The 110,904-nt window shown below is 66.3% G+C and carries 112 protein-coding genes, 7 pseudogenes and 1 other annotated feature (2 of these 120 running past the window's edge); of the genes and pseudogenes, 57 read left to right on the top strand and 62 right to left on the bottom strand.

The features are described 5' to 3' along the window. The 9 genes in view from F1D61_RS28200 to F1D61_RS28165 are tightly spaced (at most 21 nt apart) and all read right to left on the bottom strand, a layout consistent with a single transcriptional unit that may run on beyond the window. A protein-coding gene (locus F1D61_RS28200; RefSeq protein ID WP_246775581.1) for a pyridoxal phosphate-dependent aminotransferase crosses the window boundary here: on the bottom strand, positions 1–425 show its start. The gene continues 808 nt to the left of window position 1, outside the view; 425 of the gene's 1,233 nt are visible here — the first part of the coding sequence; it begins with the start codon at positions 423–425; the stop codon falls past the left edge of the window. Beyond that, a complete protein-coding gene (locus F1D61_RS28195) occupies positions 422–1,120 on the bottom strand; it encodes a glycosyltransferase family 2 protein (protein WP_048427950.1) in 699 nt (232 codons plus the stop codon). The genes F1D61_RS28200 and F1D61_RS28195 overlap by 4 nt, the downstream gene beginning before the upstream one ends. Before the next feature lie 4 nt (positions 1,121–1,124). Next, on the bottom strand, positions 1,125–1,652 hold the full coding sequence (locus F1D61_RS34530) for an SPASM domain-containing protein (protein ID WP_246775580.1): 528 nt from the start codon (positions 1,650–1,652) through the stop codon (positions 1,125–1,127). Next, on the bottom strand, positions 1,571–2,176 hold the full coding sequence (locus F1D61_RS34525; protein WP_246775579.1) for a radical SAM protein: 606 nt from the start codon (positions 2,174–2,176) through the stop codon (positions 1,571–1,573). Before F1D61_RS34525 ends, F1D61_RS34530 begins: the two co-directional genes overlap by 82 nt. Continuing rightward, positions 2,173–3,537 (bottom strand): glycosyltransferase 87 family protein, encoded by a 1,365-nt coding sequence (locus tag F1D61_RS28185; protein ID WP_203155338.1) that lies wholly within the window; start codon positions 3,535–3,537, stop codon positions 2,173–2,175. Before F1D61_RS28185 ends, F1D61_RS34525 begins: the two co-directional genes overlap by 4 nt. Next, positions 3,534–4,271 (bottom strand): TIGR04282 family arsenosugar biosynthesis glycosyltransferase, encoded by a 738-nt coding sequence (locus F1D61_RS28180; RefSeq protein WP_048427947.1) that lies wholly within the window; start codon positions 4,269–4,271, stop codon positions 3,534–3,536. Before F1D61_RS28180 ends, F1D61_RS28185 begins: the two co-directional genes overlap by 4 nt. 21 nt (positions 4,272–4,292) lie before the next feature. Next, positions 4,293–4,826: a hypothetical protein gene (locus F1D61_RS28175; protein ID WP_048427946.1), complete on the bottom strand. Its 534-nt coding sequence runs from the start codon at positions 4,824–4,826 to the stop codon at positions 4,293–4,295. Then, positions 4,823–5,596: a molybdopterin-dependent oxidoreductase gene (locus tag F1D61_RS28170; RefSeq protein ID WP_048427945.1), complete on the bottom strand. Its 774-nt coding sequence runs from the start codon at positions 5,594–5,596 to the stop codon at positions 4,823–4,825. The genes F1D61_RS28175 and F1D61_RS28170 overlap by 4 nt, the downstream gene beginning before the upstream one ends. Beyond that, on the bottom strand, positions 5,593–6,252 hold the full coding sequence (locus F1D61_RS28165) for a cytochrome b/b6 domain-containing protein (protein ID WP_048427958.1): 660 nt from the start codon (positions 6,250–6,252) through the stop codon (positions 5,593–5,595). The genes F1D61_RS28170 and F1D61_RS28165 overlap by 4 nt, the downstream gene beginning before the upstream one ends. A 171-nt stretch (positions 6,253–6,423) precedes the next feature. On the opposite strand from F1D61_RS28165, the gene F1D61_RS28160 reads away from it, so the two are divergent. Further along, on the top strand, positions 6,424–7,398 hold the full coding sequence (locus tag F1D61_RS28160; protein WP_048427944.1) for an AraC family transcriptional regulator: 975 nt from the start codon (positions 6,424–6,426) through the stop codon (positions 7,396–7,398). A gap of 268 nt (positions 7,399–7,666) precedes the next feature. Here the strand turns inward: F1D61_RS28160 and F1D61_RS28155 are convergent, their stop codons facing one another. Together F1D61_RS28155 and F1D61_RS28150 are read right to left on the bottom strand one after the other, a co-directional pair. Further along, positions 7,667–8,440 (bottom strand): SDR family NAD(P)-dependent oxidoreductase, encoded by a 774-nt coding sequence (locus F1D61_RS28155; protein WP_432443329.1) that lies wholly within the window; start codon positions 8,438–8,440, stop codon positions 7,667–7,669. Between the two features lie 106 nt (positions 8,441–8,546). Beyond that, positions 8,547–9,236, bottom strand: a complete 690-nt coding sequence (locus F1D61_RS28150; RefSeq protein ID WP_048427943.1) for an SDR family NAD(P)-dependent oxidoreductase — start codon at positions 9,234–9,236, stop codon at positions 8,547–8,549. Positions 9,237–9,354: 118 nt separating this feature from the next. On the opposite strand from F1D61_RS28150, the pseudogene F1D61_RS28145 reads away from it, so the two are divergent. After that, positions 9,355–10,286 (top strand): annotated as a pseudogene (locus tag F1D61_RS28145) (LysR family transcriptional regulator). A 98-nt stretch (positions 10,287–10,384) separates the two neighbouring features. Here the strand turns inward: F1D61_RS28145 and F1D61_RS28140 are convergent. The 3 genes from F1D61_RS28140 to F1D61_RS28130 form a co-directional block, all read right to left on the bottom strand. Beyond that, complete coding sequence (locus F1D61_RS28140) at positions 10,385–11,101, bottom strand: SDR family oxidoreductase (RefSeq protein ID WP_048427941.1); 717 nt, start codon at positions 11,099–11,101, stop codon at positions 10,385–10,387. 58 nt (positions 11,102–11,159) lie between these two features. After that, on the bottom strand, positions 11,160–11,834 hold the full coding sequence (locus F1D61_RS28135) for a peroxiredoxin-like family protein (protein ID WP_203155337.1): 675 nt from the start codon (positions 11,832–11,834) through the stop codon (positions 11,160–11,162). A gap of 93 nt (positions 11,835–11,927) precedes the next feature. Then, complete coding sequence (locus tag F1D61_RS28130; RefSeq protein WP_048427939.1) at positions 11,928–12,563, bottom strand: glutathione S-transferase family protein; 636 nt, start codon at positions 12,561–12,563, stop codon at positions 11,928–11,930. Positions 12,564–12,719: 156 nt separating this feature from the next. Here F1D61_RS28130 and F1D61_RS28125 point away from each other — a divergent pair, with 156 nt between their 5' ends. From F1D61_RS28125 to F1D61_RS28110, 4 genes and pseudogenes are all read left to right on the top strand, one after another. After that, positions 12,720–13,622: a LysR family transcriptional regulator gene (locus tag F1D61_RS28125; protein ID WP_203155336.1), complete on the top strand. Its 903-nt coding sequence runs from the start codon at positions 12,720–12,722 to the stop codon at positions 13,620–13,622. 100 nt (positions 13,623–13,722) lie between these two features. Then, positions 13,723–14,493: an enoyl-CoA hydratase/isomerase family protein gene (locus tag F1D61_RS28120; RefSeq protein WP_048427937.1), complete on the top strand. Its 771-nt coding sequence runs from the start codon at positions 13,723–13,725 to the stop codon at positions 14,491–14,493. Between the two features lie 265 nt (positions 14,494–14,758). After that, positions 14,759–15,307 (top strand): annotated as a pseudogene (locus F1D61_RS28115) (alpha/beta fold hydrolase); the annotation flags it as partial. A gap of 219 nt (positions 15,308–15,526) precedes the next feature. Beyond that, positions 15,527–16,474: an alpha/beta fold hydrolase gene (locus tag F1D61_RS28110; RefSeq protein WP_203155335.1), complete on the top strand. Its 948-nt coding sequence runs from the start codon at positions 15,527–15,529 to the stop codon at positions 16,472–16,474. Positions 16,475–17,128: 654 nt separating this feature from the next. Here F1D61_RS28110 and F1D61_RS28105 read toward each other — a convergent pair. Then, positions 17,129–17,557 carry a hypothetical protein gene (locus F1D61_RS28105; RefSeq protein WP_203155334.1) on the bottom strand — a complete coding sequence of 143 codons (429 nt, stop codon included), beginning with the start codon at positions 17,555–17,557 and terminating at the stop codon, positions 17,129–17,131. Between the two features lie 747 nt (positions 17,558–18,304). Between F1D61_RS28105 and F1D61_RS28100 the strand changes: the two genes are divergently transcribed. The 4 genes from F1D61_RS28100 to F1D61_RS28085 all read left to right on the top strand — a co-directional run bounded on the left by F1D61_RS28100 (position 18,305) and on the right by F1D61_RS28085 (position 25,112). Then, entirely contained in the window at positions 18,305–20,068 is a 1,764-nt protein-coding gene (locus tag F1D61_RS28100) for a hypothetical protein (protein ID WP_203155333.1), read from the top strand. A gap of 39 nt (positions 20,069–20,107) precedes the next feature. Continuing rightward, a complete protein-coding gene (locus F1D61_RS28095; protein WP_203155332.1) occupies positions 20,108–21,106 on the top strand; it encodes a hypothetical protein in 999 nt (332 codons plus the stop codon). Next, entirely contained in the window at positions 21,103–23,058 is a 1,956-nt protein-coding gene (locus F1D61_RS28090) for a hypothetical protein (RefSeq protein ID WP_203155331.1), read from the top strand. The genes F1D61_RS28095 and F1D61_RS28090 overlap by 4 nt, the downstream gene beginning before the upstream one ends. Positions 23,059–23,207: 149 nt before the next feature. Continuing rightward, positions 23,208–25,112, top strand: coding sequence for a hypothetical protein (locus F1D61_RS28085; RefSeq protein WP_203155330.1), 1,905 nt, complete (start codon positions 23,208–23,210; stop codon positions 25,110–25,112). Between the two features lie 417 nt (positions 25,113–25,529). Here F1D61_RS28085 and F1D61_RS28080 read toward each other — a convergent pair whose 3' ends face one another. Genes F1D61_RS28080 through F1D61_RS28070 form a run of 3 tightly spaced genes read right to left on the bottom strand, consistent with a single transcriptional unit; the run spans position 25,530 to position 27,528 of the window. Continuing rightward, positions 25,530–26,429, bottom strand: coding sequence for an MBL fold metallo-hydrolase (locus F1D61_RS28080; protein WP_203155329.1), 900 nt, complete (start codon positions 26,427–26,429; stop codon positions 25,530–25,532). Positions 26,430–26,458: 29 nt separating this feature from the next. After that, the gene (locus F1D61_RS28075; RefSeq protein WP_348649399.1) at positions 26,459–26,746 is read right to left on the bottom strand and encodes a YgaP family membrane protein; all 288 of its coding nucleotides are present in this window, start codon (positions 26,744–26,746) and stop codon (positions 26,459–26,461) included. Then, positions 26,743–27,528, bottom strand: coding sequence for a sulfite exporter TauE/SafE family protein (locus F1D61_RS28070; protein ID WP_203155328.1), 786 nt, complete (start codon positions 27,526–27,528; stop codon positions 26,743–26,745). The genes F1D61_RS28075 and F1D61_RS28070 overlap by 4 nt, the downstream gene beginning before the upstream one ends. A gap of 189 nt (positions 27,529–27,717) precedes the next feature. On the opposite strand from F1D61_RS28070, the gene F1D61_RS28065 reads away from it, so the two are divergent. Beyond that, the gene (locus F1D61_RS28065; RefSeq protein WP_203155327.1) at positions 27,718–29,415 is read left to right on the top strand and encodes a bifunctional protein tyrosine phosphatase family protein/NAD(P)/FAD-dependent oxidoreductase; all 1,698 of its coding nucleotides are present in this window, start codon (positions 27,718–27,720) and stop codon (positions 29,413–29,415) included. An 83-nt stretch (positions 29,416–29,498) separates the two neighbouring features. Here F1D61_RS28065 and F1D61_RS28060 read toward each other — a convergent pair whose 3' ends face one another. After that, the gene (locus F1D61_RS28060; protein ID WP_203155326.1) at positions 29,499–29,885 is read right to left on the bottom strand and encodes an ArsR/SmtB family transcription factor; all 387 of its coding nucleotides are present in this window, start codon (positions 29,883–29,885) and stop codon (positions 29,499–29,501) included. Beyond that, positions 29,885–30,541 carry a peroxiredoxin gene (locus F1D61_RS28055; RefSeq protein ID WP_203155325.1) on the bottom strand — a complete coding sequence of 219 codons (657 nt, stop codon included), beginning with the start codon at positions 30,539–30,541 and terminating at the stop codon, positions 29,885–29,887. Before F1D61_RS28055 ends, F1D61_RS28060 begins: the two co-directional genes overlap by 1 nt. 222 nt (positions 30,542–30,763) lie before the next feature. Here F1D61_RS28055 and F1D61_RS28050 point away from each other — a divergent pair. The 3 genes and pseudogenes from F1D61_RS28050 to F1D61_RS28040 all read left to right on the top strand — a co-directional run bounded on the left by F1D61_RS28050 (position 30,764) and on the right by F1D61_RS28040 (position 33,908). After that, positions 30,764–32,187 (top strand): annotated as a pseudogene (locus F1D61_RS28050) (cytochrome ubiquinol oxidase subunit I). A 10-nt stretch (positions 32,188–32,197) separates the two neighbouring features. Then, positions 32,198–33,208 (top strand): cytochrome d ubiquinol oxidase subunit II, encoded by a 1,011-nt coding sequence (gene cydB, locus F1D61_RS28045; RefSeq protein WP_203155324.1) that lies wholly within the window; start codon positions 32,198–32,200, stop codon positions 33,206–33,208. A gap of 376 nt (positions 33,209–33,584) precedes the next feature. Further along, complete coding sequence (locus F1D61_RS28040) at positions 33,585–33,908, top strand: ArsR/SmtB family transcription factor (protein ID WP_203155323.1); 324 nt, start codon at positions 33,585–33,587, stop codon at positions 33,906–33,908. A 6-nt stretch (positions 33,909–33,914) separates the two neighbouring features. Here F1D61_RS28040 and F1D61_RS28035 read toward each other — a convergent pair whose 3' ends face one another. Next, entirely contained in the window at positions 33,915–35,231 is a 1,317-nt protein-coding gene (locus F1D61_RS28035) for an ATP-binding protein (RefSeq protein WP_203155322.1), read from the bottom strand. Beyond that, positions 35,228–35,890: a response regulator gene (locus tag F1D61_RS28030; RefSeq protein WP_203155321.1), complete on the bottom strand. Its 663-nt coding sequence runs from the start codon at positions 35,888–35,890 to the stop codon at positions 35,228–35,230. The genes F1D61_RS28035 and F1D61_RS28030 overlap by 4 nt, the downstream gene beginning before the upstream one ends. A 103-nt stretch (positions 35,891–35,993) precedes the next feature. Here F1D61_RS28030 and dsbD point away from each other — a divergent pair, with 103 nt between their 5' ends. The 7 genes from dsbD to F1D61_RS27995 all read left to right on the top strand — a co-directional run bounded on the left by dsbD (position 35,994) and on the right by F1D61_RS27995 (position 41,285). Further along, a complete protein-coding gene (gene dsbD, locus F1D61_RS28025; protein ID WP_203155320.1) occupies positions 35,994–37,754 on the top strand; it encodes a protein-disulfide reductase DsbD in 1,761 nt (586 codons plus the stop codon). Positions 37,755–37,792: 38 nt separating this feature from the next. Further along, entirely contained in the window at positions 37,793–38,440 is a 648-nt protein-coding gene (locus tag F1D61_RS28020) for a DsbA family protein (protein ID WP_200601458.1), read from the top strand. A gap of 44 nt (positions 38,441–38,484) precedes the next feature. Next, the gene (locus F1D61_RS28015; RefSeq protein WP_203159320.1) at positions 38,485–39,279 is read left to right on the top strand and encodes a L,D-transpeptidase; all 795 of its coding nucleotides are present in this window, start codon (positions 38,485–38,487) and stop codon (positions 39,277–39,279) included. Further along, complete coding sequence (locus F1D61_RS28010) at positions 39,263–39,727, top strand: DsrE family protein (protein WP_413231059.1); 465 nt, start codon at positions 39,263–39,265, stop codon at positions 39,725–39,727. Before F1D61_RS28015 ends, F1D61_RS28010 begins: the two co-directional genes overlap by 17 nt. Before the next feature lie 192 nt (positions 39,728–39,919). Continuing rightward, entirely contained in the window at positions 39,920–40,342 is a 423-nt protein-coding gene (locus tag F1D61_RS28005; protein WP_203155319.1) for a YeeE/YedE family protein, read from the top strand. Positions 40,343–40,345: 3 nt separating this feature from the next. Beyond that, on the top strand, positions 40,346–40,810 hold the full coding sequence (locus F1D61_RS28000) for a YeeE/YedE family protein (RefSeq protein ID WP_246775578.1): 465 nt from the start codon (positions 40,346–40,348) through the stop codon (positions 40,808–40,810). 88 nt (positions 40,811–40,898) lie between these two features. Beyond that, entirely contained in the window at positions 40,899–41,285 is a 387-nt protein-coding gene (locus tag F1D61_RS27995; protein WP_203155318.1) for a rhodanese-like domain-containing protein, read from the top strand. A 133-nt stretch (positions 41,286–41,418) separates the two neighbouring features. On the opposite strand, the gene F1D61_RS27990 is transcribed toward F1D61_RS27995, so the two are convergent. Both F1D61_RS27990 and F1D61_RS27985 read right to left on the bottom strand, forming a co-directional pair. After that, on the bottom strand, positions 41,419–42,114 hold the full coding sequence (locus F1D61_RS27990) for a VIT1/CCC1 transporter family protein (protein ID WP_200601455.1): 696 nt from the start codon (positions 42,112–42,114) through the stop codon (positions 41,419–41,421). A 151-nt stretch (positions 42,115–42,265) separates the two neighbouring features. Further along, positions 42,266–43,141, bottom strand: a complete 876-nt coding sequence (locus F1D61_RS27985; RefSeq protein ID WP_203155317.1) for a Dps family protein — start codon at positions 43,139–43,141, stop codon at positions 42,266–42,268. Between the two features lie 254 nt (positions 43,142–43,395). Between F1D61_RS27985 and F1D61_RS27980 the strand changes: the two genes are divergently transcribed. Further along, a complete protein-coding gene (locus F1D61_RS27980) occupies positions 43,396–43,671 on the top strand; it encodes a hypothetical protein (RefSeq protein WP_060850607.1) in 276 nt (91 codons plus the stop codon). 143 nt (positions 43,672–43,814) lie between these two features. On the opposite strand, the gene F1D61_RS27975 is transcribed toward F1D61_RS27980, so the two are convergent. Both F1D61_RS27975 and F1D61_RS27970 read right to left on the bottom strand, forming a co-directional pair. Next, positions 43,815–44,561, bottom strand: coding sequence for a MauE/DoxX family redox-associated membrane protein (locus tag F1D61_RS27975; RefSeq protein ID WP_203155316.1), 747 nt, complete (start codon positions 44,559–44,561; stop codon positions 43,815–43,817). 564 nt (positions 44,562–45,125) lie between these two features. Further along, positions 45,126–45,371, bottom strand: a complete 246-nt coding sequence (locus tag F1D61_RS27970) for a hypothetical protein (protein WP_060850609.1) — start codon at positions 45,369–45,371, stop codon at positions 45,126–45,128. 370 nt (positions 45,372–45,741) lie between these two features. Here F1D61_RS27970 and F1D61_RS27965 point away from each other — a divergent pair, with 370 nt between their 5' ends. The 6 genes from F1D61_RS27965 to F1D61_RS27940 all read left to right on the top strand — a co-directional run bounded on the left by F1D61_RS27965 (position 45,742) and on the right by F1D61_RS27940 (position 50,371). Then, positions 45,742–46,179, top strand: coding sequence for a hypothetical protein (locus F1D61_RS27965; protein ID WP_203155315.1), 438 nt, complete (start codon positions 45,742–45,744; stop codon positions 46,177–46,179). 85 nt (positions 46,180–46,264) lie between these two features. After that, on the top strand, positions 46,265–46,759 hold the full coding sequence (locus F1D61_RS27960; protein ID WP_200601448.1) for a PRC-barrel domain-containing protein: 495 nt from the start codon (positions 46,265–46,267) through the stop codon (positions 46,757–46,759). Between the two features lie 186 nt (positions 46,760–46,945). Then, positions 46,946–47,161, top strand: a complete 216-nt coding sequence (locus F1D61_RS27955) for a hypothetical protein (protein WP_060850927.1) — start codon at positions 46,946–46,948, stop codon at positions 47,159–47,161. Between the two features lie 65 nt (positions 47,162–47,226). Further along, the gene (locus F1D61_RS27950) at positions 47,227–47,607 is read left to right on the top strand and encodes a hypothetical protein (RefSeq protein WP_203155314.1); all 381 of its coding nucleotides are present in this window, start codon (positions 47,227–47,229) and stop codon (positions 47,605–47,607) included. A gap of 7 nt (positions 47,608–47,614) precedes the next feature. Next, entirely contained in the window at positions 47,615–49,687 is a 2,073-nt protein-coding gene (locus F1D61_RS27945) for a sensor histidine kinase (RefSeq protein ID WP_200601446.1), read from the top strand. Positions 49,688–49,705: 18 nt separating this feature from the next. Continuing rightward, the gene (locus tag F1D61_RS27940; protein WP_200601445.1) at positions 49,706–50,371 is read left to right on the top strand and encodes a response regulator transcription factor; all 666 of its coding nucleotides are present in this window, start codon (positions 49,706–49,708) and stop codon (positions 50,369–50,371) included. Between the two features lie 90 nt (positions 50,372–50,461). On the opposite strand, the gene F1D61_RS27935 is transcribed toward F1D61_RS27940, so the two are convergent. The 3 genes from F1D61_RS27935 to F1D61_RS27925 all read right to left on the bottom strand — a co-directional run bounded on the left by F1D61_RS27935 (position 50,462) and on the right by F1D61_RS27925 (position 52,675). Then, positions 50,462–51,760: a DUF2254 domain-containing protein gene (locus tag F1D61_RS27935; RefSeq protein ID WP_200601444.1), complete on the bottom strand. Its 1,299-nt coding sequence runs from the start codon at positions 51,758–51,760 to the stop codon at positions 50,462–50,464. Between the two features lie 67 nt (positions 51,761–51,827). Beyond that, the gene (locus tag F1D61_RS27930; RefSeq protein WP_060850616.1) at positions 51,828–52,307 is read right to left on the bottom strand and encodes an MgtC/SapB family protein; all 480 of its coding nucleotides are present in this window, start codon (positions 52,305–52,307) and stop codon (positions 51,828–51,830) included. 83 nt (positions 52,308–52,390) lie between these two features. Next, complete coding sequence (locus tag F1D61_RS27925; protein ID WP_432443328.1) at positions 52,391–52,675, bottom strand: Na+/H+ antiporter NhaA; 285 nt, start codon at positions 52,673–52,675, stop codon at positions 52,391–52,393. A 217-nt stretch (positions 52,676–52,892) separates the two neighbouring features. Continuing rightward, positions 52,893–52,948: a sequence feature (sul1 is cis-regulatory element that is thought to sense ions involved in sulfur or methionine metabolism; They are found in Alphaproteobacteria), on the top strand. 106 nt (positions 52,949–53,054) lie between these two features. On the opposite strand from F1D61_RS27925, the gene F1D61_RS27920 reads away from it, so the two are divergent. Both F1D61_RS27920 and F1D61_RS27915 read left to right on the top strand, forming a co-directional pair. After that, on the top strand, positions 53,055–54,539 hold the full coding sequence (locus F1D61_RS27920) for a SulP family inorganic anion transporter (RefSeq protein WP_203155313.1): 1,485 nt from the start codon (positions 53,055–53,057) through the stop codon (positions 54,537–54,539). A 191-nt stretch (positions 54,540–54,730) separates the two neighbouring features. Then, positions 54,731–54,981 (top strand): annotated as a pseudogene (locus F1D61_RS27915) (ion channel); the annotation flags it as partial. Positions 54,982–54,990: 9 nt separating this feature from the next. On the opposite strand, the gene F1D61_RS27910 reads toward F1D61_RS27915, so the two are convergent. Together F1D61_RS27910 and F1D61_RS27905 are read right to left on the bottom strand one after the other, a co-directional pair. Next, positions 54,991–55,950: a mechanosensitive ion channel family protein gene (locus tag F1D61_RS27910; RefSeq protein ID WP_200646362.1), complete on the bottom strand. Its 960-nt coding sequence runs from the start codon at positions 55,948–55,950 to the stop codon at positions 54,991–54,993. A 105-nt stretch (positions 55,951–56,055) separates the two neighbouring features. Further along, positions 56,056–56,307, bottom strand: coding sequence for a hypothetical protein (locus F1D61_RS27905; protein ID WP_203155312.1), 252 nt, complete (start codon positions 56,305–56,307; stop codon positions 56,056–56,058). A gap of 346 nt (positions 56,308–56,653) precedes the next feature. On the opposite strand from F1D61_RS27905, the gene F1D61_RS27900 reads away from it, so the two are divergent. Both F1D61_RS27900 and F1D61_RS27895 read left to right on the top strand, forming a co-directional pair. After that, positions 56,654–56,962 carry a hypothetical protein gene (locus tag F1D61_RS27900; protein WP_246775577.1) on the top strand — a complete coding sequence of 103 codons (309 nt, stop codon included), beginning with the start codon at positions 56,654–56,656 and terminating at the stop codon, positions 56,960–56,962. A gap of 52 nt (positions 56,963–57,014) precedes the next feature. After that, positions 57,015–58,286 (top strand): cation:proton antiporter, encoded by a 1,272-nt coding sequence (locus tag F1D61_RS27895; RefSeq protein WP_203155311.1) that lies wholly within the window; start codon positions 57,015–57,017, stop codon positions 58,284–58,286. Between the two features lie 148 nt (positions 58,287–58,434). Here F1D61_RS27895 and F1D61_RS34520 read toward each other — a convergent pair whose 3' ends face one another. Beyond that, a complete protein-coding gene (locus F1D61_RS34520) occupies positions 58,435–58,551 on the bottom strand; it encodes a hypothetical protein (protein WP_246775576.1) in 117 nt (38 codons plus the stop codon). A 164-nt stretch (positions 58,552–58,715) separates the two neighbouring features. Next, entirely contained in the window at positions 58,716–59,078 is a 363-nt protein-coding gene (locus tag F1D61_RS27885; RefSeq protein WP_203155310.1) for a hypothetical protein, read from the bottom strand. 432 nt (positions 59,079–59,510) lie between these two features. Between F1D61_RS27885 and F1D61_RS27880 the strand changes: the two genes are divergently transcribed. Then, complete coding sequence (locus tag F1D61_RS27880) at positions 59,511–59,843, top strand: hypothetical protein (protein WP_203155309.1); 333 nt, start codon at positions 59,511–59,513, stop codon at positions 59,841–59,843. 84 nt (positions 59,844–59,927) lie between these two features. On the opposite strand, the gene F1D61_RS27875 is transcribed toward F1D61_RS27880, so the two are convergent. Continuing rightward, positions 59,928–60,710 carry a hypothetical protein gene (locus F1D61_RS27875; protein ID WP_203155308.1) on the bottom strand — a complete coding sequence of 261 codons (783 nt, stop codon included), beginning with the start codon at positions 60,708–60,710 and terminating at the stop codon, positions 59,928–59,930. 137 nt (positions 60,711–60,847) lie between these two features. Continuing rightward, positions 60,848–61,702, bottom strand: a complete 855-nt coding sequence (locus F1D61_RS27870; RefSeq protein ID WP_203155307.1) for a hypothetical protein — start codon at positions 61,700–61,702, stop codon at positions 60,848–60,850. Between the two features lie 330 nt (positions 61,703–62,032). Here F1D61_RS27870 and F1D61_RS27865 point away from each other — a divergent pair, with 330 nt between their 5' ends. The 8 genes from F1D61_RS27865 (at position 62,033) to F1D61_RS27830 (ending at position 66,819) form a co-directional block, all read left to right on the top strand. Then, a complete protein-coding gene (locus tag F1D61_RS27865) occupies positions 62,033–62,278 on the top strand; it encodes a hypothetical protein (protein ID WP_203155306.1) in 246 nt (81 codons plus the stop codon). A gap of 26 nt (positions 62,279–62,304) precedes the next feature. Continuing rightward, positions 62,305–62,829 carry a GcrA family cell cycle regulator gene (locus F1D61_RS27860; RefSeq protein ID WP_203155305.1) on the top strand — a complete coding sequence of 175 codons (525 nt, stop codon included), beginning with the start codon at positions 62,305–62,307 and terminating at the stop codon, positions 62,827–62,829. Continuing rightward, positions 62,829–63,017 carry a hypothetical protein gene (locus F1D61_RS27855; RefSeq protein WP_203155304.1) on the top strand — a complete coding sequence of 63 codons (189 nt, stop codon included), beginning with the start codon at positions 62,829–62,831 and terminating at the stop codon, positions 63,015–63,017. Before F1D61_RS27860 ends, F1D61_RS27855 begins: the two co-directional genes overlap by 1 nt. 10 nt (positions 63,018–63,027) lie before the next feature. Continuing rightward, the gene (locus F1D61_RS27850; protein ID WP_203155303.1) at positions 63,028–63,534 is read left to right on the top strand and encodes a hypothetical protein; all 507 of its coding nucleotides are present in this window, start codon (positions 63,028–63,030) and stop codon (positions 63,532–63,534) included. Continuing rightward, complete coding sequence (locus F1D61_RS27845; RefSeq protein WP_203155302.1) at positions 63,477–63,872, top strand: hypothetical protein; 396 nt, start codon at positions 63,477–63,479, stop codon at positions 63,870–63,872. The genes F1D61_RS27850 and F1D61_RS27845 overlap by 58 nt, the downstream gene beginning before the upstream one ends. A gap of 99 nt (positions 63,873–63,971) precedes the next feature. Beyond that, positions 63,972–64,697, top strand: a complete 726-nt coding sequence (locus tag F1D61_RS27840) for a hypothetical protein (protein ID WP_203155301.1) — start codon at positions 63,972–63,974, stop codon at positions 64,695–64,697. Continuing rightward, positions 64,697–65,005: a hypothetical protein gene (locus F1D61_RS27835; RefSeq protein ID WP_203155300.1), complete on the top strand. Its 309-nt coding sequence runs from the start codon at positions 64,697–64,699 to the stop codon at positions 65,003–65,005. Before F1D61_RS27840 ends, F1D61_RS27835 begins: the two co-directional genes overlap by 1 nt. Then, positions 65,005–66,819: a hypothetical protein gene (locus tag F1D61_RS27830; RefSeq protein WP_203155299.1), complete on the top strand. Its 1,815-nt coding sequence runs from the start codon at positions 65,005–65,007 to the stop codon at positions 66,817–66,819. Before F1D61_RS27835 ends, F1D61_RS27830 begins: the two co-directional genes overlap by 1 nt. 78 nt (positions 66,820–66,897) lie before the next feature. Here the strand turns inward: F1D61_RS27830 and F1D61_RS27825 are convergent, their stop codons facing one another. After that, positions 66,898–68,511, bottom strand: a complete 1,614-nt coding sequence (locus F1D61_RS27825) for an integrase family protein (RefSeq protein ID WP_203155298.1) — start codon at positions 68,509–68,511, stop codon at positions 66,898–66,900. 419 nt (positions 68,512–68,930) lie between these two features. Between F1D61_RS27825 and F1D61_RS27820 the strand changes: the two genes are divergently transcribed. Together F1D61_RS27820 and F1D61_RS27815 are read left to right on the top strand one after the other, a co-directional pair. After that, entirely contained in the window at positions 68,931–70,253 is a 1,323-nt protein-coding gene (locus F1D61_RS27820) for a tyrosine-type recombinase/integrase (RefSeq protein WP_203155297.1), read from the top strand. Positions 70,254–70,504: 251 nt separating this feature from the next. After that, positions 70,505–75,076 carry an ATP-binding protein gene (locus F1D61_RS27815; protein WP_203155296.1) on the top strand — a complete coding sequence of 1,524 codons (4,572 nt, stop codon included), beginning with the start codon at positions 70,505–70,507 and terminating at the stop codon, positions 75,074–75,076. A gap of 46 nt (positions 75,077–75,122) precedes the next feature. Here the strand turns inward: F1D61_RS27815 and F1D61_RS27810 are convergent, their stop codons facing one another. Beyond that, positions 75,123–75,761: a tyrosine-type recombinase/integrase gene (locus F1D61_RS27810; RefSeq protein WP_246775575.1), complete on the bottom strand. Its 639-nt coding sequence runs from the start codon at positions 75,759–75,761 to the stop codon at positions 75,123–75,125. Positions 75,762–75,915: 154 nt separating this feature from the next. On the opposite strand from F1D61_RS27810, the gene F1D61_RS27805 reads away from it, so the two are divergent. From F1D61_RS27805 to F1D61_RS27795, 3 genes and pseudogenes are all read left to right on the top strand, one after another. Then, on the top strand, positions 75,916–76,266 hold the full coding sequence (locus F1D61_RS27805) for a DUF2958 domain-containing protein (protein ID WP_203155295.1): 351 nt from the start codon (positions 75,916–75,918) through the stop codon (positions 76,264–76,266). Between the two features lie 238 nt (positions 76,267–76,504). Next, on the top strand, positions 76,505–80,896 hold the full coding sequence (locus F1D61_RS27800; RefSeq protein WP_203155294.1) for a hypothetical protein: 4,392 nt from the start codon (positions 76,505–76,507) through the stop codon (positions 80,894–80,896). Between the two features lie 68 nt (positions 80,897–80,964). Then, a pseudogene (locus F1D61_RS27795) lies at positions 80,965–81,579 on the top strand (DUF4113 domain-containing protein); the annotation flags it as partial. A gap of 224 nt (positions 81,580–81,803) precedes the next feature. Here the strand turns inward: F1D61_RS27795 and F1D61_RS35140 are convergent. From F1D61_RS35140 to F1D61_RS27775, 5 genes are all read right to left on the bottom strand, one after another. Beyond that, positions 81,804–82,313, bottom strand: coding sequence for a methyl-accepting chemotaxis protein (locus F1D61_RS35140; RefSeq protein WP_348649397.1), 510 nt, complete (start codon positions 82,311–82,313; stop codon positions 81,804–81,806). Further along, a complete protein-coding gene (locus tag F1D61_RS27790) occupies positions 82,310–83,281 on the bottom strand; it encodes a PAS domain-containing protein (RefSeq protein WP_348649396.1) in 972 nt (323 codons plus the stop codon). The genes F1D61_RS35140 and F1D61_RS27790 overlap by 4 nt, the downstream gene beginning before the upstream one ends. A 177-nt stretch (positions 83,282–83,458) precedes the next feature. Next, entirely contained in the window at positions 83,459–84,448 is a 990-nt protein-coding gene (locus F1D61_RS27785) for a helix-turn-helix transcriptional regulator (protein WP_203155292.1), read from the bottom strand. Positions 84,449–84,621: 173 nt separating this feature from the next. Further along, the gene (locus F1D61_RS27780) at positions 84,622–85,293 is read right to left on the bottom strand and encodes an alpha/beta hydrolase family protein (protein WP_246775574.1); all 672 of its coding nucleotides are present in this window, start codon (positions 85,291–85,293) and stop codon (positions 84,622–84,624) included. Between the two features lie 248 nt (positions 85,294–85,541). Next, positions 85,542–86,084: a cysteine hydrolase family protein gene (locus F1D61_RS27775; RefSeq protein ID WP_203155290.1), complete on the bottom strand. Its 543-nt coding sequence runs from the start codon at positions 86,082–86,084 to the stop codon at positions 85,542–85,544. A gap of 364 nt (positions 86,085–86,448) precedes the next feature. Here F1D61_RS27775 and F1D61_RS27770 point away from each other — a divergent pair, with 364 nt between their 5' ends. Then, positions 86,449–87,738: a flagellin gene (locus F1D61_RS27770; protein ID WP_203155289.1), complete on the top strand. Its 1,290-nt coding sequence runs from the start codon at positions 86,449–86,451 to the stop codon at positions 87,736–87,738. Positions 87,739–88,139: 401 nt separating this feature from the next. Here F1D61_RS27770 and F1D61_RS27765 read toward each other — a convergent pair whose 3' ends face one another. Further along, positions 88,140–88,382, bottom strand: a complete 243-nt coding sequence (locus tag F1D61_RS27765; protein ID WP_203155288.1) for a hypothetical protein — start codon at positions 88,380–88,382, stop codon at positions 88,140–88,142. 299 nt (positions 88,383–88,681) lie between these two features. Here F1D61_RS27765 and F1D61_RS27760 point away from each other — a divergent pair, with 299 nt between their 5' ends. From F1D61_RS27760 to F1D61_RS27750, 3 genes are all read left to right on the top strand, one after another. Further along, complete coding sequence (locus F1D61_RS27760) at positions 88,682–89,806, top strand: helix-turn-helix transcriptional regulator (protein ID WP_203155287.1); 1,125 nt, start codon at positions 88,682–88,684, stop codon at positions 89,804–89,806. A gap of 542 nt (positions 89,807–90,348) precedes the next feature. After that, complete coding sequence (locus F1D61_RS27755; RefSeq protein WP_203155286.1) at positions 90,349–91,656, top strand: aminotransferase class I/II-fold pyridoxal phosphate-dependent enzyme; 1,308 nt, start codon at positions 90,349–90,351, stop codon at positions 91,654–91,656. Positions 91,657–91,785: 129 nt separating this feature from the next. Next, entirely contained in the window at positions 91,786–93,090 is a 1,305-nt protein-coding gene (locus tag F1D61_RS27750) for an aminotransferase class I/II-fold pyridoxal phosphate-dependent enzyme (RefSeq protein ID WP_203155285.1), read from the top strand. Positions 93,091–93,394: 304 nt separating this feature from the next. On the opposite strand, the pseudogene F1D61_RS34515 reads toward F1D61_RS27750, so the two are convergent. Further along, positions 93,395–93,784, bottom strand: a pseudogene (locus F1D61_RS34515) (transposase). 574 nt (positions 93,785–94,358) lie between these two features. On the opposite strand from F1D61_RS34515, the gene F1D61_RS34510 reads away from it, so the two are divergent. Next, a complete protein-coding gene (locus tag F1D61_RS34510) occupies positions 94,359–94,538 on the top strand; it encodes a hypothetical protein (RefSeq protein WP_246775573.1) in 180 nt (59 codons plus the stop codon). Positions 94,539–94,633: 95 nt separating this feature from the next. Here the strand turns inward: F1D61_RS34510 and F1D61_RS35465 are convergent. Beyond that, positions 94,634–94,790: pseudogene (locus tag F1D61_RS35465) on the bottom strand (IS66 family transposase); the annotation flags it as partial. Between the two features lie 531 nt (positions 94,791–95,321). On the opposite strand from F1D61_RS35465, the gene F1D61_RS27730 reads away from it, so the two are divergent. The 3 genes from F1D61_RS27730 to F1D61_RS34505 all read left to right on the top strand — a co-directional run bounded on the left by F1D61_RS27730 (position 95,322) and on the right by F1D61_RS34505 (position 97,520). Continuing rightward, complete coding sequence (locus F1D61_RS27730) at positions 95,322–95,933, top strand: hypothetical protein (RefSeq protein ID WP_203155283.1); 612 nt, start codon at positions 95,322–95,324, stop codon at positions 95,931–95,933. Between the two features lie 11 nt (positions 95,934–95,944). Then, complete coding sequence (locus tag F1D61_RS27725; RefSeq protein ID WP_203155282.1) at positions 95,945–96,427, top strand: hypothetical protein; 483 nt, start codon at positions 95,945–95,947, stop codon at positions 96,425–96,427. Positions 96,428–97,307: 880 nt separating this feature from the next. Beyond that, positions 97,308–97,520 (top strand): hypothetical protein, encoded by a 213-nt coding sequence (locus tag F1D61_RS34505; protein WP_246775572.1) that lies wholly within the window; start codon positions 97,308–97,310, stop codon positions 97,518–97,520. Positions 97,521–97,608: 88 nt separating this feature from the next. On the opposite strand, the gene F1D61_RS27715 is transcribed toward F1D61_RS34505, so the two are convergent. The 3 genes from F1D61_RS27715 to F1D61_RS34500 form a co-directional block, all read right to left on the bottom strand. Continuing rightward, complete coding sequence (locus F1D61_RS27715; protein ID WP_203155281.1) at positions 97,609–98,190, bottom strand: metallophosphoesterase family protein; 582 nt, start codon at positions 98,188–98,190, stop codon at positions 97,609–97,611. A gap of 1,027 nt (positions 98,191–99,217) precedes the next feature. Further along, positions 99,218–100,783, bottom strand: coding sequence for a hypothetical protein (locus F1D61_RS27710; RefSeq protein ID WP_203155280.1), 1,566 nt, complete (start codon positions 100,781–100,783; stop codon positions 99,218–99,220). Positions 100,784–101,086: 303 nt separating this feature from the next. After that, the gene (locus F1D61_RS34500; protein ID WP_246775571.1) at positions 101,087–101,455 is read right to left on the bottom strand and encodes a hypothetical protein; all 369 of its coding nucleotides are present in this window, start codon (positions 101,453–101,455) and stop codon (positions 101,087–101,089) included. Positions 101,456–101,690: 235 nt separating this feature from the next. Between F1D61_RS34500 and F1D61_RS34495 the strand changes: the two genes are divergently transcribed. Continuing rightward, positions 101,691–102,476, top strand: coding sequence for a hypothetical protein (locus F1D61_RS34495; RefSeq protein ID WP_246775570.1), 786 nt, complete (start codon positions 101,691–101,693; stop codon positions 102,474–102,476). On the opposite strand, the gene F1D61_RS27690 is transcribed toward F1D61_RS34495, so the two are convergent. Next, positions 102,446–102,643: a hypothetical protein gene (locus F1D61_RS27690; protein WP_203155278.1), complete on the bottom strand. Its 198-nt coding sequence runs from the start codon at positions 102,641–102,643 to the stop codon at positions 102,446–102,448. The genes F1D61_RS34495 and F1D61_RS27690 overlap by 31 nt on opposite strands. 357 nt (positions 102,644–103,000) lie before the next feature. Then, positions 103,001–103,240, bottom strand: a complete 240-nt coding sequence (locus tag F1D61_RS27685; RefSeq protein WP_203155277.1) for a hypothetical protein — start codon at positions 103,238–103,240, stop codon at positions 103,001–103,003. Positions 103,241–103,843: 603 nt separating this feature from the next. Between F1D61_RS27685 and F1D61_RS27680 the strand changes: the two genes are divergently transcribed. Beyond that, complete coding sequence (locus F1D61_RS27680; RefSeq protein WP_203155276.1) at positions 103,844–104,449, top strand: metallophosphoesterase; 606 nt, start codon at positions 103,844–103,846, stop codon at positions 104,447–104,449. Positions 104,450–104,498: 49 nt separating this feature from the next. On the opposite strand, the gene F1D61_RS27675 is transcribed toward F1D61_RS27680, so the two are convergent. The 12 genes from F1D61_RS27675 to F1D61_RS27620 all read right to left on the bottom strand — a co-directional run bounded on the left by F1D61_RS27675 (position 104,499) and on the right by F1D61_RS27620 (position 110,538). Continuing rightward, positions 104,499–104,801, bottom strand: coding sequence for a hypothetical protein (locus F1D61_RS27675; protein ID WP_203159315.1), 303 nt, complete (start codon positions 104,799–104,801; stop codon positions 104,499–104,501). Between the two features lie 2 nt (positions 104,802–104,803). Further along, on the bottom strand, positions 104,804–105,103 hold the full coding sequence (locus tag F1D61_RS27670) for a hypothetical protein (protein ID WP_203155275.1): 300 nt from the start codon (positions 105,101–105,103) through the stop codon (positions 104,804–104,806). A 12-nt stretch (positions 105,104–105,115) separates the two neighbouring features. Beyond that, complete coding sequence (locus F1D61_RS27665; protein WP_203155274.1) at positions 105,116–105,544, bottom strand: hypothetical protein; 429 nt, start codon at positions 105,542–105,544, stop codon at positions 105,116–105,118. Positions 105,545–105,667: 123 nt separating this feature from the next. Beyond that, positions 105,668–106,081, bottom strand: a complete 414-nt coding sequence (locus F1D61_RS27660) for a hypothetical protein (protein WP_203155273.1) — start codon at positions 106,079–106,081, stop codon at positions 105,668–105,670. Between the two features lie 71 nt (positions 106,082–106,152). After that, positions 106,153–106,431 (bottom strand): hypothetical protein, encoded by a 279-nt coding sequence (locus F1D61_RS27655; protein ID WP_203155272.1) that lies wholly within the window; start codon positions 106,429–106,431, stop codon positions 106,153–106,155. Beyond that, positions 106,424–106,828 carry a hypothetical protein gene (locus F1D61_RS27650; RefSeq protein WP_203155271.1) on the bottom strand — a complete coding sequence of 135 codons (405 nt, stop codon included), beginning with the start codon at positions 106,826–106,828 and terminating at the stop codon, positions 106,424–106,426. The genes F1D61_RS27655 and F1D61_RS27650 overlap by 8 nt, the downstream gene beginning before the upstream one ends. 241 nt (positions 106,829–107,069) lie before the next feature. Further along, positions 107,070–107,432 (bottom strand): hypothetical protein, encoded by a 363-nt coding sequence (locus F1D61_RS27645; protein WP_203155270.1) that lies wholly within the window; start codon positions 107,430–107,432, stop codon positions 107,070–107,072. 79 nt (positions 107,433–107,511) lie between these two features. Continuing rightward, the gene (locus F1D61_RS27640) at positions 107,512–109,284 is read right to left on the bottom strand and encodes a ParB/RepB/Spo0J family partition protein (protein ID WP_203155269.1); all 1,773 of its coding nucleotides are present in this window, start codon (positions 109,282–109,284) and stop codon (positions 107,512–107,514) included. A 73-nt stretch (positions 109,285–109,357) separates the two neighbouring features. Further along, the gene (locus tag F1D61_RS27635) at positions 109,358–109,609 is read right to left on the bottom strand and encodes a hypothetical protein (protein WP_203155268.1); all 252 of its coding nucleotides are present in this window, start codon (positions 109,607–109,609) and stop codon (positions 109,358–109,360) included. Next, positions 109,606–109,929, bottom strand: coding sequence for a hypothetical protein (locus F1D61_RS27630; RefSeq protein ID WP_203155267.1), 324 nt, complete (start codon positions 109,927–109,929; stop codon positions 109,606–109,608). The genes F1D61_RS27635 and F1D61_RS27630 overlap by 4 nt, the downstream gene beginning before the upstream one ends. After that, positions 109,926–110,336, bottom strand: coding sequence for a hypothetical protein (locus F1D61_RS27625; RefSeq protein ID WP_203155266.1), 411 nt, complete (start codon positions 110,334–110,336; stop codon positions 109,926–109,928). The genes F1D61_RS27630 and F1D61_RS27625 overlap by 4 nt, the downstream gene beginning before the upstream one ends. Further along, the gene (locus F1D61_RS27620; RefSeq protein ID WP_203155265.1) at positions 110,329–110,538 is read right to left on the bottom strand and encodes a hypothetical protein; all 210 of its coding nucleotides are present in this window, start codon (positions 110,536–110,538) and stop codon (positions 110,329–110,331) included. The genes F1D61_RS27625 and F1D61_RS27620 overlap by 8 nt, the downstream gene beginning before the upstream one ends. A 127-nt stretch (positions 110,539–110,665) precedes the next feature. On the opposite strand from F1D61_RS27620, the gene F1D61_RS27615 reads away from it, so the two are divergent. Further along, positions 110,666–110,904 carry the 5' portion of a hypothetical protein gene (locus tag F1D61_RS27615; protein WP_203155264.1) on the top strand. 319 nt of this gene lie beyond the right edge of the window, so the window shows 239 of its 558 coding nt (coding positions 1–239); the start codon lies at positions 110,666–110,668; its stop codon lies beyond the right edge, outside the window.

Raw genomic sequence — 110,904 nt, 5'->3', positions numbered from 1 at the left:
GGCACCACCACCACGGCGTGGTCGTTGGGCGCCAGCAGCGCATGGAGGATGCACGCCATCGTCTCCTGCGCGCCCGCACCGACGAGCACGTCGTCCGCCCCGGCTGTCGCGTAGCGGGCGGCGATCGCCTTGCGCAGCCGGAGGGAGCCGCGCGGATCGGCGTAGCCCAGACCGGTGCTCCGCCAGCGCAAGCGGTCGTCCGGGCCGGCGAGGCGCAGCAGCGTGGATAGCGAGAGCGGCTGTGAATCGGACGCCGCGAGATCGAGATGCGCACAAGCCGACCAGCGGTTCAGGTAATCCGCCATGGCGAAGGACCGGGAGGGCGGGCCACCGCCTTCCCGCCGGTCGATCCCAGCCTCCTCCTGCACGTCGTCGATCCAGCGGTCGGTCGAGGCGTCCGCGTCGAGTTCCACAGCGATCCTCACGCGCGCGGCGCCGGACGGGTGGCGACGCGCAGGTAGGTCGCGCCGATGCGCGCCGAGGCCCGCAGCGTCCCGGACAACGACCCCGCGACCTTCGATGCGCCCCCGATCCGGCGCCGGTAGGACATCGGCACCTCCAGGACGCGCAAGCCCGCGCGGGCGGCCTGCAACTGCATCTCGATGTTCCAGCCGTAGGTCGTCTCGCGCAGGCACAAGGCCCGGAGCGCGGCGCGATCGATGGCCCGGAAGGCGCACATGTCGGTGTACCGCACGCCGTAGCGCAGGCCGATACCGAGTCCCGCGAGACGCCCGGCGAGCACCTGGTGCCAGAGCATCGCGCCGGGCTCGCGGTGGCCGAGGGTCCGAGAGGCGAGGACGAGGTCCTGGGTGCCGGCGAGCACCGGGCCGGCGATCGCCTCGATCAGGTCCACCCGGTCGGCCCCGTCGCCGTCGAGGAAGACGATGACGCGGCTGCCGGGATCGGCCGCCTCCGCCCCGAGCGCGCAGGCCCGGCCGTAGCCGCGGCCGGCCTCGACCACCCGGGCGCCGGCGGCCCGGGCGACGCCCCTGGTGCCGTCCGTCGAGCCGCCATCCGCCACTATGACGTCGCCCGCGAAAATCCGCGGGATCTCGCGGATGACCGCGCCGATCGCCTCGGCCTCGTTCAGGGTCGGGATGACGATGCTGACCGGGTGCATCGGCTCACAGGCTCCAGCGCAGGCCGCAATTGCGGCACGGGCTCGGTGGCGCGTCGGAGAGGAGCGCCGCGCGGAAGTCGCGATAGGCCTCGCCGTTCCAGATCTCCCGCAACGTGGCCTGGGTGGCGTCGCCGAGCGTGTAGTGCGAGTAGCCGCGCACCGAGAACGGCGCGATGCAGCAGGGCAGCGCCCGGCCATGGGCGGTGAAGTACATCAGCGACCACGGCCGGCGGCAGGTCGCCCAGGCCCGGTCGTCCTGCTTCCTGAGGCTGATCCCGGGCTCGGTCGCCCCCGAGGCGTCGAGCGTCACCCCCAGCGAGCGGCCGAGCGCCTCCGCCTCGGCGATGGACGCACTCTCCTCCGACCGCGCGCTCTCGAACAGCGACAGGTCGGCCCGGGCCATGCCGTAGCCCGCTTCATCGAAGACCAGGCGCTGGAGATGCACCTCGGTCACGCCCATCGCGGCGGCCAGCCGCACGAAGGCGGGCAACTGGTCGACGGTTTCCTTGAGGCCGGTGAGCCAGAGCGACACGCGGGCGTCGTGGCGCCGGTCGCCTTCTGGTAGGCGACGAACTGTCCGACGTCGCGCACGATGCGGTCGAAGAAGTCCTTGCCGCGCACTCTGAGATACGAGGCCTGGTCGGCGGCGTCGAGGGAGACGCGCAACTCGTCGAGCCCGGTCTCGATCAGCGTCCCGAACCGCTTCGGCTGCAGCAGGGTGCCGTTGGTGTTGAACAGGACGTAGGTGCCGCGGTCCTTGAGGTAGCGGATCATGCGCGGCAGCGCCGGCACCAGCATCGGCTCGCCGACGCCGTGGAGCACGACCCGGGCGATGTTCGGCACCTGGTCGACGATCCGGGTGAACAGTTCCCAGCTCATGTCGGCCGGGGGTTCCAGGGTCTCGAAGGTGCGCGGGCAGGTCTCGCACAGAAGGTTGCAACGGTTCGTGACCTCCAGGTAGAGGCAGACCGGCAGCGCGACGGCCTCGGCCGTGCGCGCGGCGCCGATCTCCTCGAAGTAGCGGCGCGGATCCTTAAGGGCGGCGGAGGCGGTCATCGGGCGGTTCCTTGGGGGAGGAGGGCGGCCGGGCGCCGCCTGCGGGCCTGCCACGCCGCGCGGGCGGCCAGGACGAGGCCCGGCACGAAGACGAGCGCCGGCCAGAGGAAGCGGTCGTCGAACGGGTCGATGAGCAGCAGCAGGGGCGCCGCGCCGAGCCAGATCACGGCCGGAAGCGGCGCGACGACCGCGGGCAGCGTCAGCCAGGGATAGTACCAGGCGTAGTGCGGGCTCGCCGCGCAGGTCGCCAGCGCCGCCAGGATCCCGGCATCGCGGCACAGGGCGACGGCGTCGGCCGTGCCGGGCCTGTCGTTCCGCCCGAAGGCGATCCGAAGCGCGAGGGCGGCGAGCGCCAGGCCGGCGCACAGGAGGTAGGCCCGCACGAGGCCCGGGGGGCTGAAGCCGAGATGGCCGAGCCCGGCGAGCAGCCAGTAGCCCGCGCCGGTGTCGTAGCCTTCTTCCGTCCCGTAGGACCTGGCAAAGCCGAGCACGCCCCAGCCGACGCCGAGATAGGGCAGGTAGAGGACGATGATGACCGCGATCCCGGCGAGCACGGGCCGCCACAGCCGGCCGCCGCGCACGAAGGCGGGCGCGACCGCGAGCGGCAGTACCTTCACCAGCGTCGCCACGGCCAGGAGGGCGCCCGCGAGTCCGTCGCGACGGCGGGTGCGCGCGAGCAGCGCCAGCCCGAGGAGGCCGACCGCCACAGCGTCGACGTGCCCGTCGCAGGCGAAGGACCACAGGGCGAGCGGGTTCCAGGCGTAGATCAGGATGCGCTCCGGCGGCAGGCCGGCGCTGCGCAGCACTGCGAGCATCGTCAGGATGCTCATCGCCTCGAAGCCCAGCATCGCGAGCTTCATCCCGGTGACGCTCCGGGAGACCTGCCCGACGGCGGCGAAGACCGCTTGCGCGGCGGGCGGGTAGATCGTGTGGGCGTAGTCCTTGCGGTTGATCAGCGGGTAGATCGCCGGATCGCGCAAGGGCTCCAGGGCCGGGTCGGCCGGAACGTAGCGGTACGGGTTGATGCCGGCACCCTGGACCTGCCCGTCCCAGACGTAGCGGTAGATGTCGCTCGACAGGAAGGGCGGTGCCGGCAGCAGCGCGGCGCGCATCGCCACGGCGAGGCCGAGGATCATCCAAACGGCCGCGCGGGGCAGCCGCTCGCGCAGCACCAGGCGCACGGCGAGGAGGTAGACGACGAGACCGAGCGCGACCACGCCGACGAAGGCGTTGGCGCGGGCCGGCGAGCCGACGGTGTCGGCGCCCGGGACGTGAAGGGCGAGCGCGCCGAGATTGATGCCGGCGAGCAAGATTCCCAGCGCCGCGAGCCGCCCGCCCGGGTCGGCGAGGACTCGGATCATGCCGGCACGGCCTCACGGGCGAGGCGCGCCAGGGCGGCGCGGGTCACCGGCGCCGGGGCGCCGGCGGTCTCGGCTGCGAGACGCGCGAGCGAGGCCGCGTCGTCGACGTCGTACCACGGCTCCAGCTCGACGAGGTCGAGGCCAATCTCGCGGGCCCGGGCCCGGGTCGCGTCGGCGACGAACGCGGTGCTCCATGCGATCTCGGCGAACAGGTGGGCATGGGCCCGCTTGAGGCCGAGGAGGTAGTAGCCGCCGTCATCGCAGGCGCCGAGCACGCCCCGGTCGCCCGGCGCGAGCAGGGTCCGGGCTGCCTCGACCAGGAGCCGCGCCGGCAGGGTCGGCACGTCGGCGCTGAGCACGCAGGCCGCCGCGTGGCCGCGATCGAGCATGCCCTGGACGGCCTGGAGCAGACAGCGGCCGAATCCCGCGACCGCCGCCGGAGCCGGCGCGGTGCCGTCCGCCAGCACGAGGGCGGTTCCGGGCGTGATGTGGGAGGCGACCAGGGCCTCGGCCCCCGGCGGGGCGTAGGCCGCGTAAGGACTGATCGGAGCGGATCGCGCCGCCCGCGCGAGGGTGTCGGTCGTGTCGCGCAGGAAGGCGGCGCTCAAGGACGCGGCCTCGTTCGGGGTCAGCGGCGGGCACAGCCGCGTCTTGGAGCGGCCGCTCTGCGGGGCCTTCGCCATCACGCCGATCGCGCAGGTCGCGGCCGCCTCTGGGCTGGGTCGTCGTGTCATCGGCGGGGATCCCGCGCTTGTTCAGTGGAAGGGCCGGACGATCCCGACGCGGATCGTCGCGTCCGGCGGGATAGCGGCGGCGGAGTCGGGCGCGACGCTCGGCAGGGCGCGCAGGCCCTCGGACGTCAGGCCCATCAGGGCGACGTGCTCGCCGAGCAGCGCCACCGCCTCGACCGGCACCGCCACCAGGCGCGGCCCGAACCCGCTCCAATCGATCCGCTGCAGGCCGAGCCATCCCAGCCCCAACGCCCCGTCGAGGCGCACGACGACCGCGACCGCATCGCCGCGGCGTACGAGCCCCGTCACGCGGCCGAGGACGGGCTGCGCTTCCTCCGGCTGGAGCAGCAGGCGGCCGGCGAGGTCGCCGACGCGCACCGGCTGGGGAAAGCGCCGCGCCGCCCGCGCCGCCATGTCGGGGACGGTCATGCCGGGCACCGGCATGTGGTCGGGGGCCGGCGACGGGCCCGCCGTCTGCGCCTGCGCGGCGACGGAGAGCGCCAAGACCAGGCAGACGGCGAGGCAGGCGGCGAGGCCGCTCGCAGGACGGGCGCTCATAGCCCGGAAAACCAGTTGAAGCCCCGGCTCTCCCAGTACCCGCCCGGATAGCTATTGGTGACCTCAATGGCGGTGATCCATTTGGGGTTCTTGAAGCCGAGCTTGACCGCCGTGCGCAACCGCAAGGGGTAGCCGTAGGGGTCCGGCAAGCTCTCACTGGCGTACTTGGTGGCGAGCAGCGTCTGGGGGTGCAGCGCGCTCGCCATGTCGATGCTGCTCGGGTAGTCGTCCGCCGTCTTAAAGGCGACGTACCTGGCGGTGAGGTCGGCCCCGACCCGTTCGAGGAACGTGCGCAGCGGCACGCCCGACCACTGGCCGATATAGTCCCAGCCCTCCACGCAGACGTGGCGGATGATGATCTCGCGCTCGGGCAGCTCCGCGATCTGGCCTCGCGTCCAGGGCCGCTTGTCGGTGATCAAGCCGGCGAGTTCGAGCCGCCACGCGTCGCCGTCGACCGGTTTCACCTCCTCGACGTCGTAGTAGGCGTTGAAGCGCGGCGGCTTGAGCACCATCGACGCCGGGTATTCGGGCGCGAGCTTGTTCGGATCGAACAGCGCGGCCTGGACGCCGTCGTTAAGGTCGGAGACGGCGCGCAGGGCCCGGCCGACCGCGCCCGAATCGCTCACGTCGCAGCCGGTCAGCATCGTGAGCGCGCCGAGCGACAGGCCGCCGCGCAGGAAGCCTCGGCGCTCGATCCGCCGCAGGAGCGGGCGATGGTCGTCGAGGATGCCGGGATCCGGCACCGTGAGGGGGCGGAAAGGGGATCTCATCGGGCGGACTCCGTCGCCGCGGCGGAAGGCGTCGGCCGGAGCACGGGGCCGCCAGTCAGCATCGCCCGCAGCGTCCGCGGCACCAGCAGGGCGAGCGCGACGTGGACGAGGAGGAAGCCCACGAGGACGCCCATGCCGACGAAGTGGACGAGGCGCGCGCCCTGGAACCCGCCGAGCAGCGTGACGAGGCCGGAGAGCTGCACCGGCTTCCAGATCGCCAAGCCGCTGACGACTTGAGCGATGCCGGCGAGGATCGCCACGATGTAGAGGATCTTCTGGACGGCGTTGTAGGTCGTCAGGTCCTCGTGGGCGAGCTTGAGCTTGAGCGTGTCGCGCAGGGTCTGGACGACGTCGCGGAGGCGGATCGGCAGGAGGCGCTCGTGCAGGCGCCCGGTCGCGATCCCGTAGGCCAGGTAGGCGGCGCCGTTGGCGATCAGCAGCCACATCGCGGCGAAGTGCCAGAGCAGGCTCTCGGCCGCCCAGGAGCCGATCCGGAGCGTCCTGGGAAAGTAGATCCCGTGGATGATGACGGAGTCGTTGTAGATGCCCCAGCCGGAGCCGATCAGCACGACCATCGCCAGTGCGTTGGTCCAGTGCATGAGGCGCACCGGCCAGGGATGCAGCCGGCGCCCGGCGCTGTCAGGATTCGGTCTCATGATGCGAAGCATTTCCTCAAGTCATCGTATGGGAGCGCGAAGATACATCGATGTTTATGTCATGAAAATCACGGATAGTTTTGCATTTATTATACGGAAATACCTTGATCGACGTCACATAGATCGCTATGGATCGCAAATGCGTTGCGACGAGCGATCCATGGAGGCCGCATGACTTGCACCGTCCTCGCCAGCCTGCTGCCCACCTTGTCCGTGCAGGTCCACGCCTTTGCGTTCTGCGAGATCCAGACCGGCTGGCGGCTGGCGAAGAGCGCCCTGACCGACGCGCTCCTCGTCCACTACGTCCTGGCGGGCTCCGGCTCGATCGTGGTCGCGGATCAGCCGCCGCTGCTCTTTGGCCCAAACAGCATGATCATCCTGCCCCGCGACGTCGATTACTCGATCGGGTCCATGGACGCGGCCAGCACTGTGACGAGCGGGGAGGTGCGGCGGCTCCTTCCCAACGGCCTCGTCGCGTACACGGCGGGAAATGGGAGCCGGGACATCCTCCTGGCCTGCGGGTCGATCTCGGCGAGCTATGCGGGCTCGCTCGGCCTGTTCGACCGCCTGCATGGTCCGCTGGCGGAGGATCTGTCGGCCGACGCCCGGCTGCGCCACGCCTTCGCGTTCATGATCGAGGAGCTGGTCCGGCCCGGCCTCGGCACGCAGGAAGTGACGAGCGCGCTGATGAAGCAGTGCCTGGCGATCCTGCTCCGCGTCCACCTGGAGAAGGGGACCCGGTCGCCGATCTTCGAGGCCCTGCGCGATCCCCGGCTGGTGCCCGCCATCGCGGCGATCCTCGACGCGCCCGGCGCGCCACACACCGTCGACAGCCTCGCCGCGCGCTGCGGACTGAGCCGGACCGGCTTCGCCGAGCGCTTCTCCGCGACCTTCGACGAGGGGCCGATCGAGTTCCTGCAACGGGCGCGCCTGCAACTGGCCGCCAAGCTGCTGACGACGTCGCCGATGCCGGTGAAGGTCATCGCCGAGAGCGTCGGCTACGCCAGCCGCAGCTACTTTTCGCACGCCTTCAAGGCGGCCTATGGCTGCGATCCGAGCACGTACCGCAACCGCGCCGACCCCCTTGCAGAGCCCCTGGCGGATACCGGAACCGGCGACGCCGGGCGGGCTGCCGGCGAGGAGTGAGGGCGCGGGCGGCCGCACCGGCGGCGGACCTGGTCTGAGCATCGAAAGCATCGCTGTCGTCATCCCACGTCACTGTCGCCAAACAGCCGGGTCCGCGAAAGACGCCCGGCGTGCGCTATCGTTCAAATCTGGTGCGGCGAAGGGGAGGAGGTGCGCCAGGGACGCCGACCGGACTATACGCGAGCATATCCGACGCATGACTCGCCCGTCGTTGGAAGAAGTCGCGTTGCGGGACAACGCGAATGCCTGCTCGGCCGAGATATGTCCTTTAAGGTCCCGTTCGATCGGTTGCGTCGGTCGATCCGAGCCCGATCGTCATCGCGGTAAGGGGACGCCCGTCAGCCGCGCGCAGGCATCCAGAAGCGCGTCCTGGCACGCCTCGTCCCGCGTGAGCGGGTCCGGCTCGCGCATCGCCCGGTGGTAGAAGTAGCGTCCCGTCGAGTGGGCGAGGGGCTCGTCGCTCACGGCCAGCCAAGCCTGGGTAGTGTGAGCCTGGGCCAGGTCGTCCGGTGCGCCCGGACCGCCCATCCGCGTCGGGACCCATCCCGGCTCGAGCGCGTTCGCCCGCACGTCCGGCCACCGGCGCGCAACCCCGAAGGCGAGCGCCACGTCGAGGAACTTGCTCTCGGCGTAGGCCTGCGACCCGTTCCAGCGCCGCCGCTCCCATTGAAGGTCGTCCATGTCCGGCCCCCCCGGGATGCATGCCGGAGCTCAGGTAGACCCGCCGGTCGGGGCGCTCGATCAGGGCAGTCAGGAGGTAGGGGGTGAGCACGTTGATCGCGAAGAGGTGGGACAGCCCGTCCGCGGTCGGGATCCGGCGGGGCTCGCGGTAGCCGATCCCGACATTGTGGATGACGGCGTCGAAGCGACCGGTCGCGTTCGCCTGCGCGGCGACCGCCCGCATCGCGGCGATCGTCACGACGTCGCCGATCAGGATGCCGGCCGCCTCCGGCAGCGCCCGGCAAGCCGCCTCGTCGCGCGCGTCGCTGCGGGCATGCAGCACGACCTCGTGCCCTTCGCGGGCGAGGTGCTGCCCGGCCATGAGGCCGAGCCCGTCCGCGGACCCGGTGATGAGGATGCGTGCCATGATGGTCCTCCGGTCAGAGCATCGGCGGCCGTGCCGCCAGGGTCGCGTCGGCGGCACCCGGTCACCAGGGAAGCGGCGCGCCGAACCGGTCGACGTAGCGCAGGCCCGCACGGCCCCGGTTCGCCTCGATCATGTCGACGACGCGCGGGATGCTCTCCTCGATCGAGAGCAGCGCGTCGCTGCCGCCCATCTCGGTCCGCACCCAGCCCGGGGCGACCAGCAGCACCGCGTGCCCGTCATCGGCGTGCTTGGCCGCGTAGCCCTTCATCAGCATGTTGAGCGCGGCCTTGCTGGAGGAATAGAGCTGCCACCCGCCCGTGGCGTTCGCGATGCTGCCGAGTTCCGAGGTCATGATCGCGATGGTGCCCCCGGCCGGCACCAGGTCGCGCAACAGTTCGGCCGCGCGCACGGGCGAGAACGCGTTGGTCAGCATCATGTCGAGGAAGTCCGCCTCGCTCGCGCTGGCCGGGCTCGCCTCGATGGCCCGCGCGATGCCGGCGTTGACGAACAGGACGTCGACGCGCCGTCCGTCGAGCCGCCGGCGGAGTGCCTGGATGGTGGCGGCCTGGTTGATGTCGACGCTCTCGACCTCGAGGCTGCCGGGAAAGCGGGCTGTCAGCGCGTCGAGGCCTGCGGAGTGACCGCGTGCCGTGGCGATCACGCGCGAGCCGCGCCCGAGCCATTCCTCCGCGAGCGCGAGCCCGAGGCCGCGCGAGGCGCCGACGACGAGTGCCGTAGCGTGCTGTGTCATGCGAAGCTCCTACGAATCTGCTGCCGATTCCATGGCGCACCAACTCTTCCGAGATGAGCGCCGATCTGTCAGAACAATCCGGACCTGAAGTCATGGAACGATCCGGAGTCATGGCCCGATGCCCTACGATGGCCGGCTGCTGGCCGGCGTGACGGTGCTCATGGCGGTGGTCGAGGCCGGGACCATGACCCGGGCCGCCGAGGCGCTCGGGCTGACCCAGTCGGGCGTGGGGCGCGCCATCCAGCGGCTGGAGGCCCGCCTCGGCGTACGCCTTCTCGATCGCACCACCCGGACCCTGCGGCTCACCGACGAGGGGCGGCTTTTCTGGGAGCGGGTCGGGCCGCTCCTCGACGGCATCGAGGCGGCGGCGCTCGACGCGGCGGGCAGTGCCCGGACGGTGCGCGGGCGCCTGAGAGTGAACGTCGATCCCTTCTTCTCGCGACTGGTCCTGTCGCGCGAGCTGGCGCGCTTCCTCGAGGCCCACCGCGAGTTGCGGCTCGAACTCATCATGCGCGACCAGATCGGCGACCTCGTCGCCGACGGCTTCGACATGGCGTTGCGCTTCGGCGAGCCGCCGGTCGTGGGTTTTCCGCCCGCAAGCTCCTGGAGACCCGGATCCTGACGGTCGCCTCGCCCGCCTACCTCGCGGCCCACGGCCGCCCGGCGCATCCGCGCGACCTCCTCGATCACGCCTGCATCGACTACCAGGACCCGCTCACCGGACGCCCGTTCGCATGGGAGTTCCGCCGCGGCGACGAGGTGCTGCTGGTGCGCCAGCCGGCGCGGCTGATGGTGTCGGACGTCGAGACGATGATCGGTGCCTGTTGCGAAGGGGCCGGCATCGCCCAGGTCATGCAGCTCGGCACCCGGCACATCCTCGGCCAGGGCCGGCTCGTCGAGATCTTCCCGGACTGGCCGGGCGAGACCTTTCCCCTCTACGCGATCTACCCGTCGCGGCACCACCGGGCCGCCAAGGTCCGGGTGTTCACGGAATGGTGCCTGACGCTGCTCGGCGGGGAGACCGAGCTCGATGCGGACGCGACGCGCTGACGGATGTCTAGGCAGAGTTGCACGGGGCAACTCTGCCTAGATTCTTGTTTTCGCATCATTTTCGTTGCCGAACCGGTGACCACTTCGGCGAATGATGCTTAGAACGCCGCCTTGCCGATCGAGGCGCCGCCATCGACGTGGAGCGTCTGGCCGGTCATGAACGCCGCCCCGTCCGACATCAGGAAGGCGATGGCCGCGGCGATCTCGTCGGGCCGGCCGAACCGCCCCATCGGCACGCCGGCGAGGTAGCGCCGCTCGCCTTCGCTGCCCGGCGGGTTGTTGGCGCGAAACAGCTCCGTCTCGGTCGGACCCGGCGCCACCGCGTTGACGGTGATCCCGGTCGCGGCGAGTTCGAGCGCCCAGGAGCGGGTGAAGCTGACGAGCGCCGCTTTCGCGGCCGCATAAGCCGTGCGCTCGACGCTGCCGAGGATCGTGAGGCTCGCGATGTTGACGATCCGGCCAAAGCCGCGCTGCCGCATCCCCGGCAGGGCCGCCTGCACCGCCTGGAGCGCGGGGTGGAGGTTGACGCGCAGCACCTCGTCGAGCGCCGAGAGTTCGACCGCTCCGAGCCGCTGCGGCCGCACGAGGCCGACATTGTTGACCACGCCGTCGAAGGCATGGCGCTGGGACAGGTCGGCGAGGATCGCCGCGGTCGCGGCGTCGTCGGCGAGGTCGGCCGCCACCAGCGTGCCGGGAAAGCCCTCGGCGCTGTGGCGCGCGAGGCCGACGACGTGATGGCCGTCGCCCGCGAGACGGTGCGCGAGGGCGAGCCCGATGCCCTTGCTGGCACCGGTGACGAGGAAGGTCCGGGACATCTCAGGTTTCCTTCTTGCGGGAGCGCCCGGCCGCCCCTTGCGGCCCGGGCGCGAGGGGTCAGGCGGCAACGGCGAGGGCCCTGCGGAGCACCGGCAGCATGTCCCCGGGCTCGGGCCGGCGGGTGTAGTCCGGGTTCACCTCGGCGTAGAGGATCGTCCCGTCCTGCCCGATCACGAAGCGTCCGGGCATCGGCAGGCTCCAGCTTTCGTCGCCGTTGAACGCCGGCAGGTCGTTCTTCAGGCTCTTGTAGAGCTCGACCAAGTAACTGGGCAGCGCGAAGCGCAGGCCGAAGGCGGCGGCCACCGCATTGTGCGGGTCCGACAGGATCGGAAAGGCGAGCGCGTTCTGGCGGACCGATTTTCGGCTGTTGGCCGCGCTCTGCGGCGAGATCGCCACGAGGCGCGCCCCGAGCCTCCGGAACTCCGGCAGGGCCTCCTGGAGCGCTTGGAGCTCCATGTTGCAGTAGGGGCACCACACCCCTCGGTAGAAGCTGACCACCAGCGGCCCGCGGGCCAGCAGGTCGGCGGAGGCGACGGGCCGCCCGTCGGGATCGTCGAGGGTGAAGGCCGGCGCCCGGTCGCCGGCCTTCAGGGCGCGGGCAGCGACTCCCGAAGCGATCAGCTCGGCAGTGGCCCTTCGCATCGTCTCGATCACGGAGGGCGGGACGTTGTAGGGCGGCTTGCCGGCCTGGAAATCGGCCTTGAAGGCATCGAGCTTGGCTTGGAGAGTCATGGATCGGCTCCTGAACGAAGGGTTGGGGGCACCAGCCATCCGCGTCGGGCTCAGGGCAGCTGCGGAGGCCTGCGGAGAGAGGACGGATCCCGGTCAGGCCTGCGGGACGAGGGCGTTCACCCGCTCGACCGCGCGCTGCACGGCGGGACGCGCCGACACGGCCTCGTACCAGCGGGCGACGTAGGGCATGTCGTCGAGGCCGACGCCCGCGAAGTCGCGCCGCCACAGCCAGCCGAAATGCGCAATGTCGGCCACCGTGAACGCGTCGCCGGCGACGAAGCAGCGCTCGGCCAGCACGCCGTCGAGCACGGCCAGCGTCCGTCTCGCCTCGGCCGAGAAGCGCGCGATGGCGAGGGGCTGCGGCTCGGAAGCCTGGCGCTGGAAGAAGCCGGCCTGGCCGAAGGCCGGTCCGAGCCCGGAGGCGTGGAAGAACAGCTGCTCGAACACCCGCGCCCGGCCCTCGCCGGCGGCCGGAAGCAGCTGGCCGCTCGTCTCGGCGAGGTAGACCAGGATCGCGGCGGATTCGGTCAGGACCAACCGGCCTCCGGCCGCAGCGGGATCGACCAGGACCGGCACCTTCGCGTTGGCGTTCAACGCGATGAAGTCCGGCGCCTTCTGCTCGCCGCGGCGCACGTTCACGCCGTGCAGGTGGTAGGGGAGACCGAGTTCCTCCAGCGCGATCGGCACCTTGATGCTGTTGGGCGTGGCGAAGGCGTAGACCTCGAACATGGCAACCGGGCTCCGGACGGGCCACCGCGGCTCTCGCGGTGGGAACGGTCACCGTGATGCTCCTCGGGCGATGGACGGGGCAGCCGGCCGGAGGCGATAACGCTCATTCCCAGGAGGAATGACCTCCCGGGAGCAACGATTGACGGGGGAAGCGACTTGGACCGCTACCAGGCGATGGCGACCTTCGTGCGGGTGGTCGAGGCCGGCTCGTTCTCAGGGGCCGCGCGGCTCCTCAACGTCGGCCAGCCCGCCGTCTCGAAGACGATCGCGCAGCTGGAGAACCGGCTTCAGGTCAGCCTGCTCCTCCGCTCGACCCACGGCCTGAGCCCGACGGAAGCAGGCCTGCGCTTCTACGAGCGGGCGCGGGCGGCCATCACTGAGGCCGACGAGGCTGAACTCGCCGCCCGCGGCGCGGGAGCCGGGCTCGCGGGCCGTCTGCGGGTGTCCGCGGCGACCACCTTCGCTCGGCTCCACGTGGTCCCGATGCTGCCGCGCTTCCTCGACCAGCATCCCGACCTCGACATCGAGGTGATCCTCGACGACCGGGTGATCGACCTCGTGAGCGAGGGGGTCGACCTGTCCCTGCGCATGGGGGCACTGCCGGATTCCGCTGCCGTGGCGCGCCGGCTCGCGACCGGCGCGCGCTCGGTGCTCGCCACCCCCGGCTACCTTGCCCGGGCGGGCGAGCCGCACGCGCCCGCGGATCTCGCCGAGCACGAGGCGGTGATCTACAGCCAGCAGCCCGAGATCTGGGCCTTCACCCGGGAGGGCACCGAGATCTCGGTGGCGGTGCGCGGGCGCGTGCGGGTCAGCGCGGCCGAGGGCCTGCGCGCGGCGGTCCTCGCTGACATCGGCCTCACCATCGCGTCCGACTGGATGTTCGCCCCCGAGCTCGCGAGCGGCGCGGTACGGCGGCTGCTCCTGCCCTGGAGCCTGCCCGCCATCGACCTGTGGGCGGTGTTCCCCACCGGGCGCATGGCGAGCACCAAGGCCCGGCTCTTCGCCGGCTTCGTCGAGGCGGTGATGGCGGACGCGGCCGCCCATTCCGCGCCGGCATAAGCCTTATCGCTACGCGCCGTCATCCGTCTCCGGGTGTAAGCCCTTAACTCGTCCTTACGCCGACCGGACCAGGGCCGGCACGACAACGAGGACAGCCTCCATGGCCCGCTTCGACAGCTACCGCGACGCCTTCCCCAATGCCCGCCTGACCCGCAAGCCGAACGGCGTTCTGGAGGTCGTGCTGCACAGCGAGGGCGGCAAGCTCGTCTTCGACGGCCACACCCACGAGCAATTCGTCGACCTGTTCCACGCCATCGGCGAGGACCGCGACACCCGCGCCGTGATCCTGACCGGATCGGGCGACGCGTTCATGGACGCGATCAGCCCCGAGGGCTTCGACTTCTTCACGCCCCAGGGCTACGACAAGATTTTTCGCGAGGGCCGCAAGGTGCTCGGCAACATCCTCGACATCGAGGTGCCGATGATCGCCGCGCTCAACGGCCCGGTGCTGCTGCACAGCGAGTACGCGCTCCTGACCGACATCATCCTGGCGACGCCCGAGACGGTGTTCCAGGATAAGCCGCACTTCGAGTTCGGCATCGTGCCGGGCGACGGGATGCATATCCTGTGGCCGGAGGTGATCGGCTCGATCCGCGGGCGGTACTTCCTGCTGACGCGGCAGATCCTCGATGCGCGGACTGCCCAGGATTGGGGCGTCGTCAACGAGATCGTCCCGCGGGACCGGCTGCTGGCGCGGGCGCACGAGATCGCCGACGGCATCGCCGCGCTGCCGCCGCTCACCGGACGCTACACCCGGATCGCGCTGACGCAGCGCCTGCGCCGGCTCGTCGAGGAAGGCACCGGCTACGGCTTGGCGCTCGAGGGCATCAGCGCCGCCGACGTGGCGAGGCGCATGGCCGCCCAGGCCTGAGCGTCGGCCCGCTCGGAACCGATGCACGGCTCACCGTGAGAGCGAGGAGAGCGCGATGAGCCGTTCTCGCGTTCGTACGGCCGCTGTCTCGTACCCTCGCGCTTTCGGACAGGTCTGTTCGAGGGTGCGACGTCGTCATGCAGATGATGTGACCGGCTGTCCGGCCGCCCGGGAAACGATCGTCCCGAGTCGAACGGCGGACCGGCTCCTACGCGTACGCGACGATGGTACCCAGGGATGCGCGAATGCGCGGCGTCGCGAAGTCGACTACGGCGCGCCCACCGGCTTCCGCGTGGCCATGGCGCACCCGGAGCGGGTGACCGCCCTCATCTCGCAGAACGGCAACGCCTACGAGGAAGGCTTGAGCGAGGGGTGGAACCCGATCCAGCGTTACTGGCGCGACCGGAGCGAGGCCAACCGGCAGGCCCTGCGCGAATTGCTGACCCCTGCCTCGATCCGCTGGCAGTACGAGCACGGCGTGCCCGACACGTCGCTGGTCTCGCCGGATGGGAGCGCCCTCGACGCCTGGTACATCCAGCGGCCGGAGGTCGACGAGATCCAGCTCGACCTGTTCGGCGACTATGCCAGCAACGTGGCGCTCTACCCCGCTTTCCAGACCTATTTCCGCACGCACCGGCCGAGGTTGCTGGTGATCTGGGGCCGGAACGACCCGTTCTTCCTGCCGGCCGGCGCGGAGGCGTTCCGGCGCGATATCCCGGATGCCCAGATCCGGTTCCTTGACACGGGGCACTTCGCCCTGGAGACCCATGCCGCTGTCATCGCGGAGGCCATCGCGGACTTCCTGCATGCCTGAAGAGGATTGTCAGGACGGCGTGGCTAGCTCCATCCTGACTTTCCGCCGGTTCGGGCAAGGCAATCGTCCCCGAAAGGAAGCTTTCCGTTGAGTGCTAGGCGCGACCCGGTACCTCGCTGGGGGCTCGCAGTGAACGTGGGGCGGGGGTCTCGGCGTGCCAGCCTACGTCCCCGTCGTTCTTCACCAACCGGACCGTGAGACCCTTCAAGGAGGCGAACCATGACGACAGGGACAATCCTTGCAGCCGCCACTGCCCTGATGCTTGGTCAGAGCTCTTCTAAGCCGCTTCCCTCGATTGCGGCCACGACGACGTACCATCGCGTCGCGGTCGACGGCGTCGGCATCTTCTACCGCGAGGCCGGTCCACGGGACGCGCCCACTATCCTGCTACTGCACGGCTACCCGTCGTCGTCGCGGCAATGGGACTCGCTGCTGCCACTGCTCGCTGACCGCTACCACCTGATCGCCCCCGACTACCCGGGATTCGGTCAGAGCGACGCACCATCGCCCGCGCAATACGCCTACACGTTCGACAACTTGGCGGCGACGATGGCGGAATTGGTCGCTCACCTCGGTCTCGAACGATACACGCTCGTCATGCAGGATTATGGGGGTCCGGTCGGCTTCCGCATGGCGATGGCCCGCCCCGAGCGGGTGAGCGCGCTGATCATCCAGAATGCCAACGCCTACACGGAGGGCCTCGGTGCCAAGTGGCGGGGCATCGCCCGGTACTGGGCCGATCCCACGTCCCATCCCGAGCAGGTCGACGCCTTTACCTCGCTCGAGGGTGCCAAGCAGCGCCACCTCGGGACGAGCCCCAATCCCGAGCGCTACAACCCGGACTTATGGAGGGACGAGCACGCCATCCTGGGTCGCCCGGGCGAGCGGGAGATCCAGGCGGCACTCCTCTACGACTATCGCACGAACGTCGCATCCTATCCGGCCTGGCAAGCCTGGATGCGCAAGCATCCGCGGCCGGCCCTCATCCTCTGGGGGCGCTACGACCCCTCCTTCATCGTGCCAGGAGCAGAGGCCTATCTGCGTGATATGCCGAACGCGGAACTTCATCTCCTTGATGCCGGGCACTTCGCATTGGACGAGGCTACGGACGATGTCGCGCGACTGACTCGGGACTTCCTCGGCCGTATCACTGCCGCGGTACCGTGATCGGCCGACTGCCACCCGACTTTAAGCCCAGTAAGGATTCAATCGGGACAACGGCGACGCTGTCCTCAGCATTCAATTTCGAAAATGTGCGCCGACGATTGCAATGTCCGCTCACAAGTGGCAAGCAGCTCAAGTACTGCTGTACGCTGGAAGTCCGCTTATGGCGCACAGCTGAACAAGCAGCATGCGAACTGCCGACCTCATGTAGTCCTTCGATGGTAGCAGCTGGAAGGTTCGCACGAGGTCGGCAGCATGGATTGTGCAAGCCTCCCCGATAGAAGTCGCCGGCTGCGAGGCGATCATGCGCCAGGACGGTCACCACCTGCCGCTTCGTGGCATGCATCACGATCGGGTCGTTTCAGCATGTGTACCGGCCGCGCTCCACAGGCCGGACATCTCTGAGCCGAGGCCCTGAGCAACTGCGGGAGCCAACGATGGTCCCCAAGGACTACCACAAATTCGAGAACTCGAATGCGCCCGCCCCTCCCAATTAGATGGGTAATCGATGCGGCTGTGCATTAACATGACGGAACCGCCCCCCTAAAATATGCCAACACTCATCATATCTAATCTTAGTCCGCCGATGCGCACTATAACCCTATCCATTATTTTCTGCGCGACATAGGAGGGGCTTATATTGCGCGACTCAACTATTCACGAAAAGCCACCTTGCAAGCCTCCAGTCGCCACAAGCTTACGCACTTGACGGAGCACCTTAGGTTGCGCCGGGATCATGCTCTGCGCAGCGGACGTAAAGAGATATTCAACGCGAGCACTGTGACTTTGAAATACACCAAGGATCCGCCGCCAGTCGTGTCCTGCTGTCGGCATCAGGAGAGCCAAGTCTACACATGTCATTATAATATCGGATTTGGTGGCACGCTTACTGCGACGTCCTATCCCTCGAGCTGACATTGAATGCTGCATCATGATACAAGACCAGTCATCGCCCTGCAGATCTTCATTCATGCCATCGTCTTCATAGGCCAATCGAGCTATTCGTATTCCCTCAGAGAGCTCGGCAATTTCATCGTCAGAGAGCGCTGCATAGACGGCTGCGGCTATTTCGATGTAATCAGACATTAGATTGGATGTCGCAAGTTTCGTTGTGCACATGCTTCACATAAAATATTTTCCCGACTCTTAATGGTCACAAAATCACCGGGCTACATCGGTAGAACCAATGCAAATATCGATAGTAATTTAAACATTTTTGATTGAATATTGACGGTTATTGTTGATGTCACTTACCAAAAGATACCGCCTCGGGGCCGCAGGGGTGTGAGAGCCTGAGCGATGCGCTCGATCCAACTTGATCTGGATACGCCAATTTCTATTGCGACGCGGGACCCCATCGGCAGATCGCTGGGCCGCATGCGGCATCACGTGGGCCGGCGCGGGTGGCCGAGGGGCAGCAGACGACGCTGGACGGTGAGGTTGGCTCAACGGCGAGGGCATCTGACGCGGTGGGCCCTACTGAGGGAGGTGGGCAAAGTCTCAGGAGGGCGCGCCGATATGGGCAGGGCCCCCAAGGCATGTCGCTCTCATCGCCGTCACGAAGGGAATCCCAAAGTGGCACGGCGACCGATTCGCCCCGGTAAGATCTTGTTATGAGGTTGTGGCTCCCTCCCGCGATGTGTCACGGGATATAGGTATGGTCTTTAGACGGGTCCCCGGGGATCGCCTGGAACCATCCCCTAGGAAGCCACGGTTCCGCCCTGTCTCCCCCCTTGTGCCCACCCGTCGTTCGCGGGACCATCTGCCTGCCGAGTATTCGCCTCGCCCCCGGACGTGCTGCCCCGGTGTCGATGGCCTCAGACAGGAACCGTCGTGGACACCACCCTTATGCCGCTGGGCGGCCGTCCTGCCTGCCTCAACGAGGTGGACAGGCTCCTCCCTACCTCCCTCGTCTCACCCGCCCTGCATGCCTCCCTGATCCTCCCTGAGGGCAGGAAGGGCATCGTCGTCCTCGGCGGCCGTCGCCCCCACCTCGACGCGCACGGCAACGAGGAGTGGCGATGGTTCAACGTGGGCGCCACGGCCTCTGAGACCCGCGAGGCCATCTACCGGCACAACCCGTCCTTCATCACCCTCAACGCCTTTACGCCCCGCCCCCAGCGAGGCTACGACGATTACCGGACGGGGCCCTGCAAGCGGGTCGCGAACGTCGCCGCCTTCGGTGCCGTGTGGCTCGACCTCGACACCTACAACAAGGCCGCCTGGAAGGACGCCTCCGAGACGGGCGTCGTCTGGGAGATCCTCGACCGGCTGGCGCAGGCGGGACCTCGGCTCGGCATCCCGCAGCCCAGCTACATCGTCAGGTCCGGTGCAGGGTATCACGTGGTCTGGCTCACGGAGGCCGTGCCCGCCAAGGCCCGCCAGGCTTGGAACGCCCTGCAGACGACCCTCGGCGACCTCTTCATCGACATGGGCAGGGACAAGGCCGTGATGCCCGCCTCCGCCAACCTGCGGCTCGTAGGGACGATGAACAGCGGCAACCCCGTCCGGATGATCTGGCCGTCGACAGTGGGCGAGATCGTCCGCCACTCGTTCCGGGACCTGTGCCGCGCCGCCTTCCCCTACACCCCCGAGCAGGTCGCGACGTATAAGGCTGAGAAGGCCGCCGCCAAGGCCGTCAGGAAGGCCGCTGCTGCCACCAGGATCCACTCCGGACAATCGCCCGTCTTGACCGGCCAGACCTACTACCGAACGCTCCAGCGCGACGTGGAAGCCCTCTGCCGGGGACGGTACCCGCACGGCGTCTCGAAGGGCGAGCGGAACCAGTGGCTCCTCGCCCTCTCCACGGTCTGGGCCTGGACGATGGACCCGAAGGCCCTGCGCGAGCGGATCGCCGAGTGGGCCCCCCACCTCAACCTGTCGGTCGCCACGGCTCTGACGCAGGCGGGGAGCGTCATCCGCCGGGCCGAGGCGCAGGACCGCTCGGACGTGCCTCTGGGCAAGCGCGGGCGCTATCCGGTCGGGCCGAAGAAGCTCGGTGCCGAGCTCGGCGTCACCGTCACCGAAGCCCGCCGCTTCGACCTCCGCATGATGATCCCGGCCGCGATGAAGAGGGATCGGGCCGCCGAACGTCAGGAGAAGAGCCGCCGGGCCCGCGGGGTGAAGCCGCGCGACGCGATGCAGGACGCGCGCCTCGCCATCGGCCAGCAGGCCCTCTCCCTGATGGCGCAGGGCCTCAACAGGGCGGCGGTGATGGAGAGGCTTGGGGTGAAGAAGGCCTATCTCGACAAGGCCATGTCCGAGGCCCGGGCGGTGGCTGCGGCCGCCTCCGTGCCTAAGCCCAAGCGTCCCCGCGCCGAGCCTGGGATCGAGCCCGCATCGGAACCTGTCGAGGCCGTCGAAGCAGCCTCCCGCGAAGTGTCACGGTATATTGCGCGTGACGAAGAAGAGGCGGGTGTCCTTGAAGGATGCGGGGCCGGCGCCTATCCTGGGCCTGTTCACGACGTGGCAGCACCGCATCGAGACCCGCAACCCGCCGAGCAGCTCAGGCCGCTCGGCGGGTTGTCGCGTTCAGGGCCCTACGCCGGCCGCGTGCCGGTCGTGCCTCTGTTCCTGAGGCACCTGCACCGCGCGTGACGTAGAAGGCGTGACGGGACTGAGCCTACGGTCCTGTCCATGGCTCTCCCCGTCAACATCGGCTCGGACATCTGCGACGTCATCGGCGCCGTCCAGGAGGCTTTCCTGGCCGAGCTCTCCCTCAAGCGCTATCGGCAGGCTTGTGCGTCGGCGGTGTCGGAGGCCACCCGGATCGCCGCCGAGGGCGCGACGGACGCGATCCCGGCAACGTTCTCGAACCCCATGCCCTGGATGATGCGGGCGTTCTCCTATACCCGCACGCTTGATTGGGGAGGCGACGAAGTCGAGGCCAGCGTCAACGCCCTGCCGAGCCAGTCCATCGTGATGAAGTACGCCATGGGTGGCGCGTACGGCAGGCGCAATCTAAGCTTTAGAAAAGGCGAAGGGCTTGCCAGCAGCGGATCCATGGCAAAGGCGGACTACCATCGGAACGCGCTGCGCATCCTGTTCATCCTGGCGCGCGGCAGCCGGCCGGTCCCCGATGCCGGGGTGGAGGGGTTCGACCGCGTGTTCACCGGCGAGAGCCGGGTCCATGCCCTCGACTTCTGGATGCGCTACCCGGACTACCTCGCCGACGAGCTCCTGACCCTGTTCGAGGCGACGAGCGATCCGTCCTACCTCGACGAGGCACGTCGGATCTTCGACCAGGAAGAGCCGGACCTGCGCCGGGTGCCGATGCTGCGGTTCTACTTCGGCGCCTACGAGCCCCTGGACACGGTGCTGGGTATCCTCAAGTCGCGGGGTCTGGTCCTGCCGCGGTCTCGCGTCACTGCCATGGGCCGCAAGGGCCACGAGTTCCTGGTCTCGCCGAGAGCAGTGGAGCTCTTGGACCGCATGGTCGCCGAGTTGTCTCCCCTCGGCTGGTACGAGGACCGCGTCGCGCTGGTGCTGAAGGTGGCGGGAAGCCGGGGCGGCTTCACGCTCAAGACCCGCCAGCATGAGCGGCGGGAGTACCATGACACGAAGGTCGACGATCTCATCCCGACGACCGCCGGACGGGTCCGCCGTCGCCTCGAAACGATCCTGGAGAAGGCATGATGTCGGGTGACGGCGCGCAGGACGGCCCGGACGCCTTGCTGGCCGCCATTGCAGAGAAATGCGGCCGCTCCGTCGAGGACACGCGCTCGGTGCTGACACGTCACGGCATAGGCATCACGCGAAGCCTCGCCGTTCCCAAGCGCCTCTGCCTGCGCTCGCTATCGTTCTCCGGGGAGAAGAAGGGAGGGAAGGCCGCGGGCACGATCGCGTTCGACTGGCCCGAGATCGGCCCCGGGATCTGGGGCATCACCAGCGGGCGCAACCTTCGCGGCAAGTCCACGGTGCTCGGGATCATCCGCTGGTGCCTGACCGGCAAGCGGAGCGGGATCCCGGCCGAGATGGCCGAGTGGTTCGCGGCGGTGCGGCTGACCTTCACGCTCGACAACGAGCTGTACGAGGTCGAGATCGCGAATGCCGTCGCGGTGAGGGGCACCCTGTGGCGAGGCGTCGACGATGCCCGCCGGGTTCAGGCGACCTTCGGTTCCGAGGACGGCTTCAAGGCCGCGATGTCGGACCTGTTCATGATGCAGCTCGGGCTTTCGCCGCTCGTCACGCACACGGTCCGGCCGACCGGCGAGAGCCTGGACCAGCCCCACGACTGGGCGTTCTTCGCCGGGGCGATGTCGATCGAGCCCAATCCGGAATATCTCTTTGGCACCGTCGCGATGTCGGCCCTGCCGACGCGGATGATGCAGATGTTCTTGGGTATCCCCTGGACGAGCACGAATGCCGACCTCGTCGCCGCCAAGGGCCGGTTGAGGAACCAGGCGACGCAGAGCCGCGCCGTCGCCAAGGGCCTCGCGGACCGGCGCAAGAACCGGATCGAGGCCCTGGGGAAAGCCGTCGCGGCTGCCGAGGCGGAGCTTCGAACGCTTCACACGCCGGCCGCCGACAGGGCTGCGCTTGCCGTGGCCAACCAGGTGTATGCCAAGCTTGAGGCGCGCCGGCGTGCGGCGGAGGCGAAGCTCGCCGCGGTTGAGGCCGATGTCGCGGCGGCGTCCGAGGCGGCGGCGCATGCGGGACGCCTCCTGCAGGACTTCACCGATGACCGCGCCGCCGGCATGGTCTTCCGTGCGCTCGAACCGGTGTGTTGTCCGCGCTGCGACGAGGTATTCGCCGAGGACCGGCGCGCGGCCACGCGGAACGAACACGCCTGCGTGGTGTGCCGCACCGCGGAGGCGCCGGAACAGGATCCGTCCGAGGCCGAGGAAAGGTTGCGGGCCGCCGCCGATCTCGCCGCGGGCGAACTGTACTACCAGCGCAGGCGGCTGCGGTTGGCGGGGGAGGCGTTGGGGAGCGCCGATACGGCGAGCAAGGACGCCGAGAAGGTTTGCGCCGGGATCGAGGCTCGGCTTGCCGCACCCTCGCGCCGCACCGAGCTGGAGGCGGAGCTCATCGGGAACAAGGCGCGCCTGGAGGAGCTGGACGCGGAGGGCGAGGTCTCCTCCGGGCAAGACGACGACGGCTCGGTCATCGAGGCCGCGCTGGTCGTCGTCGAGGACGCCTTCAAGCCTCTTCAGGAGAGCGTGCTGAAGGAGGTCTCCGACCTGATCCTCAAATACGCCGTGCTGTTCGGCGTCGAGAACCTGGAGGAGACGAAGCTGTCCGGGAACACCACCCTCCGGCTCGTCAAGGCCGGGGTGCGTACGTCCTTCGGCAGCCAGACGGCCGGCGAGAGGGCACGATTGAAGATTGCGGCCACGCTTGCGATCATCACCGTGGCGGAGCGTCGTGGGGTCGGGCGCCATCCCGGCCTCCTGCTGATCGACTCCCCCGGGGCGAACGAGATGGTAGCTCAGGACTACGACAAGCTGGTCGCCGGCCTCGCCGGCCTCCCGGCGGAGTTCCGGCACCTCCAGGTATTCGTCGCCGCGGTCGAGAGCCCAACCATCCGGGAGCACATCCCGGAGAAGCATCGGAAGCGCGCGGTCGGCGACGATTATCTCTGGTAGCGGCCATGCATGCCCTGGAACGAGGCATGGCCGACCTCCTCTCGGCCGGTCGTCGGCCGCGGCTCGCCGATTTCGGGGGCCTAGACGGGGTCGTCGCCGAGGCCGCGGCGCTTTGCTGATCGCCCTTCGCTCCCGACTTCCTTGCCGTCGTGCTCGATGGCGCCGACCGCGAGGATGCCGCGGCCCGGACGTTCGTGTCCGCCCTGGCGGCCCACCCGCGCGACGACTTGGCCCTGAACGGCATGGTCGACGCGATTGCGGAGCGTGCCCCGCTCGCGGACGACGCGGAGCGCACCTGCTTCGCGTCGTGGCTCGCCATCGCCCGTGACCGCGAGCGCCCGCCGAGCCTTCGAACGGCCGCCCTGCGCGGAGCGCTCCTAATGAAGGGGACGGATCCCCGTAGGGGGGCGAGGTTGGCCGGCGAGATCGCGGCGATCGAGCCTGATGATGAGGCCTCTTACATCGCCCACGCGGCGCGGATCGGCGGCCTGTTGCATGCCGAGGCCCCCAGTCCCGGCGTGACCGCCTTCCTTGAAGACGCGGCGAGAGTGGACGGCGCCGCCGACGAGGCCTCGTTCGAGCTCGGCATGATCGATGTGCGGGAGATCTTCGCGGCCGCCGACCCGGTATCGGCGAGGGAGCGGATCCGGATCGCCCGCGTCCGGTTCGAGCGTGCGATCTCCGAGAGGGGGGCCCGATCCGACGCCCACGTGCTCTCGCTGTCTCTCGGCCTCCTCGCCGACTTCGAGGAAGGGCATCCGGCCGGCCTGAGGGAGCGCCTGCGCGAGGTCGAGTTGGAGGCGTTCGCCCATGCGGAGTACGCGGCCTACGAAGACGGCTTCCTGTCGGGAGCCCGGAAGACGGCGGTCGCAGCTTGGGCCTTCATGGCGCTTCGTCTCGGGGCACTTACGGACAGCCTGGAGGAGCCCTCCTGGAACGAGGCCCGTAGGGTCGTCGAAGAGGAGCTTTTGGCGGTCTACTCGGCGAGCCGCTCCATCTTCAGGATGGGCGCGGACGGGGGGCTCGAATGGCTGGTGCGGCCCCGGATCGAACGCTCCGTCCGCACCACAGCAGGGCAACTGCACCATCTCCGGCGGTGGCTTGCCGGTGCCGGCGAGGCCCGGCTCGGGGATGAGGCGCGGGGATTGATCGCGCGGATCGACGAGGCCCTGACCGGGGTCCCGGCGCCGGACCCTCGTGACGCGGCAGCCGCGAGCCCCTCGGTTGCCGCGATACTGGAGGGCGCGCGGATCCCGCATGAGGTCAGCAGGCGCATCGCCGCGCAGTTCGTGAGCGATACCAACAGCGTCGAGCTGAACGAGATGTCCCCGCAGATCGAGGAGGCCCTCGCCCGGACGGAGCTCACCTTCGAGCAGATAGCGGACTACGCGGAAGATCGACGGGCCAAGCGCATCATGAGGGCGGTCATCTGGCAGACTTTCCTGTTCCTGGAGAGCCGGCTCGATGCCACCGTCGGGCAGGATCCGACGGTCGAGTACCTCTTCGCCATCCCGGGGCGGGACGATCCGGCTGAGAAGGACCTGCAACAGGACTACCTGCGGCACCTGCAGACGAAGAAGCTGGGGTCGCTCGACGAGGTCAGGGGCGTGGGCGGCGGCCGATCCGACATCTGGCACAGGCTGCGTGGCGTCCGCTTCATCACGGAGGTCAAGAAGGAGACTGAGGATGCGTCGTTCGAGGCATTGCAAGCGGCTTACGGCGACCAGGCGAGCATGTACGGAACGACGAACGTTCCTATCGCCATCCTCCTGGTCTTGGACCTGACGACGCGGGAGGGGCGCGCGGATCACCTGGCGAAGCTCTATCGCCCGGTCACGGGTAACCTCTTCGGCGACGGCACGCAACGGGGCCTGTTGATCATCCGTGTCCCGGCTCGTCGTATCGCCCCGAGCGTACGAACCGTTGCGGCCAAGCGAGCGATCCCCGGGCGGCGAAAGGCGTCGATGACGATGGGGATGAAATCCCATCGTCTGAGGAAGGCCGGATCATCGTCTGCGGCGCTGCAAGGGCTAGGGGCGTATCTCAGAACCTAAGCGGAAACCCTCCAAGATTCTGCTTTAAACCATTGACTATAAACAAGAAAATTGCTCTCAGCGGGATCCCTGTCGACGCTGATCGGAACCCCGCCTCAGGGAGATTTCCAATGTAGCATCAACGGTTTGTTCCTGATCCGGTTCGGGGCCCCACTTCGACGTTGATCCACACCCAGGGGCGGCCGGTTCGGGACGGGGCAGGCAGCGGCTGCGCGAATACGGCCCTTTCAGCGTCGCTCAGGCAGGTTGTGTAGGCGGCTCCCGCACGCGAGGTCAGCGCGAGCGGCGGGCGTCCACGTCGGGCCTCTCGGGTGACCGCCGATAACTTCCCTAACGCTCGCGACGCCTGTCGCTCATCCAAAGCCTAAGCTTGAACACCCACTCTGAAACAAGGTCTCAGATACGAAAATCTACTTTTCAAAGACCGGCATCGGCCCCACCCTTCAGGGTAACGGGGATGGTGAGGTAGCGCACGCCGTTGGCCTCGGCGGGCGGGAACTTGCCGGCCCGGATGTTGACCTGGATCGAGGGGAGCAGCAGCCGGGGCGCGGCCAGGGTGGCATCGCGTGCTGTGCGCATCGCCGTGAACGCCTCCTCGCTCACACCCTCTTTGACATGGACATTGCCGGCCCGTTGCGCGGCCACCGTCGTCTCCCAGGCATAGGCGTCCCGCCCGGGCGCCTTGTAGTCGTGGCACATATGAAGGATCGTCTCGGGCGGCAGCGACAGCAGGCGACGGATCGAACGGTAGAGCGCATGCACGTCGCCACCGGGAAAGTCCGCCCGGGCGGTGCCGAAATCGGGCATGAACAGGGTGTCGCCGACGAAGACGTGGTGGTCGATCCGGTAGCAGATGTCGGCCGGAGTATGGCCCGGCGTGTACATCACCTCGACGGCGAGGTTGCCGATAGCGAAAGTCTCGCCATTGACGAAGAGGTGGTCGAAGTCGCTGCCGTCGGTCTTGAGGTCGACGGCGTTGAAGACCGGCCGGAATAACTTCTGGACCTCACGGATATGCTCACCGATGCCGATCTTAGCACCCGTCTTCGCCTTCACGTAGGGGGAACCCGAGAGGTGATCGGCATGGGCGTGGGTCTCGAGCGTCCAGACCACGGTGTAGCCGGCCTCGTCGGCGGCCTTCAGCATCGCCTCGACCGAGCGGGTATCAACGCTGCCGCTGTTGTGGTCGTAGTCGAGCACGGGATCGATGAAGGCGGCCTGCCGGGTCTCGGGGTCGGCGACGATGTAGCTCACCGTGTTGGTGGGCTCGTCGAAGAAGGCGCGGATGATCGGCTCGGACTGGGTCGAGGCGGACATGGCATGTCTCCGAATGCGAGAGGCGTTGATCAGGAGGCGCGAGGGCGGCGGCTGCGCGTGTCGATACCGAGCAGCGTATAGGCGGGACAGAACCCGACGACAGCGGTCAGGATCATCACGGCGCCGACGGCCAAGGCGGCGATCGCCCATCCGCCGGAGGCCATGGCTGCGCCGATCCCAGCGAGCAGGAGGCCGGCGACGAGGCGGAGGATGCGGTCCAGGGTTCCGATATTGACGTTCATCATGGTCTCCCGAACGGTGCTGGGGAGGAGCGCGACCAGGCGCGGCACCGACTGCCTGGCCGCGTTCCCGGTCACGGCGTCGCCGCGAAGGCGCCGGCGTTGCGGTAGAGCATGTATCCGGCGACCGCGAAGATGACGGTGGCGAACACCGTGTTGAGGGCGCCCTTGAAGCCGGCGAGCCGGTTGGCGAGCCGCATTCCGAGGAAGCCCCCGACCAGCCCACCGGCGATGAACTGCCCGGCGACGACCCAGTCGACCATGCCCGACAGGGCGTAGTTGAGCGCCGTGGCGAGGCCGAACGCGCCCACGGCGAAGAGCGAGGTGCCGACCGCGGTGATGAGCGGCATGCCGGTGGCGAAAACCAGGCCCGGAACGATCAGGAAGCCGCCGCCGATGCCGAAGAAGCCCGACAGCATCCCGACCCCGAAGGCGACACCGACCACTGTGCGGCTCGGCACCGGCCCGCATCCAACCGGCTCGGCGGTGCCGCCCGTCCCGCGCCGGCCGCGCAGCATGTGAAGGCCGACGACGACCATCAGGAGCGCGAACAGGAACAGCAGGCGCTGCCCGTCCACTGCCTTGCCGAGGGAGGAGCCGACGAAGGCGCCGAGGATGCCGATAAGGGCGAAGACCAGGGCGCAGCGCCACCGCACGTTGCCGGCCCTGGCATGGCCCGCGAGCGTCAGGAAGGCGTTGGCGGCCACCGCCAGCGCCCCGGTGCCGATGGCGAGATGCGGCTGCGCGACGCCGACGGCGTAGAGCAGGAGGGGCGTCGCGAGGATCGAGCCGCCCCCGCCGATCAGGCCGAGGGTGAAGCCGACCCCTGAGCCGGACAGGAGGGCAGGCAATGCGCTCATGGACGTCTCTCCTCCGCGAAGCCCGACGCAGGCATGGCCGTGCATCCGGGATATCGATTGCAAACTATATATAATGATACCGAACCGGCTCGATGGCAGATACATCGCGCCGCTTGACCGCGATGTCAATATGCGTTTTGATGATGATGTCCTGTCAAAATATATATTTATAAATCAAGGAGCGCGGTGATGGACGTCAAGCGTCTCGCCCCCGACCTGTCGGTCGCCGGCCAGATCCGGCCCGCCGACCTGGCGGCCCTGGCACGGGCCGGGTTCCGGTCGGTCATCTGCAACCGGCCCGACGGGGAGGGAACGGATCAGCCTGGTTTTCCCGAGATCGGCGCGGCGGCGCGCGCGGCCGGGATCGAGGCCCACTACCTGCCCGTCGTGTCGGGCCGGGTCTCGGACGGCGATGCGGCGGCCTTCGGCGCGCTGCTGGCCGGCCTGCCCGGGCCCGTTCTCGCCTATTGCCGGACAGGCACCCGCTCGACGACGCTGTGGTCGCTCAGCGAAGCGGCCCGCGGACGGCCGCTGCCGGACATCCTCTCGGCGGCCGAGGCGGCGGGCTACGACATGACCGGAGCGGTCCGGCGGGTCGCCGCGGGCGGCCGGGCCCCCGGGGATGCCGCCGACCTCTTCCACAGCGTCGTCGTCGTCGGTGGCGGGGCCGGCGGCATCGCGGTGGCGGCGAGCCTCAAGGCGCGCAGGCCCGATCTCGACATCGCGCTGATCGACCCCGCCGACATGCATTACTATCAGCCGGGCTGGACCATGGTCGGCGGCGGCATCTTCTCGCCGGCCGAGACGGCCAGGACCATGGCCTCGCTGATCCCGGCGGGCGTGCGCTGGATCAAGGCGGCCGTGGCGGCTTTCGAGCCGGAGCGCAAGGCAGTCGTCCTGGAGGGCTGCCGGGTGGTCCGCTACGACCGCCTCGTCGTGGCGCCGGGCCTCAGTCTCGACTGGTCGGGCATCGAGGGCCTCCCCGAGACGCTCGGGCGGAACGGCGTGACCTCGAACTACCGCTACGATCTTGCTTCCTATACCTGGGATCTGGTGCAGAACCTGCGCGCCGGCCGCGCCGTGTTCACGCAGCCGCCGATGCCGATCAAGTGCGCGGGCGCGCCGCAGAAGGCGATGTATCTGTCCGCCGATCACTGGCTGCGCCGGGGACGACTGAAAGACATCGACATCGCGTTCTACAATGCGGGCGCGGTCCTGTTCGGCGTCAAGGACTACGTCGCGCCGTTGATGGAGTATGTCAGGCGCTACGATGCGCAGCTCCACTTCCAGCACAGGCTGACGCGGATCGACGGCCCCGGCCGTCGCGCCTGGTTCACCCGCACGACCGGCGATGGCGGGACCGAGACGGTCGAGACCGGTTTCGACATGATCCACGTCGTCCCCCCGCAGCGGGCACCGGACTTCGTGAGAACCTCGCCCCTCGTCGATGCCGGCGGGTGGGTCGAGGTCGATCCGGCGAGCCTGCGCCACGCGCGCCATCCCGGGATCTACGCACTCGGCGACGTCACCAATGCCCCGAACGCCAAGACCGCCGCGGCGGCCCGCAAGCAGGCTCCCGTGGTGGCCCACAACCTGCTCCTCGACATGGGATACCTGCGCGGAGACGAGGTCGCCTATGACGGCTACGGCTCGTGCCCGTTGACGGTCGAGCGCGGCAAGATCCTGCTCGCCGAGTTCGGCTATGGTGGCAAGCTGCTGCCGAGCTTTCCGGCTTGGCTCATCGACGGGACGAAGCCCAGCCACATGGCCTGGCTTCTCAAGGAGCGGATGCTGCCGCCGATCTACTGGAAGGCGATGCTGAAGGGCCGCGAGTGGATGGCAACGCCTCGTCCCGGGCCGCTGGGCGCCGGCAGGCGGGCGGCCTGAGCCCCCCGGAAAGCCGGGGCCGCCTCTCGCAGGCCCTGGCCCGGTCGCCGGGGCGGTTGCGGCCTCCGGCGCGGGGCCGGCGCTCAGGGCTCGTCGCCGACCTTCGCGAACTGGGCGGCCTGCCCGAGGGCGCGCAGCCGCGCGTCCGGGGAGCGGGACGGGGCCCGCCATGGGCGCTCGGCGATCAGGATGTCGTCGAGCGCCTCCAGCAGGGCGCGCATCCGCGGATCGCTCAGGCTGTAGAAGACGACCTTGTGCTCGCGCCGGGTGGCCACGACCTCGGCGTTGCGCAACTCGCCGAGCTGCTGCGACAGGGTCGGCTGGCGGATGCCGAGCCGCTGCTCGATCTCCGAGACCGCGCATTCGCCGTCGGCCAGCAGGTAGAGGATGCGCAGCCGGTTGGGATTGGCCGCCACCTTGAGCAGCTCCGCGATCCGGGCGGCATTCGCCTCGTTGGCGCCGGGGCCCATCAGGCGCTGCCCAGTCGATAGTACCAATCGGTTCCGTTCGCGCCGGCCTCCGCGAGGCCGTCGGCGGTGACCGGCGGATTGGCCAGGACCGGCTCGCCGGGCTGCCACCCCTCCGGCGTCGAGACCTCCGCCGCATCGCAGGTCTGGAGCGCCTTCACCAGCCGCAGGAGTTCGGCCACGCTGCGCCCGACGCTGAGCGGATAGGCGACGAGGGCGCGCACGATGCCGTCCGGGTCGATGACGAAGGTCGTCCGCACCGTGGCGCTGGAGGTCGCACCCGAAGGCAGCATCCCGTAGGCTCGGGCGATGCCCATCGTCGGGTCCTCGACGATGGGAAACGGGATCGCGACGCCGAAGCGCTGCGCGATGCTGTGGACCCAGGCGAGATGCGAGGACAGGCTGTCGACGGAGAGGGCCAGGAGATCGCAATCGAGTGCCTGGAACGCCGCATGGGCCTCGGCGAAGGCGACGAACTCGCTGGTGCAGACCGGGGTGAAATCGGCCGGGTGCGAGAAGAATACCAGCCAGCGCCCCCGGTAGGACGCGAGGGTGCGAGGACCCAGGGTGGTGCGGGCCCGGAAATTCGGCGCGACGTCCCCGATGATCGGCGGACAGGATGGCGGCGGAAGGGGAGGGGTGTCGTTTTCAGTCGTCATGAAGCGAGGCTCCGGCTGGCATGGCGAGGGCGCTGGAGGACCAACTGCCGCTGGGGGATCGCAACGTCAATATGTTGTTTCATATTTTGTAACAGGTTACGTGGCGAAACGTGGATTGACAGGGCGACGACGAGGGTCGAGGAAGGTCGCGTCGCCTCGCAAAGGGCTGGTCCACCTTCGGATCCGGCCCCTTCTCCCGGCTTGTCCCCTCGGAGCGATCCCATGCTGGCCGACCATCTCCCGAGCGCGCTCGACCTCGCCCGCAGCCAGTTCGCCTTCACGGTCGTCTGGCACTTCCTGTTCCCGGCCTTCACCATCGGGCTGGCGAGCTACCTCGCCGTGCTGGAGGCGTTCTGGCTCGCCACCGGCCGGGACGTCTACCTCGATACCTACCGCTACTGGCTCAAGATCTTCGCCGTCGCCTTCGCCATGGGCGTCGTCTCGGGGCTGGTGATGAGCTACCAGTTCGGCACCAACTGGTCGGTCTTCTCGGACAAGACCGCGCCGGTGCTGGGCCCGCTCCTCGGCTACGAGGTGCTCACCGCCTTCTTCCTCGAAGCCGGCTTCCTCGGGGTGATGCTGTTCGGGCTCGAGCGGGTGGGGCGGCGCCTGCACTTCCTCGCCACCGCGCTCGTGGCCGGCGGCACGCTGCTCTCGGCCTTCTGGATCCTGTCCGCCAATTCCTGGATGCAGACCCCGGCCGGCCACGTCCTCGACGCCGATGGCCGCTTCGTGCCCGAGAGCTGGTGGGCGGTGATCTTCAACCCGTCCTTTCCCTACCGCTTCGCCCACACCGTCACCGCCGCCTACCTAACGACCGCGATGATCGTCGGCGCGGTCGGCGCCTGGCACCTGCTGCGCGACCGCTTCAATCCCCGCGCCCGGCTGATGTTCTCGATGGCGATGTGGATGGCGGCTTTCGTCGCCCCGGTGCAGCTCGTCCTCGGCGACCTGCATGGCGGGAACACCTATCACCATCAGCCGGCCAAGGTGGCGGCGATGGAGGGGCATTTCGAGAGCGAGCGCCGGGCCCCCTCGATCCTGTTCGGCTGGCCCGATGCCGAGAGTGGATCGACCAAGTGGAAGGTCGGGATCCCCGGTCTCGCCAGCCTCTACCTCGCCCACGACCTCGATGCCGAGGTGACGGGCCTCAAGGCTTTGCCGCGCGACACCTGGCCGACCAACCTGCCGCTGGTGTTCTGGGCCTTCCGGGTCATGGTCGGCCTCGGCCTCCTGATGATCGGTCTCGGCCTGTGGTCGCTCTACCTGCGCTGGAAGGACCGGCTCTACGAGACGCCCTGGCTGCACCGCTTCGCGGTGGCGATGGGGCCGTCGGGGCTCGTCGCGGTCACCGCCGGCTGGGTGGTGACGGAGGCCGGCCGCCAGCCCTTCACGGTCTACGGCCTGCTGCGGACCGCCGACAGCCTGTCTCCGGTCGCCGCGCCCGCGGTGGCGACCTCGCTCGCCGCCTTCGCGGTCGTCTACTTCGCGGTGTTCGGGGCCGGCATCTGGTACCTGATGCACCTCTTCAACCAGGCGCCGCGCCCGCACGAGCCGGGACCGCCGGTCGGCCAGCCGGTGCGGACCGCCGGCATCACCCCGCCCCGGCGCTCGCCGCCGATCCCCGTCCGATGCCGGCCGAATGAGGAGGATCCGATGAGCGTCGACCTCACCCTGATCTGGGCCGTCCTGATCGCGACGGCGGTGTTCCTCTACGTGGCGATGGACGGGTTCGACCTCGGCATCGGCATCCTGTTCCCGGCGCTGCCCCACAAGGTCGACCGGGACGTGATGGTGAACTCGGTCGCCCCGGTCTGGGACGGTAACGAAACCTGGCTGGTGCTCGGCGGCGGCGGGCTGTTCGCGGCCTTCCCGCTCGCCTACGTCACCATCCTGCCGGCCCTCTACATGCCGCTGATCCTGATGCTGCTGGCCCTCGTGTTCCGCGGCGTCGCCTTCGAGATGCGGTTCCGGGTCGTCACGCCGCGCGGGCAGCTCGCCTGGGACCGGGCCTTCTCCTGGGGCAGCTACGTCGCGGCGTTCTGCCAGGGCATCGCGCTCGGCGCCTTCGTGCAGGGGATCCGGGTCGAGGGCCGCGCCTATGCGGGCGGCTGGTGGGACTGGCTGACGCCGTTCTCGCTCCTGACCGGGTTCGCCCTCGTCGTCGGCTACGGCCTTCTCGGCGCCTGCTGGCTCATCTGGAAGACCGAAGGCGACCTGCAGCGGCGCGCCTACGCGCTCGCCCAGCCCCTCGGGCTCGCCACCCTCGTCGCCATCGCGGTGGTCTCGGCGACCATGCTCGCGGTGAGTGCGCCGTTCCGCGAGCGCTGGCTCGGCCTGCCGGGCATGGCGGTCGGCGCCCCGGTGCCGGTGCTCGTCGGCCTCCTGGCCTGGCGCTTCGCCGTGGCCCTGGAGCGGCGAGAGGAGGTCATGCCGTTCCTCTGCGCGCTCGGGATCTTCCTGCTGTCCTATGTCGGGCTCGGGATCAGCATGTGGCCGTACATCGTGCCGCCGGACATCACGATCTGGCAGGCGGCGACCCATCCGAAGTCGCAGGCCTTCCTGCTCTACGGCGCGGCGGTGCTGGTGCCGCTGGTGCTGGCCTACACGGCCTACGTCTACTGGCTGTTCCGCGGCAAGGTGACGGCCGGAGCGGGGTATCATTGATGCGCGCCGACCCCGACACCACGACGGGAGGCGCACGGGACCGCGCCGCCCGCCTCCCGCAGGGAGCACTGGGCCTGCGCCGGCTCGGATGGTTTCTCCTGCTCTGGTCGCTCAGTGTCGCGAGCCTGACGGCGATCGCCTTGCCGCTCCGCTGGCTGCTTCGCTCTGTCTGACGTCTCGAACATCGGGAGACTTGACGGCGGCCTCACCCGTCGGTCCAGTCGCCTCAAATCGCGGAACGGGCGGCTGCAGGGGGCCGGGGCGCTCCGGCGACGCTCGTGGCCTCGGCGCGGTCGGGAGGGAGACAGATACGTCCCACGGCGCTATATTAGGGGAAGCTAAAAAACCGGAATCCAACAGTTCGGGACAGGAGCCGATGGACGCCCCGACGCCGACCGACCTGACACGGTTCCAGGACAAGGCCGCCGATGCGGCCCGCCTGCTCCGCCTGCTCGCCAACGAGAAGCGCTTGCTGATCCTGTGCCTGCTGGTCGCCCGCGGCGAGATGGACGTGACCAGCCTCGCCGGGGAGGTCGAGCTCAGCCAGTCGGCCCTGTCGCAGCACCTCGCCAGGCTGCGCGAGGACGGGCTCGTCGCGTTCCGGCGCGAGAGCCAGTCGATCTACTACCGGCTCGAAGACCCCCGGGCTGCGCGCGTGCTGGCGACCCTCAAGGACATCTTCTGCCCGGATCTCGATTGATCGGCGTCAGCCCCGGGCGATCTCCGCCTCGATGCCGGACCGATCCGTCCGGTTGCGCAGCCGAAGGCTCAGGCCGCTCCGGCGGGACGCCATCTCGGCGATGGCGAGGCCGAGGCCGCTTCCCGTCGCGCTCTTGTGGCGCCCCCGGAAGAACCGTGTCGTGACGTGGGGCAACTCGTCCTCGGGAATGCCCGGTCCCTCGTCGCGAACGACGATGCCCCCGCCATCCGGCCGCACGCTCCAGGCCACCGTGCCGGTCTGCATGTGCTGCACGGCGTTCTCGTGCAGGTTCCGGACGGCGAGTCGCAAGCCCTCCGGGTCGGCAAGCAGCCTGTAGCCGCGAAGCCCCGGATCGATCTGGGTTCGCACCCCGGTCGGCGTCCGCATACCGTCCACGGTCTCGGCTACCAGCGCACCAACATCGACCTCCGCCAGGGGCGGCACGTCCCCTGCGGCATCGAGCCGGGCGGCGTCGAGCAACTGGCGGACGAGGCGCGTGGTCCGGTCGACGGCGGCCAGGATCTGGCGCAAGGCCGCCTTCGCCACCTCCGGGTCGGTGGCGGCCATGGCGACCTGGGCCTGGAGCTTGAGGCCGGCAAGCGGGGTGCGCAGCTCGTGCGCGGCGAACGCCGTCACCTCCCGTTCGTGCCGGCGGGCCGCTTCGACCTTGAGGAAGAGCCCGTTGAGGGCGTCGGCCAGGGGGCGCACCTCCGCGGGGGCGCGTCCGGCGTCGATGGCGCTCATGTCGTCGGCGTCACGTCCCGCGAGGTCGCGCGCCATCCGCCGCAACGGGCGCAGGCCCCGCCCGAGGCTCGCCCAGATCAGCATCCCGAGCAGCGGCACCACCAGGAGCGTGGGAGCGACGAGGCCCATGATGAGGTCGGTGACGAGGCGCTCGCGCAGGCCGAGCCGGTCGCCGACCATCACGCGCACGCCCTTGCCGGCATCCTCCAGCGTGAAGACCCGCCAGGTCTCGCCGTCGACCTCGCGCTGCGAGAAGCCGGCCGGGGCGTCGGTCAGGCGCCGCTCGGGGGCTCCGCTCGACCGTGCGACCATCCGGCCGTCGAGGGACCAGATCTGGCAGGAGAGCTGCCGCTCGTACGACATCGGCGCCGGGATGGCGCCGGGCGCCCCGCCGGGACCCGTGCCGCCGATCGCGCCGACCAGGGAGCCGACCATGCGGGCCGCTTCCTGCAGGCGGTTGTCGAGGACCTGCTCCACCTCGCGCTTCGAGCCGAGATAGATCCAGGCGACCGCGCTGAGCCAGATCAGGCCGGTGGCGAGGAGCAGGATGGTGAACAGCCTGACGCGAAGCGACCTCATGCCAGGGCCCTCATGCGATAGCCGAGGCCGCGCACCGTCTCGATGGCGTGCCGGCCGATCTTGGCGCGCAGGTTGTGCACGTGGACCTCGACCGCATTGCTCTCGACCTCCTCCTGCCAGCCGTAGAGGCGCTCTTCCAGCTCCGCCTTCGAGCGCAGCACGTCGGGGCGCTCCATCAGGGCCGCCAGCACCATGACCTCGCGCCGGGAGATGGTGACGGGCGTCCCGTGGACGGTGACGGCAAGGCTGCCGGGATCGAGCCGGATGCCGCCATGCTCCAGGATACCCGCCGCCCGCCCCGAGGCCCGCCGGACGACGGCGCGGATGCGGGCCGAGAGCTCGCCGAGGTCGAAGGGCTTGCCGAGATAGTCGTCGGCGCCGCCATCGAGCCCGGCGATCCGGTCGGCGACCGCGTCGCGGGCGGTCAGCAGGACGACCGGCGTCCGGTCCGCTCGACGCCGCAGGCCGCGCAGCACGTCGAGGCCGGAGCCGTCGGGCAGCATCAGGTCGAGGACGACCGCCGAAAAGGTGCTCGTGGCGAGCGCCGCCTCGGCATCGGCGCAGGTCGCGACGCAATCGACGGTCGCCCCGCCGAGGCTCAGGCCCGCCCGGAGCCCGTCCGCCAGAATGGTGTCGTCCTCGACGACGAGGATGCGCATGCGTGTCCCTCCGTCCCGCCCCGCATCCTCCGGCCTGACCTTAAGCCTGGCTTAAGGTGCGTTTTCGACCTGCGGCGGGCCGATCCGAACCCGGGCCCCGCCGATGCCGACCATTCTCGCCCACCTCGTCCTCGCCGCCCTACTCTGGGCAGGATCCGCGCTCTGGTCGCCGGGGCAGTGCGGCGAGCCGGCCGCACGGCCGATGCCGTTCACCCTCGCGGCGACCCGCGACGCCGACCTGTCGCTGCGCCTGCGCTGGACCATCGCCCCCGGCACCTACCTCTACCGCGACAAGCTCGCCGCCGCCGATGCCGACGGCCGCGAGCTTCCCCTGCGCACGACGTCCGGCGAGACCAAGGACGATCCGAATTTCGGGCCGACCGAGATCTACCACGGCGCGGCCGAAGCCGTAGTGCCGGCCGCGTCGCTCGCCGGGGTGGCGGGCCTGCGCGTCACCTACCAGGGCTGCGCCGAGAAGGGCATCTGCTACCCGCCGGTCACCCGGGTCGTCGCGGTGCCCGCGCCTGGCCCGGAGAGCGCGGCCGTGACGGTGAGTCCCTCTGCCGATGCGCCCCCGTCGGCGGAGCCCCCCGGGGCGGGGAGCGGATGGCTCGCGGGCCCGCTCGTGGGGGTGCTCGCGACCTTCCTCGGGCTCGGCCTGCTCCTGGCCTTCACCCCATGCGTGCTGCCGATGGTGCCGGTGCTCGCCGGCATGCTGGCCCGCTCCGGGGAGCGTCTCTCGGCCGGGCGCGGCTTCGTCCTGTCCGGCACCTACGTGCTCGCGATGGCGCTGGCCTACGGGACGCTCGGCGTGGCGGCGTCCTGGTCCGGACGCAACCTTCAGGTCGCGCTCCAGACGCCCGCGGCCCTCGGGCTGCTCGCCGCGGCCTTCGCCGCGCTGGCCCTGTCGATGTTCGGCGCGTTCGACCTCGCGCTGCCTTCGGGCGTCGCCGCCCGCCTGTCCCGCCTGCGCGGACGCCGGTTCGGCGCGCTCGGCGGTGCCGCGATCCTGGGCTTCACCTCCGCGCTGATCGTCGGCCCCTGCGTGACCCCGCCGCTCGCCGCGGCCCTCCTGTACGTCGCCCGGACCGGGGACGTGGCCCGCGGCGCCGCCGCCCTGTTCGCGCTCGGCCTCGGCATGGGCCTGCCGCTGATCCTGGTCGGCACGTTCGGGGCGGGGATCCTGCCGCGCTCCGGCCCCTGGCTCGTCGCCGCCAAGCAGGCCTTCGGCGTCGTCTTCCTCGGCCTCGCGATCACCATGGTGTCCCGCCTTGCACCGCCCGAGGCGACGCTCGCGCTCTGGGGCCTGCTGGCGGTCGGCACCGGCGTGTTCGTCGGCGCCTTCGACCCGATCGGGGCCGGGGTCGCGTCACGTCTCGCGAAGACCGCCGGCATCGTCGCGGTGACCTATGGCTGCGCCCTCCTCGTCGGCGCTGCGGCAGGCGGGACAGACCCGCTGCGGCCGCTCGCCGGCCTCGGCCAAGGGCAGGAGGTTCGCGTCGCGGAGGCCCGGACGATCACCTCCGTCCCGGCGCTCGAGGCGGCCCTCGCGGCGGTGCGGGCCGAGGGCAAGCCGGCGCTCGTCGAATTCGCCGCCGCGTGGTGCACCGTCTGCCGGACGAACGAGCGGACCGTCATGGCCGATGCAGGCATCCGCGAGCGGCTGCGATCCGTCTCGGTCATCCGGGCCGACGTCACGCGGGACGACACCGACGCCCGCGCCCTGATGCAGCGTTTCGCGGTCGTCGGACCGCCGACCCTGATCCTGCTGCGCCCCGACGGCGGCGAGGTCCGCGAGGCCCGCACCGAGGGCGAGCTCACGGTCGAGGACCTGACGCGCCGCCTTGCCCTCGTCGGCGCCTGATCCGCCCCTTCGACCCACCACCAGCCATGGAGATTGTCATGGACCGCAGGACCCTGCTCGCCCTTCTGCCCGCCGCCACGCTCGCGCCCGCCCTGCTCTCGCCCGGTCTGCGGACCGAGGTGGCCTTCGCCCAAGGGATCGACACGAACGCGATCCTCAACGACCCCGAGGCGCCGGTCTCCGGCAACCCGAAGGGCGATCTGACCATCGTCGCCTTCCTCGATTACAACTGCCCGTTCTGCAAGAAGGCCGAGCCCGATCTTCTCCGCCTGGTGAAGACGGACGGGCGCATCCGCCTCGTCCACAAGGACTGGCCGATCCTCGGCGACGCCTCGGTCTATGGCGCACAGCTCGCCCTCGCGGCGCGCTACCAGGACCGCTACGACACGGTACACCGCGCCCTCATGGCCATTCCGGGCCGCAAGATCCCCAAGGAGCGGATGCGGGACGCGGTGGCCGCCGCAGGCGTCGACATGGCCCGCCTGGACGAGGACGCGACGGCGCATCGGGCCGAGATCGCGGCCCTGCTCCAGCGCAACCTCGACCAGGCCGACGCGCTGGGCCTGCAGGGAACGCCGGTCTTCCTGATCGGCCAGCTGAAGGTCGCGGCGGCCCTCGACTACGACGGCTTCCGGCAGGCCGCCGCCCAGGCCCGCGCCAAGGCCCCCAACGGAGGCCGTTCGTGAGGCGGCGGCTCCTCCGTCTCCCGGCGCCGGTCGCGCTCGCCGCAATGCTCGGCGCCTGCACCACCTCGATGGGGGCACAAGGCCCGGTCGCGGAGGCCCGGCCGCAGGTGCCCCCAGAAGTGTCGCGCCGCTACGCGGCGATCACCGACGAGCCCTTTCCCGTCGAGGCGGTCGACCCGCACGACCTCAAGGCCCGCAACGTCCGCCAGGTCGTCGCGTACCCGACGCGGGAGCCGCCCGGCACCCTGGTGGTCGACCCCCAGCGGCGCTTCCTCTACCTCGTGATGGAGGGCGGCAAGGCGATGCGCTACGGGGTCGGCGTCGGCAAGGCCGGCTTCGAGTTCACCGGCGAGGCCACGGTCGCCCGCAAGGCGTCGTGGCCGCGCTGGACGCCGACCCCCGACATGCTCCGGCGCGACCCGGAGCGGAACGGGCGCTGGGCCGGCGGCATGCCGGGCGGGGCGAGGAACCCGCTCGGCGCGCGGGCGCTCTACCTGTTCAAGGACGGCAAGGACACGCTCTATCGCATCCACGGCACGACGGAGCCGTGGAGCATTGGCGAGGCGGTCTCCTCGGGATGCATCCGCATGCTGAACCAAGACGTCATCGACCTGCATCGCCGCGTGCCCACCGGCACCAGGGTCGTGGTGCTGGGATCGCGGGGCACCGCCCATGCGGCGCGGCCAGCCGGGCCGGAGATGACCGGCAGCCTCGGGCGGGGCGTGCCCGCCGGGCTGCAACCGGATGACGGTCTCGATCATGCCGGGCTCGACGGCCTGTCCCGCGAGGCCACGGAAGCGCCGATACCAGAGGGAGTGGCGAATGATGAAGGTCTTTAAGGGGCTGGTGCTCGCGATCGTCCTCACAGCCCTGGGCGCGGGGCCGGTCCAGGCCGGCTCGGAGGCGCCCGCCGGGTACTACGCCGACCAGAAGGTCGTCTACCACAACGATGGCGGCCAGGACGGCCCCGCCTATGTCCGGCGCTTGCTCGGCAACCTGCGCAACCACGTCGAGGCCGTCGGCCGGACGCATGTCGAGATCCGCGTGGTGAGCCACGGCGATGGGGTCGCGCTGTTCCAGGCGGCCGCGACCGACAAGGACCTCGCCGGGCGGATCGACGCCCTCAAGGCGATGGGCGTCCGGTTCCTGGTCTGCGCCAACACCCTGCGGGAGCGCAGGATCGACCGCGGGACGCTCTACGGCGTGACCGAGGACGACGTGGTGCCGAGCGGCGTCGCCGAACTGGCGCGCCTGCAGGGCATGGGCTTCTCCTACATCCACCCTTGATCCGGCACCGAGGGTGGATGGGCGCCGCTCGCGCACCGGCGCACGCCTTCCAGGCCGGAGAGCCGCAGCCGCTCTTGCCAAAACATTAGGATATGCTAATTGAGTATCACCTAATGTTATGACTTCGCGGGGGACGGCGTCCTCCGCGAAGCATCCGGGCATCGCCCGGACCGACGCTCGGGAGCGACCACTATGGATGGCTTCACGCCTGTCAGCGCCCTCATCGGCGGCGCCATGATCGGCACCTCCGCCGCCCTGTTCCTCATCCTCAACGGGCGCATCGCCGGCATCAGCGGCATCCTCGGCGGGCTTCTGGCCGCGCCCTCGCGCGAGACCGGCTGGCGGGTCGCCTTCCTCGCGGGTCTCGTCCTGGCGCCGCTGGCCTACGGCCTCGTCGCGCGTCTGCCCGCCGTGACGGTCGGCGCCTCGCTCCCCCTCCTGGCGGTGGCGGGCCTGCTGGTCGGGTTCGGTTCGCGCCTCGGCTCCGGCTGCACCAGCGGCCACGGCGTCTGCGGCCTCGGCCGCCTGTCGCCCCGCTCGATGGCCGCGACCGTCACCTTCATGACTGTGGCCATCCTCACCGTCCTCGTCACCCGTCACCTGATCGGAGCCTGAGCCGTGAGAACCGTCTCCGCCTTCGCCGCCGGCCTCCTGTTCGGCCTCGGCCTCCTCGTCTCCGGGATGAGCGATCCGGCCAAGGTGCTTGGTTTCCTCGACCTCGCCGGCCACTGGGACCCGAGCCTCGCCTTCGTGATGGCGGGAGCCGTCGCGGTCTCGGCACTGGGCACCCTGGCGGCGCGGCGTCGCGGCCGGCCGCTCCTCGCGCCCCGGTTGGAGATCCCGACCCGGCGCGACCTCGACCTGCCCCTAGTCGCCGGTGCGGCGATCTTCGGCCTCGGCTGGGGCCTCGCCGGCCTGTGCCCGGGGCCGGCCCTCACCCTCCTGACGGTGGCGCCGGCCCAGGCCGCAACCTTCGTGGCCGCCATGATCGCCGGCATGCTGCTGGTCCGCCTCGTGCCCGAACCCGCAACCGATCAAGACGCCCGCCGAGGCGGCATCCGTCCAGAGGCGCGGGGCGCGTGACCGGGCCCGACGCGAACGGTCGGCGTTACCCGAAGACCCCGCGCGACGCCCTCGAGGGCGCGGCATGGAGCGAGCGATGGAGGCGAGCATGACGACGAAGAGCGCGAAGGACCTGGTGGCCGAGGCCAACCGCGAGGTGACGACCCTGTCGGCCGAGGAGGCGCTGGCCCGCCTCGCCCGGACGGAGACGGTGCTCGTCGACGTCCGCGAGAGCGAGGAACTGGCCAAGACCGGCCGGATCGCCGGTGCGGTCCACGTCCCGCGCGGCGTGCTGGAATTCCAGGCTGACCCGGCGAGCCCGACCCACAAGGCCGAGCTCGGGGGCGGCCGGAGCCTGATCCTCTACTGCGCCTCGGGCAACCGCTCGGCGCTCGCCGCCAAGGCGCTCCAGGAGATGGGGCTCGGTCCGGTCGCCCACGTCGCCGGGGGGTTCGCCGCGCTTGAGAAGGCCGGCGGGGTGGTGGAGCCGGCCTGACCGCCGCCGAAGCCCCGCCCGCGCCCTGCCTCCCGACGGGACGTTCCCGGCGTGCCGGTTCCGATGAGCGCAACCGAGATCGGACCGGTCCTTTGCTGGACGACACAGCCCGTCGACTGCGTGCCACGTCGCCTCACACGGCCTTGCCGACCAAGCTCCCGATGCCGGCGGTGACCGCCATGGCGAGGGCGCCCCAGAAGGCGACCCGCGCCATCGCCTTCGGCACCGCCGCTCCGCCGGCGCGCGCACCGAGGGCACCGAGGACGGCCAGGAAGACGAGCGAGGCGCCCGACACGGTGTAGACGGCGAGGTTCGCCGGCGAGACGACCGCCACGAGGAGCGGCAGCGCCGCCCCCGCCGAGAAGGTGGCGGCCGAGGTCAGGGCGGCCTGGACCGGCCGAGCCGTGGTGAAGTCCGAGATGCCGAGTTCGTCCCGGGCATGGGCCCCGAGGGCATCCTTGGCCATGAGCTGCTCGGCGACCTGCACGGCCAGCGCGTGGTCGAGCCCGCGGTCGACATAGATCCGTGCCAGCTCCTCCGTCTCGGCCGCGGGATCGTCGGCAAGTTCCCCGCGCTCGCGAGCGAGGTCGGCCTGTTCGGTATCGGCCTGGGAACTGACCGAGACGTACTCGCCCGCCGCCATCGACATCGCTCCGGCCACGAGCCCGGCACAGCCGGCGACCAGGACCTCGCCAGTCCCGGCCGCGGAGGCGGCGACGCCCACGATCAGGCTGGCGGTCGAGACGAGGCCGTCATTGGCCCCGAGCACGGCGGCGCGCAGCCAGCCGATACGGTCGATGAGGTGCCTCTCGGCGTGGACGGGGCGCATCGGGGTCGGGATCTCCGGGGGCAGGTGCGGGAAACCGCATCGCGCCGCGTGTCATGGTGCATCCGTGTCGCGGCAGCATGAAGCAGGGCCGCGGCCTCGGTTCGGCCGCCCCCGGGAGCCGTGCCGCACAGGCAGGCTACCGGGGTCGTCGTCACGGCTTGTTTTGCGCCGGGTTCTGGCTCTGCCCCGGGTTCTGGCCCGTGCCCAGCTGTCCCTGGAGGTCGATGGGCTTGTTGTCGTTGAGGTCCCACCCGGTATTCGGATCGGTGCCGGTGCGCTGGAGCTGGGCGCGCATCTGCCACTGGTACTTGGCGATGCCGTGCTCGACTTCCTGGAGCAGGTTGGAGGTGGTCGGGTCGACCTTCTCGGTCGCCTTGATCGCGGCGTTCACCTCCTCCCCGACGCGCTTGTAGGCGTTAGTGAACCAGGCGAGGATCTGGGCGTCGTCGAGGAAGCCGCCCGGGATTTCCGGGACGCCCGACGTCCTCACGATGGTGTTGGCCCGCCCGTCCGCCGAGGCGCCGACGGCGAGCAGCCGCTCGGCGATGGTGTCGGCATATTTCGACAGCCCCTCGTAGTGCTCCTGCAGCAGGAGATGCAGCGGGTAGTACAGCGTGCCGGATGCGTTCCAGTGCGCCTGCTTGGTCTGGAGCTGGAGCTGCTGCAGCTCGGTGAGCGTCTGCTGCAGGGCGGCGACGTCCTTCTTCATCCCGTCCTCGCCGGCGCCGAGGTCGATGACGGGTTGACGGCTGATCTCGTTCGTCGGGAACGCGCCGGTTGGCTGACGGCTGCCGACCTGGGTCTGCGAGGACTGGCGGACGCCGTCGGTCCGCGCTCCCGAGGTCTGCGGGTCCGCCGCGGGTGCGGTCCGGTCGGCCTGGGCGACCTGAACGCGGGCGAGGATCTGGCTGGCCGAGGGGGCAGTCCCCCTGGCCTGGGCGAGGGTGGCATCACGGGACAGCGCGGGCGACAGGGCCGTTGAGACGAGCAGAAGTCCGAACGCAAGGGACGGGATCGAGCGGGTCATGGGGAACCTTGGGTGAGCATCATGCCGGATGAAGCAGGCCGAAGGTCCTGCCCGGTCGACAAGGACGAACGAGGCGCACCCGACGTTCCTGAGTGACAGGGAATTTAAGGTTTGACGGCCCGCCACAGGGTCTTGCGGGGTCAGGCCATGGCTCGAGCGCGGTGGGCGCCAATGGATCGATATCCGGACTTCGACCGTTACCGAGCCTTCGATCCGGGGCAGTCCCCGGACCCCTGCGCCGACGAGATTGACCCGTGACGGTTGCATTCGACTACGAGGTGACGCTGGCCACGCCGGCCGGTCTGCGCGTCCTGACGGCTCAGACCGAGCGTGAGGTCGCGCTGATGGCGAAGTCGGTGCTGCGCCGTCACGGGGGGAGTCCTCTCAGGATCGGGGTCACGATCGCCTGTCGGGATCCCGGGGCGCTCCGACGGATCGCGTCATATCTCAACGATGTCAGCTTGGAGCTCGATCGGGAGTGGCGCGGCACCACCCCTTCGTCGTATCGTGGGATGTTTCTCTTCCCCTGAGACAAGTACCGGGCGTCATCATCCGGAAATCGTGCTAGTCATGACGGCAGCGTTCCACTGCAGATCCGACACCTCCGGCCGACGAGGTTCTGGCGAGCATCGCTGCGGATGCGGGCTGTACAGCCTTATTGCTTGCGGGCGGCTCAGTGGTGCGCGAACAGCATCCAGATGGCCATGCCGACCATCATTAGGTTCTCGGTCAGCGACACGAAACCGAGCGGCACGCTCCCCGAGCCGCCGACGCAGGCGCATTTGATCTCGCGCTTGTCGACGTAGACCGCCTTGAATACTGAAACGGCGCCGACCGTGCCAATGACGAGCGCAACCGGGATCGACAGCCAGTTCAGGGCACCCGCGACCATCAGCACGCCGGCCAGGGCCTCGCAGAACGGGTAGGCGTAGGCGTAGCGCACGCAGCGGCGGGCGAGCAGATCGTAGCCCAGGAACATGGACGAGAAGATCTCGACGTCCTGCAACTTCAGGATGGCCAGCACGCACATGCTGAAGGCGATGAACCACTCGCCCGCCCGGGTCGTCAGCGGCGTCCCGTAGGCGGCGTAGCTCGCAGCAAGCGCCATGAGCGCGGTCATCGCGAATACGCCGACGACGGGTGTGTAGCTCGTTGCCTTCGGATCCTTCACGGCCTTGCCGAGGTGTCGCCGCAGGTCGTCGTAGCCGCCGATGCGCTGCCCGCCGATGAAGGTCTGCGGCGTGGTCTTCACGCCATGCTCGGCCTTGAAGGCGTCGGTCTCCTCGCGCGTGGTCAGCCAATGGTCGTCGACCTGGAAGCCCTCGCGTTCGAGCAGGTCCTTGGTCTTCAGCCCGTATGGGCAGACATGCTTCTCCATGACCATCCGGTAGACGGTGGCCCTGCGGGTCGTGTCGAGCATGGATCGGCTCATCGTTGCCGGTGGTCCCGTTCGAGGGACAACCCGCCGGACCCTGGAGCGGGTACAGGCCGATGTGACGCGTCATACGGCCCTGGGACGGCCCGTGGGTGACCATGCCGGTCATCCGTGCATCACGGCCCCGTGGCCGACCACGTTTGCCGCCGCCAGCAGGCACAGACCGGCTAGGGAGGACATCGCGACGATCGCCAGGACCACGTCGGAGGTCCGTGGCGAGCCGGGGCGAGGCCCGAAGGCGAGCTGTCTCCAGCGGCCTTTGCGAAGCGTGAAATGGGTCACGAAGGATTGCCCTGGTGCGGTCCGCTCCGGGACCAGTGGGTTTGCGCCCCGCAATTGGTTCGCACGGACCGCCGGGTTCAGGACCCGGCGACGGCGGCAACGCCAAGGACAAGGGCCAGACACAGCCCGACCCCGCCCGCAGCCCAAAGGAGCCACGCGATGGCACCATGCCGGTTGTCGTTGCCGGGCCGCGGCAGTGCGCTCGGCCAGCGCCGCCATCGTCGACATGTCGACGGGGCCTGCAGGACCGACGAGACCGAGCCGGCGTCAGGGTGATGGCGGCACGACATGACCGGGACATCCGGTGGCGTACTCATCCGTGACGATGCCGCCATGCCCGGACAGGAGATCGGGATGGGTCGAGGCCAGGCCGCCGCCGAGGCGTGCCCAATCCTCGATCGACCCGTCCGTCGGGAGGGTGGGGCCCGATGCGTCGGCCGTTCCGGCCACCGGGCCTGGCCCCGCCCAGCCGCCCCAGGCGAACCGCGCCGTCCGAACGATGGCCTTCTTCATGTCGCTCTCCCGTCTCGGTGGCTGAGGCGGACCGGGAACCGCCGCCCGTGCCTTGGCGCAGCAAGGGTCGGAGGTTCGAGCCTAAGCTTTCGTAAACCAACTCGGCCGGCGCAAGCCGCCCGCGAAGGCGCGTCCAGGGGCGTGTCAGGTTTGTCCCGACAGGATTGCGGTCTTCTCCGACTGCGCCTCCATCCCCGGCGCCACAGATCCTTCGGCAAGCGGGGAGACCGAGGCACCGAGCCCGGTCGCTGCAGGGGCCGGCGCGAGAGGACCCTGCGACCCGCGGGCCAAAAGCCACAGGCCACCTCGTCGAACCCGTCACGGTCGTGGCCCGCAAGGGTCAGCCACCACCATCACGGAGTTGAAACCGATGAAACGTCTCGCACTGGCCCTCGCGGCCGCATCGAGCCTGATGCTGTTCTCGTCAGCGAGCGAGGCCCGGCCCTTCGGGCGCGGCCATGGGCACGGCTTCCACCATGGCGGCTTCGGCGGCCATCACGGCGGGCTCCGCCACGGTTTCCGTGGTCACCATTCGATCGGCTTGCGCCCCCACACCCGGCGCTTCGGCGGGTACCGCCGCTACGGCCTCTCGCGGGCCCGGTACGGCTATGGGCGCCCCTACGGACGCTACGGCTACGGGTACCGCCGCGGCCATCGCGGCCTCGGGCTGGCGGCCGGCCTCGGTCTCGGCCTCGCCGCGGCCGCAGCCAGGCCTGCCTATTACGGCGGCTACGGATACGGCTACCGCTACGCCCCGGTGGGCTATGGGTACGGCTACGGCCAGCCCGCCTGCAGCTGCGGCTACTGAGTTCCTTCGTCCATCGGACCCGCACCCGGATCCTGGCGGTCCCATCCCGCCGGGACCTCCCTTCCCACCTGACCGAGGCGAACCCATGAAGACGCTTCTCGCGACCACCCTCGCTGCTGCCCTGCTCGCCGGCCCCGCGCTCGCCCAGGACAAGGCGGCGCAGCCGCCCGCCGGTGCCCAGACCACACCGATGACGCCGCCGCCGGCCGGCGCCGCGATGCCGGCCCCGGCCGGCAACGCAGGCGGCATGACCATGGCTGACACCGCGACCGCCAAGATCAAGTTCGTCACCGCCAAGCCGGCCGAGGTGACCTCGTCCAGGCTCGTCGGCAAGAACCTCTACAACAACAAGAACGAAACCGTCGGGGAGATCGAGGATCTCGTCATCGACAACGGCAAGACGGTCACCGGCGTCGTCGTCAGCGTCGGCGGCTTCCTCGGCATGGGCGAGCGCTACGTGGTGGTCGACCCCTCGTCGATCTTCTTGCACAAGGCGGACGGCAAGCTCAAGGCGATGGTCGACACCGATAAGGACGCCCTCAAGAACGCGCCCGAGTTCAAGTACAACCGAAACACCTGATCCGTCGCGCGTGGCTCCGTGCCCGCGGAGCCACGCTCAAGCACTCCCGTGCGCAGACGCTGTCGGGGTAAACCTGACAGGCGTCGGTGAGAACGGCGAGGCTCGGCGAAACCTCTTGTCGCCTGCCAGGATCCGGACGCTACTCTGAACTGCGTCATCAACATCGAGACAGCGGAAAGAGTGGCGATGATCATGGACATCATCAAGCAGGGCTCCCGCGCCAGGGCCCTCGGGCGCCCGCGGGATGCCTGCAACTACCCGTTGGATTCCCGCGAGCGCCGGGCCTGGTACGAGGGCTACGACGGTTCGACGTGGGATTTCGCCGAGCGGGTCACCCATCCGGCCGTCGCGTCCCGGAGCCGCACGACCCGGGACGCGGCGGCCAACCCGACCTCGATCTAGATCGCGGACGTCGCCCTCGAGCCTGCGGGGCTTCGGCGCCGGTCTGGACGGCAACGGAGAGGGCGATGGGACGCAAGCGAACCCACTGTGTCGACGGCCGGGCCTTCGGACGCCTGGAACGGGTGGTGACCACCCTGGTCGAGGCGGGCCTGCAGGACCCTGCGGCGGCACCGCCGAACCTCATCGAACGGCTGCGGCACCTGCAGCGGACTGCGATGGCCGCAGGGGGCGACCGCCAGATCCTCCAGGTCATCGCGTCGGGCCGGCGCCTGCTCGGCGATGGGCAGGCCTTGACTGGCCCGGGCGTACCGACCGACCCCGAGACTGTCCAGGCGCCCTCGACCGGGGCGCCCTTGCAGGATACGGCGATCTCGGCCGATGGTCCGCACGCGGAAAGACCGGCCTCGTCGGCCGGGACGACCGCCGCGAACGAGCCTACCCGATAGCCCCTGCATGATCCCAAGGCTTGACGACGGCGACGCCGGCCGCCCCGAGATCCATCGTGGAAACGGACGCACAGTCGTCGCGCTCGCGGTGGCGGCCGCCATCCCGGTGCTGCTCCTCAGCGGCTGGGTAGCGACGCTCATGGCGCAGCAGCAGCGCGGGCTGACCCGCAGCGCCGCGGTGGCGAGCGCGGCCCGCGTCGCCGAGCGCGTCGCCTCCGACATCGCGACCCAGGTCGCGGTCCTCCGCGCCGAGGCTGCCTCGGCCAGCCTGGACCGGCCGGACCTCGCCGCCTTCTATGCCGAGGCCGAGCGTCTGAGGCAGGAGCACCCGCTCTGGGAGACCGTCGAGCTCGCCGGCCCCGACGGGGCCCAGGTCGTCAACCTGCTCCGCTCCCTCGACGACGAACTCGGCCCCACCGCCGACCGCGTGAGCTTCGACGCGGTGGTACGGACGAAGCGGCCGGTGGTCGGCGGGATCGGACCGGTCGGGCGGATCTCGGGCAAGCGCCTAGTCGCGCTGCGGGTCCCGGTCGTCCGCGACGGAACGCTCCGCCACGTCCTCTCGGTCGGCCTCGCGACGAACGCGGTCAGCTCGATCCTCCGCGATGCGGGCGCGCCGGAGGGCTGGGTCGGGACCATCGTCGACGCGCAGGGCAACACCATCGCCCGCACCCGGGCCGAGGCGGAGGAACTCGGCCACCCGGCCAACGCCGCCCTGCGGGCCGCCATCCGGCGGGCGCCACAGGGCTTCTACACCGGTTCCACCTTGGAGGGACCGGACGTCGAGGTCGTCTACCGCACGCTGACGGAGACGGGCGGCTGGTCAGTGCATTTCGGCCTGCCGGCCGCCACGCTGAACGCGCCGGTCTCGCGTTCCTACCTCGTGCTGGCCGGCGGCAGCGTGCTCAGCATCGGCCTCGGCCTCGCGCTGGTCGGCCTCGTCGGCCGCGACATGGCCCAGCGCCGGGCGGGCGAGCAGGCGCGCTTCGCCCTCGCCCTGCGGTCGAGCGAGGAGCAGGGCGCGGTCGCCGCCGAGGCGGCGGAACTCGGCACCTTGCGATGGGATACGGTGGAGGAGACCGTGACGGCCTCCCGGCGCGCCGCCGAACTCCTGGGCTGGGAGGCGGAGGTGCCGGAGGGGCGCGAGATGACGGCGGATGCCGACATCGCCCTGCTGGCGGTCGACGCCGCCGACCGCGAGCGGTTGGTCACGGAACTGCGGCGAAGCCTCGCCGAGGGCATGCCCCTCGACGTGGAGTTCCGGGTCTCGCAACGGAGCCCGGAGCCGCGGTGGGTGCGCCTGACCGGACGTGCGCCCCGGCTTCGGAAGGACGACCCCGCCGACCTCGTCTACGGCGTCGTCTCGGATGTCGGGCCGCGCAAGCGCGCCGAGGCGGAGCGCCTCGACCTGCTGCGCCGCCTCGGCGAGGCGCAGGAGAACGAGCAGCGCCGGATCGCCCGCGAGCTGCACGACCAGGTCGGGCAGACGGTGACCGGGCTGTCGCTCGGCCTCAAGGGGCTTGAACGGATGCTCACCTCGGACGGGACCTCGACCGAGGCCAAACGGCAGATCGCGTGGCTGCAGCGGCTCGCCGGCGAGGTCGGGCGCGACATCCACCGCGCCGCCATCGACCTGCGCCCGACCGCCCTCGACGACCTGGGCCTGCGCGAGGCGCTGGCGACGCTCCTGGGCGAGTGGGGCCAGCGCCACGGCATCCGGCCCGACCTGGAATTCATCGGCGAGGCCTCGCGCCTGCCGGCGGCCGTCGAGAGCGCGATCTACCGGATCGTGCAGGAGGCGCTCACCAATGTGCTGAAGCACGCGCGGGCGGCCACCGTCAGCGTCTGCCTCGACCACCGCCCGGACGAGGTCCAGGTGATCATCGAGGATGACGGCGTCGGCTGCGAGCCCGCCTCCGGCCCCGCTCCGCCCGACGGGCGCAAGTCCGTCGAGCCGCGGCTGGGCCTTTCGGGCATCCGCGAGCGTTTGACCCTGCTGGGTGGCACGCTCACCCTGGAAACGTCCTCGGGCGTCGGCACGACGCTGTTCGTCCGCATCCCGGTGGCGCCGGCCGCCTGACGCACGGGAGAAGCCATCATGGACCGTATCCGCGTCGTCCTGGCCGACGACCATCCCGTGGTCCTCGCGGGCATACGGGCGCTCCTGAACGCCGACCCCGAAATCGAGCTCGTCGGCGAGGCCACCGATGGCGGCGAGGCGCTGCCGATGATCCGTGCCGTCGCGCCCGACATCGCCGTGGTCGACGTCTCGATGCCCGGCCTGAACGGTCTCGAACTGACCGAGCGGGTGACGGGCGAGTGCCCGGGGACCCGGGTGCTGGTGCTGACGGTCCACGAGGACGCCGCCTACGTGCAGCCGCTGATGAAGGCCGGGGCGCGGGGCTACCTGCTCAAGCGCTCCGCGGCGGACGACCTGCTGCGCGCGGTCCGGGCCGTGGCCTCCGGGGGCGTCTACCTCGACCCCTCGATCGCCGGCCACGCCCTGGCGGAGCCCTGCGGGGCGGACGGGCGCCCGGGCATGGCGGAGGGGCGCGAGCCATTGAGCCCGCGCGAGACCGAGACCTTGCGGCTGATCGCACAAGGGTTCAGCAACAAGGAGATCGCGCGGCGCATCGACGTTAGCGTGAAGTCGGTCGAGACCTACAAGGCGCGGGCCGCCGAGAAGCTCGGGCTGAAGACCCGGGCCGAGATCATCCGCTACGGCGCCGCGCATGGCTGGTTCGACGCGCTCGCCTTGCGGTAGCGATACCCTCATTCCCTGGCGGCGCCGGGGTCGGCCCCCCAGCACCCCGCCCAGCGAGGGCCGCAGCGAGCGTCGTTCTGGACCTGGGGATCAGCCCGGTCCGGTCCCGGCGCGCACCCGGACGAAGCGGGCGTGCCGCTCCTCCAGGTCGGCGAGGTCGCTTGGGTCGGAGACGTCCCGCCGCGCGGCGGCGAGCACGAGGTCGGCATGGCGTCCGAGCTCCGCGAGACGCGAGGTCAGCCGCTCGACCTCCGCGACCCGGGCCAGCACGTCGAGCATCCGGGCGAGCACGTGCACCGACCCGGCGGCGTTCTGGCGGATCATGTGGAACATCGCGTCGCACAGGCCGTCGTAATCGGTCACCGGATGGACGAGCACGACGCGACCCTCGCGGGCGACGGCGCCCGTGGGCAGGTGGCGCGGGGCGATGCGGCACAGGGCGTCCCCCAGATGGTCGAGCACGCTCCCCGCCGTCATCGGGTCGTTGATGCCGGGCGACAGCGCACGCACCGCGATCTCGACGAGCTGCCGCACCGAGTATTCTAGGTCCTGCAGCGCCGCCGGGCGGCGTCCGAAGGTGAGCGAGCGGGCCACCGCGTCGGCGGTTCCCTCGACGCCCGCGGATGGCACGACGACGGGAAATCCCCTCGGCACGAAGTCGCCCGGCCTCACCCGCAGGGCGAGGACGACGCGATGCTCGTGGGCCCAGTCGGCGAGCCCCTCCGTATCGACCGCCTGCAGGTATCCGCCCTCCGCCGGCGCGACCGGGGCGCCGCGCGGCGTCCCCACCGGCGGCTGGATGTCGGCCTCGTCGAGGGTCCGCGCCTCGACCGCCTTGCAGAGGTCGCGATGGACGGCGTCGACCACCGTCTCGACGTTGATGCTGGTGGCGACGTGGTGGACGAACCAGACCAGCGTCCCGAGGCAGACCAGCGCCAGCAGCACGGCGCCCGAGATGGCGAGGTGCGGGACGAAGGTTTCCTCCTGGACGGTGCGCACCGTGCGCAGCACCATCAGCGCGTAGGCGAAGGTGCCGAGGAAAGCGCCGAGCACGAGTTGGTTGCGGGCGTCGCGCACGAAGTTGCGCAGAAGCCGCGGCCCCATCTGGTTCGAGGCCAGGGTCAGTGCCGCGATGGTGATGGAGAAGGTGGTGCCCGCCACGCCGATGGTGGACGATGCCACCGCGCTGAGAAGCGCCCGAGCCCCCTCGGCGCCGCCGGCCCAGCCCCAGTTCGCATCCGGGGAGGACGGGTCGTAGCCGGCGATGCGGGCGGTCTCCAGCCAAATCGCGGCCTGCGCCAGGCCGATGCAGGCGAGCACGACCAGCGCCGGCCGCAGCCAGAACTGGTCGCCCAGGAACTCGATCCAGGCCCGTACCCTCGCCCTCACCGGCGATCCCCTCGTTCCGCCGCTCGCGCTCGAGCGGGTGGCTCCATCCCGTCTTCAGACATCGCACTCACTCCTCCGCTTCTCCCCGCGCAACACCAAACCGTTTAAGCGCCGTGATCACCACCAGGATGGCCAGCCCGAAACCCATCGCCGCGGCGAGCAGCGTGAACTGCGCCGCGCCGGCCACGATGCCGGCCGAGGCCGCGAGCCAGACGCTGGCCGCCGTCGTGAGGTTCCGGACGGTCCGCTCGGCGTCGCCCTTGGCGACGAAGATCGTGCCGGCGGCGATGAAGCCGATGGCCTGGGCCAACCCCTGGATGACGCGCAGAGGATCGGCGTCGCCGCCGCGGGCCTGCACGTCGGCGTAGAGGCTCAGCGCCGAGGTGGTGATGACCGCGGAGCTCAGGGCAACGAGCGCAAGCGTGCGGATGCCGGCATCCTTGCCCTTGCGCTCCCGCTCGAACCCGAGCGCCAGGCCGCATGCCGTGGCCGCGCCGAGACGTAGGAGGATGTCCGTCAGCGAGAGGGTGGTGGTGTCGAGGGGCATGAACGGGTCCGGCTCACGGGAGGTCTGGCGAAGCGTCGAGGGTCAACACGCGCCGACCGCCTCCCTTTCCCAGGCCGCCCGGCTCAGGCCGGGACCGGCCGCGCGCGGCGTTGCCCTGGGGCGGCGACCAGGAGCCCGAGCGCCCCGGCGATCATGCAAGCGACCGAGCCGACGGTTACGCCGATCTCGACCTCGGCTCCCCGGGTCGGCGCGTCCGCGAAGGCGAGCAGGCCGAACGCCAACTCGAGCGTCACCGGATCGAGCAGCAGGTGCGGAGTGAACCCGACGAGCGACACGCCCGCATTGGCGAAGCCGAAGACCGGCGTGACCAGGTAGGCCGACCAGGAATGGATCGCGTGTTCGAGGATGTGCGGTGGGGAGGTAGGGATGCACTACCTTCAGCCTTCAACGACACCCCTGACCGGACAGGGGTTCGCGTGCGAGTGTTGCTTGCCGTTACCCTCGGCTTTCGGCTCGTCTTGGCCGCCGCTTTGGAGGCATGCGAGCGCTCGCGACGCCATGACCAGATACACGCCCGCAGCATATTGCGCCGCAACGAGCCTACGGGTAGTGTTAGCGCACAAAACTGGACCCGGTGAAAATCCGGGTGGCTCTTCCGGCCGCCGATCCGCCGGACAACGCAATCATCGGCTCTGTGTCGCGGTCCTCAGACGAGGCCGACCCGCCCTGTTGCGAGCCCCACGCGCTGAACCCACGCGCCTGGGACGAAGAAAGTTCTCCATCCCCATGGATTTGGTCCATCTACGGAGCGAATGGGCTCCGAACGTCACGCGCGAGCTGCTGGCGGGCACCGTTGTCGCCCTGGCCCTCATTCCCGAGGCCATCGCATTTTCCATCATCGCCGGCGTCGATCCCAAGGTCGGGCTCTACGCCTCGTTCTGCATCGCCGTGATTACCGCCTTCGCGGGCGGGCGCCCGGCGATGATTTCGGCCGCTACCGGCGCAATGGCGCTCCTAATGGTCGGCCTCGTGAAGGATCACGGCGTCGGCTACCTGTTCGCCGCCACCATCCTGACTGGAATCCTGCAAATCGCCGCCGGAGCCTTGCAGCTCGGCAACCTGATGCGCTTCGTCTCGCGCTCAGTCGTGACCGGCTTCGTCAATGCACTGGCGATCCTGATCTTCCTGGCGCAGATGCCCGAGCTGATCGGACAGGGGCCCGCCGTCTACCTGATGACGGCGGTCGGCCTCGGCATCATCTACGGCCTGCCGTACCTGACCAAGGCGGTGCCCTCGCCGCTGGTCACGATCGTCCTGCTGACCGGAGTCTCGATGTACCTCGGCCTCGGCATCCACAAGGTTGGCGACATGGGCGCCCTGCCAAGCGAGCTGCCGTGGGTGGCCCTCCCGCAGGTGCCGTTCACCTGGGAGACCCTGCAGATCATCCTGCCGGTATCGCTGACCCTGACCATGGTCGGCCTGCTGGAAAGCCTGATGACGGCGGCTATCGTCGACGAAATGACCGACACGACCTCGAACAAGAACCGCGAATGTGCGGGCCAGGGGGTCGCCAACATCGCCTCCGGGTTCCTAGGCGGCATGGCGGGCTGCGCGATGATCGGCCAATCGGTCATCAACGTCTCGTCCGGCGGTCGGGGGCGCCTGTCCACGCTGTGGGCGGGGGCGTTCCTGCTGTTCCTGATCGTGGTGCTCGGCCCCTACGTGGCGCAGATCCCGATGGCAGCGCTGGTCGCGGTGATGATCATGGTTTCGATCAATACGTTCCAATGGAAATCGCTCAGAACGTTGGTCACTCACCCAAAATCGTCAAGTTTCGTGATGCTCGGCACCGTTGCGGTCGTCGTCGCGACCCACGACCTGGCCAAGGGCGTGCTGTTCGGGGTGATCCTCAGCGGCCTGTTCTTTGCCCACAAGGTCACCAAGTTCTTCGGCGTCGTCACCTCGCGAGACGAAGGGCGGGCGGTGCGCACATACAAGGTGACAGGACAGATTTTCTTTGCGACGGCCGAGACGTTCCATTCCGTCTTCGACTTCCGCGAGGAGGATTTGCAGGGCGTGGTGATCGACCTCTCAGCCGCTCATTTCTGGGACATCACCAGCATCAACGCCCTGGATCGCGTTGTGCTCAAGTTCCGCCACCACAGCATTCCGGTGGAGGTGATCGGCATGAATGAAGCGACAGCGACCTTGGTCGAACGCCTCGGCACTCACGATAAGCCGGGTGCTGCGCTCGCCGCGCCAGCTCATTGACCAGCAGCTCGGAGTGTGGGCGCAGTTGTCCTCGCGCCCTGATGCATATGGTAGTCCTGCTTGTAACCTGGATCGCCGCGTACCTCGCCGCCGGGACGTTCTACGTCCTGCGCGGTCGAGGTGCGGAGGGAACCCGCAGCAGGTGGGGCGAGGTAATTGCGTTGCTCGTGTCGCCCCATCCTGACGACGTCACGGTCACGTCGCTGACGACGACCAGCTACGGCGATGTCGCCCTGCACGGGGGACCGGCGGCCGCCTCGTCTCGGTCGTGGTGATGGTCTGCGGGGTGATGCTGTTCCTGCGCCTCGCCCACGTGTCGTTCCGGCCCTACAACTTGCCTTTCCCGTGCTCGACCTGCGGTCTGCAGCAGCACGAGACGGACACTGTACAGTGCGAGGCCAGCGACACCGGCCTCACCATCCCCGACGAGGGCGCCGACTGAGGGGAGGCGTCACGCGCGTTTCTCCTCGTCGGCCTTTTCACGCTCCGTGGTGATCTGCCAGCGCGCCCGCGAGGGATTACGGCCGGCGGGCCAGCCCTCGCGCTGGCGGCCCCGGTCGCCGTCGGTCTCCTCCGTCTGGTCATGGAACAGCACCTGGCTGGTCGGGTATGGCAGGTCGATGCCGGCCGCGGTGAGCGCATCCTTCACGTTGGCGATGGCGTGGTCGAGCGCATCGACCGCGTCGCGCCGCCGGGGCGGGTCGATCCACAGCCTCGCTGTCATGTCGACGCCCGCCGCACCCAGGCCCGTGACCAGGGCCTCGGGTGGTGGGTCGGCCAGTACGCCCTCGGTGCTCTTCAGCGCCTCGACGATGACCCGGCGCGCCTCGCGGATGTCATCGCCGTTGCCGATGGTGAGCGGGAAGGCGAGGCGGCGCTTCTCGTGCGCGGTGATGACCGTGATCTTGTCGACGAACAGGGTGGCGTTGGGGATCAGCACCCGCTGGTTATCGTAGGTGCGCAGCACCGTGGCGCGCACCCAGACATCCTCGACCGTGCCCTCGTGCGAGCCAGCGCGGATCTGGTCGCCGATGACGAAGGGCCGCGTGAGCAGGATCAGGATGCCGGCGAGCAGGTTCTGCAGCACATCGCGGAAGGCGAAGCCGATAGCGACGCCGCCGATGCCGAGCAGGTTGAACAGGTCGGCGGCCGAGACCGACGGGAATGCGACCGAGGCGGCCACCAGGAACGCGATGAGGATGGTCACGCCGCCGGCGATGCGCCCGAGGACCGCGGCCGAACCCGGCGAGGCGTCACGGATTGCGGCCGCCCGGCGCACGGCAGCGCGCACCACGCGGGCGACGACAAGACCGAGACCGAACAGGACGAGAGCGACGGCGAGCCCCGGCAGCAGCGCCGCTGCCGACCGACCCAGCCCTTCGAGGCGTCCGAGCGCTTCCGCGAAGATCATGCCTGGCACCGTCCCATGAAAAAGCCGCCGGAGGCGGGCGTGCCGGCCGGCGGCGTGTCGTCACCCGCGGGGCAAGGGGCGCCCGCGGGATGATCGCGTAAGCGGTCAGCGGCGCGGGCCGCCGCTCGTCCCACCGTATTGCTGCCCGCGGGCGCCCCGCGAAGGCATGGCCGCATTCCCGCGGCTTGCGGAGCCCTGCCGCATCCGGGAGCGCCGGTGCATGCGCACCTGAACGATGTCGATGCCGGCCGTGGGCGCCACGCCGGCGGCGCTCACAGGCAGCGCCGCGGACGGCAGGGTGGACGCGGCGAGGCCGAGGCCGGCGAGAAACGCCGATGCGAGGATGGTCTTCTGCAAGGTGATGCTCCTTCGGTCAGGCCTGGACAGGTTTGCCCAACATTCGGGTGATGCGACCATGATGCGCCCGCTCGACGTGTTGGATCGCGGTCGGCAACGCCCGAACTTCGCTCACGTTCAGAAGAATTCGACCATGGTCCGGGTGCGACAGGACCGACTGGCAGCGCCATGCAGCAGTCGCCTCGGATTTGTGCCCGCTATCGGCCCCGACATGGCCTGTGCGGATGGTGTCGGGCCCGATCAGGAACCAAGGCCATCCGAGGGGCTTGCAGGACGACGGGCCCGCGCGCGGCCATCCGACCGTGAGTACCGCGAACCGATGACCGATCACCGACGTGCCCGCTGTATGCGGAGCATCGCCACCCTCGTCATCTGTGCCGTCGCCGGCCTTGGCGCGATGGCCGCCACCGTCGATCGGGCGGCGGCCCAGTCGGCTGCCAGTGCGATCGACCAGCCGACCGCCGGGACCCTGCCCCCCGGTACGTCGACGGTCGAAGGCCATGGCGGGCCGCGCGACCGGGCCACCGGCCAAGTGGCACCTCCGAGCGCGATCCAGGCGTCCACGAAGGTGATGCGGTTCGAAGGCTCCGTACAGGGCAAGAACAATGGTGGCCGGACAGACCCCCTGAAGCACCTACCGCGGGACATGCGCTGAAGTCCCGCGCGCCCGTGGCGGCCACGATGCCGCTCCTCATCGGGATACGACCGTGATTTCCATCCTCGATCTCGCGGCCTTGCTGCTGACGCTCTCGGCCCTGTTTGGTTGGCTTAACCGGAAGCTGCTGCATCTGCCGCATTCCGTCGGCCTGCTCGTCATGGGCCTCGCCGCCTCGCTTGCCCTCGTCGCCGTCGACGTGGCCTTCCCCGAGCAGCACCTCTACGAGGACCTCACCCGTGTGCTCGGGCAGGTCGACTTCACCAAGGTGGTGATGGACGGCATGCTGGCCTTCCTGCTCTTCGCCGGTGCCATGAGCCTTGACCTCGGAGCCCTGCGCGATCGGGCGTGGGCCGTGGCGACGCTGGCGCTCGTCGGCACCTTCATCTCCACCGCAATCGTCGGCGGCGCCTTCTGGCTAGCGGCGAGTGCCCTCGGCCAGCCTCTGCCCCTCGCCTGGGCGCTGGTGTTTGGCGCCCTGATCAGCCCGACCGACCCGGTGGCGGTGCTGGCCACCCTCAAGAACGTGCGGGTCCCCGAGGCCCTGGAGGTCGAGATGCAGGGCGAGGCCCTGTTCAACGACGGCATCGGCATCGTGCTCTTCACGGTGCTCGTCGCCTTCGCCGCCGGCTCCGGCGGAGAGGCGACGACCGCCAGCGGCGTCGCCAAGCTCCTGCTTCAGGAGGCGGGTGGCGGCCTACTCCTCGGTGTCGTGACCGGCTACCTCGCCTACCGAGCCATGCGGGCTATCGACGACTTTCCCGTCGAGGTGCTGATCACGCTGGCACTGGTCGCCGGCACCTACGCGCTTGCCCAGAAGATGCACACCAGCGGCCCGCTCGCGGTCGTCGCCGCCGGGCTGCTGGTGGGCGACCGCGCGCCGCGCGACGCGATGAGCGAGCGCACGCAAAGCTATGTCGAGTCCCTCTGGACGCTCATCGATGAGGTGCTGAACTCGGTTCTGTTCCTGCTCATCGGCCTAGAGGTGCTGGTTCTGCGCTTCGCGGCGAGCGGGCTTGTGCTCGCCGCCTGCGCGGTGCCCATCGTCCTCGTAGCTCGCCTCGTCGCGGTATCGGCCCCGCTCCTGGCGTTCCGATGGGGCGGCCATCTCAGCCCCCGCAACGTGCCGTTCCTAACCTGGGCGGGAGTTCGCGGCGGCATCTCCGTCGCCCTGGCGCTGTCGTTGCCGGAGGGCGACGCCAAGTCCGTCGTGCTGGCCGCGACCTACGCGGTGGTCCTGTTCACCATCATCGTGCAAGGCCTTACTCTGGGCACCGTCGCACGCCTGACGCTCAGGGACCTGCCAGAAAGCGATACTGCGTGATCGTCCTCGGCTTGTGGCAAGTCCGAGGTCTATAGACCTCCAGCACAACGCGCGACATGTTAATAATTGTCCTCCACGCAGCACTCCGAGAAAATCTTGCCATAGTCCCGATCCAAGGTAAGCGCCTTCCGGTAGGCCACGGGCCGTTTCAGACGCCGGAGGCGAGGTCGAAGCATAGGACGGCGACGGGCTTGCCCGCCTCGGTCGGTGGAACGTCGGCGGGGCAGACCACCAGCGCGTCGCCCCCCGCGAGGCCCGACAGCATGGCAGTGTCCTAGTCGAGCAGGACGGCGAAGGTCAGCCCGACCACGTCCTAACTCCGAGGTACCCTCGCAGGAACGTGGTGCGCGGGCCGGTCGCGGACAGCGGCGTCGCGAGCAGAGCCCGCTCGATCGGCGGATCCACGTGGCTGGCCCCGCTAAAGCCGACCTAATTGGCCCTAGATGCTGCGTCGTATGGATTGGGCCGCCCGGGCGCGAGGCGGGCGTGGAGTTGCCGGATCGTCTCCTCGCGGGGGATCGCGGGCGCGTTCCTGCGGATGACGGCCGCCATCACCTCGCGCATGCCGACCTTGGCGGGACCCTCGATCCCGGCGCGGCGATTGCCATCGTCCCGTTCGGCCATCTCGACGAGCAGCGCATCGACGATCGCGGCATCCAAGGCGGCCCGGCGCCGGAGCTCCGCGGCCTCCTCCTCACGGCGAGCCCTCCATTCCGCGGCGCGCTGGGCCGGCGTGCGGCGCGGCGCCTCCTCGGCGTCGGGGGCGGCGGTGGTCGGGATCGGGATGTTCATGGCGGGTGCCTGCGTACGTATGCGTTCGTACGCTCATTTCAGCCCATACGAACGCAAGGCGCCATGCCGATCGCAGCCACCTGCCCCTCGGGCGCGCCTCCACCGTCGCAGGAATCCTGGCGTTCGTATTTTGGAAATCCTCGTTACAATGTCTAGGAGTAACGGGGGGAATAGGCCCCGTCTCGATTTTGGCTCGCCTGTACGAGCGGCAGGGGTAACGCGAATTCGAGGATTTCCGGCAAGAATTCGGAAAGGCCAATGTGGGCGCACGGCGGTCCAATTCGGGCGCACACGGCAAGGCACAAGGGGAAATCGACAGGGACCGTGAGATTTATGCGCTGAGCCCAGGGATAACTCAGCAGGACCGCGTTGACCCGGGGGGCCGGCCAGGCGCCTACTGTGCGGGAGAGATCGAGCCGCTAGGAGAGAGCCATGACCGCAGTCGCCCACATCGCCATCGACAGCAGCGCCCGGATCACGGCGGGCGGCATGCTCCTCGGCGGTGCGCTCTCCATCGCGGCCGACAACGTGGCGATCCGCAGGTACGAGGCCGCCACGTCCGTCGCCGAGCTCGCCCTCCGTCTGCGGGAGGCCCGAGCCCACGAAGCCGCCGCCGTCGAGGCCGCCATCGCCGCGCAAGCCGAGCTCGCCCAGAGCCGCGCCGAGGCCGCCCGGCTCCGGCTCGCCCTGGCTGCCGAGCGCGCTTCGAAGGCCGAGCTCCAGGATCTCCTGCAGGGCCTCTGCGCGGAGATCGAGGGCCGGTAACAACCGGGCGACACCCGCGCAAAAGAAGAGGCCCGCCGGTCACCCCGGCGGGCCTCATGGTGTTCGGATCCCTCGGATGGCGGCTCAGTAGTAGCCGCGTCCCACTCGCCGGCGCGGATACGAGGCGGGCGCGGGCTCCTCCTCGGGGAACGTCTCGTCGACCCGGTGCCGGGTCCCCCTGCGGGATGCGGCCTCGGCATCGTACCGCGAGGCGGCGAGGCTCCGGCGGGCGGCCAACGCCCTCTCTTTGAGCTCGTTGTCGTTGATGACTAGCGCCGGGGCAGCCGCGGAGCCGAGCGCGCCGACGGCAGGGACGCCGGCGATCGGCCGCGTGCCGGCGAGGTGATGCTGGATCCCGTCGACGCCGGCCGCCATCACGGCCCGGAGCTGCGCATCGTCGAGGCCGAGGAGCCACACGCTCACGTCCGAGGGCAGTCGCGTCGTCATCACCTTTGAGGCAGCGTCCTGGCCCCGCGCCGCGAAAAGCGCCGCGGTCTCCAGCGCGAGCGCCGCGACCGCGGCCGGATCCGTCACCGGCAGCATAGCCTCGATGCTCGCCTTCGCGCTGGCGTAGGCGCGCCGGCGTGAGGCGTCGTCCGCCGCGACCGCAGCGTCCGCGACGTCGCCCGGGCCGACGGGCGCGCTCGGAAGGAGGGCCCCCAAGATGCGACCGACGACAGACGCCGCTCCGTGCGTGGCCTTGAGCCCGACATCCAAGCCCGCCCCGACGCCGACGAGGGCCTGCCCGCCCACGTCGGCGGTCTTACCCGCCGCGCGCTTGGCACTCCTGACGTCGCCGGCGAGGTCCTCGACGGTCCCGCCAAAAATGAAGGCCCAGGCCTCCCGGAACATCTTGATCAGGGCCATCGCCAGCTTCCGCTAGGCGCGCAGCTGCCTGGCATCCGGCACGTCGACCTCCACCGGCATCTTCGTCGTCGACAGCAATCCCGTCTTCATGATCTCTCTCCCGTTCCCGTGGGCAGTAAAGCAGCGCGGCCAGCAAGTCAGAGCGCGAGGGCGGCTTGGGCAGGCGCTGCCGCCGGCGCGCCCCCGGCCAGCCGGGCGAGGAGGGCCGGCGGCAGTTGGCGGCGATGCACGGACAGCAGCGCGAGCGCGTGCGCGGCCTCGCTCTCGGTCAGGCTCGCGCGCGAGGCGAGGACGTGCCCGACGCCGGTGTCGTCCGCGCCCCAGCCGATCCCGTTGCGCTTGGTCGCCCGGTCAACATCGAGGCTGGACAAAAGGACGCAGCCTTCCAGCGCCGCCTGCCGGACCGCCGGATCCGCGGCGAGAGCCCGCCAATCCCGGGGCGCGAGCCGGCGAAGGCGCGCCTCGGCGTTCGCGACCGCCCGATCGGCAGTCGCGAGGAGCGCCACGACCCTCGAAGCCGCCGAATCGGTAAGGGGGTTTTCGAGGATCTGGGCGGCCTCGCCGGCGAGCCTGCCGAGCATCCAGGGCGAGCTCCTCACGATCTCCGCGAGCCTCGGCGCCGCGGACCGCCCGCGCGCCGCATAGGCGGCATTCGCCTCCGCGACTGCGGCCGCCCGGGCCTGCCGGGCGCGCTCCTCTTCCTCTGGGATCGCCGCGACGCGCTGCGCCAGTTCGGCCAGCTGCTCAGGGGAGGCCTCGCAGTAGGAGGGCCACCACGTCACGTAGACGGCCAGGCCGTTCGCGCCGGGGAGCCGGACGGCGCGGTTCGTCGAGTAGCCGGCGCGGGAGAGCTCGCGCCCGTAGAGGCGGGCGGCCTGCGTCGCGATGGGCGTCGGGGTGGCGACGAAGATGGGCGTCTCGGTGCCCTTGAGGTTGTTGATGTGGGCCGAGGGCGAGAAGGGCAGGCCGAAGTCGAAGGGGGGCTGGGACATCGTCCGCTCTGGGAAACCGGGGTGAGGGAGGTCTGCGAATACGCAGGCCCGCGTATGGTCCCCCTCGGCCCCGCGTTCCGCAAGGGATTCCAGCCGCCAAATTGCAGTATGCGGGAGGGTTAACGCCTCCGCCGGCGCGTCAACTCTGAGCCTGGCATCCGGCCTTGCGGGTTGAATTGATAATTATGGTGCGTAGAATTATCAATTTCCGATGGGTGGCGTAATTTTTTCTGTCGTTCCTCTTGATTGCCTCTGGACAGGGCGCGGATCCGTGCTCAAATCAGGCATACGCACGTCAGCCGACGTGCGAATTCTTCCGTGAGAGAGCTAATGTCGGGTGGTGTGAGAGCACCGGACGAGGACGTCCGGGCTGCGCTGGAGGCTGCCATCGAGAAGGCGGGCTCCGCTGGGGCATGGGCGCGCCAGGTCGGCTTGTCGCCAGGCTACGTGTCGGACGTCCGCTTGCGCCGTCGGGCGCTCGGGCCGGCGCTCCTCGACGCGCTCGGCGTCGAGCGCGTCACGACGGTCCTCTACGTGCTGCCCACGGCGGCCGAGATTGCGGAGGCGGCCCGATGACGTGGCCTGCCCCAGCGAAAGCGCGCGTGTGCGAGCTGTGGTTGTCGCGCACGATGCCGGCCTCCGCGATCGCCGGCGTCATCGCAGAGGAATACGGCGTCGTTGCCTCGAAGAGCGCCGTGATCGGGATCGCCTTCCGCGCGGGCCTCGCCGAGCAGGGCTGGAAGCGGCCGCCGGGCCAGAGCCCCGCCGCCCGGGCCCGCAAGAACGCGAAGCAAAGCGCCGCCCGCGCCGCTGCCCGGGCGGCGCTCCCGCCCAAGCCCCCCAAGCCCCCGGCCGCCCCCAAGCCGGTGGCGCCCCCACGCCCGGCGATCGAGGCCGCCCCCGACCGAGGCCTGCCGGTGTCGCTCAGGATCCCGCTCGTCGGGATCAGGGACGGGATGTGCCGCTTCATCGCCGACGATCCGGCGGGCGGCGGCGCGACGTGCTGCGGCCACGCCACCGCGCAGGGGTCGCCCTGGTGCCCCTCGCACAGGGCACTGTGTGTCAGTGGGACCGCTCCCCGGCCGTCCGCCTGGATCCCGTACTCCAGAATGAAGAGGGCTGCGTAATGTCGCGTCAGTGGGAAGATTACTACGAGAGCCTGACAGCAGATGAGAAGAGAGAGCTAGCCGACAGCGACACGTGGAACGACGGCCCCGACGAACCGATCGACGACAAGCAGCAGGAGGGCGGCAAGCGCAAGAATAGGCTCAAGATCGAGCGCAATCCGCCCCTCGACGAAGACATCCCGTTCTAAGGAGACTATAGTGAGCAATCTCCCACTCAGGCCAAATTCCATCCGCTGCAAGGACGGCCATGTCTTCTCCGTCGGCCCTGAGGGCTGCCATGACTGTCCAGGCGCCCGGGTCGTCGTCTACGCCAACTTCCGCGATGCCATGCGCCAGTCGTCCGGCCTCGCCCGGTTCGAGATTTTTCATGAGCCCGGCGATGCGTCCGCCGAGCATGCGGGCATGCCAGTGGAGATCGTGCGCGCTTACGCCCGGGCGCACGGCGGCGTCGCCGAGGCGGGCGCCCTTGCCCTTGAATTCCTGAAGCGCCTGCCCTCCGCGACCAGCGACCCGGCGCCGACCCCCGAGGCCCCGCCGGCGCCCGAGCCGGCCCCCGTTTCCGAGGCAGCGCCGGCGGTCGAGGAGGCCGCCTTCCGCCCTTTTCCGGAGGGGCGCCGGCAGCGGCCGGCGCCGCGGATCCCGCCGGAGTGCCGGCACGTCGTGACGCCGCCGCCGGAGACGATGTTCTCCCGATCGACGGCCTGACGCCCGCCGTGATCCAGGGCCGCAAGGCGGTCGCCTACTGGGAACGGGGGCTCCGCCTGCGCGACGGCCGGCGACCGTTACATCATGGCGACTTCTCCGACGCCTGGGCGTCCCGGTGCTCAGTGATAGCCGCGGCGCACGGGAACCTGATCGTCGCGACGAACTCCCGGTACTCCGCGCATCCCCTCCACGCCGAGGCGGTCGCGCTGCGGCAGCGGCTCGGCGATCTCGCGGATCAGGCGTTCCCTGAGGCTCGGGAGGCCCGCACGCGGGCGATCATCGGCAAGCGACCGAAAGCCGAGTGGATCGCCGACATGGAAGGGGCTCCCTCGGGTTAACGAATCCCTAACCATGACCCTTGAGTTCCGCATCCAATGTCCATATATGTATGGACAAGAGCAGGCTGTGCCGGCTCGATTCGCAGGGAGACCGCGACTATGACGACGAAGACATCCACCCCCCTCTCGTTCGATGATGCGCTGGCGTCCTGCCGCAAGGCCGGCGCGACGTCGTTCCTCTCCTACGACGATGCCAGCATGCAGGCCGACCGCGCGCGGGCCTGGGCCGACGATCTGCTCGGCGCCGGGATGATCACCGCCGACGTCCACGGCCACCTCGTCGAGGCGACGCAGGCGGGCTCCGACGATGACGCCGAGCCGGCGCCCCGGGTGCGCTTCAACAAGCCGCTCATCAGCCCGCTGCCCCATCGATACACCGCCAATGAGAAGCTCGCCCCGATCGTCCGTGCGGCGCTCGCGGCGATCGATGTCCCGGCCGATATCGAAGAGGCCTGGCATCAGGCGGAAAGCGAGATCGACCGGGCTGCGTTCATGGCTCTTCGCAAGATGCAGAAGTATCTCGACCGCCTGGGGACCGAGAACCCAGTCGTTGCGTACGAAGTTGTCGAGCCGTTGCAGTATCACGCCCAGCTGCTCGACATCGAAGCGATCGGACCGATCGGCGAAGGCTGGCATCTCCGGCCGTTTGCGTCCGGCTGCTACGATCTTTCCGAGGAAGGTGCCGATGAGGGGCTCCTGCGAGTCCCGGCTGAACTTGAGGCTGAAGCCTATCGTTGCGTGATCCGGGCCTACGAGCTTGGCAAGCAGGCCGGGCGCGCCGACGTCCAGGGCGAGCTTCGCCGCACGCTCGGGGTCGACGCCTGATGGCCCTCGATCGCCAGACGCTGGAGGAGGCGGCGCGCCTCCTCCTCGGCCCCGAGTTCAAGAGGCCGCTCGCCAAGCTCTTGGGCCCCCATCACCCCGACGGCGCGCGGGAAAGCCTCGACCCGCGGCTCCCTTTCCGTTGGTTCGCGGACCCTCTCACGCCGGAGGGGGAGCCGAACAAGCAGGCACGCCCGATCCCGGCCTGGATCGGCCCCGTCATGGCGCGCCTGCTCGCCGAGCGCGCCGATGATCTTGTCCGGGACGCCGACCGCGCCCGGGCCCTGTCCTCCCTCCTTGGAGAGGCGTGATGCCGGTCTCGAACCCCAATCCCACCACCGCCATCCCCGCCCGGATCCGTCACGACGACTACGTGGCCCAGCGCGCCCTGGTCGAGCGGCTGCGCGCCGAGCCGTTCACCGGCATGCCGCGCAAGCTGCCCAAGATCACGCGCCCCAAGCCCGCGCCGCAGGAGCCGGCCCCCATCCTCTTCGCGTGCCTGCCCAGGGCGGCGAGGCCCCCCAAACCGGCCACGCTGTCCATCGCGAAGGCGCGCCCGGCCGAGCCGGTGCCGGACAACTTCACGCCCGAGGAACTCGCCGAGATCGAGGCGTTCTTCGCCCGTTCCACGCTTGACACAGCGGCGGTGAAGCGCTGGGACGCCTGGATCTCGGGCGGCCGCTCTGTCCACAGGGAGATCATGCGGCTCCCCGGCGTTGACGGGATGGTCGACATCGAGACAATTGAGACACGACTGGGCTGGGGAGCGAGGGTCAACTTCGCGAACAAGAGAGACCATCTCGCCCACGGTAGCCTGAGCCGCCCCGATTACGAGAAAGGGGAGTGGTTCTACTGGGAGACGCGGGACGCCGCCGTTGCCTATTGTGCCAGCAGGATCTGGCTGACCGCCAGTGATACCGAGGGATACGGCGTCCGGAAGGAGCGCCACTTCCGGCTGCTCGCTGCGGAGATGAAATCGTTCCTCGGCAAAGTCGGGATCGACGTCGCGGTCCCGCCGCCGGCGAGCCTGAGGCGTATCCTCGTCACGGAGGCCCGCAGGCGGGAGCTCAAGGCCGGTGCGCCCCCGGCCCCAGCGCCGGCCCCCACCGCGACTACGCCGACCCCGGCGCCGCCCCCCGCCGACCTGACGCCGAAGGAGATCGCCGAGGTTGAGGCGTACGCTCTCCACGGCGACACGTACGGCCCGGTCGGCGACGCTGCGCGCGATCGCTGGAACGCCTGGATCGCCGAGGGTGCCGTTGAGGAGAGGTTCGCCGTGCCCCTCAAGGGGAAGCGGGATCGCGCAGTCGTCGAGATCGCCAAGACGCGGCTGGGCTGGATGCTGCGCTGTCACTACAAGTACCCGGACAGAGGCGGCGGCTTTGGCTCGGGCCTGCTGCCGCTCAGGGACACCGTCGGGCGTTATTTCTGGGCGGACCGCGAGGTCGCGATCCAGGCGGGCGCGCACAGCGCCTGGTCCTCCGCCGTTCATCCGACGCCCGCGCAGACGGCCAAGGCGCGCGCCCGGATCGGGGAGAGGATCCTGACGCACTTTAAGGCGCTCGGCATCGACGCCACCGTCGAGCCCTCCCGGGATCGCCGCCGGCGCCTGATCACGAAGGAGAGGATCGAGGAGCTCCAGGCGGCTGCGGCCGTCCCGCCGATCGCGAACAGCGGGACGGCCGTCGATCCACTCCGGCAGCTCCTCGCGCGCACCGTGATCCCGCCGTCGCCGCTCGCCATGAGGCGCCGGCAGCTGAAGGAGGAGCGGGAGCGGGCCGGCAGGGTCGCGGCGATCGCCGAGGGCCCATCGGCGTACCTCGCCGCGATCGGGTTGCCGCAGCTGGAGAGCCTCTGCGAAATCTGGAGCATAGAGGCCGCGGAGGCACTGGCCGCCCTCAATGCCCGGCGGCCGCCCAGTTTCGTCGAAGCCACGCGGATCAAGGGGATCCGCCGCGGGGCCGGCTACTGCACGCTGACGCTCCTCCTGTCGGACGGCACGGAGGCCCGCGTCACAGCGCGGTGGCAGATGGGCGACCGCCGTTACGAATGGGTCAATCCGGATCATCTGCCCAGGCACACATACGCCTGGTTCCCTGACACCGGCGAGTGGGGCAAGTTCTAATCACCAGGGCACCGGCGGAAGCCCGCCCCCGCGTAGGGGCGGGATTTCCAAAAATCGGGGGGCCGCGATTCCGGGGGACTACGCGGCCTCAACCGTGGCGGGCGGGCGTCGATCCAGCGGGGTCATGTCCCGGTACCGTTTGCTGTCCTCCTCCGCCTTGGCCTCCGCCTCGGCCTTGGCCTTCTCCTCGGCAGCCCTCTTGCGCGCCGCGGTCTTGGCTTGCCCCTCCTTCTCTCGAAGCCGGCGCCGGGTGGCGATCTCGGCCCCGAGCTCCGGCAGGGGAGGGAGCGCAGCCGCGGCCGCGGCAGCCTGCTCGTCGCACCACGCGAGCCAGCGCGACATGATGGGCTCCTTCAGGTCCAGGCGGTCGTCGGCTGTGTAGTGGCCTTCGAGGACGTCATCGACCGGGATGCCCTCGGCGTGGTCCATGACGAGCTTCACATCCGATCGTCCGATCCGGAGCAGCTTCTGCGAGTAGGTCGAGAACGCCCGGCGAAGGTCGTGCGGACTGGCACGGAGGCCCATGTCCAGGAGCCTGTGATTAATCGCGCTGTCCGACATGTGTCCGTCGGCCGCGTCCCCTAGGCGCCAGGGCCGAACTTGAGGGAAAAGGTAGGGCGTTTCGATCTCCCGGCACCGTGCCAGGTGCGGGCCGATCCGGTCCCACAGGGCAGGTGGTAGGGGAAGGACGTGCCGAGATTGGTCGTCCATCTTGTCCGCCGTCTTGCGGTGGCGAGGGCCCATGCTCCAGACGCCCCACCCCGGCATCTCCACCCAGGGAACGAAATCTGCGACCTGGGCGTCGGCCACCGGGCGCCGGCGCTGAGCGGTCAGCACGAGCAGCTCCAGGGACAGGGCAACGGTCGGCTCCAGGATGCCGGATCGGGCGATTGCGATCACGGTGCCCACTTCGATCGGCGTCGCGACGTATCGCCCGGGGATCTTCCCATTGGCTCTCGGCCTCACGCCGGCCGAACGCTCAGGCGCTTGCAGCTTCGTCACGTCGGCCCCGATCCCATCGAGGCCGACGCCGCTGCGTCCGCGGACGTGTGCAAGGCCAAGCCACTTCCACATCGGGCGCAGGACGGCGGCGACGTTGTGCGCGTGCGTCTCCCGGCCGGACGCGTGGATCTCGTAGACTGCCTCGGCGAGGTCCTCCAGCCGGACCCGCCGCACCTTCTTGCCGGCTAGCCGGCCGAGTTCCTTCACGCCGAGCTTGGCGGTGTAGTCTCGGTGTGTGTCGGGGCGCTTCGTCCGCTTGACCTCGGCGAGGAAGGCCTCTCTCGCCTCCTCCCACCGCCAATAGCTGAAGTCAGCTGTATACCTCTCCGCCTCTGCGAGGACTTCCGGGGTCCTTGGGGGCTTCGGCGGCCGCGGCGCGACCTTTCCGAGGCGGATGAACTCTGCCTCAAGGAACTTATCGTCCGGGGCGGCCGTCCGGTTGGCGAGGCCCTTCCGCGCGTTGGCGACGATCTCTCTCGCCTCGTCGAGCGTCAGGCCGGGCGGGGATCCGAGCGTAAGCCGATACGTCGTGCCATTGCGGATCACCTTATAGCCCCACCTGGCGCCCCTCGGTCCGACGCGGAGGAGCAGGCCGGGCTGCTGGCTGTCGATCAAGTCGTAGGCTCGGGCGCCGGCGGCGACGTCGCGAAGGGCCTTGTCGACGTGGGTCTTGGAGAGGCGGACCGGCACGTGAGCTCCTCGGGCTGTTCTCGGGCTGCGCAGCCCGAGATCCACTTTCCCTTGTGCGCCCAGGCGCGTCACCGGCCCCTTAACGCAATCCCCTGACTTTTCAGGCTTTTAGCGGCACCCTTGTGCCCTGGTTTAGGGGCACGGCTCGGGCTGCGACGGTGAAACAATAGAAATCATAATCCTTGTGTCGGGGGTTCAAATCCCTCCTCCGCTACCAAAGTTTTTCAACCCCGCTAAGCACTTAGCGGGGTTTTTCATTGCCTTGCCCTTGCGCCAGAACGGCAATATTTCCTAGCGCAGTGCTAGCGCAGCCCGAAAAATTGCCCTGCTCCCGTAACGGTTTGCTGGGGGGTCAGAAAGCACTCTAGCGCACTCCTAGCGCAGTCATCTGCACCGCAGTAACCAGACAGGGCCGCCCCTTGAGACCCCCTGGCAACGTCCCCGACGACCGCTTCCAGCTGTTCCAGCGCAAGGGCAGCGCCAAGTGGCAGATGCGGTTCAGCGTCCGCGGGCAGGGGCAGCTCAAACGCTCCCTCGACACCGACGATCTCCGGGAGGCACAGCGCCGGGCGGAGGCCATCTGGTACGAGGCCACGTACCGCGCGCAGCAGGGGCTCACCGCCCGCGCCCACACATTCGAGAGCGTGGCTGAGGAGTACATCGGGCAGATCCTGCGCGAGGTGGAGCGGGGTGAACGGCGGGCCGACCAGGGCAAGAGCGAGCCTGCGGTAATCCGCCGGTACTTCGTGGGGTACTTCGGTCAGAAGCCCGTGGATGCGGTGAGCGAGGCCGATTTGGAGCGCTATGCGGAGTGGCGGCGCACCTACTGGACGGAGGGCCCTGGCAAGCTCATCACCCACATCGAGTACGAGAGGGGAGGTCACCGCCTGCGTCGGCCCGTACGCCGCTCAGCGCCCTCTCTGAGCCGCCAGAGGGGCGAGCTGGTGGTGCTACGGCAGCTGCTACGCTGGGCCTCGCGGCAGGGCTACCTGAAGACGCCGCCGGAGGTCACCATCAAAGCCCGGCGCACGCCGGACAACCGGCGGCCCAGCTTCGAGCCGCATGAGTTCGCCCACTTGCAGACGGTGAGCCTCGGTCGGCTGGTGGACCCCATAATGGATGGCAGCGGAGCCATGGTGGAGGCCAGCGACAAGCGGCGCTGGCGCATCAAGCGGCTGGATGACCACACCCGGCGGGACCGCACCCTGCTGCACGCCTACGTGATGATCGGTGCGTTCTCAGGGCTCAGGCCCACGGAAATGTACAATCTCACGTGGGGCGACGTGCTGGGGTATCGGGTGGGGCGTGGCAAACCCGTGGATCAGCGCGACATCCGGCTGCAGGTGCGGGGCAAGGGCAAAAGCGGCAAGGCGATCCCGCAGAAGGCTGCGATCCCGTGGTTCGACACCTTATGGATGCTGTTCGAGCGCAGCATGGGCCGTGAGCCCGTGGATGCCGATCCGGTGTTCGCGAGCGAGGCGGGCAAGCGGATCACGTCGGTGGCCAACGGCTTCACTGAGCTGCTGAAGGCCGCCGGGCTGGAACGGGACCACCGGGGGGTCAAGCGCACGCCGTACTCGCTCCGGCACTTCTACATCAGTGAGCAGCTGGCCAACGGTTCCGAGGTGCTGGACGTGGCTCGCAACTGCCGCACGTCCTTGGCCATGATCGATAAACATTATGGCCAGGTGCGGCTGGAGCGTGTGGTGGATCGGCTACGGCCAGACTGGACGCGTGTATGACACAAAAATAACCACCTACAAGCGATGTAAAGCATAAAATATATTGATGCAGTCTAAAAATAATTAAAATATCGAATGCATTTTCATTGCCGCCGAAGAAAAACCAAGGATAATATTTATGATGTGGTTGATTGAGAGACCGCGAATTAATGCCGCACAAACTCCCTGCCGGCGGCCATTCAAAATGACACCGGCTTGGCGATATGCTCACTCGAGCACATTAAAGTGCTCGGCTATCGCGATGGCAAACGATGAATTCGGTCCTTGTAGCGTACTTGAAGGCCGGGATCTCTTCGATTGCAAAATCGCTGTGGTTGCCAACTAAACGGCAGTTGATGAGGAGAGGAGCGGAGCAAGGATTAACTCAAAGACTGCCAGAGCTAGATGAAGCATTAGATGTTTTGTCTGGAGGTGCAGGAGTAGTAGGCGGAGCAATAGCGAGTGCTAAAGCTCTGGCGTCTGATTTGCCATCAGCGTTTCGTGAAGATCGATTTCAGCGGTGGGCAGCTGACACTGAAACTAGAGCAGTGCTTCGGAAAGCGGCAATCCGCCGTTCACAAGGGCTCGACGTTTATGGGCCGGATAAAAAGCTGGCACTTAAAAGATATGCAGAAATTTGCTCGGACGCCCAACAACGAGCTGATCGTCCATTTGATGATGCTGTTACTTTCCTCTCCCTCACCATTCGGTCAGCGCAGACGGCGGGCGAAAGGGTCGCCGAAGAACGAGGGAACGCTGATCGAACATTGATTGTTAATGCTATTGAAACTGGTTCCGATCGCATCGACGCAACCCTTATAAGACTGTTTGAAGGTGGAGAGATACCTAAAAACAAACTAGTAGATAAACCCTCAGCTTACACAGCGGAGGAGTTTGCGAGCGTCTCCGGAGAGCTTCTATCCTGGCCAGGCGACATCGGCGGGATAGTGATACCCCGGCCCGAACTCATTGATCTGGAACAACGACTTGTCGCTCCAGTCAGCAGCGCGCTTGGACGCAGCATTTTGCTCTTTGGGCCACCAGGTTCTGGAAAATCAGCCTTACTCGCTTCCCTCGGAAATCGACTGCGCAAGAGCGGTAATACGGTTCTCGGCATCAAGGCTGATGCTTTGCCGATCACCGTTAGCAGCTTAGCGGAGCTAGGACCGGCACTAGATCTTGGACCTGATATTGTCGAGGCAATTACTTCGCATTCTACGAGTGGTCCAGTATATATTCTTATTGATCAACTCGACGCAGTGGCCTCACTCATCGATGGCAGCGGCGGGCGACTGCGGGCTCTTAGCGCACTAGCAAAACGGTTGCGAGCATGGCCTGAAATCAAAATTGTAGTATCAGTCCGGCCATTTGAGTTCATTGCAGACGGAGGTTTCCGAGCGGCGTTTCCGGCGGACACAGTAGAAAGGATAGATCTTGTACTACCAGAACGCAACGAAATCAATAATATATTGTCAGCATTCGACATCGATCCGGCAGAAATCCCAACTGAACTCGACGAAATCATCCGTGTGCCACAAGCGCTACGCGACATCGTAGCTGCGCGACAAGCTGGATTTGCTTGGGGCGTGATGAAGAGTTGGCGTAGCACCCAAGCGCTTCGTTTTGAACGCTTAGTCGCTACCTACCCAAATCTCGGTATCGACCGTCTGATTGGCTGCATGGTTGATGCCCTGCGGGATACAGGTACCCTATGGCTAGCCAACGGGAGATTGCCGCTCGGTATAACACCAGCGATTGACCGTCTTTGCGCCGAAGGAATTCTCCGTCGTAGTGATGATGGTAATGCAGTTGGTTTCGCGCATCAGACCTGGGCTGAAACCCTCGATGCTCGTCTCGCGCTTGCTGACGGTGGGCTAACCAAGCGGGTTATCGAAGCAAGTCATAATTTGATGGCCCGCCCTCATGCTCTTGCAGTGTTGCGATATGCGCGAGAGACTTCAACGCCAGACTATAACTCCGCCATAACCAGTCTTTGGTGTGAGCCATCCCTGAGGCGTCATCTACAGCATCTAATACTCGATCTATCAGCTGGAAATGATGCACCTACCTCAGCTGAACAGCAGATAGTGGTTAGCGTTCTAGCAAGCAGCGATGCCGCCTTGGCAGAGCGCGCACTCCGCTTGAGCGCTGGCAAGGCGGCTTGGTTTGACATCTTGTATGGTCTAATATCTGACCGAATGCTGAGTGATGACGAGACACATGCTAGAAGCGTATGGCCATGGGTTTCAGCATATATACCTAGTCACAGCGATCGTATTGTAGATTTGCTCGGACGTAATTGGCGGAACCATCCCGCTCACAGCCGCCTGATACCTAACATTTTAGAAAAACTTGTGATATGGGATGATTTTACATATAGCCTATTTAAGGATGCGCTTTTTTACTTCGGAAAAATAAATGTTTTTGTTCTTGCTACAGTGCGTCATCAAGCGCAGTCAGGTCGACATGATGTTGCTGCCACACTTCTGGGCTTAATTTTAAATCGTGTTGCCGACCAAACTCGGGATGCTTTGCAAGACGCACGATCCGAAAACGAGGATATTTCTGAGCACGGTGAGAGCGATCTGTTTGCTGCTATGAAGCGATTTCGGTCCCAGCAAGACCGTTCATTCTCATACCGTTTTGCAAGGGAGCTGCGCGAGCTTCATGGCTTGCACGATCTGCCGGAAATTGTGCGCAATTCGCCTGAGCCATATGCAAGAACTCTGGTGACCTTTTTTAGATCGTTAACATCGACTGCTGCTGAAGCACTGGAAGCAGAAGATGCCGCTGAGCTTCAAGGCTCAAATATTACAAATTCTAAGTATGATATATCTCTTGTTGAAGCCCTAAGAGTTGCTGTGACAGAGCTTGTTCGCACCAACATTGCGGCGTTCTCAGAGTTATACGCGCTTGCCGGCGTTGGTAATCATCTGTTGGATCGAGTGTTTGCTTCTGCTTTCGCATCAAATGTTGCCACAACTCATGGACTGGCGCTAGAATTTTTATCTCTAGACGCAAGTCGGCTAAGGCTAGGGGATCGTTCAAGTGACGAGCACTGCAACACGTTGGAGCTAATGAAAGAGCTGTCCAATTATATCGGCCAGGATGATAATGATAGGCTTGTTGATTTAATTAGAAATTGGGATGAATATGAGTTCGATCTATCTGATGACGTTCGTCAAAGACGGATGCTGCGATATGGAAATCGTCGGCTGCGCGCTCGGCTTCTAAATGCTTTGAATATTTCTCGACTTTCGACCCAAGCCCGGCGTTTCGTGCAAGAAGAGTTGCGCGCTGTCCCCGCTGATCACCGCGAAAGGTTCAGATCAGTTGTGGGCTGGGTACAATCACCGATGTCGACTGATGCAATGGAACGCGCCAGTGACACTCAAATCATTAATCTTTTCCGGGATTTGTCAGATGAAAAGGATAGGTGGATTTCGCGCGGAGCAAGCTCGCTAATTGGCGGCATGCGTGAAGCCTCAATGGCTTTTGGCGAACTAGCGAAGCGTCAGCCAGAACGAGTACAAAAATTGCTAGGTGAATTTTCGCCGTCAACACAGCAAGAACCTGTAGGATATGCCCTCCGGGCGCTTTCCGAGTGTGCATCGGTTGACCCATTCGTTATCTTAGGTCTAGTTTCAGACGCTCTCAAGCGTGGTTTTGGAAATAAAGGGTTCCGCGCTGATGTTGTTTGGACATTGCACAATCTGACAAATCGAATGCCCGGCTTATCTGATGATTGGATCAAAATCCTTGTTTCTTGGATAGAGCCGCCACAGGCAAAACTCGAACTCCCCGGTTCCGTCTCTAGTTTCGACAAAGCAAGTGCCGATAAACCGCTGCCCACCACGGTTTTGTTCGAAAGTGGTAGTCTTCGCATACTCCCAGGCGGTGAAAACTCCGTCATTTTAAGGGTATGCACGCTTGGGTATCTGAGGCGGAACAAGCCCTCCTATTCCGAATTCATCAATCTGTTGGAGAACCATCTTGCCAGAGATGATGCTCCTGAAACTTGGGCCGGGTTAGGGTATCTGCTTCCTCAGCTTGCTCACGCTGATAGCACACAGGCCAATAATTTCCTTACTTTGCTTATGAGGCAACAGCCAGAGTTCCGTGATAGCGAAGAGAGCGCCCGTGTCATTGCGCGCATGATACGCACTGTTCCAGGCGATCTTATCGATGAAGTGCTAGAATGTTGGATTAATTCAGAATGGCCATTAGCTTCTGTCGCAGTAGGCGAAATTCGGGCTCTGCGAACAGCAATTTTCCAGCCGCACACTAATGCAGATGAATGGCCAGCTATCGCTCAAGCCTCGCCGGTTCCCATGGACACATTAACTGGCGTCGCCAATGTTGCAGTTTCATGTTGGAATGAGGATGATTTATCATTGCGTACATGGGCCCGCCGTACTCTTGCATTGCTTGCTACATACCAAAATGAGCGTGTTGCACAGGCATGTGGAAATTTTTTTCTTCGTATTTCGCCTTGGCCCGCTGAGGCAGACACGCGCCGTCTCCTCGAAATATTTTCCGAAAATCCTGTTTTATTGAAACATGCAGCCAATTCTGTTGTAGATGACCGACTGAGCGATATATTAAATGATTTCCTATCATATGCGCCAATATTTAAATTTATGAAATCAATGATAAAAACTCACAAATATGAGATGTCAAATTACAGTGGTTACGGGCCGATGATGGCCAGGGGGCTTATACCTATTGTTATTACTCTCCACAGAGAGAATATGTTCCGAGAAAAAACACTTGATTTGTTTGAAGACATACTCGATGTACTGCCTGATGAAGCTGAAGGAATGTTACAAAGCATCATACAATAAAATAATTTCGTGAATGGTTGTGCGATGCTACAGTCATCCCAATTTGTCACAGTACTTCGACCGCAGAGCGCATCATGTCGTCGTTCACGTCGATGTAGCGCTGTGTGGTCGAAAGATGCCGGTGGCCCGCCAACATCATGATGGCTTTGGGCGAGATGCCTGCGTGCGCGAGGCGGGTGATGAACCACCGGCGACCGCTATGGCTGGAGCCGCCCTCCAAGCCCGCCTGATCGTACCATCCTCCCATAAGCTGACACAGCGTGTTCGCGCTGAACGCTGCGCGCTTCTGCGTGACCAGCACCGGCTGCACGCGGGGAGGGAGGGAGGGCAAGGAGGAACGGAACTGCTCGATCTCACGTCGCAGCCGGGCATTGAGAAACACTACACGGGCGTGCCCGCCTTTCGTGACGGCCGCGCTGAGCCGCAGCTGCTCGCGCACCTTTCCCTCTCCGTCGAGGAGGTCGCCCCAGCGGAGCGATGCGATCTCACCCACCCGGAGCCCTGCCAGATAGCTCAGCATGAGGGCCATCCGGTTGCGCGGGCCGTAGCGCCCTTGGCTCACCACCGCTGTGAGGCGCCTGAACTCTGCCTCGGTGGGCACACGCGCTTGCTTCACCGAAACCTCATACTTCAAGCTGTTTCGCTGCAAAGTATGATATTTCCAGGCCCGCGTGAGGGCGAGCACGCAGATGCGCTCAATGGGATCAGAGACTTAGCCGCAAACGTCATAGAAGCTATGTTTTATGATGTTTTGCCCGTGCAGCTGATCCACCCTCCAAGCTCGCACTCCCTCGCCAATGGCTGCACGGCTCCCTCACGCTACGAGCGAGGAGCCCCCTATGCGCCTAATCGACGCCGCCACCCGTGAACTGCTGCTGTCCAACGGCCGGGATCGCGACGCTGACCACCACCCGGTGCTCAAGCTGTTCAACCCAACGGGGCCAGCCACCTGGCTTATCTGCGCGATGGAGACCGACGGCGACACCCTCTTCGGGCTGTGCGATCTCGGCTTCGGCGAACCCGAACTCGGCTATGTGAGCCTCGCTGAGATCGAGGAGGTGAGCGCGGGTCTCGCGATCGGCTTGGAGCGGGATACCTCGTTCCGGCCCACTCATCCCATATCCGTCTATGCACGTGCGGCGCGCGAGGCCGGGCGAATCGTCGATTTGGGTCAGCTACGCTCAGTGTGAACTTTGACGTCGTTTGGGGAAGGCGGCTGCGAGGTGGATGACCGGGGGCAAATGCAGTGCGCCCTGAGCGGACAACAACCGCGGTGCGGCAGGCGAACGTCGATCGCGGACAGCCGCAGCTTGGGCTATAACCTTCACTGATGCCGTCTTCCATCCGCTGCACTCCGGCGAGTTGCGCGTGTTGTTCGAAGGTAGGTCCGGCTACGGCTTACCGGAGCCGATACGAAGTGCAGGTCCCATGTCGCCGCCAGACATTGATTTTAAATCCATCCGCCTTCACCGCGGCGTCCAGTCCGATGCGTTTGAGGAGTTGTGCTGCCAGCTGGCGAGCGACGAGGCAAAAGCCCTCAAGGCGCGGTTCATCCGCAAGGGCAAAGGGGCCGACGGCGGCGTAGAGGCCTTCGCCGTCCTACCCACGGGGCGCGAGATCGGATGGCAGGTCAAATATTACTGGAACATCGACGCAGCGCTGAAGAGTCTGACCGATTCGCTGGCCACCGCTCTCGCCACGCACCCTGCGATGGATCGGTTCATCGCCTGCATTCCCTTCGATCCAGCAGATGGCCGCCGGGCCAAAACCACCAGCGCGCTCGAGAAGTGGGAGGCATGGCGAAAGTCGGAAATAGCCGGAGCAGCGGCGAAGCATCGAATGGTGGAGATCGAGCTCTGGCCGGCACAGAGCTTGCGGGACCGCCTAGTCTCCGACGCGCGGGCAGCGGGTCGGATCGCCTTCTGGTTCGACGAGACTTTGCTCACGGAAGCGTGGTTCGCTGAGAAGTATGCCCGGGCAATGAAATCACTTGGCGCCCGCTACACGCCTTCGACCAACGTCAAACTTCCCATCCGCCATGCCATTCTGGCGCTGACCGGCGCCCGCGCCTTCCTCGCAGAACTCAGGCAGCTTACCGCAGACTTGGCGCAGGCCCGGTCGCGAGCACCTGACACGGCTGGACCGAGGGCAGGCAAGGCCTGCGGGGCGGTCGACGCTGCGCTAGCGGCGATGCAGGCTGTGATCGACAACGAGCCTGACGATCTCCCTCAGGTGGAACTCGCCGCCCTACTGGCTAACGCGGAACTCGCCACGTCCGAGTGGCGACAGGTTGATGAATTGCAATCATCGCCTGACATAAGTCGGCTTCTAGGCCGCGTCGCCGATGCGCACGAAAGATTGACTTCGCGCCGCTGGTCTCTCGTCAATGCGCGGCTGCTGCTTGTGACAGGCGAGGGTGGGCGGGGAAAATCTCATCTGCTCGCGGATGCATGCCAGCATCAGATTGATGCCGGCAACCCTGCCATTCTCATCCTGTCTCATCTCCTCAGGGATGAAGATCCCTGGCTCCAGATCGTGGCCAGTCTCGACCTGCCCCGGCACCTACGGGTTGAGGAGTTCCTCGGGGCTCTGAACTCCGCGGCTCAGGCTGCTGGCGTTCGCGCTTTGGTGGCGATCGATGGCATCAATGAACGCGGTGGCCAGACGCTGTGGTCGTCGCGGCTGGCTGGTTTTCTCCACGATGTCCAACCGTACCCGTGGATCAGCGTCGTACTCTCGTGCCGTACAACCTATCTCGACGCCACTATCCCAGTCGAGTTGGACGAAGCCATCCTGCCTAGGCTAGAGCATACGGGCTTTTCAATTTCCGACGCGGCTCGTTATCTCGACATGCGCGGGGTCACAACCCTAGACGCCCCGTGGCCGTTGGCCGAGTTCGACACACCCCTGTTCCTGAAGACCCTCTGTGACGGACTGGCTCTGAGCGGGGGCACGACCCTCCCGAAGGGCTCTCAGGGCATTTCGACGATTTTCGACCTCTATGCAAAAGCGGTTGCAGGTGCCGTTCAGCGCGACATGGAACTGACACCTAAGCTCGCCTATGTGCCGCGGCTGATCGCAGCCTTGGCGGATGAGATCGGCCAAACGGGGAATTCCGCCATCCCTTACGTGCGGGCTGATGAAATCGCAGTTTCTATCCTGCCCCATGACGGACGCTCGAAGCGAGACCTTCTATTTCAACTGATTGCTGCGGGCTTGCTTGCGACGGATCTATACGACAAATATGGCGAGGTTGTGCGCTTCACCTTCGAGAGGTTCGGCGATTTCGCCGTCGCCGAGGGCTTAATCCGCGGCTGTCTCAATGCAAACGATCTCAAAGCTAGGCTGACACAGGACAGCGCATTGAAGCGAACCTTGACAGGTGACTTGTATTGTGGCGGCGTTCTGGAGGCTCTAGCGGTCATGGCGCCCGAGCGCTTTGGAATTGAATTGCTGGACCTTCCAATTCCGCGCAGGATACTATGGGAAGCGTCCCACGCTTTCAGCGAAAGCCTGATGACCCGGGAGGCGACCGCCTTTACCGATCATACTTGGGAACTGATCCGGCAACAGGGTGGTGCGAACGGCGAATGGGACGCCCGTATCCGGTTAGCGAGCGAGCCTGAAGCCGCGCAGAATGCGGAGGCCCTGCATGCACGCTTGAAGGCTTTGCTGATGCCCGAAAGGGACGCCGGCTGGTCTGTCCACCTAGCTCAGTCGAGCGGAGCGGCTAGCCAGCTGATCGACTGGGCCGTGAAGCCGCGTAGTGGCGTGCTGGCCGAGCCCCGAGCATTGCTGGTGGCCATCACTCTGACTTGGTTCCTCTCGACGAGCCATCGTGGTTTGCGGGACCGCGCGACCAAGGCGCTGGTGGCCGTTCTGGCCGACATGCCCGGCATTGTCGCTCCGCTGATGGATCGGTTCATCGATATCGACGACGGCTATGTCACCGAACGCCTCGTTTGCGCCATCTATGGCGCTGCTCTGCAAGGTCGATGGATACCAGACGCAGCAGCGCAAGCGGTCCAAGCGGTAGACCAGGCGCTCTTCATCAAGCGACCACCCCCAGTGAACTGCCTCACGCGCGAACATGGTCGGCTGCTGATCCGGTGGGCGATCGTTCACGGGGTGGTTCCGGCAGATTACGACGATGCCCCCTCGCGCGGTCCGTTCAGCTCACCCTGGCCCATCGAACACGTGCCGGACACGGTGATTGACGGTTTCACGCGGATCTATGCCGGCGGCCACGTTGGACGTGATTCCATCGTTGCTTCCTGCGTCAAGGACGGCGATTTCGCCCGCTACGTGCTGGACAGGGCAGTGGACGCGTGGAGCCCGGCACGCCGTGGGACAAGCCCCCTGCCGACCCGGGAGATGCTTTACGAGGCTTGGCAGCGGGATTTTGAAGCCGAGGCTACGTCGGAAAGCCGGGCAGCCTATCTAAACCTTACAGAGGCCCTTGCAGAAGATTATAGGGAGTCTCGATGGCACGAGGGGTCGAAGGCGGCGGCAGCCAAGGCGGCGTTCGCGGCGGCCGCTGGCCCGGAGATGTACGAGCGTTGGCGGGAAGAGGCCGAGAATTGGCGTCGCGGCGGTATGTACCAACGCCACCAACCCCGTGAATATGCAGAGTTCAACCTGGCTTGGGCCCGCCGCTGGGTGTGTCTACGCGCGCATGAGCTAGGCTGGTCGCAGACACTGCATGGAGACTTCGACGACACCATCCACAACGATAGAATGTCCCATCATGCCGAGCGGATCGGCAAGAAGTACCAATGGCTGGCGCTGTATGAGTTGCGCGCACGGATGGCGGACAATCTAGAGCCGACAAAACCCGAAGCCGGCGCCGAGCCGGATGAATTGCGCGCGATTGATCCCTCGCTGCTCGCCGGAACCCGGTTTGGAGAGGAGGCTGACCCAGCCTACGAAGTCGAGGGTGAGATGATGCCACTCACGATCCCAGAGTGGACCCGCTCGATCGTACTACCTCCAGTCGCCTTGGCCGATGCTTTGATTTGGCGAGATGATCTTGAGGATCTACCCGACGGTCTGGATGGTCTTGAGATCATGATGGAAAATCAGCCCTGGCTAGTTTTGAAGGGCTTCGACAGCTGGCGCGGTGGCCCAGAATCCCTCAACCGGCAGCTATCAAGATGGGTGACCTGCTTCGTCGTCCGTCGAAAGGATCTCGCGGCCTTTCTGAAGCTGGTCGACGGGAAGCTCGAGCTGGATCACGATCACATCCTTGAAGGCGAAGAGCGGGTTCGGTGGCGGAGCTATCTTGGCGAACATCCGTGGCTATGGGGCGAGGAAACGGTCGACGGGTGGAACCGACCCTGGATGCTCAGCGAGCGTCGCCAGGATAAGGAACTGCTGGTTCGAGGAACGACGATCGGCTACCTCGCCGAAGAACGCAGCTACGATCAATCACTCGCCATGACCGTTGAGGCGAGCTTGCCACGCCCTTGGCTGATGCAGGCACTTGATCTGCGCCTTGGTGACGGGCGAGCGATCGCATACGTCGATCGCAACGGGCGCACCCTGTTCCGCGACCCTACGGCAGAAGGCGCTGCAACGACGACGGCCCTGATCGACCGCATGGCTTTCCTTGACCTCCTCGCTCGTGAAGGGCTGGCTGCGGTGTGGCTGATTGCCGGTGAGAAGAACGTCTATGGCGGTAGACCGGGCGACGGCTTCGGCGGACGGCGCTACTATGCGAGGGTCGCGCACACCACTGGCGGTCCTCTGACGCTTAGAGAGAGAGTCACTAGACTCGACAGTCCGTCATCGAAACAGTTGAGGGCCCTCGGCGGTTTCTAATTCGGCAAAATCGGAACCGCCTTTTAAATCAAAGATCGGGCACGTAAAAGGGCATGAGCGTCAACCAGCTGCGTAGGCGGTCGTGCCTGCCTCTGGAGATCGTGCCCGCCCGGCGAAGGGGCTGCGCGGTGACCCGCAGATTCTCCACCCGGATCACCCAGCGGGATGTGCTGGAGCAGGCGGTGGCGGCGCATGCCACGCGGCTCGGCGAGAAGCTGCGGCGCGACGGTCTCGCGGTCTCGGCCGTCACCGTCTTCTACCACACCAGCGAGCACGACCGCGGCGACCCCATGCGGTCGGTTTCAACGGTGGTTCATATGCCCGAGGCGACCGATGACAGCCGGCACCTGATCCAGGCGGCGCTGCGGGGGGTGGAGAGGACCTGGAAGGAGCAGGGGCCATCGCCCTGGCGCTACAGCAAGGCCGGGCTCGTCACCACGGACCTCGTGCCGCTGGACGACGCCCCACGCCCTCTGTTCGACGCGCACGACCGGGAGAAGTCCGGCGCGCTGATGGCGGCGATGGACGCCTGCAACAGCCGGTTCGGGCGCGGCGCCGTAATGCCGGCGCGGGCGGGGCTGGTGGAGAAGCGCATCTGGTCGACGAAATTCGAGATGCGCTCGCCGCGATTCACGACGCGGTTGAGCGAGGGTTCAAGCGTCTCTGCCGCGCTTGAGGCATGATGGATATTGCCAGAGCGCTTTATTATAATCGCAGCTCCGATAGATTTATATACAAATATAAGCCAAATTTTGTCATGAACATTTAACGATAGACTATTTTCTTAAATGCGACGTAATTTGAAATATAGACGCTACGCTGGCGCAATAATACAGCCTCTTGCGCCAGCGCCCACAAATATCGTTTTGTTATAATGTCTGATGATCTTTATTTAATATTTATTCAGTCAAGCAATCATTCTGGAATTTTCACGCACTATTTGTGTGGTGCTGTCAACCTGTGCTACGGCTGCAGCTATAGCGCTGACACCATCAGCGATCTGTCCAGCACCATGGGAGGCGGCCTGCATCGAGCCCGACATCTCTCGCGTCACCACGGCCTGCTCCTCGACCGCAGCGGCGATCGCAGCTGAGATCGCGTCGAGGTCCCGGATCGTCGTCTGGATCGTGCCGATAGCAGCGACGGCCTCGCGCGTGGCGCCCTGCGTCGCACTGATCCGGATCCGAATTTCATCTGTAGCTCGTGCGGTCTGGCCGGCCAGCGCCTTCACCTCGGCAGCAACGACGGAGAAGCCCCGTCCAGTTGCGCCCGCCCTGGCCGCCTCTATAGTCGCGTTCAGCGCCAGGAGATTGGTCTGCTCGGCGATGGACTGAATCAGGCTGACCACCTCACCGATCTGCTGAGCCTGATCGCTCAGTCCGGCCACGATGGCGCCGGTGTCGTGCGCCTGCGTCACCGCCCCCGGGAGATCGTGGAGGCGTGCGAGACCCGCTGGCTGATCTCGGCCACGGAGGCGGCGAGTTCTTCCGCTCCCGCCGCCACGGCCTGGATGTCGCCGGACACCCGCTGAACAGCATTGGCCGCTTGGCCGCTACGCTCAGTCACGTCCCTCACCGCATCCCCAATGGCCGTCAGGTCACTCGCGATTGTGCGGCCCGCCTCGGCCCGCCGTAGCCGGTTGAGCACCTGCGGGGTGACGTCGGTGGCGAATTTCACCACGCGCAGGACCCGCCCCTGCGCGTCGAGTATCGGGTTGTAGGTTCCCTGAATCCAGATCTCGCGCCCGCCCTTGCCGAGGCGCTTGTACTCTGCCGCCTGGAATTGGCCGGCCCGCAAGGATGTCCAGAACGCTCCGTACGCGGCGGTGTCGCGTTCGGACGGATCCACGAACAGGCCGTGGTGCTGGCCGCGGATCTCGTCGAGCCGGTACCCGAGCGCGTCGAGGAAGTTCTGGTTGGCGTCCTCGATGATACCGTTGGGAGTAAAGGTAATCACGGCCTGCGAACGGTCGAGGGCGGACAGCCGACCCTCGGTGTCGAGGCCGCGCCGCTTGGCCTCAGTGATATCGGCCGCGACCATGACGATCCGGGCGATGTGCCCGCGTCGCCCGCGCACGGGATTGTAACTCGACCAGAGCCAGACCTCGCGGCCATCCTTTGCAAGCCGCAAGCCTTCCCCTTCGCGGGGCGTGCCGCGCATGAGATCGTCCCAGAGGGCTTGGCAGACCGGACCGTCCTGCTCAGCGACCGGCAGGAGCATGCGGTGATGCAGGCCCTGCAGCTCGGAGGGTGCGTAGCCCATCATGGCGAGGAAGGTCTCGTTCGCCGACAGGATGGTGCCGTCCGGGCCGAAGGTGATCATGGCGTGCGATCGATCGAGAGCGCGCAGCGTGGAACGCGCCATGAAGCCGTCGAACTTGAACATCATACCATCTCCATTCTCATCGATCGGCGCAGAAGGCATTGAGTTCTGCAGGCGAGAGAGCGAGATACAGTAATCGTCCCGACTTCTATCAAAACGATTGAAGATTCATCGTCGCAAATATAACAGCGCCATTCGCTATCATGATAGGCGCACGAGCAAGCTCCCACCCCCGCGGCATCACCGGGCCTGCCGACGCGTATCGGTCGGCGTGCAGCCGAAGCGTCGGCGGTAGCGCTGCGCGAAGTCGCTCATATGCACGAAGCCCCATCGGCGTGCCACATCGGCGATCGACTGGTCCGCGTTGTCCGGGGAGGTGAGATCCGTGTGAACCCGCTGCATGCGCCTCTCAATGATGAAGCCCAGGGGCGTGGTGCCCAGTTCGCGCTTGAAGGCCTGTTGAAGCGTGCGTACGCCGATTCCCGCGGCGGCCGCGACGTCGACGAGCTTCAGGGCCTCGCCGAGATGCGCATCGATATACTCCGTAGCCGCGCGCAAGCCCTGCGAGGAAATCGCCCTAAAGTCACGCCTGGGCGCATCCGGACGGCGCGGCCAGCAGGAGAGGAGCTGGTAGCTGACGATCTCCTCGAACAGCGGATAGAACAGATCCTGCGCCGGGTCGATCTGCCGCAACCGCCGATGGAGCTGCCTGAAGCATGAAAGGAACGACCGCATCGCCAGCGTATCAACCGGAGCCACCGGCTCGAATTCGGGATGGGTCTCATCATCCGCGCCGTCGAGCGCCCGGTGGCTGGCCAGCAGGGCGGCCCGGGTGACCGTTCCGCTGATCGCTGCGAAGCGGGCCGAGGCCTCCTCGCTGCGCATGTCTTCGAAGGCCACGAACATAGCTGTGCCGGGATAGCCGCGGTGCTCGCCGTTCTGATTGCGTCGGATCATCCAGCCGCGTGTCACGAAGCGGATCGTAAACAGGTCTGCCTCGAGTTTCGGCACCGTCAGGAAGCCGGTGTCCGACTGGGTGAGCCAGATGCTCATCGTCCGGCTTTGCCCACCTTCAACCGAAAGATGCGGGCTGGCCTTGCGAAGCGCGTGGAAATCGACCGCGATCCCGCCATGCTCGTTCAGCAGATCGAACGCCCGCTCGCTTTGTAGTTGATGAGAGAAAAAAGATTGTGGACGCCAGGGAATTGGCCTTCTTACCGCTTCCTGCATCCAGGGCACCCAGTCACTAACACGAACCAATGATTGGTATTTGAGACAGCGCGATAAAAATTCCTTTGTCAAGAGATGGGGTGGGGGAGTAGGTTATATCACTCCAGATTGCTTACGCCGGCCGCCTTGGGGTTGCGTATCTACCTCGGCCGTTGTCTCGACAATAGGAGTGGTTAGCCGACGAGGTGACGGCGGAAGAAGTCCGACACGCGCGTTCGGTCCAGGCTCGCCGCCTCGGGGCCGAGCCCATGGCCCTCACCAGGGTAGTAGTGCATCTCCGGCGCCCGCCCGTGCGCCCGCAGCCGGGCTTCGAGCCGCCGCGCCAGCGCGACCGGCCAGAGCTTGTCCTCTTCGCCGTGGCTGATGAGGAGCGGCCCTGCGTAACGCTCGATGGCGATCGGCGACCGCGGATCTAATCCCTCCGTTGAGCCATGCCAGCGCCAAGCCCGCTTCGACCAGTCGATCGGCTCGCGATGACCGATATCGGCATTGGCGATCAGGAAGGCGGGCCAGACCACGTCGGTGGCGGCCAGCACCGCGACGGCGCGCGGCAGATCGCGACTTGCTTCGCCGGCCATGAGGCTCGTCAGCAGCAAAGCGTGCTCTGCCCCGCGCGAGATGCCCCATAAACCCATCGGGCCGGACACCCTCGGGTCCGTCCGCATCAGGCGGAATGCCTCGACGGTCTCAGCAAGCTCGACATCGAGGATGTCGCCAGCGCGGTAGATGCTGCCGCCCCGGCTGTAGGGGAAGGGCGCGGCGACGAACCCCTGACTAGCCAGAAACATCGCCATCGTCTCGGTCCAGCGCCGGTTGGGTCCTTCCGACCCGTGCAGCAGCAGCACGCAGGGCGCGGGACCGCGCCCAACCGGCACGTAGATCAGGCTTCGGCGGGGGCCTGTCTGTGTCTCGACGGGATAGAGTTTCGGCGGGGCACCCGGTTCTGTAGCGCTAGTCGTTTGCGCAGCCGTGGAAAGTGCGGCAGCGAGGAGATTGCGACGGTTCATGCAGCCTCCGAACAAATCACGCACTACCCGCCTGCAATTTGATGCGGTGTCAAATAGGATCGGCTTACCAGGGAGTGCGCAACCTCTCAGATCACAACGTCACCGGCCCGAATTTGCTCGATCTCGTACATGTCATACAGCCACTTCTCCATCAGCTGTCGCATCTCTGCATCCACATGCCCGATTGCATCGGACACACATACGACTTCGAATTGACGTTGTGCCGCATCGGCCGCTGTCAAACCCACGCAACCGTCCATGAACACACCTGCTAGCATGAGCTTGGTTACGCCGCCGGCGTGCAGCGTCGCTTCGAAATTGGTATGGAGGAACACGCTATTCTGTGTTTTCACAATACGGGTGGCCGAAGGTGGAGCCACATAGCCTCCAACGGGCTCAGCATCCGGCGTACCTTCGATCAGGCATGAATAATCGTACTTAATCATTAGCCGCGACCATGTGCTCTTGTCGGGCTGATGAACCGTAACAACATCGTAGATGGGGAGATTTGCTCGCGCGCATCGCGAAGCCAAGCCGTTGATCGCAGGAAGCATGTTTTCCACCTGCTTTAAACGTTCCGGCTTGCGAAACATCCACTGTTGCATGTCGATGATGACGAGGCCGAGCATGGACTTGGCGACCGCTCAAGGTGGATCGATAGCGCACTATGAGGCTGCAAGTGAGTGACAAGAAAGCCCACCAGGGGTCGGAACAAGGCTTATGCACGGTGGTGCTCACCCTCGCGAACGCAGCGTAGCTGTCCTGAGGTTGGAGCCAAAGGCCATGGGTAAGATCGCCCACCAGATCGCGGAGTAGCAGTGCGCAAGCCATGACCCGCAGCGCATCACCAAGTACGCATCGTAGGTATATCAGTACGCTTCATCTGAAGATTGGTCAGCCTGATACAAAATATTAACCGCCCAACCGAGCGCGGCCAGCAATAATCCTCGAAGTCTTCGCGATCCACGCGAGGCAATTCCGAGGGATCAGCTCATGTCGTCGTCCATCACGCTCTCCGCTGCTACTCGCCAGAACCTGCTGTCCCTGCAGGACACTGCTGCGCTGGCAGCCACCAATCAGGGCCGCCTTTCCACGGGCAAGAAGGTGAACTCGGCCCTCGACAACCCCGTCAACTATTTCACCGCCGTGGGCCTCAGCGATCGTGCGTCCGCGCTGTCGGATCTCCTCGACGGCGTCTCCAACGGCATCCAGACCATCCAGGCAGCCGCGAAAGGGGTCGATGCGGTCACCACCGTCGTCAAACAGATGCAGTCGGTGGTGACCCAGGCGCAGTCCAACGCTACCTCCAACCTGCCCAAGCTGCAGGGCACCCGGGCACTCGCCACGGCCGGCGAGGCCACGGCGACGGGCAAGAGCATCTACGACGTATCGATGGGCAAGACCCTCGCGGGCACGGCCGCGGCGGCCACCTCGAGCACTCCTGGCGTAGTGGGCATCAACACGAGCAACGCCAACCAGATGCAGCTCAGCGCGGGCTTCACCACCTATAAGTTCGACATCGGCGCCACCGACACGGTGAGCGACCTCGTCAACAACATCAACAAGTCGGGCATCGCCACCGCCACGATCGATGTGCAGGGGCAGTTGCAGATCACCGGCACCGGATCGGACACCCTAACGGTGGGCTTGGGCAAGACCACCTCGGGTGCGTTCGCGGTGGATGCCACCGAGACCGCTAAGCTCACCGGCGGCGCCACACCTTCGGCGGCTGGCGGCACCTCCGCGCAGCGCTCGGCCCTGGTGGGGCAGTTCAATGCGTTACGGACCCAGCTGGATCAGGCCGCCCGGGATGCCGGCTTCAACGGCACCAATCTGCTGGCCGGTGACAGCCTGAGCATCGCGTTCAACGAGAAGACCGGCGCGGCTAAGTCCAAGCTGGACATCCAGGGCACGTCGCTATCCGCGTCCGCGCTGGGCATCGGCGAGTTCAAGGACAGCGCCACGGCTCAATCGGGCGCCGACATCGGCATCCAGAACAATGCGGACCTCACCAAGGCCGCGGATGCGCTGAGCAATGCGTTGGCAAACCTGAAATCCATCTCCTCGACGTTCGGCTCCAACCTGTCGACGGTGCAGAACCGGCAGAACTTCACGAAAGAGATGATCAACGTGCTGACCACCGGGGCGGCCAACCTCACGAATGCCGACATGAACGAGGAGGCAGCGAACTCGCAGGCCTTGTCGATCCGGCAGTCCCTGGCGGTGTCGTCGTTGTCTCTGGCGAGCCAGGCCAGCCAGGGTATCCTTCAGTTGCTGCGCTGATCGATATGTGCAGCAGAGGAGCCTTCTGGGGCTCCGCTGCTGCCATGAGTGACGGACGCCCGCAGATGCAAGGGCACCTATAGCTTGCAGCATCCCAGGGGTCAGTTCGCCCCTACAGCCCACGGAGGGAAGGGTAGGCAGCGCTGACGCGTCAGAAACGTCATACAGCGCGTTTCAGGGGCGTCCTGCTGCTGGGGCTGCTGCTGCGCCGCCCTGTTGGTCCTGGGGCATTCTGAGCCCAGCGCGACTGCTTCCGCTCTCGTTGAGCAGCAGCGCTATCCCACGCGGACCTCCGAACTGCCTCCCATGTTGATGACATAGGGTAGAGGGGCCAGCACGGCCATTGCCTCCCTCGATACGGTGCGCCTCAGGGCTGACGGGGCCTGGCCTCCGGCGTCCCGTCAGGCAGGTTGCCGGCGCAGATACCCACGGATCGCCGGGAACCAGATCCACTTCTTCGTTTCCCCTTGGATGAGGGATGCGACCCATATCTCCGCCACGACATAGCCTGCCGGGACGCCATACAGGAGAGACCACGCCATGGCTTTCCCGCTTTCACCTGTCGCGTAGGCAAAGGACGCGATAACGAACAACCACATCACACTAAACTGAAAAATCTTGTTGGTGACGGAAAATTTCGACATCGAGTGAGGCCTCCGTATTGCTGACCGATATCTGCATGGCACGGATTTACAATGTATTACTCAGCGGAAAGCGCGATGGGTGTAGTTAACAATCATATGGCAAAGATGATGAAGTTTAGCGCTGTGCGGGCAGTGCTTCGCGTATGACGTGCTTTGCCGATGGCCAAGGCAGGGGAGGGCCGGGAGCGCCGGCAGCGGCGTGAGGCCGTCGTGTCTGTCGGAACATAAACTTGACGACAGTTAGCGCGAATAGCTATCAGAGCCTACCTTGACAGATCTTCAAACGCTGAAAGCCGTGCATGGCGAAATTCGACGAAGGCAAATTTATCGATCTCTGCTACGCGGCAAGCATGGACGCTGGATTGTGGCCACATGTGTTAGATCAGTTCGGCGAAGCTGTAGGCGCTCGTGGTTCACTAATCATTTCTCATGATCCTACTCGAACAGCACATACGATGCACTCCGCTCGACTTGATGAAGTGAGCGAAGACTATAGCGGAACATGGTGGAAGTATGATAGTAGAATTGCTCGCGCAAAATTGCTCGAGTTGAAACCAGGTACGATCTACGTCGATGCGGCCTTTTTCAATCCGGAAGAGAAGCAACACGATCCATTTTTTCAAGATTTCTATCACAAACACGGCCTAGACGATATGGCAGCATACTTTTCGTCAGACCCCCACGGAACCGGCATCGTTACGATCAGTGCCCCTAGAGATTGGAACAAGGGGCCTTTTGGAGAGCAAGACTTAGTTCTGTTGCGGCAGTTAGCTCCCCATGTAACTCGCGCATTCCATCTTGCAGCTTCATTTAATGTTGCACGCCAGCACGCCAGTAATTTAACAGCCGGGCTCGATATGATCGATGTTGGAGCCATCACGTTAGATCAATCGGGAAAAATATTGTCTATTAATGCCTCAGCGGAGCGACTTATCAGGGTCTGTTTCCAAATTATTAAAAAGACGATAATAAAGGGGTTAACCCATTCGTTGCAAATGAAGCTAGATATTATCGTGCGAGACGCGCTACAATCGCGAGTTGGCAGCGGAAACTACTCAGGGATCTTTAGGAACGATCAGACTGGAAATTGTATTCACATTCAAGCCATCAATCCGAAGCACAAAGACACGACACCCAGTATTCTACAATCCCCCCGGAACACCATACTTTTAGTTGTGAGGGATCCTTTCAAATATACAGGTAAAGATATCATTCCAGATTTGCAAGAAGTCGGGTTGACTAGAGCAGAAGCGTATGCGGCGATGCTTATAGGAAGAGGTCTGTCACCACGTGAAGCTTCAGTAAAACTGGGTATCTCCGAGCAAACTATCCGCACACAAATGAAATCCCTCTTTTCTAAATTAGATATCAATCGACAAGCAGAGCTATCATATATAATTTCTAAAATTGATAATGTAAAATAGTAGGCGCAACTCGTATTGAGTGGACCACCAAATAATTATTTGCCAGATCTATGCTTATCTCATGTCCTCGTTTGAAAAATACCACGATATAGATGGCTATTTTCATATTAACATCTAATTTAGTATCGAGTTATCAAGATTTAAATAAATCATCAAAATTATTCGCCATTCGACTTCTACAACGGATTGGGCGCATTCCTGCGCGTGAGCAGCAGGTACGATCATTATATTGCTGAAGATCGACCATTTTTAATTGGCACGTCAATCTCATCCCGCAAAGTGTCTACGTACCACATTTGTGGTATGCAGCACAGATTACGAACCTCGTACACTGGCAGCGCTCAATAAGTGCTTACAGATAACTGAGGCGTGCATTGGGCCAAGATTGAATTTGCAGTCGCCTATATCATATAGATGATATCAGTAGATACGTGATATTTGTATTATAGCTTCCGTCATTTATCAATATGTAATAGTGGTTAGTGGTAAGTTGAGATACATGGCCAATGGTGGCTTGAAATATCATGTCGAGAGACGGGTCGATGTCAGACACAATTGCTAACAGCTTGCTAAGCGGAAGTTTGGCAGACTATATTGAACATGATGGCGCAAGTTTATTAAATCGCTGGAGAGAGCATCAAGATTGGTGGGACGGTCGTCTCCGCTTCGGGATCGACCCGTATTCGAAGTTCACGTCTTCGCGGATTGCTACCGAGTGTACGGCGTCGACACGGGACGGCCATACAGTATCAGGGGTGAATTTTGGCTCTCAGGAGTATTTAAACCTAGCGAGCCATCCTGAAGTACTGCATGCGGCAAAAAACGCGATTGATGATTTCGGTGTACACAGCGCCGGGTCCGCAGCGCTCATGGGTAATACTAAGCTATCAGTAGATCTTGAGCAACGCATGGCCGAATTTCTCGGCTATAAAGATTGCACCGTATTTCCTACCGGCTGGGGTGCTGGTTACGGCGTGATCAAGACACTAGTCCGACCTAGCGACCACGTCATCATCGACCGCCTTGCCCATGCCTCGCTTCACGAGGGAGCGCGCGGCTCGACCGGAAATGTTCACACCTTTCCCCATCTATCATTTGAACACGCAAAGACACTGCTGTTGAAGATCCGAAACGATCACCCGGCGGCGGGTATCTTGGTCGTAACGGAAACAGTATTCTCTATGGATAGCGACGTTCCTGATATTGCTGCGCTCCAGAATTTGTGTCGGGCACACGGTGCGACATTGATGGTGGACGCAGCACATGACATGGGTGCTATTGCGCCAAAAGGCGGCGGCTATCTAGAATTGCAGGGCTGCACGGGGATGCCAGATATTCTAATGGGCTCTTTCTCAAAAACATTCGCGTCAAACGGCGGTTTTGTCGCCAGTAACGACACAAATTTAAAACTAGCGATGCGATATGGTTGTGGCCCCCTTACGTTCACAAACGCGATCTCTCCTATTCAATGCGCTATCATTTCCAAATGTCTTGATATTATCGAACGAGACGAAGGGGTAGAATTACGTTCGCGACTGATGGAAAACGTTCTCTACATGCGCAAGCGCATGGCAGAAAGTGATTTTATTTTATTTGGGCAGCCTAGTGCTATCGTTCCTGTGATACTCGGAGATAACGCCATATCTCGGTTGACTACGCATCACGCATTTGAGCTTGGCGGTATCACAAATCTTGTCGAATATCCCGCTGTGAAGAGAGATACCAGCCGCTGGAGGATCCAAATGATGGCAAATCATAACAAAAATCAGATCGATAAGTTCGTTGATATTGCGGTTCGTGCAAGGCAAAATGCAAGCTCATATCTGGAAGTAATGAGCAAAGCGCGCTAATAACGTACATTTATATTGTAATAATGCGTGGAATATAGGAAATGCCGCCGACCTATCCGCAAAATGCGATGATAGCAGTTGGCCATCCACCACGCACATGAGAGTTCTAGGCTGGGGGAATGAGCAAAAATGCCGAAATCTCAGGTTGAACCGGCTTTAGCTGGGAGCGTGACTGAGAAGTATCATAGATCAGAGGTCAATCTAGTTAATAGATGGACAGCTCTAGGCAATTGGTTTGAGGACAGGAATAGCGCCGGTCTCGATCCGTACCAGAAGTATAGTCGTGGCCCAATACAGCCGATAACACGTGGTGCGTACAGGGACGGCCGACCGTTTGAAGGTGTTAATTTCGCAAGCCAAGATTATCTATCGCTCTCAACCCATCCCAAAATTGTAGAAGCTGCTATATCAGCGGCGAAGGAATATGGCGTCCATAGCGCAGGCTCAGCTGCTTTGATGGGTAACACGCAATTGTCAATCGATCTTGAGTGTCAATTGAGTGAATACCTCAACTACCAGTACGTGACGCTGTTTACTACGGGCTGGGGTGCTGGATATGGTGTGGTAAAGACGCTACTCCGGGAAGGAGACCACGTTGTTATCGACAATCTTGCGCATGCATGCCTTCAAGAAGCTGCTGTAGATGCAAAAGCACACATTTACAAATTTCCCCACCTCTCCGTTCCTGCCGTTGAACGGAGATTAAAGCGTATAAGACAGCATGATAAAACAAATGGTATATTAGTAATAACGGAGAGCCTGTTCTCCATGGATAGCGATACTCCAGATCTGATTAATTTGCAATTATTGTGCAGAGAGTATAATGCAGTTCTTTTGGTAGATTGTGCCCACGACCTAGGTGCGATTGGTACAGACGGTAAGGGGGTCCTTGGGGAGCAAAAAATATGGGGGAAGATCGATGTTCTTATGGGGTCTTTTTCTAAGACTTTTTCATCCGTTGGCGGTTTTGTCGCCTGCAACAATGCGGGCTTGAGGTTTGGGCTGCGAGCGGCCTGTGGTCCATCGACATTCACCAATGCGATGGGCCCTATACAAGCCGCAGTAATTCTAGCTTCTCTCAGTATAGTCCGCTCTGATGAGGGAAAACATAGAAGGCGGCTTCTACACGAAAATACGTTGTTGCTTCGTCAAAAACTTATAGGAAGTGGATTTACAGTCATTGGAAGACCTAGTCCTATCGTCCCAATGATCGTTGGCTCTACTCCTCTGGCTAGGCTTGCTACTAAATTCGTCATTGAATATGGGGGCATTGTCAACCTAGTTGAACATCCAGCTGTGGCGCGAAATAGAGATAGGTGGAGACTACAAGTTATGGCGGATCATAAGGCCGAACATATCGAACGCATGGTTGATATTGCTGTGCGCGCCCGCGACAGCGCGCTCGATTGTCTCGACGACACCGCGAATTTTTAGCGGTTAATAATGTAAAAACCATCTTCGTGGGTATTAGAATTGAGCTAACACGCTATTCCGGAATGAGGAGGTGATCCTCAGTCGCGCGAAGGCAGAAGACTATCGGCCAAAAATCCGGACACCTTTCAGTCGTCCTCAACGCTGACATGAGCTGCGGGCACACGGAACATGTCGTGCCCCGAGAAATCGGCTAGAGGTTGTTACTGGTCGCAGCGAAGCCTGCCGCCCGTCGGAGCGGCAGGACGCTGAAGGCGACGACGTTCAGTCCCGCGAGGGTGGCGGGCAGGCGTTCGTAGTCACGGATCTAGCGGCGGAAGCGCCCAATCCAGGCGTAGGAGCGCTCGACCACCCATCGGCGTGGCAGCAGAACGAAGCCGCGCCTGACCTCGGGCAGCTTGACCACCTCCGAGGTGATGCGGTGGTCAGCCGCTGCCTTCGCCGCGCGCTCGCCCTCGTAGCCCTCATCGACAAAGGCGAGGTCCACGCTGTCACCGATGGCCTCCGACACGGTGTCAGTCAGAGCGGCGATGGCAAATCAGTCGTCGGCATTGGCAGGCGTGACGTGCAGCGCCAGCATCTGGCCGAGCGTGTCGACCGCCGCGTGCAGCTTCGAGCCGCGCGTGCGTTTGTGTCCGTCCCAGGCGGCGCGAGCCCCACTCTCGGGCGTAGAGCGCAAGGTGCGGCTGTCAGGCACGACGGCCAAGGGCTCCTCAGCCCGGCCCTAGGCCAGGCGCAGCACAGCGCGCAGATCGTGAACCAGGCTCTCAAAGCAGCCGGCTCGTAGCCAGCGTCGGGCCTAACTGTACACGGCATGCCAGGGCGGCAGGTCGTGTGGCATGGCGCACCACGCCACGCCGTAACGCGCCACGGGGCGTTCGAGCGGCGTTCTGCTGCTCGCATGCTCCCGCGCTGTCCCGCCGGTCCTCCTGAGCCCAGCACGACAGCTTCAAGCTTGCAACGAGCAGCTCCGCCCATGCGGGTCCCTCAACATCCGTAGGCAGGCTCCAACCCATCTCACCCGCTTCCGCAGCGATCCTGGCGCCTATCTCAACGTCCTCGAACGGCAAGCTCAACAGCAGACTTCGCAGCCCTAGTTTTTTAGGCAACCTTTCGAAGCTTCGAGCGTAGCGTTGGCTTCAGACATTCCGCCAGAGGACCGTGCGCGATGGAACCGATGAAGCCCATAGAACCCATGAAGCCGATGGAGCCCATGAAGGGCTCAGAGCCCTGGTGGCCCAAGGATCTCGGCCAGCGGCGGTCGGGACGGGATGCGCTACGCGTTCTTCCCCGATAAGCAGCGGCTCCTCGTCGAGACTGATGGCAAGCTGGCCACCTACGACAGCGGCGACCACCGCATCAGCGGCGTCTCCCAGTCGAACGGCCGGGCACCGAGCTTCACCACCCAGGATGGCGATGTGAATGTGAACAACCTCAAGGTCGTGGATTGAGGAAGGCTCCAGTACGAGGCCTTCCCGGGCCGGCTCGAGCCACGGCGCGGGAAGTCCCTGTGGGGACGGACGACAAGCGTTCAATTGTCCGGGGCACGTCGCGCGCCGGCCAGGGCCTTCTCGCACCGCTCCATGCTGTCGCTCGCCGGCGGTTTGGACAAGATGCGCAAGGGTCTTCGCCGGCCGGTACAGCTTCAGCATCAGCTCGATCAGTTCCTCCTTGCTCAGGCGCTCGAGGTCACTGCGGCTCATCCCGATAACGAATCAGCCAAACCGCGTTCCGGCAAAGGGGGGAGACCCCACGAATCCGCCGCGACCGAACCGCGCCGTCCCGACACCCCCTGGGTAATTACTGCTGGTCCAACGGTCACCATTTTAGCAAGGTCGAGAGCGAATGGCAGGTCGATGGTTACCTCGTGACCTTCGAGTGAAAGCGCTTCACGTGGCCGACATCCCCAAACACTACTCCCGTTTTAGTTAGGTAAGATATGCTACTGCTCCGCAGTATGACAATTAATATCTCAGCATCAATCCTAAAATTACTATAATCACTTGCTACCGATAGAGTGTCTCATATATAGAAATGGTATATTTATTTATGATAATGTACTATAAGTTGATAGCTATCCCCGCAATGGCTACATCGTATTCAATGATTGCCCAGGCAAGTCCGATCACCGACCAATGGTCGGTCGAGACCCCAGAAACACGGCGGGATCGCCCTTTAAGTCCGTCGTAACCTTTTTATACGATGGAAAGGTTCAGAACGGACAGGCTCTCTGGATGGTCGATGTTCGCTGCGAGGTCCGCGAGGCTGGGTCAAACACCGCATCTGCCGTCACCGGATCGGGTACCGTCATGCTCGCCCAGGGCGCCTGGACCGGCGGCGCCCCACCGCTCGGGGCCGTCTACGTCGTTGAGGCGGAGAACGATCTGAAGGGTGGCAAGGGCAAGCTCGTGATCGACAATCCTGGTTGCGCCTCGGGTGCCCCCATCGTTCGGCGGAAGAACACGAACGTGTCCAAGCTGACGCTGCCCAACGTCGTTCCGTCCGGACGCCTTTGGACCCACAACGGCAGCGAGGTGATGATCGACCCCGTGACCGGGATCGTCGCCTACTCGCAACTCAAGCGCTCGCTGCACCCGGTCGCAAAGGTCGGCACGGTCCTGTTCCGTGGCACCCTGTGGCCAGAGAACGTTGTCAAGGGGACCGCCTACGCCTTCAAAGAATACTGCCCGCCGGCGCCCTATCCGGTTCGTGGCCGGCACTCCGAGCATGCCTACCGCCTTACCCTGCGCGGCCCCGGCCCGGTGCGGAAGGGATGCGAGGTCATGGGCTACTCCGACCGCAGTCCGCACGCCGTCTTGCATTTCTCCTACATACTCAACGACTGAAAGCGGCCATCATGACCGACGTAATCAAGTGTCACGTGCTCGGCATCGCGTCCCAAACGCTCGATAGCATTCAATCGGATTCACCCGGAGGCGCCGTCTGGAGCGGGGTTCGAGTGCGCTTATCCGACGGGCGGACGCGTTTTTTTCCGAACATGTCCGTCGATGCGGAAGCATCCCTGATCATTCAGTCGGCCATGGACTGCGGTGAGGCAGTCGAACTATGGCTGAGCGGACACCCTAAGATGGTATGCGTTTACGGTGTCAAGCATAAGCTTGACGTTCACTACACTGACGTAGATTACTGCAGTGCGAGAAAGAAGGCTATCAAATTCCTGATCGGTGGAGTGCTAATGCTTCCTTTTTTCGGATTTGGTGTTCCAGTTCTGATACTATCAATCATATACTTTTATGTTGCTTCCCAGCTCAAGCCAGACGTCTCGCGTGATTATTTCCTCAGCCACGGTGATGGCGGGATGCTCGCGGAGGCAGCCTAGCACCAGGTAAGATGTATGATAGCGCGAGCTAGAGCATTTTCCGACCAAGTGGCCGCCGGTTGGGCGAAGAAAATGCGGCGAAACCAACGACCTAGAGCAGCGCCCGATTGCAACGTGATCGGGCCCTGCTCTAGAGCATTTTCCGCGAAATGGCTGTCGGGTTCTCGAAAAAAATGTATCACAAACAAAGAGACAGACCGTTTTCCAAGGTCCAATGATCACGGAAAATGCTCTCACGATTCCGGCGCTATCCACGAACGCCGCCGCTCTGACGGCGCCCAAGACCGTCGCCACGCGATTAGCCACGACTGTTAAGCGCGTGGCGACAGGCGCCGGACTCCTGGGTCGGTTTGCAGTGCCGCCAAATGATGCCGACCTTATCGAAATTCCGGAGACAGTGTCATGAAGCTCGTGGCCTTCGCTCTCATTCTCGCCGCCGCCCCGGCCGCCGCCAGCAGCTGTACGAAGACTCCAGTCGGTGAGTACCGAGCGGCATATCAGCGAGCACGGGCCTACGCCTTGGCACATGCGGGCGTTGAGGGGCAGCCACCCTGCCGTAAGGTGATTGGGTTAAGGGCAGTGACACCGCTCCTCAAAGCATGTGGAGATGTCGCCGGCGGGACAACGCACATGCAATGCCGGCCTCGCATGACCTGTGAGGACATCGTGTACCGCCTCGCCTGGTACTGTCTCCAATGGCAGGGCGACATCCCTTGTGTGGCCGTAGAAGACGGCGGCGAGTACCGCATGGACCCGAAGCTACGAGGAGACTGGCGGCCTAAAGCTGTTCAGTCGCAGGGCCGGGTTCTCCCGCTCCGATGAGATAGACCAAAACTCGCGGACGATCTGCTTTCCTAGATGCTGCCGACGAAGGGGCACAATGTCAAACAGCATCGGAACGGGGTTCATCCGCACTTTCGGTGCTGGCAAGCCACGTCCTATCAAACTCATTAGTTCACACGGTATGTATTACGCACTAGCGAAGCAGTTCGAACTTGGCTCGACCAAACATGCTACGCTTGACCAACTTGAAGCGGTTGACCTGACCTTCAACGTGGCCGTTGCTCCAGAACTCAGCGTTCAGTTCGCATGAACCCTTACTCCACGCCTAATCACACTGATATCATCGCACAAGACGATAAGGGGGGGGCGCTGGGGCGCTCTTTTGGATTATTTCCCCTTCAGTTGACCTCGCCCGCCGCCGCGGCGCCAGCGAGTTCCTCGGGCCAGTCTCTGGCCTCGGCCATGCGACCTCGGATTTCGTCAAGGCGAACTGGCCGGAAGTTGCAGGCGTCGACGCCGACGTCCGCCGAACGCCGGGTATCTGGCAGGGAGGCGTGTGTATGCCCGAACAAATGCAGTGTCCCACGCCAGATGCCCGGCCACGCCCGCATCGCGTAGTGGCATAGGAAAAGGCGGCTGCCCTCCACGGTCACATCGACGAAGCCTTCGTGCTGGGATGCCCAAGGCAACGCCTTACCCCACTTTTCGTGGTTCCCGTGCAGCAGCCTCTTTGTACCATTCAAGCGTCGGAACACAGCCTTAGCGTGCTCGATCGTGCCGCCGTAGGCAAAATCGCCAAGATGCCAGATCTCGTCACAAGGTCGAACTACGGCATTCCAGTTTGCAATGAGGGTTTCGTCATGCTCCTCAATCGAACCGAATGGGCGTGGTCGCGACATTCGGTTTTCCATCATGCCTTCATGGCCGAAGTGACTATCAGCCGTGAAATAGACAGTATGTTTCGAGCTGGCGGTCTTCATCGGAGCAGAACCCTATCGGACGGGGGCCATACGCACAAAATCACTCCCCAGAATCGGTCTGTTGGTTTGGGGGGTGGCGCAAGTGTTTCAAGAATAATTTCAATGCAAGAGAAACCTTATATAGCCAGTCAATGAAATTTCAAACGGATGATTGAGTATACATACTTTTCGGAATTTGTTTGCTAGATATTTTTAGAGACATCTTGTTTAGTCGCCCGACGAGAGATCCCCTCGGCCCGAGGCACACCGCTGGTCGGTAAACTCGCTTTTGAGGTCGAGGCGGTCGCCATCGCTTGGCGCCTGATCGATCATGCCACCCGTTCGGGGAGAGCCGTCTCCGAATAAAAAATTGAGCCCTATGATCGGCATTCTACCACGACCCGCCGTACCAGCACCGCTGACAACTTGTATCTGCTTCCCAGTCCGTATGGATATCAAGCCGCACTTCACAGTAACGTTCCAGGAGCCGCTGCCGCGTGCCGGTACAGCGTCGATCCTGGTGAACCTCTGCTGGCCGCGTCCAGCAGGAGAGCGCACCTCATAAAGCCAGCGGTCGCCCGTACGCGGAAACACGGAGCCCGGACCGTCGTCAGGCAAATACGGGGGCGGGTTGGCGTTCTGAGCATCGACTGGGATAGTTTCAGTGACCAAGAGGAAGAATGTAAGAAAGCTAATAACGATTCTCATTCGCGAGTTCCCATCTCTGGTTCATTAATAGCATTATCCAGGCCTCATCCGCCCATTTATTTCAATCACTTGGCGGGGGATAGGGCGGATCCTACTAGGTGCTCTAAATTGTAGCGCCGGGAGTGTTCGTTCCCTAAAGCTCATGCTTCGGCGTCCGACGGAGGGCTCATGCCTGAGTTGCCAGCAGGTTGAGGCTGCATATATCGCCTCCTGCACGCGACCGGGTCGGCGAGCGTGTCCACAGGACAAGTGCCCGGACACGGGGGGCTCGCCCGATTCGCTCTGCTAACGCGTCAACCCAGGCGTGGCGACGGCCGCGATCAGGTTGCCCATCGTGTGCTCACCAGGTCCGCTCCATGCTGGTTCGGGCCACCGTCGTGCCGCTCTTGCTGGGGGGCGCAAATCCTATCATGGCGAGCGTAACGATCACGACGAGGCCGAGGGTGCCGAGTGCGCCGCGCCCACCGAAATCGGGAGCGCGGGTCACCGGCTGCTTCAGCGCCTCGGCTAGCGCCCGGCAGGCGGCGCGCCGGCTCCAATAGAAGGCTGTCACGAGAAGAGCCGGTAGCAGTACCATCCAGGCGAGCATGAGGTGGGTATATGCGTCTCCGGTCGGGCTCGGCGGCAGTGCCGCCCGGATGCTGCCACCAAGCAACGCGGCGATGGCGGCCCAGAGCCCGAGCGCGGCGAGGTTGGCCTGGAGCCAGGCCCGGCCGATCGGCCACCGAGTCAGCCGGGACGCCTCGCGGTTGAGCGCCGCGGTCACCCGCTCGACGGTGCGCGGTGAGATCGTGTCCTTCAGCGCCTGGACGACGGCCTCAGGCGGCGTAGGCTTCTCGGTGATATCCTTGATCAGGCTGCCGGCGAAGGCGGTCTCGTCGGCGACCTTGAACGCCTCTGGACCGGCGCTGCGCTCAATGCGCTGGACGTAGGGCTCGATCACCGCGTCGACGAAGGGCATTCGCGGTCCCCAGCGCAGATCGCGCCCGGCGAAGCTCAGCACGACCTTGTGGGTTTGTCCGAGGTGCTCGATCGTGGTGTCGATCCGCTGAACAGGCGTGCGGATCGTCAAGGCGCCGATGAAGGGCCGTGTCGCGGTATTCCATTCCGGCGGGTAGAAGAAGCTGTTGTCCATCACCTCGGCGCGCGGACGGCTAAGGAAAGCCTCGGCCTCGGGCCGGTACTTTGTGCCGGCATAGGCGACCTGGCTCGAGGCGATGCCGTGCAGGCCGCCGCTGTAATCGTAGGTGTGCCCGCCGGTCGCGGCGCAGCTGCCGCAGTCAAGCCGCTTCGAGCCGCCGCAGTTCGGGCAAGGCTCCCAGCCGGTCATATCGCACTGGTAGCAGTTGACCCAGACGGCCGAGCCGCCGGCGTAGCTTTTGTACTGCCGCTTGCCGTGGCACTGCCAGCAGGGCGCGCCGCCCATCATGCAGCAGCGGATCTCGCCCTTGCCCCTGCAGTTCGTGCAGTGCTCGAAGGCGTAGAAACGCTGCCCGACTCGACCGAGCTCGATACGGGTCTCGGGCGCGCGGTAGACGAGGAATGCGTCTTGTCGCGTCGCTTCGTGCAGCAGGCGCTGCCAAGTCGCATCCGTGGAGGCCTGCGCCTTGGCGGCGCTCGTCATCGCGTCGGCTGCGGCCTGGGCGTTGCCGAGGCGGGTGGAGTTCGAGACCTCGACGAAGCCGTTGTGGATCGTGCGGTGCCTGACCCAGTGGACCTGAAGCTCGACCTCGCCCTTCAGATTCATCAGCGCGCGCGCGGGGATGCCCGCGTCGACTTTGTCGTTGTCGATCCCGCACATGTTCATCGCGAATTCGAGCTCGTCCGCGACTGGGCCGAAGACCGTGTCCCAGTCGAAGTTGGCGGCGGTCAAGGCGGGTTTCGTCAGGGTGGGGGTCTGGCTCATCGGATCCAGCGGGCTTGGAGCGCGGGGTCCCGCCGAGCGGCATGCCCCTGCGGGTCGTAGTGTGATCGGTAGCCGCAGGCGTCGCGCACCTGCTGCATGGTGGCGTGGGCGATCGCCTCAGCGCGGCCGGCGTCCTCGTCGAGCACGCTCTCGACGTGGTTGGCAGCAATTAGTAGGGCACCTGCGAAGCCCGAAAGCTGCGGCCGGGTACTTTCCGTCCCCGCTATGGCAAGCGCCATTTGAACGCAGATTTCGCCACCACCCTGTTGCTGAAATGGTAGGGGGCCTCTGCGCGATCGCCCATCAGGCGGCGTTGCCGCTCCCCGGGCGGCAACGCCGATATGAGCCGATGCTGTCGCCGTTCACACGGACGGAGAGAACCTCGCCGCGCAGGGAAGCGACAACGGTTGCAGCCTTGCGCGGCGCGGAGCAGAAGCCGCGCCAGGTGACTACGTCGCCCTCACGTGACACGCTCTTGAAGTCGCAGGAAAACTCGTCGCCGGCCATGCCGAGCGGAGCGATTTTTAAAGCGCCATCGATTGGCTGACACCGGCGCGGATCGGGTGCCCATTCGCCGACTATCGAGCGGCCGGCCGCAAGGGCAGGGGTGCAGGCCAGGAGGAGCAGGGCGGACGCTGGGACAAAGAGTTGAATGACGGCACGCGAGTTCATGTAGTGACCGCACGTTGGGGGCTGCATATGGAGGCTACGCTACGGCGAGGGCGCTACGGAACTCTGCTCAGATTTCCTAAAATGCAGCGGATCGACGTCCCGGACCGCGCGCCACCAAGCGGTAAATTGCGCCAGCGATCAAATTCGCGGTTACAGCAGATATTTTGACGAATTGTAAATAACTCCTTAGATATAATTCTAAATATGTAAAATTTTGTTTAAAGCCGGAGTAATCATGTATAGTCTTATCGCTGCGGCCACCTTGGCGTTTATGCTTGCCACGTATGCATCGGGAGCAAACGCCAATGAGCGAGGTCCTGCCGCCGGCGCAATTGATGCATGGTTCCGCAGCCCAACGCAGTCGCTCTGCGTCTCGCGCTCAGGCCGGGATATCTCCTGCAGTGGGCGCAACAGTCCTCGATACACCGTAGGCTACAGTGCTAACGGTGATGCAGCTATCGCCTTCGTCAGGTTTCGGGCCGATACCACCGGAAACACTGAAAACTTGGAGGTCGCGACTTTTGCTAAGAAGTATGGGCGATGGGCTTTCGCGCGCAAGATTGCAGACGTCTTCGGACATGGTCCGGAAAAATACATTTTGAAAGCGGAAAAGCCGTTTTCACAATGGAGGTTCTCCGCGAGCAAGACGCACGCTGCTGTCCGACTGGCACAAAACGCCACGTTGTCAGCGTCCCGTAGTTCGGCGGCCTCGCTAGAGCGCTGTGCGATCGACTTGCAACGGCCAAGCCGCCAGGCTGGCGAGCGGTCCGGCGTCAGCCGCTGGCACGCCCGCCACCTTCGAAATGGCCACGTCCGACCCAAGCTGTTTGGCGGCGACCAGCGCTCGCAGATCATCGAGGCTCATGCCCCGCGGATCCTGAGGCTATGCGGGCAGCGCGGCAACATCGTGCTGTTGCAACTGCGCAACCCATTGGCCGTGCAGGGCGTCGGCACTAGCATCAGCAGTTTGTTGCATTTCATGGCCCACCATCACATCGCCTGTAAATCGGCCAGCTTGTAATCGAGGAACAGATCGCCTTTGCTAGCCGACAGGCGAAGAGCGTTACAATGGTGGATGAGATTTGCCCCGAGATGGATGGGGCCGTGGTGGCTTTCGATCTCTGGAAGAAGCAATTCATCGGCATGGACGTGCCGGCGAACGGCAAAAAGTTGCATCGCCTCCGTCATCCACTATTGGCATTTCCGTTTAACGGAATACGGCAGCCGCGGCGGTGGCAGACACCATGGCCAAGCTGCTCGGCGACCAGTTGCGCCCCCGTAGCCCACCGAGGCGATCTAGCGCGGTCCTAGCGCAGCAGGAAAAAAGCTCTGTTCGATCAACGGGGTAGGGGGCTTTCAGCTCAGATCATAATCCTTGTGTCGGGGGTTCAAATCCCTCCTCCGCTACCATTCAACACCGAGCCAGACCAGGGTTCGGCCCAATACAATCAGCGACTTAGGCCGAAGCCCCGAGCGAGGACGCCGGGGCTCTTTCATTTGGGCCCCGACCCGCTGGGTCGGTTCTGGGTCGCCACCCCCCTCCCGCTAGGCTTGCTGGCGACCCGGGTCGCCCCGCCGCGGGGTTCCTGTGTATAACCTGGCCCGCCGCTCCCGCCGGTCCCGACCCAGCGCCCGCGCCAGGTCGGCCGGCGTCGAGGCCCTGACGAACCCGGGCCCGTCCCGGCGCGCTGCGGCGGCCGCCTCCATCTCCTCCGCCAGGGACCGCCACAGGGCGTCCCTCTCCTCGCCGGCGGCCGCGGCCGCGATGTCGTCGTACCCGAGCATTGACCCTCTCCCTCTTGAGAACAGATAGGGAACAGATCGACCCGGTCAACGGACGGGGTTGGCGGCGCGGAAGGGGAGGGAAGCGATGGAGGCGCCGCGGACGTTGGGGGCGTTCCCGTACCGGCGGGTCGTCATCGTCTGCCCCTGGTGCCCCCGGCGTCGGGGCTCCTACGACACCGAGCGCCTGATCGCGCGCCTCGGGTCCCGGGCGAGCCTGGAAGACGTCCTGGCCGCCATCGTCCGGTGCCGGTGGCCGGCGCCGTGGCACGTCCGGCGGCCGGGGAAATATTTGCCGTGGTGCCGCGCCCGGTTCGCCGACCTGGGGAGCCGGTGCCCTCCGGACCGCGACGTGCCCGCTCCGTAAAAACGTCATCCACTACCCAGGGGTGGATGACGTTTTTACGGAGCCGCCCCCGCCCAGGGTTTCCTTAACCGTGCCCGACGACCCCGCTTGACGCCGGGAATCGGGAGCTGCGATCCCTGGTCCCACGCACTGATGGAGGCCCACCGTGAAACGCATACGCCGCCCCAAACCGACCGAGACCCATCCCCCGGGGGCGTGACGCCGCGCGCGCAGCCCCCTTCCGACAGGAGGCTGCCCTGATGAAGACTTCTCCCCTCACGCACCACCGCAATCTCACGCCCTCGAAGGGCACCCTCTGGCTCGTGGGCGATACCCACTTCGGCCACGCCGGAAGCATCGGCCATTCGGGCCGCCCCTTCCGCGACGTCGCCGAGATGGACCGCCTCCTGATCGAGGCCTGGAACGCCGTCGTCCGCCCTGCCGACACCGTCGTCCATCTGGGCGACTTCGAGTGGGGCCACACCCCGGAGCGGACGGCGCAGATCTTCGCGGCGCTCCCCGGGAAGAAGCACTTGGTCGTCGGAAACCACGACCGCCCCAGGGTGACGTCGCTCCCCTGGGAGAGCGTTCAGGAACGCCTTACCATCCACGCCGCGGGCCGGAAGGTCGTGGCCGATCATTACCCGCTGAGAGCCTGGCCGGGGTCGTTCCACGGCGCCCTGCACGTCCACGGCCACACGCACGGGACGCTCCCCGGGACGAGCCAGTCCTGTGACGTCGGCGTCGACGTCTGGGGCTACGCGCCGGCCCGCCTGGAGGACGTCATCGGCCGGATGGAGGCGACGCCCGAGGAACCGGAGGAGCGGGCCCGGGCCGAGAAGCGGAAGGGCCAGCAGCCCGCCTGAAACGAGAAGGGCCCCCGGCGGCGAACCGGGGGCCCTTCGGCGTTTCAAGCTATATCTCGCGTGGCCCTCGTGGCCGGAGCTCGTCCTCGATGTCGTCCGCCGCCTCCCGCATCCTCTCGGCGTGGGCCTCCAGTTCGGCGGCGTGGTCCCGGAGAAGCTGCGGCAGCGCCTCCTCGACCCAGGGGAGGATTTCGAGGGAGCCGTTCCGCCACCGGGAGACCGAGCGCGGGTCTATCGTCTCCCTCGCGCCGTCGGGGTGGTAGGCCCCGAGGGCCCGGGCCAGCGCCCGGGACCACTCCTCCGTGTCGCCCGTCAGGGCCTCGCCGGCCTTGGCGAGCAAGCCGGGCGTCATCGTCACTTCCGTTCCCTCCAGACGACGGTGCCGCGCTCGGCGTCGACCCAGTAAAAAAGCTCCCACGGCTCGCCTGGGAAAACCCGGCCCCAGGCCAGGACGGCGCCCGAGACGAGCGTGGCGCCGTGGGCGTCGTCGGGGCGCTCCTCGCGGTACCACGCGGGCCGGCGGCGGCCCGTGGAGAGGTCGAAAAACGCGACGCGGGCGCGGGCGTCCTCGACGGTGACGGCGTCGCGAAGGGCGTGCTGGACCGCCTCGACGGCGGGGATGCGGTAGCGGGCGGGGATCTCGCGGACGATCATGGGTGCGGCTCCTCAGAAAGCGCCGGGGATGGCAATGCCGAGGGCGACGTCCTCGTCGTACATGTCGCCGAGCTCGTCGAGCAGCGCGAGCATGTCGAGGTCGATGTCCTTGAGGGACTGCATCTCGACCGCGGGCCGCTCCTCCGTGGCGGGCTGCATGTAGGTGAGCATCACGCTGAACTTGCCGCCGGCGCCGACGTCCTCGGCGTGGCGCGTCCAGGCGTCGTAGGCGTCGTAGGCGTCGTTCGACGTCGCGGCGCGGATGACGAGTTCCAAGCCGGTTCCCGGGATCGGCTTCCATTCGCCGCCGACGACCTCGATGGGCTCGGCATGGAACAGGATGGCCTTGCCACCGGCGAGGGAGAGCGCGAAGGCGGCGTAGTCCTCCTCGCGCTCGCGGCGGGCCAGGGCCCGCTTCAGGACGTGGATCTTGGTGGTCATCGCGGAGTTCCTGCGGTTGCGGGCGGCGGCGCCTGCCCGATGGGGGATGGACGATCCGGCCCCCGGCGGGTCCCCTCGCGAGGAGACCTGCGGGAGGCCGGGGCTCGCGCCCCGGCGGTTGCGTCAGATGTCGGCCAGCGCGGCCATGTCGAGGCGGTACTCCTCGACGCGCTGCAGGAAGGCGATCCGCTGGGCCTCGTCCTGGATGCGCTCCTGCTCGACGCGCTGGCGCTCCGCCTCGGCCTCGATGTGGGCGTAGGCGCCGCCGGCGGCCGCGGCCTCCTCGCGGGTCACGATGGCGACGGTCCGGCGGCGGGCGAGACGCTCCTCGACGGCGAGCTCGGGGTGCGCTTCGAGGCGGGCGAGGAGCTCCTCGCGGCTCGTCCGGTACTTGCTACCGTAGCGGGCGGCGCGACCGGTGAGCGTCGAGCCGGACCAGCTATGGCCCCCGACGAGCAGGTCGCGCTGGTACGAGCCGCGGGCGCACTCCAGGGCGGCGTTGCGGGCGGCGGGGCTGATCTGGGTGTAGGCGGTCATCGCGGATGTTCCTTGCAGTAGGGCGGCTGTGCCTGCCCATGACCGACATATACGTGCGGCCATGGATGTCGTCAAGCATTAGTCAGCATAAATCTCGCATTCTTCGAGTGTAACGCGAGATCAATACTATGTAACGGATTATCAGCGGTGAGTTCCCCGGGATCGAGCCCGGGAGAATGCGGCCTCGAAAGCGGTCGGCGTCCGGGGCGGGGCGCGCCGCGTTTCGCCGGCCGGGTCGCGTCGATGACGCGGAAGGCGACCTCGGGCATGGCGCCGCCGTCGTAGCGGGCGGCTATCCAGGCGGCGCCGAGCTCGTCCGAGATCGTCGGCTGGTCGGTCGCGTCAGCCATGGGCGGCCTCCCCGGAACCGACGCAGGCGGTGCAGGTCACGGCATCGTGCCAGCCGCAGCCCTCGTCGCAGGGGTCCTCCTGGCTGCAGCCGCAGGTCAGGCAGACGCGGCCGACCAGGGACGGGATGCGGACCCGCGACGTTCCGCCCACAACGTCGACCCATTTCCGGTCGATGCCGTCGACGTTCAGCGCAGCGGTTTCCAGGGCTTTGCGCGCTAAACGCTGGGCCTCGGCGCCAGCCCGCTCGGCCGGTCCCGGGAGATACTCGGCGATGGCGCCTGCGACGGCGAGCTCCAGGGCCACCGCCCCGATGCGTGCCTGCTCCTCGGGAGAAAGCGTCGCCCAGACCGTCGCGCCGTCGAAGGGGGCGGGCGAGATGTTGCTGGCGTCAGCCATGGTCGGCCTCCTTGGGCGCCGGGGGTGGCCGCCTCGCCGTCGGCGACGCCGGCGGCGTTCCCGACGATGGCAAGGACGGCCCAGACCAGGACGAATCCCCCGGCCCAGAGGAAGGCGTGCCAGGCCGCCCGGAGGAGCTCCCCGCCGCTGCCGGCGAGGAGGAAGGCGCACGTCACGGCGAAGGCCGCGGTGGTGCAGACGCGGCCGGGGCCTCCGGCGATCAGGGCGAGGACGGCGCGCATCAACGGAGCGTCCCCGCGTAGCCGTAAGTGTCGACGAAGAGGTCGCGGAGCTCGCACTGGAACATGCGCGGCAGGAACGAGCGGATGACCTGCCGGGCGGGGACCTTCGGGCCCTTGGCGTGGAGCGGGTCGTCAGCCTGCTCCATCATGCCCGTGTCCCACTCGATGACCGCCGCGGCGAGGCGCAGCGCGTCCGCCTGGGACGTCTCGTAGGCGAGCGGGACCGTGTACTCGCGAGCCGCCTTCACGTGGAGGAAGCGGACGTAGGCTCCGCCGTCGAACATCGCGATGCCGGTGGCGACGTCGAGGTCGACGGAACTGAGGTTGACGGTGTCGTCGATGTCGAGGGGGACCTGGCGCACGGTGGCGCTCCTGAGAAACCGGGGTGGAGGGGGAGGAATCGGGGGTGCGCCACTGCCGCCTGGCGCGCGACGGAGCCCCTCAGGCCGCGGCGGCGAGGGTCTGCTCGGCGGGCCGCGCCGATCCCGGGCCGTCGTAGCCCGGATGCCGGATCTCGGCCGGGAGCCAGCCCGTCGGCAGGACCGAGGCGACCGCGAACCGGACGAGGTCGGACTTCTTATGGTCCTTGACGCGCCGGGCCTCCGCCTCGCCGAGGACCTCCTCCACGATCTGCAGGATCACGCCCTTCGGCGCGGCCTTGAAGAAGCCCTCGCCGTCGAAGGCGTCATCCAGCGCGGTCTTCATCGCGTCCGGATCGAGGGCACCCATCAGGGCCAACGCTGACGGACGCGTGGCCGGCGCCGAGCGGTTGTAGTGGTGGAGGTTGACCGCATGGCCGGCGACGACCGCCGCGACTTCGAGGAGCTCGTCGACCGGACGGGCAAGCAGTCCGGCCAGGACCGCATCGAAGCTGCCAGTGTTGTGAAGCTGCGCCTGGGCGCCGCCGAGCCCGCCGAGCGTGACGTGGACCGGCCCCGCGCCACGGTGCTCGCACAGGGCGCCAGCCAGGAGGATGGCGAGCCCCGCCTTCGGCGACGACGGCAGCGTGGCCTGAACCGCCCGTGTCGCCTGTTCCGAGAGCCGGTCGATCAGGGCCGACGACAGTCCCTTCTCCTCGGGTTCGGCCGGCGCAGCCGGCTCGGGCTTCGCCGGGACGTCCTCGGGCCGGACGACGTACGGCTCGACGGCGATCTTGCCGTCCGCGCCGAGCGTCACGACGACGCCGGACCGGGCACGGTCCTCCGCGCCGAGGGGGATGCGGGCGGCGGCCTCGATGGCGGCGACCTCGGCGTGCGCGGCCGCGATGGCCTCGTCCGTCGCGTCATCGTCGTCGGCATCAAGATATGCCTGGAGCTCGTCGTACCGGGCCTGCTCCTCAGCCGAGAACGGACGCTGGCCGTCCTTCAGCCGCGGCCAGCTCCAGCGCCACCCCGGAGCCAGGTCCGCCCCCTTGGCGGCCCAGCCCCAGCCTTCCTTGGCGCGGCGCTCGCACTCGGCGTCCAGGCGCTCGTCGACGAGGCGCTGCAGCAGCGCGCGGTCGCTGACGACGTCGCTGCCCCCGAACAGGTCCTCGACGACCGTCCCGCCCGCGGCCTTGTAGGCCTTGGCGCCGACGTAGGAGAGAAGGTGCCCGACGGAACCGTCAAGGCAGAGCTTCTCCCGGATCGACCAAGTGCGGCCGTCCTTGAGGACAGCAGCCAGCACGCGATCCTGGTCGGCGTGGGACGGGGCGAGCGTGAACGTCCGGACATCCTCGGCCCGGACCTTGCCCGCACGCCAAGCGTCGAGCACCGCGGGGCTGACGCCGCCCAGGGCCAGCAGCTTCCGCACCTGCGCGACCGGCTGCCCGAACCGGGCCGCGATGTCCTTCTCCTTCATGCCGGCGCGCCGGAGCTCGGCGTAGGCCTCGACCTGGTCGGCCTCGTGCATCGGCGACTGGTTGATGTTGGCGGCGAGCCCGGCCTCCCGGGCGATCCCGGCGTCGCACTCGGTCGCCGGGACCTTGCTGTGCGGTTCCAGTTTCCCGGCCGCGACGAGGCTTTCGAGGGCGGCGTGACGGCGGTTGCCGTCCACGACGTAGTGGTACCCGTCGCCGCCCGGGACGACGACGAGGGGCTGGATCAGCCCCAGGGTATTGATGGAGGCGGCGAGGGCTTCGAGCCCGGCGTCGCGTCCGGTCTTGCGGACGTTGACGACGCCGGCCGGCGCGTCGGGGTGGTGGCCGGGACGAAGGGAGGAAAGCGCGATCTGCATGGCGGTCACCTGCGATTGAGGGGGTGAAACGGGAGGGTTGCGCCACCGTCGCCTGGCGCGTCGACGGAGGCCCTCAGAACGGGATCTCGTTGGGGTCGCCGGCGGTGAACCGGGCCCTGGCTTCGGGCGCGGGCGTCTCGGCCGGCGGGCGACCGAGGAACCGCGCGAACTCGGCATGCCACCGCTCCTCGCCGAGCCACCGCTGCAAGTCGGCGGCCTCGACGTAGGCGAAGTGGGGGCCGTCGACGGGGCTTCCGCCGCTGTCGTAAGTCCCGCGCTCGTATCCGAGGCGGTAGGCCTCGCGGACGGCGTCGATGTCGCTCACGAATCCCTCCCGAGGGCGGCGGCGGCGAGGGCGACCGCTGCGGCCACGCCGGCCTCGCCGGAGGCCTGGACGGCGATGAACTGGAAGGATGAGGCCGGCGGGGCATCGTCGCGGATGCCGCCCGTCCGCGGGTCGCGGCGCAGGCCGAGGTAGGCGAGGACGAGGGGGTGCGTCGCCTGCCGACCGCCGAGGCTCTTGCTGATGGCCGTCCGCGCCGCCCCGAGGGGCATCGGCATGGTCTCGGCGATGGCCTTCTGGCCCCCGGCCGCCTCAATGGCCTTGGCGAGCCGCTGGCGGACCTGGCGTTCCGTCAGCGTCATGCCGGCCTCCCCGGAGTGAGGCGAGGAAGGCGGGCGCCCCGGACGGGAAGCGTCGGGCGGGACGGCGCGGACGGGGCGGATTCCGGTTCCGTCGCCAGCACGTCCTCGGCGACCTCGGCGGCCTTCGCCTCGGCGCGCTCCCGGGCGGCAGCGTAGGGGTCGTAGGGCGGGGGCTCCGGCGGCGGGCCCGAGCGGTACTCGGCCAGCATGCCCGCGAGGCGCTCGATCTCGGCCTTGGCGGCCCTCTCCAGCGTGAGCTGCGTCGAGGCGACCTGATCGCGCAGGCCTTGGCCCTGGTAGAATTCGAGGCCGACGGCGACGAACCGGCACTCGTCCATCAGACGGGAGAGCCGTTCGCGGGTCTGGCGGGCGTCCAAGGCTGCGAGGCCGTGCGTCCACTTATCCATGGACCGCCTCCACCGGGCGGTATGTGGCGTCGGCCTTTTCGAGCCCCAACGCCGACAGGATCGCCGGCCCGGGCGGACGGCGCCCAGCCAGGGCATCCAGCGTGTAGGCGTGGGACACGCCGTTGAGGCGCGCCCACGCATTCGCGCTCCCCTCCGCCTCGACGCGCTGCCGCAGCAGCGCCCGCACTTCCTCCGCCGTCACCGACGCCTCCTTGGCTATTGACGATGTAAAGCGTGCGCGCTTCAATTTTAGCCGTCAAGGCAAATTCGGTGTTGGAAACGATTTGCACGCACGAGGCCCTTCTGCGTGCAAATCGTTCCCGAGGCCGATGCTGCGACTTTCGAAGGATTACATGATGGATACTTGGTGGCGATCGAAGGACGGAATGATCGATCCTTCAAGGACAGCGACGCCAGTCCTTGCCATCCCGGCCTGGGAGCAGGCCTGCGAGGCCGTCCTAGAGGGAGACCGCCTCGCGCTGGGTGCGCGCTTTTGTCCTGTGGAGAAGGCCGATGGCGACGGCCGGGCTCGCTACGAGCTCGCGCCCGGGACGGTCGTCGCCGTCGC

It is taken from the genome of Methylobacterium aquaticum (assembly GCF_016804325.1).
Lineage (GTDB): Bacteria > Pseudomonadota > Alphaproteobacteria > Rhizobiales > Beijerinckiaceae > Methylobacterium > Methylobacterium aquaticum_C.
The sequence above is the reverse complement of the archived record's forward strand: the minus strand, read 5'-3'. Positions and strand labels throughout refer to the sequence as shown.

Coding starts and splice junctions, on each gene's coding strand:
- F1D61_RS27710 (WP_203155280.1), bottom strand. CDS start 100,783: ATGAGCCAGACCCCCACCCTGACGAAACCCGCCTTGACCGCCGCCAAC.
- F1D61_RS28090 (WP_203155331.1), top strand. CDS start 21,103: ATGATGTCGGGTGACGGCGCGCAGGACGGCCCGGACGCCTTGCTGGCC.
- F1D61_RS34500 (WP_246775571.1), bottom strand. CDS start 101,455: ATGAACTCGCGTGCCGTCATTCAACTCTTTGTCCCAGCGTCCGCCCTG.
- F1D61_RS28015 (WP_203159320.1), top strand. CDS start 38,485: ATGCTCGGCGCCTGCACCACCTCGATGGGGGCACAAGGCCCGGTCGCG.
- F1D61_RS27750 (WP_203155285.1), top strand. CDS start 91,786: ATGCCGAAATCTCAGGTTGAACCGGCTTTAGCTGGGAGCGTGACTGAG.
- F1D61_RS27655 (WP_203155272.1), bottom strand. CDS start 106,431: ATGGCTGACGCGACCGACCAGCCGACGATCTCGGACGAGCTCGGCGCC.
- F1D61_RS27730 (WP_203155283.1), top strand. CDS start 95,322: ATGGTCGATGTTCGCTGCGAGGTCCGCGAGGCTGGGTCAAACACCGCA.
- F1D61_RS34505 (WP_246775572.1), top strand. CDS start 97,308: ATGTCAAACAGCATCGGAACGGGGTTCATCCGCACTTTCGGTGCTGGC.
- F1D61_RS27675 (WP_203159315.1), bottom strand. CDS start 104,801: ATGACGCCCGGCTTGCTCGCCAAGGCCGGCGAGGCCCTGACGGGCGAC.
- F1D61_RS27815 (WP_203155296.1), top strand. CDS start 70,505: ATGAATTCGGTCCTTGTAGCGTACTTGAAGGCCGGGATCTCTTCGATT.
- F1D61_RS27865 (WP_203155306.1), top strand. CDS start 62,033: ATGTCGGGTGGTGTGAGAGCACCGGACGAGGACGTCCGGGCTGCGCTG.
- F1D61_RS27790 (WP_348649396.1), bottom strand. CDS start 83,281: ATGTTCAAGTTCGACGGCTTCATGGCGCGTTCCACGCTGCGCGCTCTC.
- F1D61_RS28065 (WP_203155327.1), top strand. CDS start 27,718: ATGGACGTCAAGCGTCTCGCCCCCGACCTGTCGGTCGCCGGCCAGATC.
- F1D61_RS28135 (WP_203155337.1), bottom strand. CDS start 11,834: ATGACTCTCCAAGCCAAGCTCGATGCCTTCAAGGCCGATTTCCAGGCC.
- F1D61_RS27975 (WP_203155316.1), bottom strand. CDS start 44,561: ATGCTCGACACGACCCGCAGGGCCACCGTCTACCGGATGGTCATGGAG.
- F1D61_RS27800 (WP_203155294.1), top strand. CDS start 76,505: ATGTCGCCGCCAGACATTGATTTTAAATCCATCCGCCTTCACCGCGGC.
- F1D61_RS28195 (WP_048427950.1), bottom strand. CDS start 1,120: ATGCACCCGGTCAGCATCGTCATCCCGACCCTGAACGAGGCCGAGGCG.
- F1D61_RS28010 (WP_413231059.1), top strand. CDS start 39,263: ATGATGAAGGTCTTTAAGGGGCTGGTGCTCGCGATCGTCCTCACAGCC.
- F1D61_RS27725 (WP_203155282.1), top strand. CDS start 95,945: ATGACCGACGTAATCAAGTGTCACGTGCTCGGCATCGCGTCCCAAACG.
- F1D61_RS28035 (WP_203155322.1), bottom strand. CDS start 35,231: ATGAGGTCGCTTCGCGTCAGGCTGTTCACCATCCTGCTCCTCGCCACC.
- F1D61_RS27660 (WP_203155273.1), bottom strand. CDS start 106,081: ATGACCGCCTACACCCAGATCAGCCCCGCCGCCCGCAACGCCGCCCTG.
- F1D61_RS27940 (WP_200601445.1), top strand. CDS start 49,706: ATGGACCGTATCCGCGTCGTCCTGGCCGACGACCATCCCGTGGTCCTC.
- F1D61_RS27755 (WP_203155286.1), top strand. CDS start 90,349: ATGTCAGACACAATTGCTAACAGCTTGCTAAGCGGAAGTTTGGCAGAC.
- F1D61_RS27930 (WP_060850616.1), bottom strand. CDS start 52,307: ATGCCCCTCGACACCACCACCCTCTCGCTGACGGACATCCTCCTACGT.
- F1D61_RS27640 (WP_203155269.1), bottom strand. CDS start 109,284: ATGCAGATCGCGCTTTCCTCCCTTCGTCCCGGCCACCACCCCGACGCG.
- F1D61_RS27665 (WP_203155274.1), bottom strand. CDS start 105,544: ATGACCACCAAGATCCACGTCCTGAAGCGGGCCCTGGCCCGCCGCGAG.
- F1D61_RS27880 (WP_203155309.1), top strand. CDS start 59,511: ATGACCGCAGTCGCCCACATCGCCATCGACAGCAGCGCCCGGATCACG.
- F1D61_RS28160 (WP_048427944.1), top strand. CDS start 6,424: ATGACTTGCACCGTCCTCGCCAGCCTGCTGCCCACCTTGTCCGTGCAG.
- F1D61_RS28095 (WP_203155332.1), top strand. CDS start 20,108: ATGGCTCTCCCCGTCAACATCGGCTCGGACATCTGCGACGTCATCGGC.
- F1D61_RS28120 (WP_048427937.1), top strand. CDS start 13,723: ATGGCCCGCTTCGACAGCTACCGCGACGCCTTCCCCAATGCCCGCCTG.
- F1D61_RS27785 (WP_203155292.1), bottom strand. CDS start 84,448: ATGCAGGAAGCGGTAAGAAGGCCAATTCCCTGGCGTCCACAATCTTTT.
- F1D61_RS28030 (WP_203155321.1), bottom strand. CDS start 35,890: ATGCGCATCCTCGTCGTCGAGGACGACACCATTCTGGCGGACGGGCTC.
- F1D61_RS28165 (WP_048427958.1), bottom strand. CDS start 6,252: ATGAGACCGAATCCTGACAGCGCCGGGCGCCGGCTGCATCCCTGGCCG.
- F1D61_RS28055 (WP_203155325.1), bottom strand. CDS start 30,541: ATGACGACTGAAAACGACACCCCTCCCCTTCCGCCGCCATCCTGTCCG.
- F1D61_RS28140 (WP_048427941.1), bottom strand. CDS start 11,101: ATGTCCCGGACCTTCCTCGTCACCGGTGCCAGCAAGGGCATCGGGCTC.
- F1D61_RS27760 (WP_203155287.1), top strand. CDS start 88,682: ATGGCGAAATTCGACGAAGGCAAATTTATCGATCTCTGCTACGCGGCA.
- F1D61_RS34510 (WP_246775573.1), top strand. CDS start 94,359: ATGCGCTACGCGTTCTTCCCCGATAAGCAGCGGCTCCTCGTCGAGACT.
- F1D61_RS28170 (WP_048427945.1), bottom strand. CDS start 5,596: ATGAGATCCCCTTTCCGCCCCCTCACGGTGCCGGATCCCGGCATCCTC.
- F1D61_RS27970 (WP_060850609.1), bottom strand. CDS start 45,371: ATGAAGAAGGCCATCGTTCGGACGGCGCGGTTCGCCTGGGGCGGCTGG.
- F1D61_RS27955 (WP_060850927.1), top strand. CDS start 46,946: ATGATCATGGACATCATCAAGCAGGGCTCCCGCGCCAGGGCCCTCGGG.
- F1D61_RS27670 (WP_203155275.1), bottom strand. CDS start 105,103: ATGATCGTCCGCGAGATCCCCGCCCGCTACCGCATCCCCGCCGTCGAG.
- F1D61_RS27985 (WP_203155317.1), bottom strand. CDS start 43,141: ATGACCCGCTCGATCCCGTCCCTTGCGTTCGGACTTCTGCTCGTCTCA.
- F1D61_RS27875 (WP_203155308.1), bottom strand. CDS start 60,710: ATGGCCCTGATCAAGATGTTCCGGGAGGCCTGGGCCTTCATTTTTGGC.
- F1D61_RS27950 (WP_203155314.1), top strand. CDS start 47,227: ATGGGACGCAAGCGAACCCACTGTGTCGACGGCCGGGCCTTCGGACGC.
- F1D61_RS28150 (WP_048427943.1), bottom strand. CDS start 9,236: ATGACACAGCACGCTACGGCACTCGTCGTCGGCGCCTCGCGCGGCCTC.
- F1D61_RS28070 (WP_203155328.1), bottom strand. CDS start 27,528: ATGAGCGCATTGCCTGCCCTCCTGTCCGGCTCAGGGGTCGGCTTCACC.
- F1D61_RS28020 (WP_200601458.1), top strand. CDS start 37,793: ATGGACCGCAGGACCCTGCTCGCCCTTCTGCCCGCCGCCACGCTCGCG.
- F1D61_RS34495 (WP_246775570.1), top strand. CDS start 101,691: ATGTATAGTCTTATCGCTGCGGCCACCTTGGCGTTTATGCTTGCCACG.
- F1D61_RS28080 (WP_203155329.1), bottom strand. CDS start 26,429: ATGTCCGCCTCGACCCAGTCCGAGCCGATCATCCGCGCCTTCTTCGAC.
- F1D61_RS27910 (WP_200646362.1), bottom strand. CDS start 55,950: ATGATCTTCGCGGAAGCGCTCGGACGCCTCGAAGGGCTGGGTCGGTCG.
- F1D61_RS27840 (WP_203155301.1), top strand. CDS start 63,972: ATGACGACGAAGACATCCACCCCCCTCTCGTTCGATGATGCGCTGGCG.
- F1D61_RS27995 (WP_203155318.1), top strand. CDS start 40,899: ATGACGACGAAGAGCGCGAAGGACCTGGTGGCCGAGGCCAACCGCGAG.
- F1D61_RS27885 (WP_203155310.1), bottom strand. CDS start 59,078: ATGAACATCCCGATCCCGACCACCGCCGCCCCCGACGCCGAGGAGGCG.
- F1D61_RS28105 (WP_203155334.1), bottom strand. CDS start 17,557: ATGTCTGATTACATCGAAATAGCCGCAGCCGTCTATGCAGCGCTCTCT.
- cydB (WP_203155324.1), top strand. CDS start 32,198: ATGAGCGTCGACCTCACCCTGATCTGGGCCGTCCTGATCGCGACGGCG.
- F1D61_RS27960 (WP_200601448.1), top strand. CDS start 46,265: ATGAAGACGCTTCTCGCGACCACCCTCGCTGCTGCCCTGCTCGCCGGC.
- F1D61_RS28110 (WP_203155335.1), top strand. CDS start 15,527: ATGACGACAGGGACAATCCTTGCAGCCGCCACTGCCCTGATGCTTGGT.
- dsbD (WP_203155320.1), top strand. CDS start 35,994: ATGCCGACCATTCTCGCCCACCTCGTCCTCGCCGCCCTACTCTGGGCA.
- F1D61_RS28040 (WP_203155323.1), top strand. CDS start 33,585: ATGGACGCCCCGACGCCGACCGACCTGACACGGTTCCAGGACAAGGCC.
- F1D61_RS27680 (WP_203155276.1), top strand. CDS start 103,844: ATGAAGACTTCTCCCCTCACGCACCACCGCAATCTCACGCCCTCGAAG.
- F1D61_RS28060 (WP_203155326.1), bottom strand. CDS start 29,885: ATGGGCCCCGGCGCCAACGAGGCGAATGCCGCCCGGATCGCGGAGCTG.
- F1D61_RS27625 (WP_203155266.1), bottom strand. CDS start 110,336: ATGGATAAGTGGACGCACGGCCTCGCAGCCTTGGACGCCCGCCAGACC.
- F1D61_RS28155 (WP_432443329.1), bottom strand. CDS start 8,440: ATGGCCGGGCAGCACCTCGCCCGCGAAGGGCACGAGGTCGTGCTGCAT.
- F1D61_RS27830 (WP_203155299.1), top strand. CDS start 65,005: ATGCCGGTCTCGAACCCCAATCCCACCACCGCCATCCCCGCCCGGATC.
- F1D61_RS27900 (WP_246775577.1), top strand. CDS start 56,654: ATGCGGAGCATCGCCACCCTCGTCATCTGTGCCGTCGCCGGCCTTGGC.
- F1D61_RS28185 (WP_203155338.1), bottom strand. CDS start 3,537: ATGATCCGAGTCCTCGCCGACCCGGGCGGGCGGCTCGCGGCGCTGGGA.
- F1D61_RS27920 (WP_203155313.1), top strand. CDS start 53,055: ATGGATTTGGTCCATCTACGGAGCGAATGGGCTCCGAACGTCACGCGC.
- F1D61_RS27965 (WP_203155315.1), top strand. CDS start 45,742: ATGAAACGTCTCGCACTGGCCCTCGCGGCCGCATCGAGCCTGATGCTG.
- F1D61_RS27765 (WP_203155288.1), bottom strand. CDS start 88,382: ATGTCGAAATTTTCCGTCACCAACAAGATTTTTCAGTTTAGTGTGATG.
- F1D61_RS27770 (WP_203155289.1), top strand. CDS start 86,449: ATGTCGTCGTCCATCACGCTCTCCGCTGCTACTCGCCAGAACCTGCTG.
- F1D61_RS27945 (WP_200601446.1), top strand. CDS start 47,615: ATGATCCCAAGGCTTGACGACGGCGACGCCGGCCGCCCCGAGATCCAT.
- F1D61_RS27630 (WP_203155267.1), bottom strand. CDS start 109,929: ATGACGCTGACGGAACGCCAGGTCCGCCAGCGGCTCGCCAAGGCCATT.
- F1D61_RS28130 (WP_048427939.1), bottom strand. CDS start 12,563: ATGTTCGAGGTCTACGCCTTCGCCACGCCCAACAGCATCAAGGTGCCG.
- F1D61_RS27835 (WP_203155300.1), top strand. CDS start 64,697: ATGGCCCTCGATCGCCAGACGCTGGAGGAGGCGGCGCGCCTCCTCCTC.
- F1D61_RS34520 (WP_246775576.1), bottom strand. CDS start 58,551: ATGCTGTCGGGCCTCGCGGGGGGCGACGCGCTGGTGGTCTGCCCCGCC.
- F1D61_RS28180 (WP_048427947.1), bottom strand. CDS start 4,271: ATGACACGACGACCCAGCCCAGAGGCGGCCGCGACCTGCGCGATCGGC.
- F1D61_RS28175 (WP_048427946.1), bottom strand. CDS start 4,826: ATGAGCGCCCGTCCTGCGAGCGGCCTCGCCGCCTGCCTCGCCGTCTGC.
- F1D61_RS27990 (WP_200601455.1), bottom strand. CDS start 42,114: ATGCGCCCCGTCCACGCCGAGAGGCACCTCATCGACCGTATCGGCTGG.
- F1D61_RS27775 (WP_203155290.1), bottom strand. CDS start 86,084: ATGCTCGGCCTCGTCATCATCGACATGCAACAGTGGATGTTTCGCAAG.
- F1D61_RS27690 (WP_203155278.1), bottom strand. CDS start 102,643: ATGACGGAGGCGATGCAACTTTTTGCCGTTCGCCGGCACGTCCATGCC.
- F1D61_RS27685 (WP_203155277.1), bottom strand. CDS start 103,240: ATGCTCGGGTACGACGACATCGCGGCCGCGGCCGCCGGCGAGGAGAGG.
- F1D61_RS27715 (WP_203155281.1), bottom strand. CDS start 98,190: ATGAAGACCGCCAGCTCGAAACATACTGTCTATTTCACGGCTGATAGT.
- F1D61_RS27805 (WP_203155295.1), top strand. CDS start 75,916: ATGCGCCTAATCGACGCCGCCACCCGTGAACTGCTGCTGTCCAACGGC.
- F1D61_RS27650 (WP_203155271.1), bottom strand. CDS start 106,828: ATGGCTGACGCCAGCAACATCTCGCCCGCCCCCTTCGACGGCGCGACG.
- F1D61_RS34525 (WP_246775579.1), bottom strand. CDS start 2,176: ATGACCGCCTCCGCCGCCCTTAAGGATCCGCGCCGCTACTTCGAGGAG.
- F1D61_RS28005 (WP_203155319.1), top strand. CDS start 39,920: ATGGATGGCTTCACGCCTGTCAGCGCCCTCATCGGCGGCGCCATGATC.
- F1D61_RS27855 (WP_203155304.1), top strand. CDS start 62,829: ATGTCGCGTCAGTGGGAAGATTACTACGAGAGCCTGACAGCAGATGAG.
- F1D61_RS27870 (WP_203155307.1), bottom strand. CDS start 61,702: ATGTCCCAGCCCCCCTTCGACTTCGGCCTGCCCTTCTCGCCCTCGGCC.